The sequence below is a fragment of the Bradyrhizobium sp. SZCCHNR2028 genome (assembly GCF_032380995.1).
In the GTDB taxonomy this organism is placed as follows: Bacteria; Pseudomonadota; Alphaproteobacteria; order Rhizobiales; family Xanthobacteraceae; genus Bradyrhizobium.
Genome location: NZ_JAUHJF010000015.1, coordinates 1 through 115343 on the forward strand (window position 1 = coordinate 1; position 115343 = coordinate 115343).

Here is a 115343-nt window from a genome sequence, read left to right on the forward strand (position 1 = left end):
CGGTGGTGTGGGAGGGGTGGAGTCGCGAGACTCCCCCCTATCCCGATCGGCCAGCGCCCGGCCTTCCCTGCGCCCTCTGTTGTCGAGGAGGGTGAAGCGATCAGCATAGCTCGGGCGCAACGCGCCGCGGGACTGCGAACGCATGTGGCGATAGATCGCCGGCGTTGGGGGCGGACGAGCGCTCTCGCCCAGGATTCCAGTGTCGTCCCGGCGAACGCCGGGACCCATAACCCCAGGGAGATTTTGTTGCGCACGATGTCGACCCATCTTTCTTCACAATAACTGCCGCGGAGTATGGGTCCCGGCGTTCGCCGGGACGACAGCTGAGATTGCTGAGGCAGCTGGCCTCACACCGGCAGCGCGATCGAATACTTCACCTGGCTCAGCGCAAAGCTACTTTCGATCGAGGCGATGCCGTCGAGACGAGTCAGCTTGGTTTTCAGGAACGCTTCATAGGAGGAGAGATCAGCCGCGACCACGCGCAGCAGGTAGTCGCGATTCCCCGTCATCAGATAGCACTCCAGCACCTCGGGCCAGGCCGAGATCGCCTTCTCGAACCGCTTCAGATCCTCCTCCTTCTGCCGCGCCAGCTTGATGGAGATGAAGACGGAGACGTGCAGCCCCAGCGCCTTCTGGTCGACGGTGGCGATGTAGCGGGTGATGACGCCGCGCTCCTCCAGCAGCTTGACGCGGCGGTGACAGGGCGACACCGACAGCCCGACCTTGTCGGCGAGCTCCTGCATGGTGATGCGGCCGTCGGCCTGGAGATGGGCGAGGATCTTGCGGTCGATGGCGTCGAGGTCAGGCATTGGGATGGTATCCCTAGAAGGAGTGATCAGATGGGAAAATATCCCAATAATAGCCTGTGATACGCGAAAATTTGAGAATTATGGTCTCGTCGACAGGATTAGGCTTGCAGAATCCAAACAATCCCCCGGGAGCCGCGCCATGGCCACGCCATCCGCACCGTCAGACCGTCTCGACATGCTGAACGCGCTGGCCCGCAAGGCGCTGTGGCTGTCGTCCTGGACCATTCATCACGCGAACCACATCCGGCCGAACATTGACGGCCTCAAGGTCGGCGGCCACCAGGCCTCCTCGGCCTCGCTCGCGACCATCATGTCGGCGCTGTACTTCTCGGTGCTGCGCCCGGAGGACCGCGTCGCGGTGAAGCCGCATGCCAGCCCGGTGTTTCACGCCATCCAGTATCTGTTCGGCCGGCAGACCCGCGAGAAGCTGGAGAATTTCCGCGGCTTCAAGGGCGCGCAGTCCTATCCCTCGCGCACCAAGGACATCGACGACGTCGATTTCTCGACCGGCTCGGTCGGCCTCGGCGTCGCTCAGACGCTGTTCTCGTCGCTGGTGCAGGACTACGTCAAGGCGCATGGCTGGATGAAGGACCGCCGCGAAGGCCGCATGATCGCGCTGGTCGGCGATGCCGAGATGGACGAGGGCAACATCTTCGAGGCGCTGGCGGAGGGCTGGAAGCACGGCCTGCGCAACACCTGGTGGATCGTGGACTACAACCGCCAGAGCCTGGACGCAGTCGTGCGCGAAGGCCTGTGGGAGAAGTTCGAGACCATGTTCCGCAATTTCGGTTGGGACGTGGTGATCGTGAAATACGGTCGGCTGATGCGTGAGGCGTTTGCGGAAGCCGGCGGCGAGGCGTTGAAGCGCTGGATCGACAACTGCCCGAACGCGCTCTACGCGGCGCTGTGCTTTCAGGGCGGCGCTGCCTTCCGCAAGCACATCCAGGACGACATCGGCGATCAGGGCGACGTCACGCGGCTGCTCGACAAGCGCAGCGACGACGAGCTGCTGGCGCTGATGTCCAATCTCGGCGGCCACGACATGGCGAGCATGCTCGAGGCGTTCGAGTCCATCGATCACGACCGCCCGGTCTGCTTCATCGCCTACACGATCAAGGGTGTTGGCCTGCCGTTCCAGGGCCACAAGGACAATCACGCCGGCCTGATGACGGTGGCGCAGATGGAGAAATGGCGCGCCCAGCAGAACATCCGCCCCGGCCATGAGTGGGACAAGTTCGAAGGGCTGAAGCAGGACCCGGCCAAGCTGGAGGCGTTTCTCGCCGCCGTGCCGTTCAATCGCGATGGCCGCCGGCTCGACGATGCCGTGTTCGACGTGCCGGAGCGGCTGACCTTCACGGCCGCGGCGCAGATGTCGACGCAGCAGGGCTTTGGCCTGATCCTCAACGATCTCGCGCGCAGCGACACCGCGCTGGCCTCGCGCATCGTGACGTCGTCGCCCGACGTCACCGTGTCGACCAATCTCGGCGCCTGGGTCAACCGCCGCGGCCTGTTCGCGCGCGCCGAGAAGGCCGACCTGTTCCGTAGCGAGAAGATCCCGTCGACCTTCAACTGGGCGGCATCGCCGAAGGGCCAGCACATCGAGCTCGGCATCGCCGAGATGAACCTGTTCATCATGGCCTCCGCGCTCGGCCTGTCGCACGCCATCAATGGCGCCCGGCTGCTGCCCGTGGTGACCTTGTACGATCCCTTCATCGAGCGCGGCCTCGATGCGCTGAACTACGCCTGCTATCAGGATGCCCGCTTCATGGTGGCAGCGACGCCGTCGGGCGTGACGCTGGCACCGGAAGGCGGCGCGCATCAGTCGATTGCGACACCGCTGATCGGCATGGCGCAGGACGGGCTGTCGTCGTTCGAGCCGGCCTTCGTCGATGAGCTCGCCGCGATCATGAAATGGGGCTTTGCCCACATGCAGCGCGGGGCAGGCGAGGGCGGCTCGCTCTATCTGCGGCTATCGACGCGCACCATCGATCAGCCGCAGCGGATCATGACGCCGGAGCTGGAATCCGACATCGCCGCCGGCGCCTATTGGCTGCGCAAGCCGGGGCCGAATGCCGAGGTGATCGTCGCCTATACCGGCGCGGTCGCGCCGGAGGCGATCGAGGCCACCGGCCTGATCGGCGAGTCCCGGCGCGACGTCGGCCTGCTCGCGATCACCTCGGCGGACCGGCTGCATGCGGGATGGACGGCGGCGCGCAGCCTGCGCCGGCATCGCCGCGGCGTGCAGCATCTCAGTCATGTCGAGCAGTTGCTGGCGCCGCTGCCGCGCGATTGCGGCATCGTCACCGTGATCGACGGCCATCCGGCGACGCTCGGCTGGCTCGGCTCGGTGCGCGGCCATCGTGTCGAGGCGCTCGGCGTCGAAAAGTTCGGCCAGACCGGCACGATCGACGATCTCTATCGCCACAACGGCATGGATGCCAACGCGATCATCGATGCGGCCGAGAGCCTCACCGGCGCTCCGGTGCGGCATCGCAAGATGGCGGTGTGAGGGCGGGGGGAAGAGGGAGCTGAAAACAGCTGCGCCGTCTCCCCCACCTGGATGAAGGAGACGGCGTCGCAACTTGGAGCAAAAGGGCTAGGTGCTGAAAAGCTACGCAATAAAAACTGGCGAAGTCATTCGTTGTGAAATGTTTTCCAGCGTCCTTTCGAGATGCTGGGCTGTCTATGAAGGAGAGAGTAATCGGCACGACCGGGCCACGATGTGAAGCAGTTCACATGTTGAAAATGAATCTGCAGGACTGGGAATTCTGCCATCCGGAATGATCGCCGCAATCGCATTTGCTGCGATGCAAAATGGAGCGGCGACGAAACGCAGGTCCGTCGGCTTGCGCCGGTCGCGGCCTTGCTCCTATATCCGCGGGACGCAACCCCGGTCCCCGCATGTGGCGGGTTCATCCCGCGGATCGCGCGTGCCAGGATGCCGGCCGCGTGCTGCCGCCCCCTCCAGATGCTTCCACGTGAAGAGGTTTTCCGATGGTCAATCGCCTGCAATTCTACATCGACGGCGCCTGGGTCGATCCGGTCGTCAAGAAGTCCACGCCGGTCGTGAATCCGGCGACTGAAGAGGCGATGTACGAGGTTGCGCTGGGCTCCAAGGCCGATGTCGACAAGGCGGTCGCCGCCGCCAAGCGCGCCTTCGAGACGTTCTCGCAGACCTCGCGCGAGGAGCGCGTCGCGCTGTTCGAGAAGATCATCGCCGTCTACAAGGGCCGCATGAAGGAAATCGGTGCTGCCATCTCCGACGAGATGGGCGCGCCGCTGCCGATGGCGGAGAAGCTGCAGGCGGGCGCCGGTCTCGGCCATCTGATGTCGACGCTCGATGTGCTGAAGAAATATGAGTTCGAGGAGACGCTGCCGGCGTCCGTGGTGGTGCGCGAGCCGGTCGGCGTTGTCGGCATGATCACGCCCTGGAACTGGCCGCTCAACCAGATCGCCTGCAAGGTCGCCCCGGCGCTGGCCGCGGGTTGCACCATGATCCTGAAGCCGTCGGAGTTCACCCCGACCTCGGCGCTGATCTTCGCCGAGATCCTGCACGAGGCCGGCGTGCCGAAGGGCGTGTTCAACCTGATCAACGGCCTCGGGCCGGAGGTCGGTGCCGCCATGAGCGAGCATCCGGACATCGACATGATCTCGTTCACCGGCTCGACCCGCGCCGGCATCGACGTCGCCAAGCGCGCCGCGCCGACCGTGAAGCGCGTCAGCCAGGAGCTTGGCGGCAAGTCGCCGAACGTGATCCTGGAGGGGGCCGATCTGGTCAAGGCGGTGACGGGCGGCGTCATGCACATGTTCAACAATTCCGGCCAGTCCTGCAACGCGCCGTCGCGCATGATCGTGCCGGCCGCACGGATGAAGGAAGTGGCTGCCATCGCGAAGGGCGTTGCCGACAAGACCAAGGCCGGCGATCCGCGTGGCGAAGGCACCACGATCGGCCCGGTCGTCAATCGCGGCCAGTGGGACAAGATCCAGGCCCTGATCAACAAGGGCATCGAGGAGGGCGCCACGCTCGTCGCCGGCGGTCCCGGCCTGCCCGAGGGCGTCAACAAGGGCTTCTACGTGCGGCCGACGATCTTCGCCGACGTCAAGCCCGAGATGACGATCTCGCGCGAGGAGATCTTCGGGCCGGTGCTGGTGATCATCGGGGCCAAGGACGAGAACGAGGCGGTGCGTATCGCCAACGACACGCCCTATGGTCTTGCCGGATACGTCACGGCCCCGACGATCGAGAAGGCCCGCGAGGTCGGCCGCAAGATCCGCGCCGGCAACGTCAACCTTCAAGGTGTCCCGAACGACCGCACCGCGCCGTTTGGCGGCTACAAGCAGTCCGGCAATGGCCGCGAATGGGGCCGCTTCGGTCTCGAGGAATATCTCGAGGTCAAGGCGGTCGCGGGCTACAACGCGGCTTGATCGCGTGAGGACGTGTAGGGTGGGCAAAGCGCAGCGTGCCCACCATTCACGCCAACAACAGAGCTGGTGGGCACGGCGCTCCGCGCCTTTGCCCACCCTACTCGGTGGAAGCTTAGCCCCCCAGCGCGCCCTGCGTATTCACGTAGAGCGCGTAGATCGACTGGCTGGCGGCCATGAACAGCCGGTTGCGCTTCAGCCCGCCGAAGCAGAGATTGGCGCAGCGCTCGGGCAGAGCGATGCGGCCAATCGGCGCGCCGTCGGGCGCGAACACCATGACGCCGTCGAGCTCGGGCGTGCCCATGCCCCAGCCGCACCAGAGATTGCCGTCGATGTCGCAGCGCATGCCGTCCGGCGTGCCCGGGCCGGCATCGATGTGGATGCGCTTGTTGGTAAGGTTGGTACCGTCGCCGGAGACGTCGTAGGCGAGGATCTTGCGGGTCGGCGCGCCGCGGGATTCGACGACGTAGAGGATGCTCTCGTCGGGCGAGAAGCACAGCCCGTTCGGCCCCAGCACGCCCTCGGCGACGATGGTCGCCCGGCCGGTGGTGCCGTCGATCCGGTACACGTTGGCGTCGATCTCGGGCTCGGCCTTGTAGCCCTCGTAATTGCCGAGCAGTCCGAAGGTCGGATCGGTGAACCAGATCGAGCCGTCGGATTTGACCACGACGTCGTTCGGCGAATTCAACCGCTTGCCGTCGAAGCTGTCGATCAGCACCGTGATCGAGCCGTCATATTCGGTGCGGGTGACGCGGCGGCCGCCATGCTCGCAGGTGACCAGCCGGCCCTGCCGGTCGCGGGTGTTGCCGTTGGCGAAGTTGGAGGGCTTGCGGAACACCGAGACAGCCCCGGTCTCCTCCTCCCATTTGAGGATGCGCTGGTTGGGAATGTCGCTGCACAAGAGATAGCGGCCGTCGCCGAACCACACCGGCCCTTCGGCCCAGCGCAGGCCCGTCGCCAGCCGCTCGACGGCCGACAATTTGAGCCAGTATTTCTCGAAGCGCGGATCGAGCGCCTGGATCGCCGGATCGGGATAGAAGGTGGCAGGGCGAAAGCCCTGGGCGTGAGCGTTTCCGTCGGACATCTGGCCGGTCCTGTTATTGCACCGTTACGATCTCTGCTATCATCCGCAAGCAATGACCGCAAACCTGCGGGCCGAACACGAGGGATGAAATGCCACGTATCTTGATGACCGGAGCGAGCGGTGGAATCGGCACTTCCTTGCGGAAGCTGCTGCCGCCGATCTATCCGGACCTTCTGCTCAGCGATCTCCGACCGCCTGCCGATCTCTCCAGCCAGGAGACGTTCAAGGCGGCCGATCTTGCCGACCTCTCCCAGGTCGAAGCACTGTGCGATGGCATCGACGGCATCATCCATTTCGGCGGCTATTCGGTCGAAGGTCCATGGAATGACATCCTGCAGGCCAACATCATCGGCGGCTACAACCTGTTCGAGGCGGCTCGCCGCAAGGGCGTCAAGCGCGTGGTGTTCGCGTCGTCAAACCACGCGGTTGGTTTCTATCCGCGCCATCGCAAGATCGACAACGACGTGCAACCGCGTCCCGACGGCCGCTACGGCGTCAGCAAGGTGTTCGGCGAAGCGCTCGGCTCGCTCTATGCCGACAAGCACGGGCTGAAGGTGACGTGCATCCGCATCGGCAATTTCGGCGACAAGCCGCTCGACCGGCGCCGGCTGTCGATCTGGCTGAAGCCGGAGGATCTGGTCCAGCTCTGCCGCATCGGCCTCGAGCATCCGGACATTCATTTCGATGTGCTCTATGGCGCCTCGTTGAACGAGCGCGCCTGGTGGGACAATCAGCGCGCCTACGATCTCGGCTATCGCCCGACCGGCCGCGCCGAGGATTTCCGCGAGCATGCTTTTGCGGAGCAAGCCAAGCTGCCCGCCGATCCGATCGGCGACTACTTCCAGGGCGGCGCTTTCTGCACCACCGAGTTCGATGGCGACACCAGCCGGATCATCGACTGGGGGTAATTGGCGTCGTCATTCCGGGGCGCGTCCGCAGGACGCGAACCCGGAATCTCGATGTGAGAGCGCAAGACAACTTCTGGATTCCTGGTTCGCGCTTCGCGCGCCCCGGAATGACGTTGAGAATGAAAGAAGAGAAGACCATGACCGATGGCCTGCGCAAGGGACTGACTGCCTACGGCGATGCCGGCTTCTCGCTGTTCCTGCGCAAGGCCTTCATCAAGGCCGCCGGCTATTCGGACGACGCGCTCGACCGGCCCATCGTCGGCATCACCAACACCTACAGCGACTACAACCCCTGCCATGGCAACGTGCCGCAGATCCTAGAAGCGGTGAAGCGCGGGGTCATGCTGTCCGGCGCGATGCCGTTCGTGTTTCCGACGATCTCGATCGCCGAGAGCTTCGCGCATCCGACCTCGATGTATCTGCGCAACCTGATGGCGATGGAAACCGAGGAGATGATCCGTGCCCAGCCGATGGATGCGGTTGTCGTCATCGGCGGCTGCGACAAGACCTTGCCGGCGCAGATCATGGCGGCGGTATCGGCCGACCTGCCGACGGTGGTCATCCCCGTTGGTCCGATGGTGGTCGGTCATCACAAGGGCGAGGTGCTCGGCGCCTGCACCGATTGCCGCAGGCTGTGGGCGAAGTATCGCGCCGGCGAGATGGACGGCAGCGAGATCGAGGCGGTCAACGGCCGGCTGGCGCCGTCGGTCGGCACCTGCATGGTGATGGGAACGGCCTCGACGATGGCCTGCATCACCGAGGCCCTCGGATTGTCGCTGCCGATGAGCGCAACGATTCCCGCGCCGCATGCCGAGCGCTTCCGTTCGGCCGAAGCCAGCGGACGCGTCGCGGCCGAGATGGCCAAGGCCAAGGGGCCGAAACCGAGCGAGCTGCTGACGCCGTCCGCTTTCAAGAATGCGCAGGTGGTGCTGCAGGCAATCGGCGGCTCGACCAATGGCCTGGTGCATCTCACCGCGATCGCTGGCCGGACCCCGCACACAATCGATCTCGATGCATTCGACCGCATCGGCCGCGAGGTGCCGGTGCTGGTCGATCTCAAGCCATCCGGCGATCACTACATGGAGCATTTCCACCACGCCGGCGGCGTGCCGAAGCTGATGAAGCAGCTCGGTGATCTCATCGATCTCGATTGCCGCTCGATCACCGGCCAACCGCTGCGCGACATCGTGGCTGCCGCCGAGGACGTGCCGGGGCAGGACGTGATCCGCTCGCGCGACGACGCGATCAAGCCGGAGGGCGGGCTCGCGGTGCTGCGCGGCAACCTGGCGCCGCGCGGAGCCGTCATCAAGCATTCGGCCGCGAGCCCCAAGCTGCTGCAGCACACCGGGCGCGCCGTCGTGTTCGAGTCGATCGAGGATATGACCTTGCGGGTCGATGATCCCGCTCTCGACGTCTCGGCGGACGACGTCCTGGTGCTGCGCAACGCCGGGCCCAAAGGCGCCCCGGGCATGCCCGAGGCCGGCTATCTGCCGATCCCGAAGAAGCTCGCGCGCGGCGGCACCAAGGACATGGTGCGGATCTCCGATGCGCGCATGAGCGGCACCGCCTTTGGCACCATCGTCCTTCACATCACGCCGGAGTCCGCCGTCGGCGGGCCGCTGGCGCTGGTGCGGACCGACGACATGATCCGGCTCGACGTCGCCAAGCGCAGCATTGACCTGCTGGTCGACGACGCCGAGCTGGACCGGCGCCGAGCTGCGCTGAAGCAAGCCCCGACGCCGGAATGGGCGGAGCGCGGCTATGCGCACCTCTTTCATGAGACGATCCTGCAGGCCGACGACGGCTGCGATTTCGACTTCATGCGCCGGAAAGGGAAGGGGTGAGCGCAGTCCTACTTTCCTTTGCTGGTGAACCGCTTCACGGCGGCGCGGAATTCATCCGTGTGCATGCAGTTGATGATTGCGTCGCGCTCGGCGGCGAGCTGATCCTCGACCGCGCTGGTCGGTGCGCGATGGATCAGCGCCTTGGTCGCCGCGAGCCCAGCTGGCATGTTCTGCGCCAGCCGCGCAGCCAGCGCGTCGGTAGCTGCGACGAGCTCGGAGGCCGGGACGATTTTCGCGACCAGTCCCCATTCGTATGCCTGCGCCGCCGTGAAGCTGTCCTCGGCCAGGAATATCTGCAGCGCGCGCCGCACACCGACGGTCGTAATGACACCGACCGTGCCGCCGCCGTCGGGCGAGACGCCGAGCTTGGCATAGGCCGGCGTGAAGCGCGCATCCTCGGCCGCAATGCAGAGATCGGCCGCGAAGGCCAGCGACATCCCAGCACCGGCGGCGGAGCCGTGAACGCTGGCGAGCACGATCTTGTGCATGCGCCGCAGGCTCGCGATGAAGGCGTGGTAGTGGTGCAGCAGCTCGCTCACGACAGGCGTGATGGTGTCGGTCTCGGCGGCAGCGCCGATCGTCTGCAGGTCGCCGCCGGCGCAGAAGGCGCGGCCTTCGCCCTTGAGGACGAGCACCCGGATGGTCGGGTCCGCCTCGACCTGCGCCGCGAGCTGTTCCAGGCGCTGCGCGATGGCGAGGTTGATGGCGTTGAACGCTGCCGGTCGGTCCAGCGTGATGGTCGCGATCGGGCCGTCAATGCTCAGGCGAGCGGGGTCCGCGGCTGCGTCCGACATTCAATCCTCCCTTGCATGGTTGTTGCCGCATTTAAAGCGCACAGCAGGCCGGTGACAATGCCGGGGAAGTCTGCGACAACCCGGCTCGGCTGGCATGACGGGAGGTAAACCCGCAGCAGACATGGCGTGCAAACACGGGATATGGACAGAATGGGGCAGGACGCAGTGACGAAGGGACCGGTTGTGATCGTGGGTGCGGGGCATGCGGGTTTCCAGCTCGCGACCTCGCTGCGTCAGGCAGGCTTTGCCGATCCCATTCACCTGATCAACGACGAGCCGCATCTGCCGTATCAGCGCCCGCCGCTGTCGAAGGCGTATCTGAAGGGCACCGGCGGTCCCGAAACCTTGATGTTTCGGCCGCAGAAGTTCTACGCGGACCAGACCATCGATCTCGTCTATGATCGTGCCGTCTCTGTTCAGCGCGATCAGCGCAAGGTGTTGCTCGCCTCCGGCAGGACGCTCGACTATGGGCACCTCGTGTTCGCGACCGGTGCGCGCAACCGCCTGCTCGACATTCCCAATGCCAGCCTCCCGGCGGTCCGTTACTTGCGCATCCTCGACGACAGCGAAGCGCTCAGGACCTTGCTGGGCGATGCCAAGCGGGTCGTCGTGATCGGCGCCGGCTTCATCGGCCTCGAATTCGCGGCCACCGCACGCATCAAAGGGCTCGAGGTCGACGTGCTCGAGCTCGGCGCGCGGGTGATGGCGCGGGCGGTGACGGCGGAAATCTCCGACTACTTCCAGAAACAGCATGCCGATGCCGGCGTGCGCATCCATCTCGGCGTGCAGGCCACCAGCATCGAGGCCGACGGCAACAACGTCACCGGCGTCAGCCTCAGCGATGGTCGGCACATCCCCGCTGACCTCGTCGTGGTCGGCGTCGGCGTGCTGCCGAATGTCGAGCTCGCCGCCGAGGCTGGATTGCAGGTCGCCTCCGGCATCGTCGTCGACGAATATCTGCTGACCAGCGATCCGCATATCTCGGCCATCGGCGACTGCGCCCTGTTCGTCAGCCAGCGCTTCGGCGGCACGCTGCGGCTGGAGTCGGTGCAGAACGCCACCGATCATGCCCGCTGCGTCGCGGCGCGGCTGACGGGCGACGTCAAGCCCTATGACGGACAGCCGTGGTTCTGGAGCGACCAGGGCAATGACAAGCTCCAGATCGCGGGGCTCACCACGGGCTATGACCAGGTCGTGCTGCGCGGTGATCCCACGCAAAAGGCATTCTCAGCGTTCTGTTACAAAGAGGGCCGGCTGGTCGGCATCGAGTCCGTCAACCGTGCCGGCGACCATATGTTCGGCCGCAAGTTGCTGGCTGCGGGCGGCACCTTGGATGCAGCCAAAGCCGCTGATCCCAGCTTCGACCTGAAGAGCGCTCTCGCTTAGAGCAGCGCGCGCACCTCCTCTGCGGTCGGCATCGAAGGGCCGGCACCCATCCGCTGCACCGAGATCGATGCGGCGATGTTGGCATAGCCGATCGCATCCGCGATCGCCGCGCCCTGCGACAGCCGCGCGGCCAGCGCGCCGACGAAGCAGTCGCCGGCGCCGGTGGTGTCGACGGCCTTGACCGCGCGGCCTTCGACCAGCCTGGCCTCGGCGCCAGAAACCGCGACCGCGCCGCGCGCGCCGAGCGTGACGCAGACCGTCTGGTCGTCGCGAGGCTCGAGCGCGCGAACCGCCTCATTCACCTGCTGCGGCGTCGGCGCGTTGCCGAGTTCGATCCCGGCCAGGAAACTGAGCTCGGTTTCGTTCAGCACGAGCACATCGACCAGCGCGAACAGCGTGCTGTCGAAGGCGCTCGCCGGGGCGGGGTTGAGGATCGTGGTGGCGCCGGCCGATTTGGCACGCTGGAAGAACGCTATAATCGTCGCCTGCGGAATTTCGAACTGGCTGACGGCCACGTCTCCCGAGCCAAGAGACACCTGTGCCACATCGTCGGCGCTGACCTCGGCGTTGGCGCCTGATATCACCACGATCGTGTTGTCGGCCTTGGCCAGCGTGATGATCGCGGTGCCGGTCGACGCGCTGGCGCTGTCCTTCACGGCAGTGAGATCGATGCCCTGAGCCGTGAGAAATGCGCGCAACTGCTCGCCGAAGGCGTCGCGACCGAGCCGGCCGATCAGCGCCGTCGGCGCGCCGAGCTTGGCTGCGGCGACCGCCTGGTTCGCTCCCTTCCCGCCGGGAAAGTACATCACCGACCGGCCGGCGACGGTCTCGCCGATGCGCGGATGGCGCTCGGCCGCCGCCACCACATCCATGTTGATGCTGCCGGCGACGACGACCCGCCCCATCCGCTTGCTCCCCACAACCGCTAGACGCGCGCCTCGAATTCCTGCCTGACCAGCTCGATGTCGGCGAGGGTCGGCAGGCCGGCCTCGTTGCCGAGCTTCTGGATCTTGAACGTCGAGGCCGCGCGCGCGAACTCGAAATGCTCCTTCCAGCCCTTCGCCGGATTGGCGAGGTACGAATACACATAGGCGCCGTGGAAGACGTCGCCGGCGCCGTTGGTGTCGATCACGCGTTCGCGCGGGATCGGATAGGCCGGCAGCGTATGCACGGCGCCGACCTCGTCATACCAGAGCAGGCCCTTTTCGCCTTGGGTGACGCCGCCGATGCGGCAGCCGCGGCTCTTCAGGTAGTCGAGCATCTTCTCCGGCGTGAGGTCCATCTGCTCGCACAGCCGCTCGGCCACGATCGCGACGTCGATATATTCCAGGAGCTCATGGGTGTTGGTGCGCAGGCCGCCGCCGTCCAGCGAGGTCAGGACGCCGGCCTCGCGGCACAGCTTGGCATAATGCAACGCGGCGTCGGGCTGGTGGCCGTCGACATGCAGCGCCCGGCAATTGCCGAGATTGAGCAGCGGGAACGGGTGGATATGCGCATCGTCGCGGCAACGCACGATCGCGCGCTTGCCGTCCTTCGGCATGATGAAGGACAGCGAGGAGGCATTGACCTTCCGGGGGTGGACGGAGATGCCGTATTTCGCGGTCATGTCCTGGAACATCCGCCCGAGCCAGTCATTCGCAACGGTGGCGATCAGGTCGGGCACGATGCCGAGCTTGGCGCAGCAAAATGCCGCAGTCACCGCATTGCCGCCGAACGAGACGGCATAGTCGGAGGCCACGTGCTTCTCGTCCCCCGTCGGCATGTGGTCGGTGATGAACGTCACGTCGATGTAGGTCTGTCCGATGAAGAGGGCCTGCATTGCCATTTCTGTCTCACTAAGGGGTGATCGCGGCCCCGGCGCCGCAGATTAGCAAGCGGTCAAAGCGGATCAACGCTGAAATTCTTCGTCAAATCGTCACCATGGTGGTTGAGATCGGCCGTCTGCTACCGGTGGCCCCCTGCCGCCGGCGCTCGGGTCGCGCTATGGTTGCCGGCCTGCAGAAACGCAGATTCGGGAGTGGAATATGACTGTCTATGCGGGTCCGGTCTTCGAGATGGCGACCAATCAGTTCAACGTGATCGCCGACCATCTTGGCATCCCAGCCGACGAGCGGGACCGGCTTCTCTTGCCGAAGCGGGCGATCACCGTCTCGTGTCCGATCCACAAGGATGACGGCACGATCGCGGTCTATGAAGGCTACCGGGTCCAGCACCTCCTGACCATGGGACCGACCAAGGGCGGCACGCGCTTTGCTCCCACCGTCGACATCGGCGAGGTGGCGGCGCTGGCGATCTGGATGAGCTGGAAGTGCGCCCTCGTCGGGTTGCCTTATGGCGGCGCCAAGGGCGGCGTCAACGTCGATCTGTCCAAGCTGTCCCGGCGCGAGCTCGAATCGCTGTCCCGCCGCTACATGCAGGAGATGATCCCCTTCGTCGGGCCGCACACCGACGTGATGGCGCCCGACATGGGCACAAACGAGCAGGTGATGGCGTGGTTCATGGACACGTATTCCATGTACCAGGGGCAGACGGTGATGGAGATCGTGACCGGCAAGCCGGTGTTCTCCGGCGGCACCTTGGGTCGCCGCGAGGCGACCGGCCGCGGCGTCGCCCATGTGTCGAGGCGGGTGATGGATGAGCTGGGCATCGACCCGACCAAGTCCACCGCGGTCGTGCAGGGCTTTGGCAATGTCGGCTCCTATGCCGCGCTCGGCTTCCACCAGATGGGCATGAAGGTGATTGCGGTCAGCGATCACACCGGCGCCCTCCATGATCCCCGTGGTCTCGACATCCCGGCCTTGATGGCGCACGCCGCCAGGCACGGCAGCATTGCCGGCTTCTCCACCGAGCTCGCCTTCGATCCGCGGGAGATCCTGACCCTGGCCTGCGACATCCTCGTGCCGGCGGCCGTCGAGCGCGTGATCGACGCCAAGGTGGCGGCGAACCTGAAATGCCGCGTCATTGCGGAAGCCGCCAATGGTCCGACCACGCCGGATGCCGATCTGGTGCTCGACCAGCGCCGCAACGAGATCTTCCTCATTCCCGACATTCTCTGCAATTCCGGCGGCGTCATCGTCAGCTATTTCGAATGGGTGCAGGATCTGCAGCAGCTGTTCTGGGAGGAAGAGGAGGTGATGCGCAGGGAGTACCAGATCCTCGACCGTGCCTTCGAGCGCATGCTGACGCGCGGCAAGGCCGACGGCATCTCCCACCGGACCGCGGCGATGGCGATCGGAGTGGAGAAGGTGCGTGCCGCCAAGAACTCGCGAGGGCTGTTTCCGTGATCACCGGGCTCGACCACGTCGTCGTCCTGCTGCAGGACGTCCAGGCCGGCAGCGCCGCGTTCGAGACGCTGCTGGCGCGCAAGCCGTCCTGGCAGAATTCGGGCGAGGGCGCCGATCGCGTCCTGTTCACGCTCGACAATATGAGCCTGGAGCTGATGGCCCCGATGGGCCAGAGCGTGGCGGCCGACCGCATCCGCAACGTCATCAAGATCTGGGGCGAGGGGCTCGCCAGCATCTGCTTTGCCACCAACGACATCGCCAAGATGCATCGCAGATTGGAGCGCGTGGCGCTGAAGCCGGACCCGATCACCGAGGTCGAGAACACCGATCGCGTCTCGGGCCAGACGCTGCATTGGAAGCGCACCCGCGCCATGACCGATCTCACGCGTGGCGTGCGCATGTTCTTCCTCGAGCTTGCCGAGCCGCGCCCGCCGTCCGCCAAGACCGCCGATACGGCCGTGCTCGGCCTCGACCATATCGTGATCTCGACCGAGGATCCCGAACGCGCCGCCGCGCTCTACGGCGCGCGGCTCGGGCTCGACATGGCGCTCGACCGCAGCCATCAGGAATGGGGGCAGTTGATGTTCTTCCGCTGCGGCGACCTGATCGTCGAGGTGGTGAAGCGGCCGGTCGCCGGCAACGACAAGGCCCATGACAAGCTGTGGGGCCTGAGCTGGCGTGTCGCCGACATCGAGGCGACGCGCGCGCGGCTGCTCGCGGCCGGCCTGCAGGTCTCCGAGCCGCGCGCCGGCCGCAAGCCAGGCACGCGGGTGATGAGCCTCTACAGCGGCACCTGCGGCATCCACACGCTGATCCTCGAGAAGACCCCGCGCGCGGCGGAGTGAGGTCGAAGCCGAGCCGACGGATGCCCAGGCGATCGACTATCAAGCCCATGTGAACGCGCTGGATGCTGCACGGAGTGCTGGTGTGAGTCACTTCGTCCTGCTGTCCGCCATCTGCGTGCAGAAGCCGCTGCTGGCGTTCCAGAAGGCCAAGCTGGCGTTCGAAGCGCATCTGCTGGAGCAGGGGCTGACCTACTCGATCGTCCGCCCGACCGTTGAGTCCCGTCTGTCTCCCCGTCATTGCGAGGAGCGAAGCGACGAAGCAATCCAGAGTCGCGTGCGCGGCCCTGGATTGCTTCGCTTCGCTCGCAATGACGATGGTGAGAGTTGTGTCGGGGCGGTGAGACATGAGTTCACCATCTCGCGGCGCGTTTTCGCGTCCGAGCTTTGCTGATCGTCCTGCCCTCCTTGGGAAGAGGGCACGGGGAATGCCGGGCGCTGGCCGCACCCATGGCCCGCCTGCGGAAAAAATGCAGGCGGCAGGAACCACAGGTTCAGCCGAGAACACCCGGCATTCCCCGCGCGATGGTTTTCACGGCTGCTTCGCGTTCTCCCCGGTGCGCCGGGCTTTCTGGCCACCGTTGCCCGCGCGACGCGTGAGCGCCAACGCAGGCGTAATACCAGCATCGGGGTATCAGGACCACGCGACTTGACCGTGCGCATCGCTGCCGTTCGTCGGCGCAGGGATCACCCACGCTGCAGCACCAACACGCCCACCGCATCCCGCACTCGACGTTCGTGACGACCGCGAAGCGCCCCTCTTGTGAGGCGGGACGGGAGAACGTATACATCAATTCTGAAAAAAAGAAAGAGATTTTTTCGAGGAGTGGGTGTCGGCCGGAGCGGGCGAGTATCGCCTTCTTTATGTAGCCGGTCAGACTTTCCGACAGCAGCGCGTAGGGCGGATGAGCGAAGCGTAATCCGCCGCGCCGGCAGCAGTGAACATGCATGTCACAACGCGTCGCTTGAGCGCTGGTTGTGACCGGCGAGGAGATATCGCTGATGAAATGCGGGTCTTTCGACAGCATCCGGCCGTGTCAGCGGCGGATTACGCTTCGCTCATCCGCCCTACAAATCACAGACTGAGGTGCTCCGGTCACTCCGCACAACGTGATCCTCGCCTCAGCCGACCACGCAAGGCACGTTCATGAATCCCCGAAACCGCACCCGTCCGCCGCGCACCGGGGCGCCGTCGAGCTGATAGTTCGGAAACCGCGCCAGAAACCGCGAGATCGCCACCGCGCCCTCCAGCCTTGCCAGCGCCATCCCTGCGCATTGATGGGCGCCGGTGCCGAAGGCGAGGTGGCGGTTGGCGAGGCGGGTGATGTCGAAGCGTTCGGGATCGTCGAACTGGGCGGGATCGCGGTTGGCAGCGCCGATGCACAGCGTAACGGAGGTGCCGGGCTCGAGCGTGATGTCGCCGAGCGTGACCGGCTCGGTGGTCATGCGGTTGCCGAGCTGGTTGGAGCTCTCGTAGCGCAGGATTTCCTCGACGGCGGTGCGGATCAGGTTGGGGGCCTCGATCAGCCTCTCGCGCTCGGCCGGATGCTGGCACAGCAGGACGAGGCCGTTGCCGATCAGATTGGTGGTGGTCTCGTGTCCGGCATTGAGCAGGAAGATGCAATTGTGCAGGAGCTCCTTTTCGCTCAGACGCTCGCCGTCGGCCTCGCCCTGGATCAGGCGCGTCAGCACGTCGCGCTCCGGATTGCCGGGTGCCGCGCGGCGGCGTGCGACCAGCGTTTCCAGATAGGCGAGGAAATCGCCGACCGCCTGGTTGCCGCGGGCAAGCTGCTCGCGCGTCAGCACCGGCTCCAGCGCGCCGAGGATGGCAAGCGACCAGTCGCGCAAGGGGCCGCGCTCCTCGTGCGGCACGCCGAGCAGGTTGCCGATGACCTCGATCGGGATCGCCGCGGCGAAATCCTCGATCAGCTCGAATCTGTCCTTCGCTGCAATCCGGTCCAGGAGCCCATCGACGAGCGCAATCAGAGCGGGCTCCATCTCGGCGATCGCCCGCGGCGACAGCGCGCCCATGATCAGGCGGCGCACCCGCGTGTGCGCCGGGGGATCGTTGAACACGAGGCTCGTCGTGTGATGCTCGTAGAGCAGCGTGTCGCCATATTTCGGCGCGAACTCGCGCTTCTTGTCGGACGAGAACGTCTTCGTGGCCTTGTAGGCGGTGACGAGATCGTCGTAGCGGGTGAGGAAATAGGAGCCGCTGCGGAGGCGCTTGACCGGCGCATGCTGGCGCAGCGCGCGGTAGGTCGGGTAGGGATCGGCGTAGAACTCAGGCGTCAGGCGCTCGAGATCGAACTGGCTGGCGAGCGCTGCGTCGTCGGTCATCGATGGTCCTCCCGGCCGAGTCTCGTTTGTTGCTGCGACCGTCGCACGGCCGGCAGCAGAAGAAAATGTGCCACCCGGCAGCGCCGGGCACCGCGGGCAGGATCGGACCGCCCGCCCTGCCGCAGATCCGCCGCTTTCAGAGGTATAGAATTGCCTTTGGTGACGGTGAAATCCCGCCAGCGATTTCAGGGACTTGGCCGCCAAACCCTGCTGCGCCGCGGCATCTTTCTTGACATAGATCAAGTGAGTATTTACTCACGGCCGATGTCCACTTTGCGCATGACAAGCGATCTCCGCAGGCAGCTGATCCTCGGTGCAGCCAAGCGCTGCTTCGCGCGTCATGGCTATGCCGGCACCACGACCAAGAGCGTGGCTGCCGCAGCGGCGATCTCGGAAGCGCTGCTGTTCAAGCATTTCCCCTCCAAGGCGGCGCTGTATGCGGAGATCCTCACCGAGGAGTGCGAGACCGATCCGGATTTCGAGGTGCTGCTCAGCCAGGAACCTTCGACCGCGACGCTGGTCATGCTGATGGCCGGGATGGTCCGGCATTTCCTCGGCATTGCCGACGGCCCCAATGAGGAAGAAGAGCAGCGGCTGCGGCTGATGGCGTCGAGCCATCTCGATGATGGCGAATTCGCAAGGCTGCTGTATGCGAAGATCGATGATCTCATCGGCGCCAAGTTCGTTGACTCGCTGGTGACAGCCGTTGCCTCCGGTGACGCCGTGCGCTTAGTGGCCGCGCCCCGCGACCTGTTCTGGTTCGCGCATCACACCGTGTTGATGGCGGCATTGACGCGGCTTCCATCCGTTCCATGTGTGCCGTATGGAACTGCGGCGAGCCTGGAGCGCCAGCTCAGCGAATTCATCCTGCGCGGCATCGGACTGACCGACGCCGCCATTGCGTGCTACCTCGATCACGAATTGTCGCAACCTCCGGTCCGGCCGGCGACGGCAGAAAGTGCATGACATGAACATTGCGACCGAACCCAAGCTCTCCGGAAAGCCGGTCGACGACAAGCCGCGCAAGCGCACCCGCCCGGTGCTGTGGTTCATCGTGATCGGCGGCCTGCTCGCGGCGCTGGTCGGCGGCCTCGTGTGGTTCAACATGTTCCGCGACAAGATGATCGCGCAGTTCTTCGCCAACATGAAGCCGCCGCCGATCAGCGTCACCGTCGCGACCGCGAGCCCGGAGAACGTGCCGAACCTGCTGACGGCCGTCGGCGATCTCGCCGCCGTGCACCAGGTCAACGTGACCTCGGACGTCAGCGGCCGCATCACCGACATCATGTTCACCCCGGGCTCCACGGTGAAGCAGGGCGCGCCGCTGGTGCAGCTCTATGACGCGCCGGATCAGGGCGATCTCGCCAACTACAAGGCCCAGGTGACCGTGGCGCAATTGTCGCTCGATCGCGCCAAGCAGCTGGCATCGCGCCAGTTCGGGCCGCAGGCGACCGTCGACCAGGCCCAGGCCGCCTACGACCAGGCGCAGGCCGGCATCGCCAAGACCGAGGCGCTGATCGCGCAGAAGCTGGTGCGCGCGCCGTTCGACGGCGATCTCGGCGTCCGCAAGGTCGAGGTCGGCCAGTATCTCAGCGCCGGCACGCAGATCGTGTCGCTGACCGATCTGTCGGAGCTGTGGGTGAACTTCACCGTGACGGAGAAGGACAGCGGCCAGCTCAAGGTCGGCCAGACCGTCCGCATCGGCGTCGATGCCTATCCGGGCCGGACCTTCGAAGGCAAGATCACCACGATCGAGCCGCAGATCGCGACCGACACCCGCAACATCCGCGTGCAGGCGACGATCGCCAATCCGGAGCGCATCCTGAAGCCGGGCATGTTCGCCACCGCCACCGTGGTGCTGCCGGAGAAGCCGCCGGTGCTGACGGTGCCGGAGACCGCGGTCGACTACACGCTCTATGGCGACTCGGTGTTCGTGATCAACGAGAAGAAGACCGACGACGGCAAGACCGCGCTCACGGCCGACCGGATCTATGTGCAGACCGGAGATCGCATCAATGGCCGCGCGGTGGTCCTGAAGGGCCTGAAGGAGGGCGATCGCGTCGTCGCCGTCGGCCAGCTCAAGATCCAGTCCGGCGCTGCCGTCGCGATCTCGACCGATCCGCCGCCGCCGGTGCCGGCGAAGCCGCCGCGCTACTGAGCGAGCCTCTGAGCCAATGCCGGGCCGCCGCCATGAGGCGGCCCGCCCGCACCTCACCCGCCTCCTGCTGACGAGATTGCCGCGATGCGTTTCACCGATATCTTCATCAAGCGCCCGGTGCTGTCGGTCGTCGTCAGCCTGCTCATCCTGCTGCTCGGCCTGCGCGCCGCGTTCGAGCTGCCGATCCGGCAATATCCGAAGCTGTCCAACACGGTCGTCAACGTCACGACCGTCTATCCCGGCGCATCCGCCGACCTCATCCAGGGCTTCATCACGACGCCGCTGGAGCAGGCGGTCGCGTCCGCCGAGGGCGTCGACTACATCACCTCGTCCTCGGTGCAGGGCACCAGCACGATCCAGGTCTTCATCAAGCTCAACTTCGATCCGAACCAGGCGCTCACCGAGGTGCTCGCCAAGGTCAACTCGGTCCGCTACCTCATCCCGAAGGAATCCAACGACCCGATCGTGACCAAGACCACGGGGCAGACGACGTCGGTGATGTATCTCGGCTTCTCCAGCGAGGAGCTGTCGGGATCGGCGATCTCGGACTATCTGACGCGCGTGGTGCAGCCGGTGCTGTCGACGGTCGACGGCGTCGCTGCGGCCAACATTCTCGGCGGCCAGACCTTCGCGATGCGGATCTGGCTGAACCCCGAGAAGATGGCCGGCCGCAACGTGTCGCCGACGGATGTCGCGGCGGCGATCGCGGCCAACAACTTCCAGTCCGCGGCCGGCCAGGCCAAGGGCTACTTCATCGTTTCCAACATCACGACGAATACCGGCCTGACCGACGTCAACCAGTTCAAGCGGATGATCGTCAAGGCCAAGGACGGCGGCTTCGTCCGCATGGAGGACATCGCCACCGTCGAGCTCGCGGCGCAGAGCACCGATGCCAGCGTCGCCTTCAGCGGCGAGCGCGCGATCTTCATCGGCGTCGACGCGACGCCGCAGGGCAACCCGCTCAACATCGTCAAGGGTGTGCGCGCGCTGTTCCCCGACCTCGAGCGCAACCTGCCGCCATCGATGAAGATGAAGGTGGCCTATGATTCCACCAAATTCATCCAGTCCTCGATCGACGAGGTCGAGCATACGCTCGGCGAAGCCGTCCTGATCGTCATCGTCGTCATCTTCCTGTTCCTGGCGTCGCTGCGCTCGGTCATCATCCCCGTGGTGACCATCCCGCTGTCGCTGATCGGCGTCTGCACGATGATGCTGGCGTTCGGCTTCAGCATCAATCTGCTGACGCTGCTGGCCATGGTGCTGGCGATCGGCCTCGTCGTCGACGACGCCATCGTCGTGGTGGAGAACATCCACCGCCATCTGGAGGAGGGCAAGGCGCCGGTGCAGGCTGCATTGCAGGGCGCGCGCGAGATCGTCGGTCCGGTCATCTCAATGACCATCACGCTGGCGGCGGTGTATGCGCCGATCGGCTTCCTCGGCGGTCTGACCGGCTCGCTATTCCGTGAGTTCGCCTTCACGCTCGCCGGCTCCGTCATTGTGTCGGGAGTCATTGCTTTGACGCTGTCGCCGATGATGTGCTCGGTGCTGCTGAAGAGCGCCGATGAGGGCCGCTTCGCGCGCCTCGTCAACCGGGTGTTCGGCGCGATGACGCGCTGGTACGGCCGCCGGCTCGACCGCTCGCTCGACTACCGGCCGGTGACCGCGCTGTTCGCGCTGACGATCCTCGGCCTGGTCGGCTTCCTCTACATGCACACCTCGAAGGAGCTGGCGCCGGAGGAGGATCAGGGCATCGTGTTCTCGATCACCAAGGCGCCGAAATACGCCAACATCGACTACATCAACTTCTACACCGACAAGGTCGACAAGGCGTTCGCGAAGTTCCCTGAGACCGACCTTCGCTTCGTTCTGAACGGCATCCTCGGCCCGCAGGGCGGCTTTGCCGGCATGCTGCTCAAGCCCTGGGATGAGCGCACGCGCTCCTCGATCAAGCTGAAGCCGCTGGTGCAGGCGGAGCTGTCGAAGATCGAGGGCATCAACGCCTTCGCCTTCAACCTGCCGGCGCTGCCGGGCGGCCCCGGCGGTCTGCCGGTGCAGATGGTGATCAGCTCGACCAGCGGCTTCCAGGCGGTCTATGAGCAGATGGCCAAGCTGAAAGACGCCGCGCGCAAGAGCGGAATGTTCATCGTCTCCGACAGCGACCTCGAGTTCAACCAGCCGGTGGTCAAGGTCTGGATCAATCGCAGCAAGGCGAGCGATCTCGGCATCACCATGCAGTCGATCGGCAACACGCTCGCGGTGCTGCTCGGCGGCAACTACATCAACCGCTTCAACCTCGAAGGCCGCTCCTATCAGGTGATCCCGCAGGTGCCGCGCGACAAGCGGCTGTCGCCGGAATCGCTGTCGGGCTACTATGTCGCGACCGCCGCCGGCCAGCAGGTGCCGCTGTCGACGGTGGTCAACATCGAGACCGCGACCGACCCGAACTCGCTGACGCATTTCAACCAGCTCAACTCGGCGACCTTCTCCGCCGTGCCGATGCCCGGCGTCACGGTCGGGCAGGCCGTCGACTTCCTGGAGAAGCAGGCCAAGAACCTGCCGTCCGGCTTCAGCCACGATTATCTCGCCGACGCCCGTCAATACGTCCAGGAAGGCAACCAGCTCGCCATCACCTTCGGCTTCGCGCTGATCATCATCTTCCTGGTGCTGGCGGCGCAGTTCGAGAGCCTGCGCGATCCGTTCGTCATCATGATCAGCGTGCCCATGGCGATCGTCGGCGCCTTGATCCCGCTGTTCTTCGGCCTCGCGACCATGAACATCTACACCCAGGTCGGCCTGCTGACGCTGGTCGGCCTGATCACCAAGCACGGCATCCTGATGGTGGAGTTCGCCAACGAGCTGCAACTCAACGAGGGGATGGACCGCCGCACCGCCATCGAGACGTCCGCGCGCATCCGCCTGCGGCCGATCCTGATGACGACGGCGGCGATGGTCACCGGCTTGATCCCGCTCTTGACCGCGACCGGTGCCGGCGCCGCCAGCCGCTTCTCGATCGGCCTCGTCGTCGTCGCCGGCATGTCGATCGGCACGCTGTTCACGCTGTTCGTGCTGCCGGCCGTCTACACCGTCATCGCCACCGACCACCAGGCCGCCGCCAAGTCGCAGCGCGCCCGGCAGATCGCCCAGTTCGACGCCGAGACCGACCACGCGCTGAAGGCGACGTGAGCAGTTTCTTTGGGTTGCTGAAGATCAACGGCGGCTGCTCCTGGCAGTCGCCGTTTTTGTCGGGCCGTCTCTTACTCCCCTTACTGTCGTCACGGCCGGCGGCGCCCGCCGCGGCGCTCAGCACAGCGGCCTCTTAAAGAACAGATGGTCGAGCAGGATCAGCAGAGCGGCGATGCAGATGATGATGAAAAACGCGAAGGCGTAGTGCAAGGACCGATGGAAGTGCGCGCGATAGGCGCGGGAATATTCGTCGGCAGTCACACGGCGGAGCGTGAACCAGCCGCGCCATTCCGGTGCATGGCTCGCCATCAAGACCCGCTCGCGAAACGCCAGCGCCCAGTATACGACGCCAGCCCCCATGTCGACGATCGTCAACAATCGCAGGAGATCCTCAGCCATTCGAGCTAGCATGGAGAGACCTCGCTCACTGCTCCTGCTGCGGATCGAGCGCGTCGCGCAGGCCGTCGCCGAGGAGGTTGAGCGACAGCACGACGAGGAAGATCGCAAGCCCCGGCCAGATCGCCATCCATGGCGCGTTGGTGAGGAAGCGCTGGGCGGCGTTGAGCATGCTGCCCCAGGACGGCGCCGGCGGCTGCTGGCCCAACCCCAGGAACGAGAGCGCGGCCTCGGCGATGATGGCGGCGGCGACCGACAAGGTCGCCTGCACCAGCAGCGCCGGCATGATGTTCGGCAGGATGTGCCTGACCGCGATCTGCAGGTCGGTGTCGCCGACGCTGCGCGCGGCTTCGACATATTCCTCGACCTTGACGCTCATCACCTCGCCGCGGGTCAGCCGGACGAAGATCGGTGTTGCCGAGATGCCGATCGCGATCATGGCATTGCCGAGGCTCGGCCCCAGGAACGCCGCCAGTGCGATCGCCAGGATCAGGAACGGGCAGGCCAGCATCGCGTCGGTGACGCGGCTGATCAGGGCATCGATGAAGCCGCCGCGGTAGCCTGCGAGCATGCCGATGGGGACGCCGATCGCCAGCGCAATGGCGACGGAGATCGCACCGGCCAGCAGCGAGGCCCGCGCGCCGTAGATGACGCGGGCCAATACGTCGCGGCCGAGATCGTCGGTGCCGAACCAATGCGCCGCCGACGGCGCCTTGCGCACCAGCGCCCAGCTCGTCTTGATGGGATCGGCGGGCGCCACCAGCGGCGCAAGCACGGCGAGCAGGACGAAGACCGTGATCAGGCCGAGCCCGACCATGGCACCCTTGCGCTTGACGAGGCGGCGCAGGGTGCGCTGCATCGGCCGTTCGAGCGGGGCGAGGGCGCGGGCTCCGTGCGGAGCTGACAGGATCGTCTCGGCCATGTCAGCTCCTCAGCCGCGGGTTGACGAGGACATAGGCGAGATCGGCGACCAGGTTCAGCATGATGTAGACGGTGGCGGTGACCAGCACGACACCCTGCACCACCGCGTAGTCGCGATTGAACACGGCATCGACGATCAGCTTGCCGAAGCCGGGGATCGAGAAGATCTGCTCGGTCAGCACCGCGCCGGACAACAGCGTGCCGAGCTCGAGCGCGCCCAGCGTGATGACCGGCGTCAAGGCGTTGCGCAGCGCATGGCCGAGGATGACCTGGCGTTCGGAGATGCCCTTGGCGCGCGCGGTGCGGATGTAGTCGCTGCTCAGCACCTGCAGCATCGCGCTGCGGGTGTGGCGCATCAGGATCGCGGCGATGGCGTTGCCGAGCACGAAGGCCGGCATGATGGTGGCGGCGAGGCTGGCCCGCCAGTCCTCGGCGGGCGAGACGTAACCGGAGGCGGGGAGCCAGCCGAGCTGGATCGAGAACAGGAAGATCAGCATGATGCCGAGCCAGAAGTTCGGCGTCGAGATGCCCCACAGCGCAAACAGGTTGGCGGCATAGTCCCAGGCCGTCCCGCGCTTCACGGCGGAAATGATGCCGGCGGGAATGCCGATCAGGAACGCGATCACGATCGCCATCGAGGCGAGCTGCAGCGTCACGGGCAGTTTCTGCAGGATGAGATCGCGCACCGGCATCTTGATGCGCAGCGACTCGCCGAAATCGCCCGAGAGCACGCCCTTGATCCAGTAGCCGTATTGAACGGGCAGGGGCTGATCGAGGCGATACTGCTTGCGGATCTGCTCGATCACCGCCGGATCGCGCTCCTCGCCGGCCATCACCAGCGCGGGGTCGCCGGGCAGGAGTTGCTGCAGCGAGAAGATGAGGATGGAGACGAAGATCAGCGTCGGGATGATCTGGCCGAGGCGGCGCGCGAGGAAGGTCAGCATGATCAGCTCTTCCTGCGGCGCTGAAGATGTCGGCCGTCAGATGCAGGTCGCGCCTCCTGCGTTCCCTCCCCCACAAGGGGGGAGGGAGCAGAGGGAGTTCGCCGCGTCGGCTGCGCGTCCCGGCGGACAGAGGCCACCCGACCGCTCATTTCAGCTTCAGCCCGACCACGCGCACCAGGCCGTCCGGCATCTGCTTGTAGCCTTCGAGCTTCTTGGTGTGCGCGATCAGGATACGGCGGTGATAGAGGTAGAGGATCGGCTCGTCCTCGATCTCGAGCTTCGTCAGCTTCTCGTAGAGCGCCTTGCGCTGGGCCATGTCGGTCACGAGCCGCGCGTCGCTGAGCGCCTTGTCGGCCTCGGCGTTGGCCCAGACGCTGTAGTTCTGCGGCGCGTTGCGGTGCAGGAACACGTAGCTGTTGCCGTCGGGATCGATGCGGCCGCTCCATGACAGCATGAAGGCCTGATAGTCGCCGGCCTCGGCCTGCTTCAGCGAGGTCGCCAACTCGGTGACCCGGATCTTCAGGTCAAAGCCGGCCTCGGCAGCCATCGACTGCACGACCTGGGCGGCGGCCTCGGTCTCGGCGCCCTTCGGCACCATGAAATCGACGGCGACCGGCGGCGTGACGCCGGCCTCCTTCAGCAGCGCCTTGGCCTTCTCGACATCGCGAGCACGGACCGGGAAGGCCTTCTGATAGTAGGGATGCGAGGGATTGACCCACTGGTTACCCGGCATGAACTCGCCGTTGAAGACGACTTGGTTGAGCGCCTCGCGATCGATCGCGAGGTCGAGCGCCTGCCGCACCTTGGCGGACTGGCTGAGCGGACCCTTGGCCTTGTCCTTGCCGATGTTGAGCGTGATGCCCTGATAGCCGAGCTCGATCGCCGTCGACAGCGCGAGCCTGGAATCGGCGCGCACGTCCTTGATGTCGGTGGCGAGCACGCGCTCGATCAGGTCGAGCGCGCCGGATTTCAGGTTCGCCAGCCGCACGGTGGCGTCGACGATCGGCTGGTAGACGATCCTGTCGATGAAGACGTTGTCCTTGTTCCAGTAGTCGGCGAACTTCTCGAATACGATCTTGTCCTGTTGGACACGTTCGACGAACTTGTACGGACCGGCGCACACCGGATGCAGGCCGAACTTGTCGCCGGCCTCTTTCGCGGCCTTCGGCGACACCATCATGCCGGCGCGGTCGGTGAGCTGGGCGATCAGCGGCGAGAACGGCGCCTTCAGGACGAGCTTGATTGTCAGGGGATCGACGACGTCGACATGATCGAGCGACGCCAGCTCGGGCTTGCGGAACGAGCCGGGGAAGGTGAGGTGGCGGTCGAGCGAGAATTTGGCGGCCTCGGCGTCGAACGGCTCGCCGTCATGAAACTTCACGCCGGGCCGGAGCTTGATGATGACCTCCTTGCCGTCGGCGGAGGTCCCCTGCGACAGCGCCAGCTGCGGTACGATGTTCAGCTTCTCGTCGATGTCGAACAGCTTATCGCAGGTCGCGGCGAACACGATGCGGCCGACATAGGTGCGGGCCATGGTCGGATCGAGAACGTCGGGGTCCTCGGCAAGGCCGATGCGCAAGGTGGTCTGCGCCTGCGCTGCAGGCCCCCAAGAGGCCACGACAACGGCCGCGACCGCGGCCAAGCACCAGTTCCTCATCATCCGATTTTCCCTCACGCGAATGCAGCCTGCGTTGTTGCACTATCAATACCAACCCCGATCACGTGCCATGCTTCCGGCTTGGTCATGTCTGGTTCGCGAGCGCGGCGGCGATGCCGGCATCAATCGTGGCGCGATCCGTGATCCCTGCAGGATTGTCGCGCGTCGGCATGAACTGCCGGAATACGGCCCAATGCTTGCGGCTGACGCTCTCCAGTCGTTCGAGCTCTGCCAGCGGATCGGGGTGATCGTCGACGCGCAGATCGAGCTCGGACCATTCCTCCTTGCCGTGGACGAGGAGGGCAGCGGACTGTTTGCCGCGCTTGTCACCGCCGGCGGCCTCGCCGGCCTTCATGGCGGCGATCAGGCGCAGGGCGAGGGGCAGGGCGCTGTTGGCGAGAAAGGCGTTCGCGGTCTCGTTCAGCACCTGCGGGCCGGCCAGCATGTTGCCGGCAATTGAAAAGCCCCGGCCTTCGAGATGGCCGCACCAGTCGATGCAGTCGCGGCCGGTGTGGGCGGCAATCTGGCCGTTGCGATCGAGGATGTGGAGCTGGCGGCTCTCGCGGCCGGGATCGGCAGATGTCAGCAGTTGCACGATCTCGCGCGGATGCCGGCCGTCGCGCAGCAGCGTGACGCCGTCGATGCCGTAATAGGGATTGACCAGCGCCTGGGTGGCGATGCCGCCGTGGCCGGCGACGATGAAGGGCACGCGCGCGCCGACGGCGAAGAAGCGGGTGGCGACGGCGATGCCGATCTGGCCGGTGAGATCGTCCTTGGCAATGATCGACCAGGTCATCGTCGCGTCGCTCTCTTATCGTCCGGCCGCGTAACCCTGCATGCCCCGCGGATTGGCCGCGGCGCGGCGGCGGCGGCCCACGCGGGAGGCCGCGGTGAGGCGGCCCTCCGACCAGTCGGGGCCGACTTCGACCACATGGCCGCGGCGGCGCAGCTCCTCGACGGTCGCCTTGGGCACGCGGCCCTCGACCACGAGCACGCCGGGGCGCGCGGTGCGCGGCCAGAACGAGATCGGGAAGTGTTCGGAGTGCCACGCCGGCGCGTCGATCGACTCTTGCAGGTTCATGCCGGCATGGACGTGGCGCAGGAAGAACTGCGTGTTCCACTGGTCCTGCTGGTCGCCGCCGGGCGAGCCCCAGGCGACGTAGGGCTCGCCGTCGCGCAGCGCCATGGTCGGCGACAGCGTGGTGCGCGGCCGCTTGCCCGGCACCAGCGCGGCCGGATGATCCTCCTCCAGCCAGAACATCTGCGCGCGCGTCCCCAGGCAGAAGCCGAGCTCGGGGATGACCGGCGATGATTGCAGCCAGCCGCCGGAGGGCGTCGCCGAGATCATGTTGCCTTGGGAATCGATGATGTCGAAATGCACGGTGTCGCCGCGCACCTCGCCGAAGCGGCCGACGGTCGGCTCGCCCGAGCCCATTGCGCCGACGGCCTCGCGGTGGCCTTGGGCCTCGCGCAGCTTCACCTTGGCGCCGTAGCCGTCGAGCGTGCCGGGACGCAGCTCGAGCGAGGCCTTGTCGGTGATCAGCTTGCGCCGCTCGTCGTTGTAGGCATCGGACAGCAGCGTGCCGATCGGGATGTCGGCAAACTTCGGATCGCCGTAGAATGCCTCGCGGTCAGCGAACGCAAGCTTCGCCGCTTCGATCTGCCAATGGATGAAGTCGGGTCCGGTCGGATCGAGGCCGTCGAGCGCAAAGCCCTTGAGCAGTGCGAGCTGCTGCAGCAGCACCGGGCCCTGGCTCCAGACGCCGGCCTTGCATACGGTGTAGCGGCCGTACTCGTAGGTGAGCGGCGCCTCGATGGTCGGCTGCCAGCGCGCCATGTCGTCGGCGGTCAGCACGCCCTTGTGGCGCGAACCCGAGACGTCCATCACTTCCTGCGTCCGGCAGAAGCGGTCGATCGCCTCGGCGACGAAGCCCTGCGACCAGGCCTTGCGCGCGCGCTCGATCTGCGCGTCGCGATCAGCACCCGCGCTTTCGCCTTCACTCAGGATGCGCGCGTAGGTTTCCGCAAGCTGTGGATTGGTGAACAGCGTGCCCGGCCTCGGCACCTCGCCATTGGGCAGATAGAGCGCGGCCGAGGTCGGCCAATGCGTCTTGAACAGTTGCTCGACGGTCTGGATCGTCGCGGAGACGCGCTCGACCAGCGGATAGCCGTCGCGCGCGTAGGAAATTGCCGGCTCCAGCACGTCGCGCAGCCGCATCGTGCCATAGTCGCGCAGCAGCAGCATCCAGGACTCGAAGGTGCCGGGCACGCAGGCCGCGAGCAGGCCGGTGCCGGGCACCATGTCGAGGCCCTCGCGCTTGTAGTGCGCAATGGTGGCGCCTGATGGCGCCGGGCCCTGGCCGCAGATGACCTCGGTGCGTCCGCGTCTGACGTCGTGCAGGATGATCGGCACGTCGCCGCCGGGACCGTTCAGATGCGGCTCCACCACCTGCAGGGTGAAGGCCGCCGCGACGCCGGCATCGAAGGCGTTGCCGCCGCGCTCCAGCATCGCCATGCCGACGGCGGTGGCCAGCCAGTGCGTCGAGGTGACGACGCCGAAGGTGCCGTCGATCTCGGGGCGGGTCGTGAAGGGATCGGGGTTGATGAAGCTCATGGCCGGCTTTGCCTATCCTATCGAGTCGCCGTCATTGCGAGCGAAAGCGAAGCAATCCAGGACCGTGGATGACGCCCTGGATTGCTTCGTCGCTTCGCTCCTCGCAATGACGACCCATTCAAATTTCGCCTCATCGCTCATCACAACTCAGGCCGGCACAGCGGCTGCAGCCGGCTGGTTCACCGCATGGCAGGCAACGCCGCCGATCAGCTCGGGCGCCTGCTGCCGGCAGAGATCGAATGCAAGGGGACAGCGTGGGTTGAAGGTGCAGCCCGGAGGCGGGTTGATCGGGTTCGGGATCTCGCCCTTGACCGGAATGCGCTGGCGGCCCGACATCGACAGGTCCGGCACCGCGCCGAGCAGCATCTTGGTGTAGGGCATGCGCGGATCGCTGAACAGCGTGCGGCCGTCCGCGATCTCGACGATGCGGCCGAGATACATCACGCCAATGCGGCTCGCCATGTGGCGCACGACCGCGAGATTGTGGCTGATGAACAGATAGGTCAGGCCGAACTTGTCCTGCAGGTCGCGCATCAGATTGAGGATCTGCGCCTGCACGGAGACGTCGAGCGCCGAGGTCGGCTCGTCGCAGACGATGAACTCGGCCTCCGAGGCGAGCGCGCGCGCGATGGCGATACGCTGGCGCTGGCCGCCGGAGAATTCGTGCGGAAACTTCTGGCCGTCGTCGGGATGCAGGCCGACCAGGGTCAGCAGCTCGCCGACGCGGTCCTTGATCTGGCGCTCACCCTCGATGATGTCAAAGGCGCGGATCGGCTCGGCGATGATGCTATCGACGCGGAAGCGCGGATTGAGGCTCGCGTAAGGATCCTGAAACACCATCTGGATGCGGCGGCGCAGCGTGCGCCGCACCTGGGCCTGGCGCGCATCGCTCATCGACACGCCGTCGATGATGACCTCTCCCGACGTCGGCGCCAGCAGCCCGACCACCATGCGCGCGACCGTGGTCTTGCCCGAGCCGGATTCGCCGACCAGCGCGAAAGTCTCGCCCTTCCTGATGCCGAAGCTGACGCCGTCGACGGCTTTCAGGAACTCCTGCGGCTGACGCTCGATCACGCGGTTGAGCCAGGGTTTCGAGACATCGAAGACCCGGCGCAGGTTCTTGACCTCGACGAAATCGGTCATGCCGCGGTCTCCGTGGCGCGATCGTACAGATGACAGGCGACCGCCTGCGTGCCCTGGCGCAGCGGCTCCGGCCGATCGACGCGGCAGCGATCGAAGGCGAAGCTGCAGCGCGGATTGAACGAGCAGCCGGGCGGGATCGCGGACAGCCGCGGCATCGAGCCTGGGATCTGCACCAGCCGCTTCTCCTCGCCCGCGAGCGTCGGGATCGCACCCATCAGGCCCTTGGCGTAGGGGTGCAGCGGGTTCTGGATCACCTCCTGCACCGGGCCGATCTCGGCCACGCGGCCGGCATACATCACCGCGACGCGGTCGCAGGTCTCGGCGATCACGCCCATGTCGTGGGTCACCAGCATCACGGCGGTGCCGTGGTCGCGGCCGAGCCGCTTGATCAGCGAGATGATCTGCGCCTGCACGGAAACGTCGAGCGCGGTGGTCGGCTCGTCGGCGATGATCAGCTCCGGCTCGGCGCACAGCGCCAGCGCGATCACGACGCGCTGGCGCATGCCGCCGGAGAATTCGTGCGGATAGCCGTCGATGCGCTTCTCGGGCGCCGATATGCCGACCTCGGCGAGCAGGTCGATGGCTCGCTTGCGCGCCTGCTGCTCGGTGAGGTTGGTGTGGGTCCTGATGGTCTCGATGATCTGGTCGCCGACGCGATACAGCGGATTGAGCGAGGTCAGCGGATCCTGGAAGATCATGCCGATGCGCTTGCCGCGCACCTTGCGCATCTCCTCCGGCGGCAGATTGTCGACACGCAATCCCGAGAGCTGGATCTCGCCGCCGGAGATGCGGCCCGGAGGATCGATCAGGCCGATCACGGCGAGGCCGGTGACGGATTTGCCGGCACCGGATTCGCCGACGACGCCGAGCACCTCGCCCTTGGCGATGTCGTAGGAGACGCCGTCGATCGCGCGCAGGGTGCCGCGCCGGGTCGCGAACTCGACCTGCAGGTTGCGCACGGACAGAACGGGGGCGGTCATGAGCTCAAGCCTCGGAAGGACGCATTCACGCGGGTCATCGCAGTTTCGGGTTGAGGGCGTCGCGCAGCCAGTCGCCGAGCAGGTTGATGGCGAGGATCAGTCCGGCCAAAGCGATGCCGGGGAAGGCGACGATCCACCATTCGCCAGCGAACAGATAGTTGTTGCCGATCCGGATCAGGGTCCCGAGCGAGGGCATCGTTTCGGGCATGCCCGAGCCGAGGAACGACAAGGTCGCCTCGGTGATGATCGCCAGCGCCAGGTTGATGGTGGCGATCACCAGCACGGGACCGGTGGTGTTGGGCAGCACGTGGCGCAGCATGATGACGGGCGCGGGCAGGCCGATCAGCTGAGCTGCGGCGACGTAGTCCTTGTTCTTCTCGACCAGCACTGAGCTCCGCACCGTGCGCGCATATTGCACCCAGAAGGAGAGGCCGATCGCCAGCACGAGCACGACCAGCATGCTGAGCCAGTCCAGTCGGTTGCCGGACACCGACTTGGCGATGCCGTTGACCAGCAGAGCGATCAGGATCGGCGGAAAGGTGAGCTGGACGTCGGCGATGCGCATGATCACGGTGTCGACCCGGCCGCCGAAATAGCCCGCGATCAGGCCGAGGCCGATGCCAAGCGCGCCGGAAAAGGCGACGCCGAGAATGCCGACCAGGAGCGAAATCCGCAGGCCGTAGAGGATGGCCGAGAGCACGTCGCGACCCTGCTCGTCGGTGCCGAGCAAAAACGGGCTCTGTCCGTCGGCGGTCCATAGCGGCGAAATCCGCGAGTTCAACAGCTGCAATTGGGCCGGGTCGAACGGGTTCTGCGGCGACAGCAGCGGCGCGAAGATCGCCAGCAGGAAGAACAACAGCGTGATCACGGCCGCGGCGACCGTCAGCTTGGAGCGGCGGAAGGAATAGAACAGGTCGCTCGCAAGCGCACGCTTCAACCATCCGTCGGTGGCGCGCGGCGTCTCGACGGGAGTGGGATGAGGAAGGGCTGCGTCGCTCATGATCAGGCCGGCCGGCTGATGGTCGCGCGCAGGCGCGGATCGACCACGGTGTAGAGGATATCAACCACGAGATTGATGGTGACGAAGATCAGCGACACCATCATCAGGTAGGCCGCCATGATCGGGATGTCGACGTTCTGCACCGCCTGCACGAACAACAGGCCCATTCCCGGCCATTGGAACACCTGCTCGGTGATGATCGAGAACGCGATCACCGAGCCGAACTGCAGGCCGACCACGGTGATCACCGGCACCAGCGTGTTGCGCAGCGCATGGCCGAAATGAATCGCGCGCGTGGTCAGCCCGCGGGCGCGGGCGAAGCGGATGTAGTCGGTGCGCAGCACCTCGAGCATCTCGGCGCGGACCAGCCGCATGATCAAGGTCATCTGGAACAGGCCGAGCGTGATCGAGGGCATGATCAGCGCCTTCCAGCCTGAGACGGTGAACAGGCCTGATGTCCACCAGCCGAGCCTGACGGTGTCGCCGCGGCCGAACGACGGCAGCCAGCCCAGCGTGACCGAGAACAGATAGATCAGGAGGATGCCGATCAGGAAGGTCGGCAAGGAGATGCCGATCAGCGATACCATCTGGAACAGCTTGGCGAGCAGGGAGTCGCGGTGCAGCGCCGAGAACACGCCCATCAGGATGCCGAAGAACAGCGCCAGGATCGTCGCGCAGATCGCGAGCTCCAGCGTGGCCGGCATGCGCTCCTTGAGCAGATCGGAAACCGGCTGCCGGAACTGATAGGAGACGCCGAACTTGAACTGCGCCGCGTCGAACAGATAACGGCCGAACTGGACGATGAAGGGATCGTCGAGGCCGAGCGACTGGCGGATGCTGGCCCGTTCCGCGGCCGACGCGTCGATCGGCACGATCTGGCTCACCGGATCTCCGGCGAAACGGAACATGGCGAACGCGATGATTCCGACGGCGATCATGACGCCGATGGCCTGAATTGCTCGGCGAAGCGCGAAGGCGAGCATCTGATCCTTTCAGATCCTTCGAGATGCGGCGGCGCGTAGCACTTGCCGCAGGAAATGAAAAGTCCCGAAAAGCAGTTCTGCTTTCCGGGACTAGTCGTTGCGTGTGGACTACTCGGTCTTGGTGGCGAGGAACAGCAGCACGGCGTTGTCGGCGCGCAGCGGGATCTTCACCTTCTTCGAGACGCCCCAGGCCACCGCCTGCTGATGCAGCGGGATGTAGCCGTAATCCTTGATGCCGATCTCGAAGGCCTGCTTGATCAACTGATCGCGCTTGGCGGTATCGGTCTCGACCAGGACCTTGTCGGTCAGGGCGTCGAACTCCTTGTTGCAGTAATTGCCGAGATTGGCTTCGCCGCGGGTGGCGTCCTTGGCGTCGTCACGGCAGCCCATGATGTCGTGCATCACGTTGTGGGCGTCCATCGACGACGGCGTCCAGCCGAGCAGGAAGAACGAGGTGTTGTAGCCGCCGGGCTTCAGCACCTTGGCGAAGTACTGCGCCTTGGGCTGCGCATTCAGGTTCACCTTGACCCCGATGCGCGCGAGCATGCCGACGACGGCCTGGCAGATCGCGGCGTCGTTGACGTAGCGGTCGTTGGGGCAGTCCATGCCGACCTCGAAGCCGTCGGGATAGCCGGCCTCCGTCAGCAGCTTCTTGGCCGCGTCGGGATCGTATTTCGGCCGCGTGAACTCCTTCGACAGCGCATAGAGCTGCGGCGCGATCATCAGCGCCGACGGCGTCGACAGGCCGCGCATGACGCGGGTCTTGATCAGCTCGATGTCGATGGCCTTGTAGAACGCTTCGCGGACACGAATGTCCTTGAACGGATTCTTGCCCTTGACGTTGGAGTAGAGCAGCTCGTCACGGGTCTCGTCCATGCCAAGGAAGATCGTGCGCAGCTCGGGCCCCTTCAGGACCTGGGCGTTCGGGCTGGAATCGACGCGGCCGATATCCTGCACCGGGACCGGCTCGATGATGTCGACCTCGCCGGACAGCAGCGCGGCGACGCGCGTGGCGTCGGAGGCGATGGTGGTGAACACGATCTCCTTCAGATTGTGCTCGGGCTTGCCCCACCAGTTCGGATTGACCTTGAACACGGTCTTCACACCGGGCTGATGGCTCTCGATGATGAAGGGGCCGGTGCCGTTCTCATGCAGCGCGGCGTAGCTCGGCGTGGTTGCCGACACCGGCGTCGGCGCGACCGAGTTGTTGTCCTCGCACCACTTCTTGCTCATGATGTACCACGTATCCCATTGCGAGATCAGGATGGGATTGGGGGCATCGAGCTTCACGTCGACCGTGTAGTCGTCGACCTTGATGAATTTTGCGTCCGGCGGAACGTTGGACAGGAAGTTGGAGCCGGTGGCGCGGACGCGATCGGCGGAGAAGATCACGTCGTCGGCGGTGAAGGGTTCGCCATTGTGGAACTTGACGCCCTTGCGCAGATGGAAGCGCCAGCGGGTCGGCTCGGGCGTTTCCCAGCTCTCGGCCAGCGCGGGGACGATCTTCAGGTCCTTGTCGCGCGCGGTCAGTCCCTCATAGACGTGGGCATGGTGCGCAATCGTGGTCGATTCCTTGAAAGTATAGGGATCGAGCGACTTCAGGGTGCCCTGGTTGGCGTAGCGCAGGGTCTGGGCCGAGGCCGGCATGACGGCGAGGCCGAATGCGACCGCTGCCGCGATGAGCAGGGATTTGCGTCCCGACATATGTTCAAATTCTCCGCGTTTGACGCTTGTTTTCTCGGCAGGCGCGATTGTGTCCGGCCTGCCTTGCTTCGAAGTTCGTGATTTCTGCAGCGCCTCTTGCACGAACTTCAAGAAGCAACAAGACGCCGGGCGATATGCTTGCAAGTCTGATGCCGCGCCGGAATGAACTGATCCCGTTGGCTCTAGCCTAGCGGTGCGCCGTACGACCCGCGGCAGATCGATCAGAATATGTTGCCAGAGTTCAGCGGCGGCACACAAGTGCAGTTTGTTTAAGCCTAAACGATAAGGTTATCCCCCGCCGCCGCTGTGCGGCGCACGCGGGAGGCGGCGTCCGGGATGGGCGGAAGGCTCCCGGATTGACCATGTCCCGGGAATTGCGCACCTGCAGCAAGGCGCCGCTTGCTAGAAGGGGGGCGGCGCGGTGATACTGGACACCCCCTGCCGCGAGTCCGGGATCGGCGTTCCTGGTGAAGGGAGCCCGGCCCGGGGCTGGCGTCGGGATGGTTCGAACAGCGGAGCGGACATGAAAGTCAATATCGAGATCGATTGCACACCGCTCGAAGCGCGGCAGTTTTTCGGACTTCCCGATGTCGGTCCGATGCAGGCCGCGGTCATGGACCGGCTACAGAGCCAGATGACGAGCAACATCGACAAGCTCACGCCCGAAGCCATCATGCAGAGCTGGTTCACCTTCGATCCCCGCTTGGCCGAACGGTTTCAGGACCTGATGCTGACCATGACGGGCCTCGGCGGCAGCCGCTCGAACGACAAGAAGTCGGCCTGACGCGGCCGACGGCTGCACGGATTTCGCTTGCGCGGAACTCCGAAGAGAAGCGGCGTGACGTCACGGCATGGAGCAGGCTCCACGCCGACGCCGAAGACCGGTCGAAAAAGGCCGGCTGAACAGCTTCAGGGGAGGATGCATGACCGATCCGTCTTGGATGCCGGCGCTGCAGTTCGCGACGACCAACGGCATTCGCATGGGCTATTACGAGGCGGGCCCCGTCAGCGACCGGCCACCGATGATCCTCTGTCACGGCTGGCCGGAACTGGCCTTTTCCTGGCGGCATCAGATCAAGGCGCTGGCCGAGGCCGGCATCCGCGTCATCGCACCCGATCAGCGCGGCTATGGCGCGACCGACCGGCCGGAGCCGGTCGAGGCCTATGATCTCGAGCATCTCACCGCCGACCTCGTCGGTCTGCTCGATCACCTGAAGATCGACAAGGCGATCTTCGTCGGTCACGACTGGGGCGGCTTCGTCGTCTGGCAGATGCCGCTGCGCTATCCGCAGCGTGTCGCCGGCGTCGTCGGCATCAACACGCCGCATCTGCCACGCGCGCCCGCTGATCCCATTGCCATCATGCGTAAGCGGTTCGGCGACATGATGTACATCGTGCAGTTCCAGGATCCCGCACGCGAGCCGGATCGCATCTTCGGCAGCCGCGTCGCGGAGACCTTCGATGCCTTCATGCGCAAGCCGCTGCCGCGCAGCGATGCGCCGCCGACGGAGCCGCCGGCCGGCGGGATCGCAGCCTCGCCATCGCTCAACCTGGCGTTCCCACAGATGATCGCGGCCTATGACGCCGCCAAGGACATGCGGCAGCCGATCCTGTCGGAGGCGGAGAAGCAGGTGTTCGTCGACACCTTCACACGCACCGGCTTCACCGGCGGCATCAACTGGTATCGCAACATGACGCGGAACTGGCAGCGCTCGGAAGGGCTCGATCATACGGTGCGGGTGCCGGCACTGATGATCATGGCGGAGAACGACGCCGTGCTGCCGCCCTCGGCCGCTGACGGCATGGAGAAGCTGGTGCCGGACCTGGAGAAACATCTCGTCCGCGACAGCGGCCATTGGACGCAGCAGGAGCAGCCCGCGGAGGTCAGCGCCAAGCTGATCGAATGGCGGCGGCGACGGTTCGGTTGAAGAACGGCCGAGGCAGATTGCACGTCCGAGTGAGAGGCTGCGGCCGAGCCAAACAACAACAAACAACAACAGGTGTCGTCAAGCCTGCCGACGCAGCGCGTCGGCTCTCCTAAGCCGCCTGCGCATTCGCGCCGTGCGCGTGCTCGGCGATCGCGTCGATGATCTGCGGCCACATCGGCCGCGGAGTGGCGTGGCCCATGCCGTCGATCATCAGGAGCTTGGCATTTGGAATCGACTCCGCGGTGTCCTTGCCGGCGGTGGGATGGACCAGCGGGTCGACCTTGCCGTGGATCACGAGTGTCGGCGCCGTCACCAGATGCAGCCGCGGCTTGCGGCTGCCGGAGGCCAGGATCGCGCGCAACTGACGTCCGACGCCGGCGGGATTGATGCCGCGCGCGAAGCAGCGTTCGGCGAGCGCCACGTCACTTGCCTCGTCCTCGGGAAATGAGCCGACGCGCAGCGCCTTCCAGGTCTTCTGGAAGCGCTTGATGTACTCGTCCTTGGTCTTCGGCGGCGGCGCCATCAGCAGCATCGCGACCTCGCGCGTCGGCGGCGGGATGCGCGGATTGCCGGTCGTCGACATGATCGACGTCAGCGAGCGCACGCGATGCGGAAAGGAGATCGCGATCTCCTGCGCGATCATGCCGCCCATCGAGGCGCCGACCAGATGCGCCGACTTGATGTCGAGCGCGTCCATCAGGCCGACCGTGTCCTTGGCCATGTCGAGCAGCTTGTAGGGTGCGGAGACGGGAATGTTGAAGAAGCGCAGCTTGATCAGCTCGAACGGCGTCAACCGGCGACCGCCATGCAGCTTGCTCGACTGGCCGATGTCGCGGTTGTCGAAGCGGATCACGCGGAAGCCGCGGCTTGCGAGCTGTTCGCAGAACTCATCATACCAGATGATCATCTGCCCGCCGAGGCCCATGATCAACACGAGGGGAGGGGCAGCCGGGTCGCCGAAGATCTCATAGCAGATGTCGATACCGTTGGCGCGCACAGTCTGCGGCAGCTGATGAGCAGTTGCAGTCACTTGATCCCTCGTTCAAAGCCTTGGAACCCTCTATGGCATGGGTCTGTTGCTTGAGAGAAGCAAGCTACAAGTTCTCCCGCACCGCAACGAAGGCGTGCTATGAGAGGTTGTGTTTGAGTCTTGTGTTGGTCTGAAGGAGCGTGCCGATGGCGAACAAATCCGGCGACCCGATCGCATTCTGGCAGCAGATGGTCGGTGAGATGCAGAGGAGCTTCAGCGCCTTCACGCGGCTGCGCCCGATGGGCGTGACGCCCCGTCCATCCTCCAATGATCCCGCAACTGGTTCAGGAAACGGACAGAAGCCCATGGTCGATCTGATGGAAAACTACTTCGCCGGCATGAACGTGCCGAGCCGTGGTCAGCTCACCGCCTTGAATGAGCGGCTCGCCTCCATCGAGGGCGAGCTGGCGGAGACACGGGCGTTGTTGAAGGAGCTGCTGGCTTCCGCGCAGGTGCCCGCGACGACGCCCGCCGATCTCGCTCCGCAGTTGAACGAGATCAAGAGCGTGCTGGATTCGCTTCTCTCCGCGTCCAAGGCGCCGGCGCCAGTCGTGGCGCCGCCGCGCGACGTCACGCCGGACTTGAAGGGGATCAAGGACTTGCTCAACGAGCTTCTTGCCGCAACCAAGGCTCCGCAACCGGCGGCGAAACCCGCCGTCGACGTCACGCCTCAGTTGAGCGAGATCAAAGCATTGCTCGACCAGACGCTGAACGCTGCCAAAGCACCCGATCCGTCACCGACAGTCGCGATCGAGGCAGAGTTGCGCGCGATCCGGGCCATGCTCGACACGATGAAGCCGTCGCAGCCGGTCGACGCCACGCCCAAGGCTGATGAGGCGGCTCCAAAGCCGGCCGAGGCGGCCCGGCCGGGGAAGAACCGCAACAAGAAGCACGGCGGCGCCCCTGCCGAGCACTGAGGTTCGCCCGAACGCCCCGACTTGCGAGGGGCGCTCTGAGGTGGCGAGTCCTTTTGTCCCAGCCTAGAATGGTGCATTGCAACATTTATGTTGCGGCGCACCATTCGGAATGATATAGCTGAGTCACTCCGGTTTCATAAGGGACGGAGTGAGCCCATAGCTCAGAACCATTGAGGATGGAGACAGCCATGACCACCGAGACCAATACCGTGTTCGACACCGTCAAGGACGCCTTTGCACCGGTGACCGACGCGTTCAAGAACCTGCAGACGATGGAAGTGCCGGAGTCCGCGCGGGAGTTCGTCAAGAAGACCGCGTCGACCGCCAAGGAGCGCGCTGCGGAGGCCCTCGCTGGCTCCGAGAAGGTGACGTCGGCGATCGAGACCGCTGTGTTCGACGGCGTGACCGAGGCCGGCAAGATCAGCCGCAACATTCAGCAGGCGCTGTATCAGGACACCGAGGCCTTCTTCGACGGCATCGACCGGCTGGCGTCCGCCAAGTCGATCAGCGAGGCCGTCCAGATCCAGGGTGAGCTGGCCCGTGCCCGTGGCGAGGCGCTCGTCGCGCGCGCCAAGTCGACCAGCGAGTATGTCGGCAAGCTCGTCACCGAGGGTGCCAAGCTCGCCCAGGAGAACATGGCCAAGGCCTACAACAAGACCGCCTGAGCGCGTCTCGCGCGTCAGACGATCAACCTGCAAGGCCCGCATCGTGCGGGCCTTTTCTTTTGCGATCGGGTGAAACCGGCTAAAGCCTTCGCCATGCCGCAGCCGCTGTCCCGGATCGTCCATCAGCTCAAGAGCGAGCCGTCGCGCACGGGGTCGCTGATCATCACCGTGTTCGGCGACGCCATCGTGCCGCGGGGCGGCAGCGTTTGGCTCGGCACCTTGCTCGCCTTCTTCGAAGGGCTGGCCATCGACGGCAGCGTGGTGCGCACGGCGATGTCGCGGCTGACGGCGGAAGGCTGGTTCGAGCGCACCAGAATAGGCCGCAACAGCTTCTATCGCCTGACCCGGCGCGGCGAGCAGACCTTCGCCGGTGCCACCCGCCACATCTACGATTCGCCGCCGGCGGAATGGAACGGCAGCTTCGAACTGCTGCTGATCGGCAGCGCCGATGATCGCGAGCAGGCGCGCGCCGCCCTGCGCGATGCCGGTTTCGGCAGCCCGCTGCCCGGCGTGTTCGTGGCCCCCGCGAGCATCGCCGTCCCTGACGCTGTGGAGGGTGCCATCCGCCTGCAGGCGTCGGCCGGCTCCGACATGGCACGGCGGCTGGTGGCCGAGAGTTGGGCGCTGGAGCGGACGGCGGAGGCGTACCGCAAGTTCACCGCCTCCTTTGCGCCGCTCAAGGACAGCATCGCGCGCGGCGAGGCGCTCTCCGCCGGCCAGGCCTTCACCGCGCGGATCCTGCTGATTCACCACTACCGGCGCATCGTGCTGCGCGATCCGCTGCTGCCGGCCGAGTTGCTGCCGGGGAATTGGCCGGGACGGCAGGCCCGGGCGCTGTGTGGCGAGATCTATCGGTTGCTGCTGCCGGGTTCCGAGCGCTGGCTCGACGCCCATGCGACCAACGATCAGGGCCCGTTGCCGGAGGCCGGCGCGGCGCTGCAGCGGCGTTTCGCCGACGTGCATGAGGCACCCTGATATATTACAGAATTCGATTGCACGGATAAAATATCGTTATATATTGGCGGCAACCAAGTCCTGGGAGGACGTCGCCGCATGTACACGCAGGCGCTCAATTCGCCCGAGGAGGGCAGCTTCGCCGAGGACGCTGGACGCGCCTCGCGCTTTCAGGCCCGCATCGATGCCGAGGAGCGCATCGAGCCCAATGACTGGATGCCGTCGGCCTATCGCAAGACGCTGATCCGGCAGATCTCCCAACACGCCCATTCCGAAATCGTCGGCATGCTGCCCGAGGGCAACTGGATCACGCGCGCGCCGAGCCTGCGCCGCAAGGCGGCGTTGCTCGCCAAGGTCCAGGACGAATGCGGCCATGGGCTGTATCTCTACGCCGCCGCCGAGACGCTCGGCGCCTCGCGCGAGGAGCTGGTCGATGCGATGCTGGCCGGCAAGGCGAAGTACTCCTCGATCTTCAACTATCCCACCCTGACCTGGGCGGATATCGGTGTGATCGGCTGGCTGGTCGACGGCGCCGCGATCATGAACCAGATTCCGTTGTGCCGCTGCTCCTATGGTCCCTATGCGCGCGCGATGATCCGCGTCTGCAAGGAGGAATCGTTCCATCAGCGGCAGGGCTACGAGATCATGCTGACGCTCTGCCGCGGCACCGCCGAGCAGAAGGCGATGGCGCAGGATGCGCTGAACAGGTGGTGGTGGCCGGTGCTGATGATGTTCGGCCCGCCCGACCAGGCCAGCCAGCACAGCGACACCTCGACGAAGTGGAAGATCAAGCGCTTCTCGAATGACGAGCTGCGCCAGAAGTTCATCGATGCCACCGTGCCGCAGGCGCAGTATCTTGGGCTCACCATTCCTGATCCCGAGATGACGCAGGACGAGCAGGGCCATTGGCGCCACGGCCCGATCGACTGGAACGAGTTCAAGCAGGTGCTGGCCGGTAACGGCCCGTGCAACCGCGACCGGATGGCGGCGCGCCGCGGGGCGCATGCCGACGGCGCCTGGGTGCGCGAGGCCGCCGCGGCCTATGCAGAGAAGCGCGCGCGGCGCCAGATGGCGCAAGCGGCCGAATAGCAGGGAGATCGAAATGGCGACGCCGAACACGCCGTTGTGGGAGGTCTTCATCCGCAGCCGCAACGGGCTCGCGCACAAGCATTGCGGCTCGCTGCATGCGCCGGATGCGACCATGGCGCTGCAGGCCGCGCGCGACATCTACACCCGCCGCGGCGAGGGCCTGTCGATCTGGGTGGTGCCGTCGAGCGCGATCACCGCGTCCGATCCCGCCGACAAGGGCATGATGTTCGAGCCGGCGGAGTCGAAGATCTATCGCCACCCGACGTTCTACGAGGTGCCCGAGGAAGTCGGGCATATGTGATCGGCTGAGGATCTCAGTCGTGGTCATTGCGAGCGCAGCGAAGCAATCCAGACTGCCTGCTCGGATGAATCCCTGGATTGCTTCGCTGCGCTCGCAATGACGGAACGCGTAGCCAGCCGATTGGATCACTACATGGCCGCTCCCTCGATCACCGTCACCGAAACGCCGCTCGTACTCTACACGCTGCGCCGCGCCGACGATGCGCTGATCCTCGGTCACCGGTTGTCGGAATGGTGCGGGCATGCGCCTGTTCTCGAAGAGGACATGGCGCTGTCCAACATGGCGCTTGATCTGATCGGCCAGGCGCGCGAGCTCTATGGCTATGCGGCCAAAGTCGAGGGCCGCGACAACGACGAGGACAAGCTCGCCTACCTCAGAGACGTCAGGCAGTACCGCAACCTGCTCTTGGTGGAACGCCTTAATGGCGATTTCGCGCACACGATGGTGCGCCAGCTGTTCTACGCGGCGTTCGCCGATCTCTATTGGCGCGGCATGATGGGCTCGACCGATGCGACCCTCGCGGCGATCGCGGCCAAGTCGGAGAAGGAATGCGCCTATCACCTGCGCCATGCCAGCGAATGGGTGATCCGGCTCGGTGACGGCACCGACGAGAGCCACGCCCGCGCGCAAGTCGCGGTCGACGATCTCTGGGCCTTTACCGGTGAGATGTTCGGCGTCGACGATGCGGAGCGCGGCCTGATCGATGCCGGCATTGCGATCGATCCGACGATGCTGCTGCCGGAATGGCTGTCGATCGTCTCGCATGTCGCGCGCGAGGCGACATTGGTGCTGCCGGAGAACGACTGGATGCAGCAGGGGGGCCGCTACGGCCGTCACAGCGAGCATCTCGGTCATCTCCTCAGCGAGCTGCAATACATGCAGCGCAGTTTTCCTGGTGCGACGTGGTAGTCGCCGAGACCAGCCCGGCCGAGCTGCGCCAGCGCGCCTGGGACGCGGCCGCGTCGGTGGCCGATCCGGAAATCCCGGTGCTGACGATCGACGATCTCGGCGTGCTGCGCGAGGTCGAGGTGGTCGGCGAACGGGTCGACGTCGCGATCACGCCGACCTATTCCGGTTGCCCGGCGATGAACATGATCGCGCTCGAGATCGAGCTGGCGCTGGAGCGCGCCGGCTTCCGCGAGGCCAGCGTGCGCACTGTGCTGTCGCCGGCCTGGACCACGGACTGGATGAGCGAGGAGGGGCGACGCAAGCTGCGGGAGTACGGCATCGCGCCGCCGCAGCCGTCGAGCGGCCGGCGCGCGCTGTTCGGCGTGGCCGAGGTTGCGTGTCCGCAATGCGGATCCGCCAACACCGAGCAGCTCGCCGAATTCGGCTCGACCTCTTGCAAGGCGCTGTGGCGCTGCAAATCGTGCCGCGAGCCGTTCGATTATTTCAAGTGCCACTGATGCAGCAGCCGTCATCGCGAGCGCAGCGACTTGTCCGCCGAAGCTCGAAGGGCGTAGGCGGAAGCAATCCAGAGTCGAGTGCGCAGCTCTGGATTGCTTCGCTGCGCTCGCAATGACGTGGAGATAGGTTCGATGTCGACAACGCCACGCTTCCATCGTCTCGCCGTCCGTGACCTGCGCCGGGAGGCGCCCGATGCGGTGTCGCTGACCTTTGCGATTCCGAACGAGCTTGCCGATGACTATCGCTTCGCGCCAGGGCAATACCTCACGCTCAAGACCACGCTCGGCGGCGAGGAGGTCCGGCGCTCCTATTCGATCTGCTCCGGTCCCGATGACGACGAGATCCGGATCGCCGTGAAGCGTGTCGATGGCGGCGCATTCTCCAGCTTCGTCACCGACGAATTGAGGCGCGGCGACGAGATCGACGTCATGACGCCGACCGGCCGTTTTGGCGTGGCACTGCAGCCTGAGGCCGCGCGTACTCATGTCGGCCTTGCCGCCGGCTCCGGAATCACGCCGATCCTCTCGATCGTGAAAGCCGTGCTGGCGCGGGAGCCGCGCAGCCGCTTCTTCCTGTTCTACGGCAACCGCACCACCGCAGGCATGCTGTTCCGCGAACAGCTCGAGGAGCTGAAGGATCGCTTCCTCGACCGCTTCTCGGTGTTCCACGTCATCTCCGGCGAGGAGCAGGACCTGCCGATCCTGCACGGCCGCCTCGACGGCGAGAAGGTGCGCGTGCTCCTGCGTTCGCTGGTGCCGGCCGAGAGCATCGATCATGTCTTCATCTGCGGCCCCACCGGCATGAGCGAGGACATCGCGGCCACCTGCCGCGCGCTCGGCATCGCTGACGAGCGCGTCCATGTCGAGCGCTTCGTCTCGGGCGCCGGCGGCAAGCCGCGGCCGAAAGCTGTCGTGCCTGATACGGCGCCCCCCAAGGCGATCGCCGCGCTGATCATCGACGGCAAGCGCCGCGAGGTCCCGGTCGCCGACGGCGAGGCCATTCTCGACGCCGCGCTTCGCGCCGGTGTGGACTTGCCCTTCGCCTGCAAGGGCGGCATGTGCTCGACCTGCCGCGCCAAGCTGGTGGAGGGGAGAGCGGAGATGGAGCTGAACTACTCGCTGGAGCCATGGGAGCTGCAGGCTGGCTTTGTGCTCACGTGTCAGGCCAGGCCGGTGACGGAGCGCGTGGTGGTGGACTACGATCATGTGTGAGGTAGTGGCCGCGAAATTTCGACTGCTGATCGAGGCTGACGTGAGCACGCTCGCTCGGCTCGCTCGCTGCATCTCGCCCCGCTTGCGGGGAGAGGTCGGATTGCATCGTTAGATGCAATCCGGGTGAGGGGGACTCTCCGCGAGTTCGGTGCGTGGAGAGCCCTCCTCACCCCAACCCTCGCCCCGCAAGCGGGGCGAGGGAGCTCACTGTCATCGGCGCTCAATCTCGATTTCATCTCTGAACGGCTACCCTACCGGCCGCTTGTCCTTGATCCTTTTCGCCTTGCCGGCCGAGCGCTCCAGCGTGTCGGGCGGGACGACCTTCACCTTTGCCGTGAGGCCGATGGTGTTCTTGATGTGGATGGAGATGCGCTCGGCGTGCGCGCCGAGGCCGGTCTCGTCCCAATGCTCCGGTCGCGACTCCGCGTAGATCGTCAGCTCGTCCATGCGGCCCTCGCGCGTCAGCTCCAGCATGAAATGGCCGCCGCACCATTCGGTCGACAGCAGGATCTCCTCGATCTGTGACGGGAACAGGTTGACGCCGCGCAGGATGATCATGTCATCGGAGCGGCCCGTGACCTTCTCCATCCGTCGCATGCCCGGCCGCGCGGTGCCCGGCAGCAGCCGGGTCAGATCGCGGGTGCGATAGCGGATGACGGGGAAGGCCTCCTTGGTCAACGAGGTGAACACCAGTTCGCCCATCTCGCCGTCGGGCAGCACCTTGCCGGTGTCGGGATCGACGATCTCCGGATAGAAGTGATCCTCCCAGATGTGCAGTCCGTCCTTGGTTTCCAGGCATTCCTGCGCCACGCCAGGGCCGATCACCTCGGACAGGCCGTAGATGTCGGTGGCATCCATCGCAAATGCGTCCTCGATCTCGGCGCGCATCGCATTGGTCCATGGCTCGGCGCCGAAGATGCCGATCCTGAGCGAACTCTGCCGCGGATCGAGGCCCTGACGCTTGAACTCGTCGAGGATTGCCAGCATGTAGCTTGGCGTCACGGTGATGATGTCAGGGCGGAAATCATTGATCAGCTGCACCTGCCGCTCGGTCATGCCGCCGGAGATCGGCACCACCGTGCAGCCGAGCTGCTCGGCGCCGTAGTGGACGCCGAGGCCGCCGGTGAACAGGCCGTAGCCATAGGCGTTGTGGATGATCATGCCGCTGCGGCCGCCGGCGGCGCGGATCGAGCGTGCCATCACGGCCGACCAGGTCGCGATGTCGTTGCGGGTATAGCCGACCACGATCGGCTTGCCGGTCGTGCCCGAGGAGGCGTGCACCCGTACCAGTTGCTCGCGCGGCACGGCGAACATGTTGAACGGGTAATTGTCGCGCAGGTCGGTCTTCACCGTGAACGGAAACTTGCCCAGATCGGCAAGCTCGCGGAAATCCGACGGATGCACGCCGGCCTTGTCGAAAGCCTGGCGGTAATGGGCGACGTTGTCGTAGGCGTGCTTGAGCGACCAGGCGAGCCGGCGGGTCTGCAGCGCCATGATCTCGTCGCGCGAGGCCCGCTCGGTTTCGTCCATCTCGGGAACGTAGCTGCCGGTCGATTGAAGCTTGGTCGATGTCATGGTCAGGTCCTCCGGCAGGGGCGCGGGGCGATAGGGAAGCGGATCAGCTCGCGGCGGCCGGGACCAGCGTGCCGCCGATGCTGCGCGAATGGCCGCGGAATTCGGCGATCACCGTGTCGCCTGCCGTAACGCGGACATCATAGATGCCGGAGCGCCCGCTGCGCGACACCTCGTGCGCGCGGGCAAGCAGAACGTCGCCGAGCTTGCCGGGGCGGATGAAGCTGATGCTGCCCTGTGCGGCCACGGTGCGGTCGTTGTGCGAGTTGCAGGCGAATGCGAAGGCGGAATCGGCCAGCGTGAAGATGAAGCCGCCATGGGCGATGCCATGGCCGTTGACCATGTGAGGCTGCACTTGCATCTGCAGGGTGGCGCGTCCGGGGCCGATCTCGACGATGTGCATGCCGAGCCCCTGGCTGGCGCGATCATCCTGCCACATCGCGTCGGCGCAGGCGCGGGCGAGAGCGTCGGGGGAAAGTGTCGCCACGCCGCTCACCGTGCGGCCTCCATGCATGCGCGATGCGTCGGCCACCCCTGAGGATGCGTTTCTGAAATCACGGCGTTCTCTCCCGTCGATGCTTGTTGGAACAAGCATTCTCATCTAGTTAGGTGCGACATCGTGGCAAATATTCTGCGCGCGTCAAGCGAAAGCGCTGCCTGCGCAACGCGCGTGTTGTCCGCAACCGGAAGGATTCCTGAACGTGCCCGAAGCCGCCAATCTGGCCGTGATGGCCGGTCTCATGATCGGCCTGATCTATGGCGTGGTCGGGCTGCTCAGCGGCTTCTGCATGATGAGCAGCCTGCGCGGCTGGTGGGCCGACGGCGACCGCCGGCTGGTGCGAACTTTCGCCCTGGCGATGGGCATCGCCATCGTCGCCACACAGCTGCTCGCGGCCAACGGGGCCGTCGATCTCGGCAAATCGATCTATCTGCAGCCGACCTTCTCGGTGCCGCTGATGCTCTTGGGCGGTGTCCTGTTCGGCTACGGCATGGTGCTCGCCAACGGTTGCGGCTCGCGCGCGCTGGTGCTGCTCGGTCGCGGCAATCTGCGCTCCTTCGTCGTGGTGACGGTGCTGGCGATCGCAGCGGAGATGACGTTGAAGGGCCTGATCGCGCCGTTGCGCATCGCGCTGATGCAGGCCTCGCAGACCACGGCCGCGGCGACATCGCTTCCTGCGCTGCTGTCGGCCGGCGGCCTGCACGGTGCGCCAGCGCGCCTCTTGCCGGCGCTCGCGCTCGGCGGCGTCTTGATCGCGTTCGCCTTCGCGCATGCGCCGTTCCGGCGCGCGGCCGGGCAGATATTCGCCGGTCTCGTCGTCGGCCTGCTGGTCGCGGCCGGATGGTTTGCGACCGGCTATCTCGGCGCCGATGAGTTCAATCCGGTGCCGGTGGCGTCCCTGACCTTCGTCGCGCCGATCGCCGACGGCCTGCAATATGTGATGCTGTCGACCGGCTCGACGGTGAACTTCGGCATCGCAACGGTCGCCGGCGTGCTGGCGGGGAGTCTCGTGACGGCGCTGGTCACGCGCCGCTTCAAGCTCGAAGGTTTTCACTCGCCGAATCACATGCTGCGCTCGGTTGGCGGCGCCGCGTTGATGGGCATCGGCGGCGTGATGGCGCTGGGCTGCTCGGTCGGGCAGGGGCTCACGGGACTCTCCACTTTGGCGCTGCCATCGTTCGTTGCCATCACCGGCATTTTCATCGGCACGGCCGCAGGCCTGCGCGGCGCCTTGCGCGTGCGGCCGCTGAAGATGGAGCCGGAAGCGGCGCGTTAGCTCAGTCCGTCGCGCGCGTGACGATGCGGATCTCCGACGTCAGCGTCCGGTGCACCGGGCACTTGTCGGCGATCTCCATCAGCTTCCTGCGCTGCTCCTCATCGAGCGCGCCGTCCATGTGGATCTCGCGCTCGAGCTGATCGATCAGCCCGACCTTGGTCTCGCACGCCGCGCAGTCCTCCGCATGGATCTTGTTGTGACGCAGGGTCACGGTGATCAGGTCGAGCGGCAGCAATTTGCGGTCGGCATAGAGCCGCATCGTCATCGAGGTGCAGGCGCCGAGCGCCGCGAGCAGAAGGTCGTAGGGGCCCGGACCGGAGTCCTGGCCGCCGACGGAGAGCGGCTCGTCTGCGGTGAGATGGTGGGGCCCGAGCGCGATGCTCTGCTGCAGCTTGCTCGCCCGCGTCTCGCGCACGACGACGTCGCGCGGGCCATCGGTGGCCGCCGGCTCGACCGGCGCCGGTGCGACGTAGCGGCCGGCCCAGCTCGCGATCACCTCGGCGATGTAGGCGGCGTCGGCTTTGCTGCTGATGAGATGATCGGCGTGATCGAGCGAGATGAAGCTCTTCGGATGCTTGGCAGCGACGAAAATGTGGGTCGCGTTGTCGATGCCGACGGTCTCGTCGACAGGCGAGTGCATCACCAGCAGCGCCTTGTGCAGATGCTTGACCTTGTCCAGCAGGCGCTGCTCGGCGATGTCGTCGAGGAAGGAGCTGCTGATCCGGAACGGGCGCCCCGCGAGCGAGACCTCGGCCGAGCCGTCGCGGCGGATCGCCTCGAGGCCGTCCTTGAACATGTTGGTGACATGGCCCGGATCCGAAGGCGCGGCGATCGTCACGACGGCTTTCGCATCGGGAATGTCGCCGGCGGCCGCCAGCACGGCGGCGCCGCCGAGGCTGTGGCCGATCAGGATCGCCGGCGCCTGTCGGGTCTCGCGCAGATGATTGGCGGCGCGGACAAGATCGGCGACGTTGGAGGAGAACGTCGTGTTGGCGAAGTCGCCTTCGCTGGAGCCGAGGCCGGTGAAGTCGAACCGCAGCACGGCGATGCCATGCGCCGTCAACGCCATGGCGATGCGCCGCGCCGCATGCGTGTCCTTGCCGCAGGAGAAGCAATGCGCGAACAGCGCGTAAGCGCGCGGCGAACCGTTGGGCAGGTCGAGCGCAGCGGCAAGCTGCTCGCCGCTTGCGCCTTCAAACTGGAAACGTTCGGTCGGCATATCGTGCCCCATTCGTTGCGTCTTCACTACCGCTCGAGGCGATGACACCGCATCGTCTCACATCGTCATACAACAGATAAGGCCATACCAGCAGACATGATGGCGCATTCTCGCGGCCTGTACGGCCCGAGCTTTGCGGCTATTCGCCCTCTGCAATCGAGAGGGCGCAGGGAAGGTCGGGAGCCTGCCGCCCCCATGGCCCGCCTGCGGAAAAAATGCAGGCGGCAGAACCACAGGTACGGCTGAGGACATCCCGGCCTTCCCTGCGCAATGGTTGGAACGGCTTATACGTGCTCTCTCCGGGGAACGGCTGTCTTGCCCCCGTCATCGCGATGCGCGTCATCCGCACCACGACTTGACGCCAGCACCGCGGCGCCGAGACCACACGATTTCGCCGTGCGCACCGGATCGTTCGTCCGCATGGAAGACCACGCTGCAACCCGTTGCGCCCACCGCATCCCGCGCTCCACGTCCGTGACGATCGCGATACGCCCCTCTGCAACGAGGCGGGACGGCGGTGAGTAAATCACGATTTTCAGAAATATGCAAGGGGCATATTTTGTGGAAACGAGTCGGGACGAGGGATCACATTATTGACGCCATCACCGTTCGGTCCGCCCCGGGGGCTATCGCATTTGACGATCGTAGTTTTGCGCTCGCCTGCCTCAAGGTCGTCATGGCCGGGCTTGTCCCGGCCATCCACGCCGTTCGGCATGCTGGGAACGACGTGGATGCCCGGGACCAGCCCGGGCATGACGGAGTAACTAACTGGCGTACTTGTTCGTCGCGACGTATCTCCATATGCAGTCGGACTCCGGTCAGCCTAGGCAAGCGATCGATCTCAAGACCAGGCCATGATCACTCTCGCGGCGGCAGAAGCTCGATCTCCTGTTCGCCGTGCCGGATCGCTGTCGGCAGGTCCTGCGCGACGAGGTCGGAAATCCATTGGACGAGCGCGGGCAGGGCTTCGTCCTTCGCGCGCCGACGAAGTCCAGGCAAGTCCCGCTCGTGCGCGGTGCCGACTTTGATGTTGAGACGCTCATAAGGAATGTCGCCGTCCGGCGGCCGATATCGCGCATCGAACAGACGCCTGCCGTGGCTGCGAACGAGGTGGATGCGAATGCCGCCGAGATCTCTTGCGGTCAGTGCGGCGAGGATGACGCTCGGTTTGAGAAGATACCCGTAGCCCTTGGGGATCTTGCCGGTTTCTGAGGTGAACTCCATGCGATATCTCTGGCAGGTTCGGAAACTGAGCCCGTAGGGTGGGCAAAGCGGAGCGTGCCCACTATTCTTTTCTTTTCAGCTTCTTTTTCAGCGGCGACGGCGGTGGGCACGACGCTTCGCGTCTTTGCCCACCCTACGGTCTCCGTTGGGGGGCTCGAGCGGAGCCCGTCACTCCGAATAGCGCTGCTCGGCCCAGGGATCACCGCGGTTGTGATAGCCGCGCACCTCCCAATAGCCGGGCGCATCCTTGTCCAGGAATTCGATCGCCTTCAGCCATTTTGCGCTCTTCCAGAAATACAGATGCGGCACGACGATGCGGACCGGGCCGCCATGCTCCTGGGTGAGCGGCGCGCCGGACCAGCTATGCGCGAGCAGGGCGTCCTCGGCGGCGAAGTCCTCCAGTGCGAGATTGGTCGTGTAGCCGTCGTAGGAATGCAGCACGACGAAATCGGTTGTGTCGCGCGGCCGGCAGGCGGCAAGCAGGTCGCGCGTCGCAAGCCCTTCCCATTGATTGTCGTAGCGCGACCAGGTCGTCACGCAATGAATGTCGGATGTGAACTGGCGCTGCTCCTGGGAGAGGAAGGCGGAGAAGTCCCAGAACAGAGGATTTTCCACCGCGCCATAGACGTCGAGCCGCCAGCGCTCTGATGTGACCGAGGGCGTCAGGCCGAGATCGAGCACCGGCCAGTCGCGGGTCAGATGCTGGCCCGGCGGCAGGCGCTGGTCCTCGGGCCGCACGATCCGGCCGGTCAGGAATTTGCCCTCGTGAGCCCAGCGCTCCTTGCTGCGGGTCAGCTTGCTCTCGGGCGGTAGCCCGGACTCGTCAGCCATGACGGCACCTCATCCGTGGTGGCAGCTCATTCATGGCGGTGCATCGCCGACGCATGCTTGGTGTCACGCATGGTCGCATAGATCAATAGCGACGTGAAGATCACGCCCGTGAGATAATAATAGAACCAGGTCTCGTGCCCAATGCTCTTGAAGTAGAGCGCGATAGCCGGTGCGGTGCCGCCGAACAGCGAGACGGTGATCGCGTAGGGCAGGCCGACACCGAGCGCACGGACATTGGTCGGAAACAGCTCGGCCTTCACCACCGCGTTGATCGAGGTGTAGCCGGCCGTGAAGATCCAGGCGCCGCAGATCAGCAGGAAAGCTGTGAACGGCTCCTTGGTGCCCTGCAGCACGGTCAGAATCGGGATCGTCGCCAGCGTGCCGGCGACGCCGAAGAAGATCAGCAGCGGCTTGCGGCCGATGCGATCGGAGATCGCGCCATAGAGCGGCTGTAGCACGCAGGCAAACAGCAGCGAGCCGAAGATCACCATCGTGGTCTGGTCCTCGGTGAGGCCGACCGACAGCTTGACGAAAGTCTGCATGTAGGTCGTGAAGGTGTAGAATGCCGCCGTGCCACCCGCGGTCAGGCCGACCACCAGCAGCAGCTCTCTCGGATATTTGAGCAGCGTGGTGATCGATCCCGACGGACTGACCGTCTTCTTTGCTTCCACGAAGGCCTCGGTTTCATGCAGGTTCCGCCGCATGACGGCGGTGAAGATGGCGAGGCCGGCGCCGATCGCAAATGGAATGCGCCAGCCCCATGCCTTGAGCTCCTCGGTTGTCAAGAACACCTTCTGCAGGAGCAGCAGCACGATGATCGCGGTGAGCTGGCCGCCGATCAGGGTGACGTATTGGAAGCTCGAATAGAAGCCGCGATGCTTGGCGTCGGCGACCTCGGACAGGTAGGTGGCGCTGGCGCCATACTCGCCGCCGAGGCTGAGGCCCTCGATGACGCGGGCGAGCGCCAGGATGATCGGCGCGGCGATGCCGATGGTGGCATAGGTCGGCGTCACCGCAATGATCAGCGAGCCGAAGCACATGCAGAGGACCGAGACGGTCAGCGACAGCCGCCGGCCATGGTGATCGGCGAGATAGCCGAACAGCCAGCCGCCGAGCGGGCGCATCAGGAAGGTCGCGGCGAACACGACCGCGGCGTTGAGCTGCTCGACGACCGGGTCCTTCGATGGAAAGAAGGCCGGCGCGAAATACAGCGCAAACGCCGTATAGGCATAGAAATCGTACCATTCGACCAGGTTGCCGGCCGAGCCGATCAGGATCGCCTTGATGCGGCGCTCGACGTCGCTGAACGTCGTGGCTTCTTCGGCAGGCTCGATCACCTGGTCAGTCATATCCGGTCTCCGGCAAGCGTGATTTGCGGCCCTTCTACGGCAGCAGCCCCGATTGCCACAGACGATAACGGACATGGGTCCCATGTTCAGCGCATGGAACTCTGCGCGCGTGCCACAAGCAGTGTCGAGGCGGGGGCGCATCACGCTGCGGCCCATCCTTCGAGACGCCCGCCTTCGGCGGGCTCCTCAGGATGAGGGGAATGACTTAGCCCTTCGGCGCGCGCGGATCGATCGGGGTCGAGCCGGCAACGCCGAGGACGTCCTCCAGCACCTTGGCGCCTGCGAGCAGCTTGGCGTCGGCGCGCGGCGCTGCGACCATTTGCAGTCCGACCGGAAGACCCGACGCCGTGAAGCCGCAGGGCAGCGACAGGGCTGGGCAACAGGCCAGCGTGATCGCGTAGACGATGCCGAGCCATTGCACGTAGTTGTCGAACTTATGCCCGGCGCATTCGGCGACGTAGCGGTTCTCGACCGGGAAGGGCGGTACGATGGTGGCCGGCGCCAGCAGCAGATCATAGGTCTCGAAGAACTTGACGGCGCGCGCGGTGATCGCCACGCGCTGCGCCTCGGCGCGCGCGATCTGCGCGACCGTGAGCTTCAGCCCTTCCTCGATGTTCCAGATCACCTCGGGCTTCAAGAGGTCGCGCTTGGTACGCAGCAGCTCCGCCTTGCTCATCGCGAAGTCGAGCGCGCGCAGCACGTGGAAGCATTCATGCGCCTCGCTGAAATCGGGATGCGTCTCCTCGACGATCACGCCGAGCTCGGCGAAGCGCTGCGCCGCCTTGCGGGTGACCGCAGCGACTTCCGGATCCACGGGCGTGATGCCAAGATCCGGAGAGTAGGCAACGCGGACCGGCTTCCTGCCGGAGCGCGCGGCGGCCAGGAACGACGTCGCAGGCGAGGGCAGCGAGATCGGATCCGCGGCGTGCTCGCCGCTCATCGCGTCGAGCAGCAGCGCGAGGTCCGCGACGTTGCGGGCCATCGGGCCCTGGATGGCGAGATTGCGGTCGATGGCCACCGCCGGCGTATGCGCGACGCGGCCGAAGCTCGGGCGCAGGCCGACGATGCCGCAGAAGCTCGCGGGGTTGCGCAGCGAGCCGCCCATGTCGGAGCCGTGCGCCAACCAGGCCATGCCGGTGGCAAGCGCCACCGCGGCGCCGCCGGAGGAGCCGGCCGCCGAGCGGGACGTGTCCCAGGGATTGCGCGTCGCGCCGAACACCTCGTTGAAGGTGTTGGCGCCGGCGCCGAACTCCGGCGTGTTCGACTTGGCGTAGATCACGCCGCCATTGGCTTCGAGATGCTCGACCATGAGATCAGAGCGTTCCGGAATCCGGTCCTTGAAGATCGGCGAGCCCTGGGTGGTGAGCACGCCGGCGACGTCGGTGAGGTCCTTGATCGGCACGGGCAGCCCGGCCAGCACCCCGCGCTCGGCAGCCGGTTTCTGCATCAGCGCCTTGGCGTGATCGCGCGCGCGGTCGAAGCACAGCGTCGGCAGCGCATTGACCTTGCCGTCGACGGCTGCGATGCGCGCTTCCAGCGCGTCGAGGCAATCCAGCGGCGTGACCTTGCCGGACTTCAACTTGTCGACGACGGCGCAGGCGCTCTCGCGGATCAATCCCTGGTCGGCCAAAGTGCAGTTCTCCTGATTGGAAGCGTCCCGGCGCAAAGTCGTAGATCATGTTTCGGCTGAGGTGGAAAGGTCGCGGCGATCAACCCCACCCTGCGCTGATGCCGCCATCGACGGTATAGATCACGCCGGAGGTGTAGCCGGCACGGTCCGAGGCCAGGAACGCCATCAGGTCGGCGATCTCCCTGACATGCGCGGGACGGCCGAGCGGCAGGCTCTTCTGGAATTCGGTGTAGCGGCTCTCGTCGCCGAACTGATGCTTGGCGCGGGTCTTGAGCAGAGTGACGTGGCGATCGGTGCCGACCGGCCCGGGATTGATGCCGACCACACGGATGTTGTCGGCGAGGCTCTTGGAGCCGAGCGCGCGGGTGAAGGCCATCAGCGCCGCATTGCCGGCGCTGCCGCAGATGTAGTTGGCGTCGAACTTCTCGCCGGCCGCGCCGATGTCGTTGATGATGACGCCGCCACCGCGCGCCTTCATCTGCGCATAGACCAGGCGCGTCAGATTGATGAAGCCGAACACCTTCAGGTCCCAGGCATGCCGCCAGGCCGCCTCGTCGATCTTGTCGATCGCGCCGCCCGGGATGTCGCCGGCATTGTTGACGAGGATGTCGATATCGGAAGCAGCTTCGGCCAGCCGCGCGACGTCCTCGCTCTTGCGCAGGTCCACGACATGCGCGGCCGCATCGATCTGATGCTTCGATCGCAGCTGCTCGACCAGGGCCGCGAGCCGGTCGCCACTGCGCGCTGCAAGCCTGACGTGACAGCCTTCCTCGGCGAAGGCTTCGGCGGCTGCGGCACCGATCCCCTTGGACGCGCCGGTGATGAGAACGCGCTTGCCGCGCAGATGAAGGTCCATGGACGTGCTCGCTGGGATGGGTGAGGAGATAGGATTGTCTGGCGCGTCAGCCATGCGGTCAATCTTGCACCGCAGCGTTGCGCTTGGGCGTGGTTTGGTTCATTCAGGCATTCGCCATTTCAGCCGGGCGTACCGGCGTAAACGACCAAGGATCCGCTCGATGAGCAAGAAGCCCTATCGCATCGCAGTCATTCCCGGCGACGGCATCGGCAAGGAGGTCATGCCCGAGGGCATTCGCGTGATCGAGACGGCGGCCAAGAAGCACGGCGTCGCGGTGCAGTTCGATCATTTCGACTTCTCGAGCTACGACTATTACGAGAAGCACGGCCAGATGATGCCGGACGACTGGAAGGCGCAGATCGGCGGCCATGACGCGATCTATTTCGGCGCCGTCGGCTGGCCCGCCAAGATCGCAGACCATGTGTCGCTGTGGGGCTCGCTCATCAAGTTCCGCCGCGAGTTCGATCAGTACGTCAATCTGCGTCCCGTGCGGCTGATGCCCGGCGTGCCGTCGCCGCTGGCGGGTCGCAAGCCCGGCGACATCGATTTCTGGGTGGTGCGCGAGAACACCGAAGGCGAATATTCGTCGGTCGGCGGCCGCATGTTCCCGGACACCGATCGCGAGTTCGTCACCCAGCAGACGGTGATGACGCGCACCGGCGTCGACCGCATCCTGAAGTTCGCCTTCGAGCTCGCTCAATCCCGGCCGAAGAAGCACCTGACCTCGGCGACGAAGTCCAACGGCATTTCGATCACGATGCCTTACTGGGACGAGCGCGTCGAGGCGATGGCGAAGAACTATCCGGGCGTGAAGTGGGACAAGTACCACATCGACATCCTCACCGCGAACTTCGTGCTGCACCCGGACTGGTTCGACGTCGTCGTCGGCTCCAACCTGTTCGGCGACATCCTGTCCGATTTGGGACCTGCCTGCACCGGCACGATCGGCATCGCGCCGTCGGGCAACATCAATCCCGAGCGCAATTTCCCGTCGGTGTTCGAGCCGGTGCACGGCTCGGCGCCCGATATCGCAGGGCAGGGGATTGCCAACCCGATCGGCATGATCTGGTCGGGCGCGATGATGCTGGAGCATCTGGGAGAGAAGACTGCAGCGCAGTCGATCGTCGGCGCGATCGAGCGGACGCTGGCCGAGCGGACGCTGCGCACGCGGGATCTGGGCGGCAACGCCGATACGGTGGCGTGCGGCAAGGCCGTCGCAGACATGGTGGACTAGTCGCCGCTATTTGCTCGATGTCGCCCCGGCGAACGCCGGGGCCCATAACCACCGGCCGTCATTGTAGCCGCCGATATCTGCCACCGCGCGCCACAGATAAATCACGCGGTATGGGTCCCGGCGTTCGCCGGGACGACGGTGGGGGGGGGCGGCAGCTCGATCAACATCGTCATTGCGAGGAGCGTAGCGACGAAGCAATCCAGGGCCGTCGCGGGGACTCTGGATTGCTTCGCTTCGCTCGCAATGACGAAGGAGAGAGCCGTAGGGTGAGCAAAGGCGCGGCTCTGCTGCATCCTCGCATGAGATCGCGGTGGCGCCGTGCCCACCGTCTTGCCGCGTACGCGCTGATCGACGGTGGGCACGCTGCCGCCTAGCGGCGGCCGCTTTGCCCGCCCTACGCGTCAACAACTACTTCTTCGCCACCCTGCGGCAGTGCTCCCACGCCGCGTGAATCAGGTTTTCGCTGGCTTCCGGCGTGCGGAACGCCGAATGCGCCGACAGCGTCACGTTGGGGATCGTGGTCAGCACGTGATCTGCCGGCAGCGGCTCGGTGTTGAAGACGTCGAGGCCGGCGTGGCGGATGTGGCCGGAGCGCAGGGCGTCGATCATCGCTGCTTCGTCGACGATGGCCGCGCGGGCGGTGTTCACGAAGATCACGCCCGGCCGCATCTGCGCGATGCGGTCGCGGGACAGGAAGCCGCGGGTGTCGTCGTTGAGAAGGAGATGCAGCGAGACGACGTGGCTCTCCTTGAGCAGCGTGTCGAGATCGACGAACTCCACGCCCGGATGACTCTTCGGCGAGCGGTTCCAGGCGATCACCTTCATGCCGCCGCCGGACGCGATGCGCGCGACTTCCGCGGCGATGCCGCCGAAGCCGATCAGGCCGAGGGTCTTGCCGGTCAACTGCATGCCGTCGTCGCGCAGCCAGTTGCCGGCGCGCATCTCGCGGTCCATCTGCGCGATGCCGCGGGCCGAGGCCCACATCAGCGCGATCGCTGCTTCTGCCACCGCCGTATCGCCATAGCCCTTGATCAGGTGCACGGTGATGCCGAGATCGGCCAGCTCCTCCGGATTCATGTAGCTGCGCGCGCCGGTGCCGAGGAACACGACGTGCTTGAGCCCCTTGCACTGCTTCGCGACCTCGGTGGGCAGGGCGGTGTGATCGACCACGCCGATCTCGGCGCCATCGAGAATGGCGGGCCAGTCGTCCGGCTTGATGTCCGGATCGAGATGCACGCGCATCTCGGGATCGCCCGATTTGCGCTGCCGCTCGAAAATCTCGGCAAGCGACTCGTTGGCGTCGATGAAAACTCCGCGCACGTGATGGTCTCCTTTCGGGATGTGCCGAGCAGTCGCGCCGACGAAGCTGTGCTCCCTCCCCCCTTGTGGGGGAGGGTTGGGGAGGGGGGTGGCTCCGGGCGAGACCGCCGTTTGACCGACCGGGTTGATCCCTGACATTTTGGACCGGGCTGATCCCTGACACTATTCGATCACTGCTGTGTTGTCTCCGCCGTTTCCTGCGCGACGCGGAGCCGCGCACGCGGCGGAGCAAAGCGCAGGAAACGGCGGTCGCGGTCGATCAGCCCGAGGTCTCGGCCCCAGAAGCGGACGATGTGGCCGCCGGTATCGTGCTTGGCGAGGCCGATGAGTTCGCCGGCGAGCGCTTCGCCAACGAAGACGTGCTCGCCTTGCCATTTGATGTCCCCGGTGGGACGCACGCGGCGGACCTCGTGATCGGCGTCGTACCAGGGATCATCGAGACGGTCTGGCATGAAGCGCACCGGCCTGCGCCAGAGCTTGACGGGGGCCACCTGGTCGAGCGCCTCGTGCGGCCGCTCCTCGTTGAAGTGGCGGCGAAAGGCGTCGAAGCGTCGCTGCTGCTCGGCGGCCGTGTCTGCCGGTGGCTTCGACGTCTCGGCCTTCAGCGTGCGGTGCATGCGCTCGTGCCGGCCGTTGTCCTGCGGGCTCGCTGGTGGGATGTAGCGTGGCTCGATGCCGAGCTTGAGCCACCACACCGAGAGCGCCGAAAGGCCGCCAGCTCCCGTCGATCCGAACGGTACTCCATTGTCGGAGCGGATCGCGTCGGGAAGGCCGATATCCTTGAAAACGCGCTCCAGAGCGCCCTTCACGCCAGCCCAGGTCGGATCGACAATGCGCACCTCGATGAGATAGCGGCTCGCCGCATCGGTGAGTCGGCGTGGCTGCGCTTCGACCAGGCCTTCACGCTTCAGGAGGTCGCCGATCGTCGAGGCCGCCGGCCAGTCGACCTCCGGCCGCTCGCGCGCGAGCCAGGCCTTGATCTTCTTGGGGCCAAAATGCGGAAACCGTCGTCGTGTTGCGATGATGCGCCGTGCCAGCCGGTCCGCTGTGGCGTGCGGGCAGTTCTGCACGGCGTGGCTCTTCTCCTCGAACCACTGCGGATCCCCGCTCGCGCGGCGGCGCTCCCAAACGTAGAACGTCTCCCGGCTGATGCCGTGCCGCGCGCACAGCTCCGTCACCGAAAAAGCTCCCGTGTCGTACTCCCGAAACAACCCGATACGCTGCTCCACAGGACTGCTCTCCCTGAAAGGCATCGACCGATCCTCCTTCGAATCGGACGAAGCTTGCCTGTCAGGAATCAACCCGGTCTGAATTGTCAGGACTCAGCCCGGTTCATACCGTTGTGGACCCCCACCCCCGACCCCTCCCCGCAAGGGGGAGGGGAGCTCAGTGTGCCTGCGCGACTTAGATCGGAGAATGATAACTTAAAGTAGCAGCGAGTGAGAGCAATCAGCCCGTCACGACGCCACGCCCGCCAGCGACAGCACGGTGTGCAGCAGCACGTTGGCGCCGGCGGCGCAGTCGGATTGCGTGGCATCCTCGAGCTCGTTGTGGCTGATGCCATCCTTGCAGGGCACGAACACCATCGCGGCCGGCATGATCGTGTTGAGATTGCAGGCGTCGTGGCCCGCTCCCGACGTGATGCGCCGGTGCGAATAGCCGAGCGTGCCGGCAGCGCGCTCGACGGCATCGACCAGCTTGGGATCGAAGTGCGTCGGCGGCTTGCGCCAGACCTGGTCGATCGCAATCTCGACTTTGCGCTTCTTGGAAATCTCGCTCGCCGCCGCACGCAGGCTGGTATCGAGCGCGTCCAGCGTCTCGGCGTTGGCGCTGCGGCAGTCGATGGTGAAGGCGATCTCGCCGGGGATCACGTTGCGCGAGGGATTGGCGATCACGGCCTCGCCGATGGTGGCGACCGCGTTCGGTCCGAGCTTGAGCGCGATCTGCTCCAGGGTGAGCGCGAACTCCGACAGCGCCAGCAGCGCGTCGCGGCGCAGCGGCATCGGCGTCGAGCCGGCATGGCTCTCGAAGCCGGTGACCTTGCCGTCGTACCAGAACACGCCCTGGCCGTGATCGACCACGCCGATGGTCTTGTTCTCGGCCTCCAGGATCGGACCCTGCTCGATGTGCAGCTCGACGAAGCCCGAGAATGTCTGCGTGCCGACCTTGGTCTCGCCGCGATAGCCGATCTCGTCCAGCGCCGCGCCCACGGTCATGCCTGCGGCATCTGTCCGCGACAAAATGTCCTCGACCGTGAAGTCGCCGACATAGGCGGCCGACGCCATCATCGCCGGCGCGAAGCGCGAGCCTTCCTCGTTGGTCCAGTTGACGATGCAGAGCGGCGCGTCGGTCTCGATGCCGGCGTCGTTGAGCGTGCGGATCACCTCCAGCGCGCCGAGCGTGCCGAGAATGCCGTCGAACTTGCCGCCCGTCGGCTGGGTGTCGAGATGCGAGCCGAGCCCGACCGGCGGCTTCGACATGTCGCGGCCCTTGCGAAGTGCGAACATCGAGCCGAGCGTGTCGACGTGCACGTCGAGCCCGGCATCCTCGCAGGCTTTGCGGAACCAGTCGCGGACCTGCTTGTCCTCCTGGCTCAAGGTCAGCCGCCGCACGCCGCCCTTCGGCGTCGCGCCAAACCTGGCGGTCTCGTGAATGCTGTCCCAGAGGCGGGCGGAATCGATCTGCAGATTGGTTACGGCGCGGCTCATGCTTGAAGTCCCTGTACTCCGGCGTCCTGTCCATCGCGCGCCGCGACGATGGCGTCAACCGATGTGGCCGGATGGCTGGCCGTCTGCGCGGTTCTGGCTGCGAGCTCGGCAACGCGCTCGATCGCGACCATCTCGGGGGACGACAGCCAGCTCGCCGTGAAGGTCAGCGGCGGAATCCGCAAATCCGTTTTCAACTCCTGCAGGCGTCCGCGCTCGATCTCGTTGGCGACGATCGCCGCGGGAATGACGGCGACGCCGAGGCCCTCGACGGCCATGTGGATCACGGTCGCCAGCGAGGCGCTGGCGTGCAGACGCATCGGCGGCAGATGCGGGCGATTGAAGAGCGAGCGCACATTGTCGTAGGGCTGGGTGTTGCGCGGGAAGGTAATGATTGGAAACCGTGCCATCTGCTCCGCGGTCACGAGGCCATCGCCGAAGCCCAATGCAGGGCTGGCGAGAAAGCTGATCGGATAATCGCACAGCACGCGGCTGCGGATGCCGGACTCGGAGGGAGAGCCAAGCGCGAAGGCCAGCTCGATCTCCTGCGCCAGCAGCCGTGCGTGCAGATTCGGCGTGACGTCGACCTCGATCTCCAGCGACAGGTTCGGATAGCTCTCATTGACGCTCTTGATCAGCCGCGGCAGCCAGTCGTGCACGATGGTCTCGGCGACGCCCAGCCGGAGCACGCCGCGCATCGCGGAGCGGTCGCCGACCTCGGCCAGCATCTCCGCGCGGAGGCCGATCAGCTTCTCGGCATAGACCAGCATCTGCCGGCCGCTGGCAGTCGGGGAGGCCACGCGATGATCGCGGTTGAGCAGCTTGACGCCGAGTTCGCGCTCGAGCTGGGCGATGCGCTGGGAGATCGCGGGCTGGGTCGTATTGAGGCGCTGCGCCGCGCCGCGGAAGCTGCCAAGCTTCACGACCCAGAGGAACGTCTCGATGGAACGGAAATCCAACATCGTGCTCGCCTCGGATCAATCTGTCTTATCGATCCTGATTAAAAACGAAGATTAGACTTTATAGCATGGCTAATGTTGAGTGAGTTTGTCGAGATATTAGGCAAGCGGCACAAATGACTGTTTCTGCGGCACTGCAGCAATCAGCGGACGAGACGGAGCTTCTCCCGAGCCATCAGGCCCGCCTGGATTATCGCACCGGCAAGGGCTGGAGCACGGCGGGGGTCGCCAACGGCTTCGTCCAGGGCAATCTGGCGATTATCCCCGAGACGTACGCTGGCGCCTTCCACCGATTCTGCCAGCTCAATCCAAAACCGTGTCCGATCATCGGCATGTCCGAACCGGGCAATCCTTTCATTCCGGCGCTCGGCGCCGACCTCGACATCCGCACCGATGTGCCGCGCTATCGCGTTTGGCGCGATGGCGAGATGGTCGAGGAGCCGACCGATCTGCTCTCGCACTGGCGCGACGATCTCGTCACCTTCGTGCTTGGCTGCTCGTTCTCGTTCGAGGAGGCGCTGATGGCGGACGGCCTGCCGATCCGCCACATCGAGCAGGGCTGCCGCGTGCCGATGTATCGCACCAACATCGCCTGCACGCCGTCGGGGCCGTTCGCAGGCCCCATGGTGGTGTCGATGCGCCCATTCAAGCCGGCGCAGGCGATCCGCGCCGTGCAGATTACGACGCGCTTTCCCGCCGTGCACGGCGCGCCCGTGCATCTCGGTCATCCCGACCAGATCGGCATCGCCGATATCAGCAAGCCGGACTACGGTGACCCGGTGCCGGTCGGCGCCGACGAAATTCCCGTCTTCTGGGCCTGCGGGGTGACGCCGCAGGCGGTCATCGCTGCGGCCAGGCTGCCCTTCGCCATCACCCACGCACCGGGATTGATGCTGATCACCGATCTCAGGAACAAGGATCTCGCCGTCCTCTAATCAGGCAGCCATGCTGCCTTTTGAGCCTTTACCACCGATCTCAACCGCTTCATCGATGCGCTTTCATCAGAGGATCTTGCCATGACCATCACGCGCCGTAACGTCCTGCTTGGAGCCACCGCTGCCGCTGCTCTCGGTCCGATCGCCGCCCGTGCCCAGACGTCGGAAGTGAAGATCGGCGTCATCTATCCGTTCTCCGGCGCCAGCGCCCAGATCGGCGTCGACGCGCAGCGCGCGTTCGAGACGGCGGCCGAGATCATCAACGGCAAATACGACTACGACCTGCCGCTGGCCCGTACCGAGGGCCTGCCGGGTCTCGGCGGCGCCAAGATCAAGCTGGTGTTCGCCGACCATCAGGCCGATCCGCAGAAGGGCCGCGCCGAGGCCGAGCGCCTGATTACCCAGGAGAAGGTTGCAGCCGTGATCGGCTCCTATCAGAGCGCCGTCGCCGTCACCGCGAGCCAGATCTGCGAGCGCTACCAGATCCCGTATCTGTCGGCTGACAATTCCTCGCCGAGCCTGCATCGCCGCGGCCTGAAGTATTACTTCCGCGCAGCGCCGCATGACGAGATGTTCTCGCAGGCGATGTTCGACTTCTTCGATGCGATGAAGAAGAAGGGCACCAAGATCGAAACCTTGGCCCTGTTCCACGAGGACACGATTTTCGGCACCGATTCCAGCAACGCGCAGCTCAAGCTCGCGTCCGAGCGCGGCTACAAGGTCGTCGCCGACATCAAGTACCGCGCCAACTCGCCGTCGCTGTCGGCCGAGGTGCAGCAGCTGAAGGCCGCGAATGCCGACGTGCTGATGCCGTCGAGCTACACCACCGACGGCATCCTGCTGGTCAAGACCATGGCCGAGCTCGGCTACAAGCCGAACGCGATCGTGGCGCAGGACGCCGGCTTCTCCGAGAAGGCGCTGTATGACGCCGTCGGCGACAAGCTCGAAGGCGTGATCTCGCGCGGCTCGTTCTCGCTCGATCTCGCCGCCAAGCGGCCGATGGTCGGCAAGATCAACGACATGTTCAAGGCCAAGTCGGGCAAGGATTTCAACGACTACTCCTCGCGCCAGTTCATGGGCCTGATCGTGATGGCCGACGCCATCAACCGCGCCAAGTCGACCGACGGCGAGAAGATCCGCGACGCGCTGGCCGCGACCGACATGCCGGGCGAGCAGACCATCATGCCGTGGAAGCGGGTGAAGTTCGACGAGAGCGGCCAGAACAACGACGCCGATCCGGTGTTGCTGCAATATGTCGGCGGCAAGTTCGTCACCATCTTCCCGACCCAGGCGGCGGTGGCGCAAGCCAGTTGGCCGATGAAGTAAGCACGCGCAGGGCGCGGGCGGCGCTCTGCATCGGACCATGGCGGAGCATCGGTCGTGCTCCGTCATTGCGAGGAGCGCAGCGACGAAGCAATCCAGGGGCCCCAAAGAAGGTCTGGATTGCTTCGCTTCGCTCGCAATGACGGGGGAGCAAGTGAAGTGACAGCAGAAACAATCATCCAAAGTCTCGCCAGCGGCCTGTTGATGGGCCTGCTCTACGGTCTGATCGCCGTGGGGCTGGCACTCATCTTCGGCCTGATGGACGTCGTGAACTTCGCCCATGGCGAGTTCCTGATGATCGCGATGTACGCGACCTTCTTCCTGTTCGCTTATCTCGCGCTCGATCCGTTGCTTGCTGCACCGCTGGTCGCCGCCGCCTTATTCGTGTTCGGCGCGGTGGTCTATCTCCTGATCGTCAGGTTTGCGGTCCGGGCCAAGGCCAATACCGGCATGGTGCAGATCTTCTCCACCTTCGGGCTCGCGGTGCTGATGCGCGGGGTCGCGCAGTATTTCTTCACGCCGGACTATCGCAGCATTCCGCATTCCTGGCTCGGCGGCAAGACGGTCTCGATCGCGGGGATCTACCTGCCGCAGCCGCAACTGGTCGGTGCGCTGATCGCGATTGCGGCCTTCGCCGGGCTCTATTTCTTCATCCACCGCACCGATTTCGGCCGGGCGCTGGAGGCGACGCGAGAGGATGCCGGCGCGGTGGCGCTGGTCGGCATCGACAAGAACAAGGTGTTCGCGCTCGGCTGGGGCCTTGGTGCGGCGCTGGTCGGCCTCGCCGGCGCAGTCATGGCGATCTTCTTTTACGTCTTTCCCGATGTCGGCGCGTCGTTTGCGACCATCGCCTACGTGACCGTGGCGCTCGGCGGCTTCGGCAGCGTGTTCGGCGCCTTCGCCGGCGGCATCGTCGTCGGCCTGGTCGAGGCGATCACGACGTTGATCATGCCGCCGTCACTCAAGACCGTCGGCATCTACGGCGTCTATCTCCTCGTCGTCTTCATCCGCCCGCGCGGCCTGTTCGGATCGATCTGATGGACAAGGCATTCATTCAACGCCGCCGGCGCGACCTCGTCCTCGCCGCCTTCCTCGCTGCGGTCGCTGCCGCGGTGCCGCTGTTCGTCAAGGACGTCTACGTCCAGAACATCATGGTGCTGACCCTGATGTATGCGGCGCTGTCGCAGAGCTGGAACATCCTGTCCGGCTATTGCGGCCAGATATCGCTCGGCCATGCGCTGTATTTCGGGCTCGGCGCCTATACTACGGCGATCCTGTTCACCAAGTTCGGCGTGCTGCCGTGGTTCGGCATGATCGCCGGCGGTCTCATCTCTGCCGTCATTGCGATGGCGCTCGGCTATCCCTGCTTCCGGCTCGGCGGCCATTACTTCGTGATCGCAACCATCGTGATCGCCGAGATCACGCTGCTGCTGTTCCAGAACTGGGACTGGGCGGGTGCTGCGCTCGGCATCGACATTCCGGTGCGGCGTGACTCCTGGCTGACCTTCCAGTTCACCCGCTCCAAGCTGCCGTACTTCTACTTTGCACTCGTGCTCGCCTGCGTCGCCTGGTTCGTGACCTGGTGGCTGGAGGATTCGAAGTGGGGCTATTGGTGGCGCGCGGTGAAGGACAACCCGGTCGCCGCCGAGAGCCTCGGCGTCGACGTGTTCAACTCCAAGATGGGCGCGGCGGCCGTCTCGGCCTTCCTGGTCGCGATCGGCGGCAGCTTCTATGCGCAGTTCGTGTCCTACATCGATCCTGAAAGCGTGATGGGATTCCAGTTCTCGCTCTTGATGGCGCTCCCGGCCGTGCTCGGCGGCATCGGCACGCTGTGGGGACCGATGCTGGGCGCGGTCATCCTGATCCCGCTGACCGAGCTGACCCGCTCCTTCATCGGCGGCTCCGGCCGCGGCGTCGACCTGATCGTGTATGGCGGCCTGATCGTTGCGATCTCGCTGGCGCGGCCGCAGGGTCTGGTCAGCCTGTTCTCGCGCAAGCCGAAGCCGGCCGCAAATCCGGTGCGAGAGGCGGTGGCGTCATGACCGCGCTGCTGGAAACCCGCAACATCACCCAGCGCTTCTCGGGCCTGACGGCGAACTCCGACGTCTCGATCTCGGTCGGGCGCGGCGAGATCGTTGGCCTGATCGGTCCGAACGGCGCCGGCAAGTCGACTTTGTTCAACCTGATCGCCGGCGCGTTCAAGCCGACCGAAGGCTCGATCATCTTCGACGGCGAGGACGTGACGGCGCTGCCGGCGGCCGAGCGCTGCCAGCGCGGCATCGGCCGTACCTTCCAGGTGGTGAAGAGTTTTGAGAGCATGACGGTGATCGAGAACGTCATCGTCGGCGCGCTGGTCCGCACGACCAACATGCACGACGCCCGGCGCAAGGCGCATGAGGTGCTGGCCTTCTGCGGGCTCGATGCGCGTGCCGACGTGCTCGCCAGCGATCTCGTCCCGTCGGAGAAGCGGCGGCTGGAAGTGGCCCGCGCGCTCGCGACTGAGCCGAAGCTGCTGCTGCTCGACGAGGTGCTGACCGGCCTGACGCCGGTCGAGTCACAAAAGGGCGTCGAGCTCGTGCGCCGTGTGCGCGACACCGGCATCACGGTGCTGATGGTCGAGCACGTCATGGAGATCGTGATGCCGCTGGTCGACCGCGCCATCGTGCTCGATCTCGGCAAGGTGCTGATCGAAGGCAAGCCCACGGACGTCGTCCGCGATCCCAAAGTCATTTCCGCCTATCTCGGAGACCGCCATGCTGTCGGTGCGTGACGTCACCACCGCCTATCAGGGGCTGGTTGCGATCTCGAACGTCTCGATCGACGTCAACAAGGGCGAGATCGTCTGCGTCGCCGGCGCCAATGGCGCCGGCAAGTCGACGCTTCTGAAGTCGATCGCCGGCGCCGAGCGGCCGCGTGCCGGCGCCGTCACCTTCGACGGCAATCGCATCGACGGCATGGCGCAGCATCTGATCACGGCCAAGGGCATTGCCTATGTGCCGGAGAACCGGCGGCTGTTTCCGCGGCTCTCGGTGCGCGACAACTTGAGGCTCGGCAGCTATCTGTATCGCGGCGAGGCCAATCGCGAGGAGCCGCTCGACTTCGTGTTCAAGCTGTTCCCGCGATTGTCCGAGCGGCTGGACCAGCGCGCCGAGACGCTGTCCGGCGGCGAGCAGCAGATGCTGGCGATCGGCCGCGCACTGATGACCCGGCCGCGGCTCCTGATGCTCGACGAGCCGTCGCAGGGCATCATGCCGAAGCTGGTCGACGAGATCTTCCAGGCGGTGAAGCGCATCCGCGACGCCGGCATGACCGTGCTGATCGTCGAGCAGCGCATGGCCGAATGCCTGGAGATCGCCGACCGCGCCTACATCCTCCAGACCGGCCGCGTCCTGATGCAGGGCACGGCGGCTGAGATCAGCGGCAACAAGGATGTGCGGAAGGCGTATCTGGGGCTGTGATCGACTGTGTGCTTCGCAGCCGCCGAGCCGCTGCAAAGCAAGGGTAATACAGGGTTCTTGCTGCGGCCCCCTGGATCGCTTTGCTCGGTATGACGGAGTATGTGGGGGCTCCCGTGCCCACCACGACCGTCATTGCGAGCGGAGCGAAGCAATCCAGAATGCCAGACCAGTAGGAGGTCTGGCATTTGTTCTCTCGGTATTTCGAAATCACGATCGGAAGAATCAGGTCAGAGCATCGTACAAGTCATTCCATTGCGGATTGATCGCCTCGATCAGTGCCAATTTCTTCTTTCGGCTGCCTGCCTTGATCTGTTTCTCGCGTTCGATCGCGGCTACCATCGTTTCATGGACTTCGTACCAGACGAGCAGCTTGCACCCGTATGTCTTGGTGAATCCCGGAACGAGACCTTCACGATGTTGGTACGCGCGTTTAGGCAGGTCGCTGGTCACACCAACATAGAGCGCTCCATTGCGCCTGTTCGCCATGATGTAGACGCAGGGTTGTTTCATCGGATCGGCTACGAGGTCCGGGGCGACCGGAGTGGAGCGAGGTTATCCAGAGTCTTTTCCGCTGCCCCTGGATCGCTTCGCTGCGCTCGCGATGACGGAGTATGAGGAGGAGACGGCGCCCACCACAGCCGTCATTGCGAGCGCAGCGAAGCAATCCGGGGATTCCAGCCGATTAGAAGGTATGGATTGTTTCAGCGCAAGACCGCCTCGCAATGACCGAGGCCGCGTTATGATCCGTCGTAGCTTACACCATGCCCTTGCCGGCGTCGGAGCCCTGGCGGCGTTGGCGGGCTTGCAGGATCAGGATCACGGACAGCGCGGCGAAGATCACGACGAATGACACCGCTGATGTCAGCGTGCCCAGCGCATAGATGTCGGGCTTGGTAACGGTCGTCGTCAGGCCCTGCAATTCCAGCGGCAGCGTATTCACCGAGCCGATCGCCTGGCTGGAGCGGGCGAGCTCGTCCCAGGACAAAGTGAAGCCGAACAGGCCGATGCCGACGACGGAGGGCAGGATGATCGGGAGCACGACGTGGCGGAAGGTCTGCCAGGGGGTGGCGCCGAGGTCGCGGGCGGCTTCCTCGAGGCGGCCGTCGAAGCGGTTGAAGATCGCGAACATGATCAGGAGGCCGAACGGCAGGGTCCAGGTCAGATGCGCGCCAAGCCCTGACGTGAACAGGCCCATCGCCGTGGTGTAGCCATTGGCGAGCCAACCGAGCCCGACATCGGCGCCGTGCTTGTTGATGAAGTCGTCGATCAGGCGGAATTCCAGGGCGATGCCGAGCGAGGTGATGATCGACGGCATGATCAGGCTCGCAATCGCCGTGTAGAACAGCACCGAGGCGCCACGGAAGGGCTTGCGGAAGGCCATGCCGGCGGCGACCGACAGCACCACGGTGATCACCATGACGACGAGGCCGAGCGCCAGCGAGCGCTTGAAGGCGGCGCCGATGTCGACGATGCCGCCGCCGGAAAACACCTTGCCGAACCAGGTCAACGACACGCCGTTCATCGGAAAGGTGAGGCCGCCGTCCGGCCCCTGGAACGACAGGATGTAGATCGCGATCATCGGCCCGTACAGGAACAGCACATAGGCCGAGAAGAACAAGGCGAGGATGTAGAACGAGCGCGGCCGCTTGTCGCCCATGGCTCACAGCTCCTTGCGCACGTCGACGATCCGCGTCAGCGCGGAGATGATGATGATGGTGATGCCGAGCAGGATCACGGCATTGGCGGCGGCGGCCGGGAATTGCAGCGCGGAGAGGCGCGCTTCGATGATCTTGCCGGCGGAGGCAATCTGCTGGCCGCCCATCACGCCGATGGTGACGAAGTCGCCCATGACGATCGTGATGACGAAGATCGAGCCGATCACGATGCCGGGCTTCGACAGCGGAATGACGATGTTGACCAGTGTCTGCCAGCCCGACGCGCCGGCATCATAGGCGGCCTCGATCAGCCGCTTGTCGATGCGGATCATCGAATTGAAGATCGGCACCACCATGAAGAACGTGAACAGGTGCACCAGCGCCAGCACCACCGAAAATTCGGAGAACAGCAGCCATTCGATCGGCTTGTTGACGAATCCTGCGCCGACCAGGCCCTGGTTGACGAGGCCGTTGCGGCCGAGCAGGGGGATCCAGGCGATCATTCTGATGACGTTGGAGGTCCAGAACGGGATCGTGCACAACAGCGACAGCACGATCTGCCAGGTCTTGCTGCGAACGTGGAAGGCGAGGAAATAGGCGACCCAGAAGCCGATCATCAGCGTCAGGCCCCAGGTCAGGAGGCACAGCTTCAGCGTCTTGAGATAGGTCTTCAGGATGGTGCACAGCTCGGGCAGGTTGGCGACGCAGCCCTCGAACGTGTCGGTGTAGCCGCGGAAGCTGAACGCCGGGATCATCTCATATTCGTTGTAGTCCCAGGCGCTGACGACGACGACGAGCACGAGCGGCAACAGGAAGAACAGCGCGAACACCAGCATCATCGGGCCGGCCTGCAGCCAGGCGATCGAGCGCATGGTGATCTTGCGCAAAGCGCTCTCCGCCGGCGCCACGCTGTCAGGCGAATTGTCGATCGTCACGGCCACGGATGCAACCTGTCGTCCTGTGTGCGGGGAGAGAGACAAGGAGGCCTGCCGCGCGGGAAAGCACGGCGCGGCAGGCCGGGATCGTCACATCAGGCGGCGATGAACTCGTTCCATTTGCGGACCATGTAGTCGTTCTCGTCCATGACCGCGTTCCAGCACACGACGTTGCCCATGCGGTCCTCGTAGGAGCCGCCATCGCGCACGGCGCCGGCCTTCTCCATCAGGGTGCCGTCCGGCGCCTTGATGTCGGCCTTCGCCGGCTTGCCTTCCATCCAATAGCCCCACTCGTCCTCGGTCATGTTGGCCTTGGCGGTGGAGAGCACGGCCGAGTAGTAGCCCTGGCGGTTGAGATAGGCGCCGGCCCAGCCGGACAGGTACCAGTTGACGAACTCGTAGGCCCAGTCGAGCTTCGGGCCGCCGGCCACCGCCTTGGAGACGCAGAAGCCCGAGGCCCATGAGCGGTAGCCTTCCTTGAGCGGCTGGAAGGTGCAGGGGATGCCCATCGAGCGCACCTTGGTGACCGCCGGCGACCACATCGACTGGATCACGGTCTCGCCCGAGGCCATCAGGTTGACGGACTCGTTGAAGTCCTTCCAGAACGCGCGGAACTGGCCGGCCTTCTTGGCCTCGGTCAGCACCTTCATCGTCAGGTCGATCTCGGCCTTGGTCATGTTGCCCTTGTCGGCATATTTGTACTGGCCGGTCGCCTCGACGACGAGGGCGGCGTCCATGATGCCGATCGAGGGGATGTTGAGGATCGAGGCCTTGCCCTTGAATTCGGGGTTGAGCAGCTCGGCCCAGGAGTCGATCGGGCGCTTGATCAGGTCGGGACGGATGCCGAGCGTGTCGGCGTTGTACACGGTCGGGATCAAGGTGACGAACTCGGTCGGCGTCGCCGAGAACGTCTTGGAGTTCGGGCCGTCGAGATAGAGCACCTTCCACGGCGCGGTGCCCTGGCCGCCGATCTTCTTGCCGTTCGGCAGCTCGCCCTTGGTGAAGACGGGCGTGATGTTGTCGAACTCCTTGATCTTGCGCGCGTCGAGCGGAAAGATGTTGCCGGACGGCACCAGCTTCTTCAGCGAGAAATATTCGGTGTCGAGCACGTCGAAGGAGTTCGGCTGGGTGATGACGCGCTTGGTCACGTCGTCGGTCGTCGCCGTGATGTATTCGATCTTGATGCCGGTGTCGGCGAGGCATTTCTTCGAGATCTCGTCGCCCTCGTTCACGGCGGTGCCGAGATAGCGCAGCACCTTGGCGTCGGCTGCGTGGACATAGGGCGCGCTGAGCAGCGTGCCCGAGCCGGCGAGACCGGCGACGCCCGCCGCGCCCTTGAGCAGCGCGCGGCGGCTGATGGATGTTGTCTTCGATCGGTCGGTCATGATCATCTCCTTGGGAAAACGAGCAAACGAAATCAGGCGACCAGCTCAGCGGCCGGTGCGGCTGCGGCTGCGGGACGGGTCGTCAGCGCATCGGCGAGCGCCGGATTCCAGGTGACGACGACGCGCTCGCCGATGCTGTGGGTCTGTGCATCGAACTGATCGTCGCTGAGCTGCGCCGAGATCTCGGGGCCGCCATCGGTCGCCACCGCGACCAGCACATAGGTGCCCTGATATTCGATCTTGCTGATCGTGCCCGGCACGGCCGGACCGTCGACCGCCGCATTCGGCGCCTTGAGCTGGATGCGGTCGACGCGTACGGCAAAGGTCTCGCCGTTCAGCGGGATCACGTTGTGACCGCCGATGAAGCGGGCGGCGAATTCGGTGCGTGGATGATTGAAGATCTCGCGCGGGCTGCCCTGCTGCTCGATGCGGCCGCCATTCATCAGCACCACGAGGTCGGACAGCGCCATGGCCTCGTCCTGGCCATGGGTGACATGGACGAAGGTGAGGCCGAGCTCGCGCTGCAGCCGCTTCAGCTCGGCGCGCATGCGCAGGCGCAGGAACGGGTCGAGCGCCGACAGCGGCTCGTCGAGCAGCAGGATCTGCGGCGAGGTGATCAATGCGCGCGCCAGCGCCACGCGCTGTTGTTGTCCGCCGGAGAGCTGCGCCGGCAGGCGGCCGGCATAGCCCTGCATGTCCACCAGCTCGAGCAGCTCGCGTGCCTTGGCGTGGCGCTCGGGCTTGGACACGCCTTTCATCTTCAACGCAAACGCCACGTTGTCGATGACCGAGAGATGCGGAAACAGCGCGTAGGACTGGAACATCATCGCGGTGCCGCGCCCAGCAGGCGGCAGCTCGGTCACGTTCTTGGCGCCGACGATGATGTCGCCCGATGTCGCCGATTCATGGCCGGCGATCATGCGCAGGGTGGAGGTCTTGCCGCAGCCGGACGGACCAAGCAGGCAACAATAGGAGCCGGCGGGAATCCGCAGGTCGATTGCGTCGACGGCGGTGACGTGACCGTACATCTTCGTCACCCTCACCAGTTCCAAGCTCGCGCCCGCCGCCATCCGCCCTCCGTCGTCCTGTCGCGTGTCGGTCATGATCGCGGCTCGCTCCATCGGGCGGCTGCGATCCGATCCGTCTGATGTCTGCAACGGATATGCCAAGGGTCGCCGTGGGGGCGGGGCAGTGCGCGAAGATTGCGCGTTGGGCGAGATGCGTATGCAACGCTCGAAAGGGCATTCCCCGGTCCCGGCGGCAGCCCGCTCAGATCGGGCGCCGATCCGGCCAAACAGCCGCGCCCACGCCGATGTGGAGGCATTTTGCCCTTGTCCTTTCGTGCTCCGGGCGTGCTGCGCGATGGGCTGCAATCGATGGTGGAAGGGCGGGGCGCATCCTCGCGCCGCGGCAGTGGTGTGCTGCCGGTGCCGTCCTTGTTCGATCGATCCGCCCGTGATTGCTGCCGCAGCCTTATCTTGCCTCAATATTAGGCATCGTTGCCGTCTGGAGGCAAGGCAGCTTGATCAGTGACAAGGCGGCGCAGGCTCCGCGGCATGCAGGCAGGCCGGGCGGGACGCTAGACCCGCCTTGCCCGCGATCTGGCCTGCGCGGCGGCCACCAGCATGCGCTCGGCGATGTCACGCAGCTCGCTGACCGCGATTGGATCGGAGGCGGCGAACGCGTCATAGGAGTCGGTTGCGATCGGAAACCAGCGGTAGAAGCGGGCCTCCTCATAGAGCACCCGGACAGCGGCATCGATCTCGGCTGGCATTGTTGCGGGATATTGCATGCCCATCCATCCGGACTGGTGGGATCAGTGATGATCGCTGTGATCGGGCAGGCCGAGGCCGAACACTTTCACCAGATCGTCGACCTGCTGCGGCGAGAGGTGACGTGGGTTGAGCCCGCGCAGCAGCAGATACAGCTTTGCGGTCTCCTCGAGCTCCTCCATCGCGAACACGGCGGCTTCCAGCGTATCGCCGGACACCACCGGCCCGTGATTGGCGAGCAGCACCGAGGCGTATTTGCCGGCGAGACCCTTGATGGCATCGGCTACCGCGGGATCGCCGGGACGATGATAGGGCACCAGCGCGGTCTGACCGCAGCGCATTAAATAATAAGGTGTCAGCGGCGGCAGCGCGGCGCGCGGATCGATGTCCGGCAGCATCGAGATCGCGACCGAATGGGTCGAGTGCAGATGCACCACGGCGCGGGCAGCATCGCGCGTCTGGTACAGCGCGGTGTGCAGCGGCACCTCCTTGGTCGGCGCGTCGCCCGAGACCAGCTTTCCCGCGGCATCGAGCCGCGACAAACGGGCCGGATCGAGGAAGCCGAGCGAGGCATTGGTCGGCGTGACCAGCCAGCCGCCATCATCGAGCCGCACGCTGATGTTGCCGGAAGAGCCCGGCGTCAGCCCGCGCTCGAACAGCGAGCGGCCGAACCGGCAGATGGCCTCGCGAATCGCAGTTTCCGCCACGGGACTTTCCTCGCATTTCGCTCTTTGGCCGCTTTGTCTCACGCTTTGGCAACGCGGCCAAGCCGTGATACCCAGAGTGCAGTCCGGGGCAACCGGACGTCACCAGGAAACGCTTCAGGGATCTGCCGCATGCCGTCGCCATCGCAATTGAAAGTCGCCGTGATCGGGCTTGGCTCGATGGGGTTCGGCATGGCGACCTCGCTGAAACGCGCAGGCTTCGAGGTGACCGGATGCGATGTCTCGGCGGATGCCGTAGCGCGCCTCGTCGCCGACGGCGGCAAGGGCGCGGCGAGCCCGGCCGAGGCGGCGCGAGGCGCCGACATCGTGGTCAGTGTCGTCGTCAACGCGGCGCAGACGGAAGCCATCCTGTTCGGCCCGGGCGGTGCTGTCGAAACCATGCCGAAGGACTCCGTGTTCGTCTCCTCCGCGACCATGGACCCTGACGTCGCGCGGCGGCTCGCGAAGCAGCTCGAAGCCACCGGCCGGCACTACCTCGACGCGCCGATCTCCGGCGGCGCGCAGCGCGCCGCGCAGGGCGAGCTGACGATCCTGGCCTCGGGCAGCGCGGCTGCGTTTGCCAAGGCGCGGCCGGCGCTCGATGCGATGGCGGCCAAGCTCTATGAGCTCGGCGATGCGGCCGGGCAGGGCGCCGCGTTCAAGATGATCAACCAGCTGCTCGCCGGCGTGCACATCGCCGCTGCCAGCGAGGCCATCGCCTTCGCCGCCAAGCAGGGCCTCGACATCCGCAAGGTCTATGAGGTCATCACAGCCTCGGCCGGCAATTCCTGGATGTTCGAGAACCGCATGCCGCACGTCCTCGACGGCGACTACACGCCGCGCAGTGCGGTCGAGATCTTCGTCAAGGATCTCGGCATCATCCAGGACATGGCGCGCAGCCATCGTTTTCCGGTGCCAGTCTCGGCCGCCGCGCTGCAGATGTTCCTGATGACGTCGGCCGCCGGCATGGGCCGCGACGACGACGCCTCGGTGGCGCGGATGTACGCGCAGGTCACCGGCACGACGCTGCCGGGCTCCTCCAAGTAGCAAGCAGTACGACGAGTTTTCACGCCATGCCCCGTTTCGCCGCCAATCTCTCGATGATGTTCACCGAGCATCCGTTCCTCGATCGCTTCGCGGCCGCCGCCAAGGCCGGCTTCACCGCGGTCGAATTCCTGTTTCCCTATGATCATCCGGCCGAGGAGGTCGGCAAGCGGCTGCACGGCAACGGCCTGGCGCAAGCGCTGTTCAACCTGCCGCCCGGCAACTGGGATGCCGGCGAGAAGGGCTTTGCCGCGCTGCCCCAGCGCTTCGATGATCTCAAGGCGAGCCTCGAGACGGCGCTGCCCTATGCCAAGGCCACCGGCGTGAAACGGCTGCACATGATGGCGGGCATCGCCGAACGTAGTGATGCGAAGGCCGTGGAAGCCTACACCAAGTCGGTGGCCTGGGCGGCGGAGTTCTTCGCGCCCCATGGCCTCGACGTCGTGATCGAGCCGATCAATGCGCGCAACGTGCCCGGCTACTTCCTCAACGATTTCGGCTTTGCCCGCGATCTCATCCGCGAGCTGAAGATTCCCAATCTCAAGCTGCAGTTCGACATCTATCACTGCCAGATCATCCATGGCGACGTCACCATGCGGCTGCGCGAGATGATGGACATCATCGGCCACATCCAGATCGCCAGCATCCCCTCGCGCAACGAGCCCGACGGCGAGGAGCTGAACTATCCGTTCCTGTTCGCCGAGCTCGACCGGCTCGGCTATGCCGGCTTCGTCGGCTGCGAGTACAATCCGCGCGGTCGCACCGAGGACGGGCTCGGCTGGTTTGCGCCCTACAAGGGAGTGAAGCCGTGACCTTGAAACTCGGCTGCATCGCCGATGACTACACCGGCGCCTCCGACCTCGCCAACACCTTGACTCGCGCCGGCCTGCGCACGGTGCAGACGATCGGCGTGCCGGCTGATGACCTCACGCTGCCGGAGGTCGATGCCGTCGTGGTGTCGCTGAAGAGCCGGTCGATCGAGGCTTCGTTCGCCGTGGCCCGCTCACGCGAGGCCGACAAATGGCTGCGCGCACGGGGTGCCGACCACGTGCTGTTCAAGATCTGCTCGACGTTCGATTCCACCGACGCCGGCAATATCGGCCCTGTCATGGACGCGCTCGCCGGCGATGCGGGCGACGGCATCGTGCTGGTGACCCCGGCCTTCCCGGAAACCAGGCGGACCGTCTATCAAGGCAACCTCTTCGTCGGCAGCGTGCCGCTCAACGAGAGCCCGCTCAAGGATCATCCGCTCAACCCGATGCACGACGCCAATCTGGTGCGCGTGCTGGCGCGCCAGAGCCGCAGGAAAATCGGCTTGGTCGACCTCGCCGCTGTCGTGCACGGGCCGGAGGCGATCGGCCACAGGCTGCAGGAATTGGCCGCGCAGGGCATTGGTGCGGCGATCGTCGACGCCGTGTTCGACGCCGACCTGATTGCGATCGGCGCGGCCGCCTTGAAGAACCGGGTCTCTGTCGGCGCGTCCGGCATCGGGCTCGGGCTGGCGCGCGCTTTGGTCGAGGCCGGGCACGTGCATACCCACGGCTTGGCGCATCACGCGGATGCACCCGTCGGCGGCATGGCGGCCTGCCTCGCCGGAAGCTGCTCGCAGGCGACGCTGCAGCAGATTGCGCAGGCCGAGACCATCATGCCGGTGCTGCATCTCGATGCGGCGGGCCTGGTCGCCGGTCCGGACGAGGCGCAGCGAGCGCTGGCCTGGGCGCGTGAGCGCATTGCCAAGGGGCCTGTGCTGATTGCCTCCAGCGCGACGCCGGATCAGGTCAGCGCGCTGCAATCCAGGCACGGCCGCGAAGCGGCGGGGCACGCCATCGAGCAGGCGATGGCCGATCTCGCCGAGGGGCTGATTGAGGCCGGCGTGCGGCGGTTGATCGTCGCCGGCGGCGAGACCTCGGGCGCCGTCGTTGACCGGCTGGGGATTCCCGGCTTCCTCGTTGGTCCAGAGATCGCGGCCGGCGTGCCAGTGCTTCGCGCAATCGGCGCGCAGGGCGGCGACATGCTGCTGGCGCTGAAGTCCGGCAATTTCGGCGGGCCGCAGTTCTTCGCCGACGCGCTCGGGCTGATGCGCTAACTGCGCGTCAGCCGACTGCCGGCTGCGTCGGCCTGTGCCGGATTTTGGAACGACGTGCTGGGCCTCGGTCCCGATCTCATCATCTGCTTAGTTTGTGAGCCGTCGCTCGGCACGGCAGCGCCGCCGTGCCGCCATAAGCATCGGGACGCACACTGAAAAAGCAGAAGTTTTTTGCGTGTAATGCCCGATAACTCCCGTAAATTAACGGTCTCTAGGGACCTCACCGCTATACCTCCAGTACGGACCGTCGCGTGACGCGTCCATCTGTGGGTAGGGCAATGAAACTGAATCGGATCGGCTACAAACTCGGGCTTGCTGGCGCCATCGGCGCATCTCTCGCGGTCGGCATGATCGCAAATCAGATGATTGCCGAGAGAGCGGTCAACGAAGCCAATCAGCGGGCGGAGAGCTCCCGGCGCGTGGTCGAGAGCGTCATGTCGGCCAGCATCAACATGCAGCAGACCCAGCTCGCGGGCCGCTCGGCCCGGCTGGCGCGGGTGCCGGCCGATGCCGAGAAGGCCGCTGCCGACATTCAGCAGTTCTCGGCCGCGATGGTCACGGACATCGACGGCGCCCTTGCGAACGTGGCGACGGCCGAAAATCGGTCTCGGCTGAGCCGGCTCAAGGAGCTGATGACGAACTACGCCGCCGGCGCGGTGGAGCTTGCCCAGGCGCAGAAGGCGCTGCTGCTGCAGATCGACAAGCGGAGCGCGGTCTCCAACGAGTGGACCAACGGTCTCAAGGCGCTGCTCGCCTCGCCGGCGCTGCCGAAACTTGCCTTCCGCGAGCGCGTCGAGCGGCAGCTTCATGCGGCCGATGCCAAGCTGAACTACATGCGGTCCCAGGCCTGGCGGTTCGGCATGACCGGGGATGCCGTGACGATCGCGCATCTGAAGCAGACGGTGCCGATCCTGAAGAGCTCGCTGACCGATGCCCGCATGCTGGCCGATGATCGCGAGATCCAGGCGACGATCAGCAAGCTCAACGGCATTGCGTCGGACTTCGTCGCTGCGAACGACGAGGTGGTCAAGATCGAAGGAATCAAGGAAGCGGTGCTGCGCGACCGTACGCTAGTCTATCTCGGCGAGGCCGACGAACTCATGACGGCAGCGATCCAGGATGCCCGCGCGCGCAACGCCAGCGCAAGATATGATGCCGACGAGGTGGCCGCGCAGGCGAGCCGCATCATGCTGATCGTCGGACTGGCCGTCCTGGCATCCGTGCTCAGCTCGGTCGTCTTCTCGTTCCTGGGAATCGCCCGTCCGTTGACGCGGCTGAACGCGGCGCTCGGCGAGATGGCGCGTGGCCGGCTCGACATCGTCATCCCCGGTGCATCGCGCGGCGACGAGATCGGCGATCTTGCCAAGACCGTGACGGTGATCCGGGGCAACGCGGAGGAGAAGGCGCGTGCCGAGGCCGAAACGAAGAATGCACAGGACGCGATCGCGGCGCGCCAGCGCAAGGCCGACATGCAGCGGCTGGCCGAGCAGTTCGAAGCCGCGGTCGGCGAAATCGTGAACACCGTCTCGTCGGCCTCGAGCCAGCTCGAGCAGTCCGCCACCACGCTGACCCAGGCCGCGACGCGCTCGCAGGGCTTGACGACGGCGGTTGCGTCCGCCTCGGAGGAAGCCACGACCAACGTCCAGTCGGTGGCGTCTGCGACCGAGCAGATGGCCTCGTCGGTCACCGAGATCAGCCGTCAGGTGCAGGAATCGGCGCGCATCGCCAACGACGCCGTCGGCCAGGCCCGCACCACGACCGGGCGTGTCAGCGAGCTGTCCAAGGCGGCCACCCGCATCGGCGATGTCGTCGAACTGATCAACACGATTGCCGGCCAGACCAACCTGCTGGCGCTCAACGCCACCATCGAGGCGGCGCGCGCCGGCGACGCCGGCCGCGGCTTCGCGGTCGTCGCCTCCGAGGTCAAGGCGCTGGCGGAGCAGACCGCGAAGGCAACCGGCGAGATCGGCCAGCAGATCTCGAGCATCCAGGTCGCGACGCAGGAGTCGGTCAGCGCCATCAAGGAGATCTCCTCCACGATCGAGAAGCTGTCGGAAATCTCCTCGACCATCGCAGCGGCCGTCGAAGAGCAGGGTGCGGCGACGCAGGAGATCTCACGCAACGTTCAGCAGGCCGCGCATGGCACGCAGCAGGTCTCGTCCAACATCGCCGATGTCGAGCGCGGCGCGGCCGAGACCGGGTCGGCCTCGGCCCAGGTGCTCTCAGCGGCACAGGCGCTGTCCGGCGACAGCAATCGCCTCAAGCAGGAGGTCGCGAGCTTCCTCGGCTCGGTGCGGGCGGCGTAACGCTGAGTCGCGGAAGCGACGAACTGCTGGTCGCGCGGGGGATTGGAAGGCCGGAGCATCGAACGCTCCGGCCTTCTGCGTTTTCTGGCCCAACAGGGACAGTCCGCGGCCCCGTCGCCCGCGGCTTTTCTGTTCGCGCTACATCGACGCCGGAAAACTAACCTGCGTAGTCAATCTGCGTTTTTAACTTGCGTTAAGAGTCGGCGTGTAGGGTCTGGTCATTCGCGGCCAACGCGCAGTCGAGCCCCACGGGCAAACGGCGCTTCTCTCGTTCGGTCGCACGGCATGAGATGACGCGCCGCACGGCCAAGCCGGAGCGCGTTACCGATCTGGACGGGCAACGATCACTTTTCGATCGCTGCTCCGTATTTGCACGGACATGGTCTTAACCAGACTTAATTTTGGCTCCCGTAGCTTCCACGCGTGGGCTGCGGGCCCGTTTGCGTGACGACGAGGCGAGCCCACGCCCGTCGACGTGATCTGTCCCCGAGCGCCCCCAGCATGAGTCGCGCCGTGGAGACCGACATGTCCTTTGCAATGCCCCATCGCCTCAAGCTCACCATCGGGATCAAGATCTATGCCCTGATCGGTCTGAGCTTCCTCGGCCTGATCGGCCTGACTGCCTTCAATTCCCGCGAGCTCGCCGCAGGCCTCAAGCAGCAGAAGCAGCTCGAGCTCCGGCATCTGACCGAGCTCGCGCTCGGCATCTTCGCCGAGGAGCATGCGGCCGCGCAGAAGGGGACGATCTCGGTCGCCGAGGCGCAGAAGCGCGCTCTCGAGCGCGCCTCCCAGCTGCGCTATGGCGGCAATGAGTATTTCTTCGTCACGGACATGACCGCGAAGATGCTGATGCATCCGATCTCGACCAAGCTGGTCGGGCAGGACGTCGCGGACATGAAGGATCCGAACGGCAAGAAGCTGTTCATCGAGATGATCGATGTGGTTCGCCAGCATGGCCGCGGCTTCGTCGACTACGATTGGCCGAAGCCCGGCTCCGAGACGCCGCAGCCCAAGCTGACCCATGTCGCGGGGTTCGCACCCTGGAATTGGCTGGTCGGAACCGGCGTCTATATCGATGACCTCTCGGCGCAGGCCTGGGCCTCGACGCGGCAGTCGTTGACGGCGGCCGGAATCGTGCTGCTGATCCTGCTCGTCGTGTCGACGCTCGTCGGGCGCGGCATCACCAACCCGCTGCATCGCATGACCAGCGCGATGAAGAGCCTCGCCGGCGGCCGTCTCGACGTCGAGGTCCCCGGCGTGGGACGCGGCGACGAGATCGGCGAGATGGCCGGCGCCGTCGAGGTGTTCAAGAGCAATGCGGTCGCACGTCACGCGCTGGAAGCGGAGCAGAAGGAAGCCGAGCAGCGGGCGCTGGCCCGCCGCAAGGCCGATATGCACAAGATGGCCGACGACTTCGAAAGCGCCGTTGGCGAGATCGTTGAGACGGTCTCGTCGGCTTCGTCCAGGCTGGAAGTGTCGGCGGACACGTTGAGCAAGACCGCGGTCCGCGCCGGCGAGCTCGCAACCACGGTGGCGGCCGCGTCGGAGGAAGCGTCCACCAACGTGCAGTCCGTCGCCTCGGCCACCGAGGAGATGACGTCCTCGGTCACCGAGATCGGCCGCCAGGTGCATGAATCGGCGCGCATGGCCAATGAAGCGGTCGAGCAGGCGAAGAAGACCAACGAGCGGGTGAGCGAGCTGTCGCGCGCGGCGAGCCGCATCGGCGACGTGGTCGAGCTGATCAACAGCATTGCCGGGCAGACCAATCTGCTGGCGCTGAACGCCACCATCGAGGCGGCGCGTGCCGGCGAGGCGGGGCGGGGCTTTGCCGTGGTCGCCGCCGAGGTCAAGGCGCTGGCGGAGCAGACCGCCAAGGCGACCGACGAGATCGGCCAGCAGGTGGCCGGCATCCAGGCGGCGACACAGGAATCGGTCGCGGCGATCAGGCTGATCTCCGGCAGCATCGAGCGGCTGTCGGAGGTTTCCTCGACGATTGCTGCCGCCGTCGAAGAGCAGAACGCCGCGACCAAGGAAATCTCGCGCAACGTGCAGCAGGCGGCGCACGGCACGCAGCAGGTTTCCGTCAACATCACCGACGTGCAGCGCGGCGCGACCGAGACCGGCTCGGCGTCGACCCAGGTGCTGGAGGCGGCCCAGGGTCTGTCGACAGACAGCAACCGCCTCAAGCGCGAGGTCAGCCGCTTCCTGCAGACGGTCCGCGCGGCCTGAGAGGCCTGCAGCAATCTCATCAGCTAAATCCGCGATCCAACCAACGTGTCTCAACGAGTTTGAAGCTCCGCCATGATCACCTTTCTTGACTTCCGGCCCCGCCACGAGGTGGTAAGCCGGATGCGATCGTTCGCGAATTCCTCGGCGATCATCCTTGCCCTCATGTTCACTACATCGATCCATGCAGCGCCCGGCGACAACCTCGCCGTCGTGCGCGACCTCAGTGGCAGGATCGGTCCCGTCATCGGGGCGGCCCTTGCCTGCAGCGATATCCCTCGGCCGCGTATCCAAGCCATCATCGGCAAGTTCCAGGCCGTCATCCGGGAGGCCTCGAACAACGACGGCGATCGAAACGAGCTGACGCGCCAGTTCGACCGCTTCATCGCCGACGGTCGCGCGGCCGTGGCGAGTGGCCGCCAGGACTGCCGACGGGCCGAACTCCAGCTTGGAGACATCGAACGATCGATCGGCGCACCCGCAACGGCGGCCGGCGCGCCGCCGGATGCGACGCTCCCGGTCGCTGCGGCTGGCGCGACGAGTGCTGTGCCTGCTCCATCGGTTCGCGGCGTCACGGAGCGTGACGTCACGTTCGGCAGCGTCTTGCCGCTGTCGGGCGCGAACAAGGAATCAGGACGTCTGCTCAAGGTCGGTATCGAAGCCGCCTTCAACCATGCCAACGACGCCGGCGGGGTCAATGGCCGGATGCTCAAGCTCGCCGTCGCCGATGACGGCTATGATCCGAACCGCACGCTCGATGCCATGAAGCAGCTCTACGAGAAGGAGCGCGTGTTCGGCTTCGTCGGCAGTTTCGGGACCGTGACCGCGGCCGTTGCAATTCCATATTCGCTCGAGCGCCGGATGCTGTTCTTCAGCCCCTACACCGGTGCGAACGTCTCGCGCCACGATCCGCCGGACCGCTACGTCTTCAACTATCGCCCGAGCTATTCGGAAGAAGCCGATGCGCTGGTCCGTTACCTGGTGAAGCTGCGCCGAGTGCCGCCGCGCCAGATCGCGCTGTTCGCGCAGGACGATTCGTTCGGGGATGCAGGCTTTGCCGGCGTGGCGAAGGCATTTCGCGTCCTGGGCCTCAGCGACGCTGCGATCCTGCGCGTCAACTACACCCGCAACACCGTGGATGTGGAGCCCGCGATCAACCAGCTCAAGGCGCAGAAGGTGCCCGTCCGTGCGGTCATCATGGTCGCGACTTCGCGCGCGGCAGCGAAGTTCATCGAAAAGGCGCGCGACGCGCTTCCCGGCGTCGTCTTCGTCAATGTGTCGGCGGTCGGTGCATCGGCGCTTGCCAACGAGCTCATGCTGCTTGGTTCGCGATACGCCTCCGGGGTCATCGTGACCCAGACCGTTCCCGCCGTCTCCGGCTATTCGAGCGTGGTGCTCGACTACAAGGCCGCGCTGGCGAAGCATTTCCCCGGCGAGCCGCCGGACTACACCTCGCTCGAGGGCTACATCGAGGCGAGCATCCTGATTCAAGCCCTTAAAAAGGCCGGTTCGCAGCTCGATACCGAGCGGTTGATCGATACCCTCGAGTCGATGCGTAACATCGATCTCGGTCTTGGAGCCTTGCTCAACTTCGGCCCCGCCGAACATCAGGCCTCGCACAAGATCTGGGGCACGGCGCTCGACGAGACCGGCGCCTATCAGGCGATCGAGCTGGAGTGACCCGCGGCGCGGGATAAAAAGGGGGGAGCGAGCGCCAGCATGTGCGGCCCATGGCGGCCGCATCGCAAGCGCGAGATGCAGCAGCTCGCAATCATCGAGATGCTGTCGGCGATTTCTTCGGCCGTCGGCCGCAGATGCTGTCGGGCGACAGCACCCCCCTCAGGCGCGAGGTCGGACGTTTCCTGGTCGCGTCGGCCACCGAGAAGCTGTCCTCCTCGGTGACCGAGATCAGCCGCCAGGTGCAGGAATCGGCCCGCATGGCGAGCGAGGCCGTCAACCAGGCGCGGCGGACAAACGACCAGGTGAGCGAGCTGTCCAGGGCCGCCGCGCGGATCGGCGACGTCGTCGAACTGATCAACACCATCGCCGGCCAGGCCAACGTGCTGGTGCTCAAGGCCACCATCGAAGCGGCGCGCGCCGGCGAAGCCGGCCGCGGCTTCGCGGTGGTTGCCACCGAGGTCAAGGCGCTGGCCGGGCAGACCTCGAAGGCGACCGGCGAGATCGGTCAGCAGATTTCCGGCATCCAGAGCGCGACCCAGGAATCGGTCGGCGCCATCAAGGAGATTTCCGGCACCATCGAGCGGCTCTCGGAGATCGCCTCGACCATCGCTGCTGCGGTCGAGGAGCAGGGGGCGGCGACGCAGGAGATCTCCCGCAACGTCCAGCACGCCTCGCAGGGCACCAAGGACGTCTGGTCCAACATCATCGAGGTGCAGGGCGGCGCCAATGAAACCGGCTCCGCCTCGTCCGAGGTGTTGTCCGCCGCGCAGGCGCTGTCGTCCGACAGCAACCGGTCGAAGGCCGGAGTCAGCCGATTCCTGGAGACTGTCCGCGCCGCCTGAGTGCGCACGGCCGCCGATGATAGGAGGGCGCGGCTGCGCAAGCTGCGCCCTTTGCTTTGCCCGCCGGACAACGGCAACCGCCCATGAATGGGGTCCAGCGATCCGTATTTCAACGGTTGCGGCACTTTATCTTAGGTTAATCGGCGACTGCGACAATGGACGCATCGTTTGCAGCAAAATTAGCCATGCCGATGCCGGCATGGCTCGAAAGACTCGCCATGCGTAAGAATTTGCCGGTCACCAACGTCGAGTATCCGATCACGGATGACACGCTGATCGTGTCCAAGACCGACACGAAGGGCAAGCTGACCTTCTTCAACCAGGATTTTGTCGACGCGGCCGGCTTCACCGAAGCCGAGCTGATGGGGCAGCCGCACAACATCGTGCGTCATCCCGACATGCCGCCTGAAGCCTTCGACAATCTCTGGACCACGCTCAAGGCCGGCCGACCCTGGGTCGGCGCGGTCAAGAACCGCCGCAAGAACGGCGACTATTACTGGGTGCTGGCGACGGCGTCGCCGATTTGCAAAGACGGCCAAGTCGTCGGCTACACCTCGGTGCGCACCAAGCTGCCCGCCGACCAGCGCGCGGAGGCCGAGCAGGTCTATGCGGCGATCCGCGAAAAGCGGCCACATGGTTACAAGATCGACGACGGCATCGTCCGCCGCCGCTCGGTGTTCGACCATCTCTCGATGTTCACCGGCACGATCGCGGCAAGGCTGCGAACGCTGGTCGGATTGCAGACGCTGTTCCTGCTCGTGCTTGGCGTCATCTCGTTCGGGGAGGGCGGGCTCGTCGGAATGACCGCCGTGGCGATTGCTGCCGCTGGTGTCGTGCTGTGTGGTCTGGTCGGGCTGCGTACGATGAACGTGATCGTGGCGCCGCTCGATCATCTGAACGAGACGATGGAGAGCATCACCCAGGGCACGCTCGACACCCGCATGCGCATCGAGCGCGACGACGAGATCGGCCGCGCCTTGCGTAACCTGCAGACCGTTCAGACGATGGTGCGGTTCAACGACAGGGAGCTCGGAGAGCAGGAGCGGCGCGCAGCCGCCGCGCGCAAGCGGGAGATGTCGGAGCTCGCCAACGGTTTCGAAGGCGCCATCGGCAACATCGTCAATACGGTGTCCTCGGCCTCCAGCGAGCTCGAGAGCTCGGCCAACTCGCTGTCGAGCACCGCCGTGCGGGGGCAGGAGCTTTCCACCACTGTTGCCGCGGCCTCCGAAGAGGCGTCGGCCAATGTTCAGGCCGTCGCGTCGGCGACCGAGGAGCTCACCTCGTCGGTCCGTGAGATCAGCCGCCAGGTGCAGGAGTCCGCGCGCATCGCTTCCGATGCGGTCGAGCAGGCGCGCCGCACCAATGATCGTGTCGGCGAGCTGTCGAAGGCGGCGACCCGCATTGGCGACGTCGTCGAGCTGATCAACACGATCGCCGGGCAGACCAATCTGCTGGCGCTCAATGCCACCATCGAGGCCGCGCGGGCGGGCGAGGCTGGCCGCGGCTTTGCCGTCGTCGCCTCCGAGGTCAAGGCGCTGGCCGAGCAGACTGCAAAGGCGACCGGCGAGATCGGCCAACAGATTTCCGGCATCCAGGGGGCCACGCAGGAGTCGGTCGGCGCCATCAGGGAGATCTCGACGACGATCGAGCGGCTGTCGGAGATCGCCGCGACGGTGGCGGCCGCGGTCGAGGAGCAGGGCGCAGCGACCGCCGAGATCTCGCGCAACATCCAGCACGCCGCCGCGGGTACACAGCAGGTGTCCGCCAACATCACCAACGTCCAGCGCGGCGCCAGCGAGACCGGCGACACCTCGGGGCAGGTGCTCAGCGCCGCGCGCCAGCTCTCCGGTGATAGCGAGCGTCTCAAGCAGGAGGTCGGCCGTTTCCTGCAATCGGTTCGCGCCGCCTGATCCGCGAGATGACGTAGCCGGCGACAGCGGCCGAGATTGCCCGCTGTCGCGTCCGATAGTCGAACGACACAGCCCCGACCGATAGCCGCGGGCACTGCCGATGACGCCGCGGCGAACCACGTCGACGTGGACGCTCATGCGTGCGCCGTTCGTCAGGCGGCGCCCCCGCTCGACCGGATCATCCCCCACCGTTGCAGACTCCCCACACCTGACGCCCCGGCCAGAAAGGCCGTTGTGGCGCCATAATCCCGCTAAGGTGCAGAGATTAACTTGTGTTAGATATTTATTCAACCAGCGGTACATTTAGTGGCAGGCAATGTGATTGCGAGCAGACCTTCGCGCAGGACCCTGGTGCTAACGGCCGCGACGGCCGCGGTCGCCTTGGGTCTCGATGCGGGGCTTGCCGTGGTTGCCGCCAAGCCGCGCCGCCGCACTGAGGATCCCGCGCACGGCTATCGCCGGATCACGATCGGCGAGGCGGAGGTGATCGCCCTCTACGACGGTGTATGGGAAAAGCCGCACGAGGCCGGCTTCATCGACAATGCCAGCATCAGCGACGTGAAGGAAGCACTGCGCGCTGCGGGTCTGAGCCCCGCCTTCGTCCCGGTCCCGATCTCCACCTTCGTGGTGCGGCTGAAGGGCAAGACCGTGCTGTGCGATGCCGGCGGCGGCGGTCAGGTCCAGGGTTACAATTCCGACTCGATCTTCATTTCGGGCCGCCTGCTGGACAATCTGAAAGCAGCTGGCATTCGCCCGGAGGACATCGACACCATCCTGATTTCGCACTTCCATCCCGATCATATTTTCGGACTGCTCGGCGAGGACACCAACGCGCCGGTGTTTCCCTCCGCCGAGATCATCGTGGCTGCGGCCGAATACAAATTCTGGACCGATGCATCTCTGACCAGCCGGCTGCCGCCGTGGCGGCAGTCGCTGGCGCGCCGCATCCAGAGCGTGATCCCGGGCTGGAAGAACGTGCTGCCGGTCGAGGGCGAGGACGAGGTGGTGCCCGGCATCCGCTTCGTCAGCGTCCCCGGTCATACGCCGGGGCACACCGCGTTTCATCTCAGCTCCGGAGCGGAGCAACTGATGATCTCGGGCGACACCGCCTATGTGCCGGCGTTGTGCCTGCGCCATCCCGAATGGCACGGCGCCTATGACCAGGACGGCGCGGCTGCCGAGGTCAGCCGGCGCAGATTGCTCGATCGTATCGTTGCAGAAAAGATGTTGGTTTGTGGATCTCATTTTCCGTGGGCCGCGTTCGGTCGGCTCACCCGCGATGGCGCCCATTATGCGCTCGACCTGCTCCCCGCGTGATCCCGAACCGGCCTCGGAAGAGAGGCTCGGGATCGCGCCATGACGACGCATTATGAGGTGCTCGGCGTATCGCCGCGGGCCGATCTCGACACGATCAAGCGGGCGTTTCGCCAGGCCGCCAAGGCGCACCATCCCGACCTCCGGGGCGGCGCCGATCCGGCGTCGGAGCATCAGCTCAAGTTGATCATCGTCGCCTACAACGTGCTGCGCGACCCTGACCTGCGCGCCGAATACGACGCCCATCTTGCTTCTGAGCGCGACCGCGTCCGCCGCGAACGCTGGGACGCCATCCTGCAGTTCACCGCGGCGACCGCCGTGCTCAGCGCGATCCTGATCGGCCTCGAGATTCTGCTCTTGCCCTCCGCCGGTGATTGGATGAGCAGGCCGGCGACGCGCTCGATCGTGACACCGTCGCCGCAGGCCCGATCGGGGCCGCAGCGCAAGGTCGCAGGTGAGACCGTCCCGGCGCCTGCCGTCCAGGACGCGACCGGAGCCGTGTTGCCGGTGCCGCCTTCGGAGGCGGAGGCCCCCGCGCTGTCTCCGCCGGCAGAGCCGAGAGCCGCAGAGCAGGTCGTCCCGGCTGCACCGACGACCGCCGCATCCTTCCTGAAGCGGGGGATGGACCGCAGCCGGCAGGGCGATCTCGAGCGCGCTGTCGCCGATTTCGACGAAGCGATCCGGCTCGCGCCCCGCAATGCCGATCTCTATCGCTATCGCGCCAGGGATCTGGTCCGCATGGGCCGCATCGACCGCGCGCTTGGCGATTTTGAGCGGGCGATCCGGCTGGATCCGAACGACCCGGTGCTGTTTCACGATCGTGGCCTCGCGCTTCAGCGCAAGGGCGATCTCGACGAGGCCCTCGTCGATCTCGACCACGCCGTGCGCATGGGCTTCAGCGATGCCGGAATGTACAGCGACCGTGGCGCGGTGTGGCTGGCGAAGGGGCGCTACGACCGCGCGCTCGCCGACTTCAACCAGGCCCTCAAGCTGGATCCGGAATTGGCGATCGCGGCCGCACGGCGGGATGAGGCTCTCGCGCGCAGGCGCGACCGGCAATTGGCCGGCGACGACGGCGCGCCTCCGGCGGCGGCGGAGACCACGGGCACGGTGCCTGCCGACGCGAAGCCCAGGCGTAGCGGGCGCTGAGCGCCGGACCGTGATCTGCGCTCCGACATCCGGGAGACGGCGAGCAGCGTTGTGCTCACACCCGTCGGCGCGACCGTTCCATTGCGCGGCGGTCTGCGATCCAGGAGCGCGCCATGAGCGTTTACGTTTCCGTCACCGGCTTCCGCCCGCATCGCGGCCTCAATCGGCTGGCGCGATTCTGGTGGCACACGTTGCGCGCCGTCCGCCAGGCGCGTGCGGCTCCCGGGAATCTGCGCGTCGAGCTTCGTCCGGTGAATGGCATCTATCATACGCTGACGGTCTGGACCGACGAAGCCAGCATGCGCGCCTATGTCAGAAGCGGCGCGCACCGCCGCGCCATGATCGGCTTCCGCGACCTCGGCGGCGGCAGGACGCTCGGCTTCGTGGCGGACAGCGATCCTGATCCTGATTGGGACACGGCCTATGCGCGCTGGCAGCGTGACGCCCGGGAGGTGTGAGGCGACGGAAGCGAACTAATTCGTCCGCCACTCCGGCACACCATCGGCGGCCATCGTGATCGTGCCGAGCGCGCCGACCGGCGTCCTGTCCTGATCCATCAGCCGCGCCAGCGTGGCTGCGTCCTGCGCCGGAACGCGCGCCAACGTGCGCGTGTCCTGCGCGGTGCGCAGCATCGCAACGCCATGCTCGACCTCGCCGTTGCGATCAAACAGCGCGGTGAAGCTTTCGACCCGGCCGCCGCCGCCGGCTTCGCTGACGAACGCCGGCGCGGCGGCGCGATGCCGATCGGCCTCGGCCTGCACGCTCACCTCCTGCGACAGGGACGACGGCGGCTCGCGCGAGATCACCAGCGCATGATGCTTGGTGACGAAGCCGCCCTGGCCGTACAGCAGGCCGCGCCTGGCGCCGCCGCGCAGCCGCCGCACCATCGCGCAGGCGGCGTGCGTCATGTAGGTGTTGAGCGGCGCGCCGAAGAAGGTCAGCCCGCCGGTGACGGTCGGCTCCACGTCGGCGCCGAGGCCGAGGATCCGCCGTGCCATCTTCGGCACGCAGGGAAAGCAGCTGTAGAGCTCGATGACGTCGAACGCCGCGCCGTTGCCGCCTACGAGTTTCATTGCGGCCCGCAACACGGCGTTCTGCGGATGACTCTCGGCGAACTGATCGCGCGTGAGGTAGTCGCGCGGATCCTCCGCCGCTGCGCCACCGAGCGGATAGATCATGCGGCTGTCGGCAATGCCCGCCGCACGCGCCTTGGCCAGGCTGGTCAGGATCAGCGCCGCGCCCATGTTGACCATGGGATTGGCGACCATCAGCTTGGTGTAGGGCCAGGCGATCGGGCGGTTGTCGGCCGACGGAGTCGTGATCTCCTCGGGCGCGAAGTGCCGCTTCAGCCAGGCGTTGGGATTGTAGGCGGCGACCGCGGAAAAGCGCGACCACAGCTCGCCGGATTCCGCGAGCGCCTGCCGCGGCGTCTGGCCCCATTTGGCCGCGCTCGCGACCTCGTAGAACGGATAGACCGAGACCGGGCGGAATACGCCGAGCTTCACCGCCAGCGGCTTCTGGAACGCGGCGCCGCGCTTCGGCTCCTCGACGTCGTGGGCGAACGGCCTCCACGGCAAGGGCACGCCGGCGCGGTCGGCCTTGGTCGCGGTCGATTGCGCCTCGGCGCCGCAGACCACGGCGACCTCGCATTCGCCGCGCGCGATGCGCAAGGCGGCCTCGTGCAGAAAGCGGATCGGGCTCTCGCCGCCGACCGGACCATAATGGCAGTGCGCCGGCGTCACGCCGAGCCGCTGCGCGAGAAGCTGCTCGGGATCGCGGTAGCGCCAGCTCAGGAAGTTGACGACGTCGAGCGAGCCGATGTCGTGGACGAGCTTGGCGCCCGCGTCATTTTCCGCACGGCGGATCGCCTGTTCGAGCAGCGTCAGCGGCTCGAGACCGTCGCCGATATCCTTGGGACGATCGACGATCTCGCCCACGCCGACGATCACGGGAATGCGGTCGGGGGGCAGGGTACTTGCAGTCATCGGCGTTTCCAAGAGCCGGCCCGTGACGGACCGTCATTGTTGTCTTGTCTCCGTTCTGTCATCGCAGGTTCGACCGCGCAATGCAGAAAATGCTGATGGCGCCCGCGCGCAGCATGGCTTCCGCTTCACGGCAGATGCGCCTAAAACGCTCGCTCCTGACGCTCACGCCGGAGTCTGCCGTGTCTGAACAGAACAGCTATGTGCCGCCCAAGGTCTGGACCTGGAACAAGGCCAGCGGCGGCCGCTTCGCCAACATCAACCGGCCGATCGCAGGTCCGACGCACGAGAAGGAATTGCCTGTCGGCCGTCATCCCTTGCAGCTTTATTCTCTGGGAACGCCCAACGGTGTGAAGGTCACAGTGATGCTCGAGGAGCTGCTGGCGCTCGGCCACAGCGGCGCCGAATACGACGCCTGGCTGATCCGGATCGGCGAGGGCGATCAGTTCGGTTCGGGCTTCGTCGCCATCAATCCCAATTCCAAGATCCCGGCGCTGCTGGATCGCAGCGGGACCGAACCGATCCGCGTATTCGAGTCCGGCGCGATCCTGGTGTATCTGGCCGAGAAGTTCGGCGCCTTCCTGCCGACCGAGCCGGCCAAGCGCGCCGAATGCCTGTCCTGGCTGTTCTGGCAGATGGGAGCTGCGCCCTATCTCGGCGGCGGCTTCGGCCACTTCTATGCCTATGCGCCGACCAAGATCGAGTATGCCATCGACCGCTTCGCGATGGAGGTGAAGCGCCAGCTCGACGTACTCGACCGCCGTCTCGCCGAAAGCGAGTATCTCGCCGGCCCCGACTACACCATCGCCGACATCGCGGTGTGGCCGTGGTACGGCGCGCTCGCCAAGGGCCTGCTCTACGAAGGCGGCGAGTTCCTCTCGGTGCAGGACTACAGGAATGTTCAGCGCTGGACCGAGCAGATCGCGCAGCGCACCCCTGTGAAGCGCGGCCGCATGGTCAACCGCGTCTCCGGCGATCCAAAGAGCCAGCTCCACGAGCGCCACGACGGCAGCGACTTCGACACCAAGACACAGGACAAGAAGACACAGGACAAGATCGGGCAGGGCACGTAGTTGCGCGTGTAGGGTGCACAAAGGCGCGGCGAGCTCATCGCGGCGTGCAACGACTGTGGAGTGAGCCGTGCCCAACGTCGTCCCTCGCCGGCGCCGTCGGTGGGCACGCGCCGCCTGACGGCCCCGCTTGCCCGCCCTGCGGTTCGATGCACGATTGCTCTTGTTGCACGTGCGAAGTCTCGTCCGTTGCCGCGCTGCGATGCCACGATTGCGGACGTTCACGGCTTTTCTCGCAGTCAGAGAATGTGCAACGATCAATTCGTAGCGGCCGTGCATGCCGCCAGATTTCGATGAGAGCCGGCGGTGATGACCGCGGGTTCAAAACGACCACTCCGGAGGGAGTTGCATGATCGACAGACGTGATCTGCTCAAGGGAGCGGGGATGGCTGCTTTGCTGGGCAGCTTCGGCACGACCCGTGCGCTGGCCGAGGAGACGGTGACGTTGCCCTTCGCCAATGGCGAGCGCCCGCTGGTGAAATATCCGCAGAAGCGACCGATGATCGGTCTGACCAGCCGGCCGCCGCAACTCGAGACGCCATTCGGGGTGTTCAATGACGGCGTGATCACGCCGAACAATGCCTTCTTCGTCCGCTATCATCTGGCGGGCCTGCCTTACGATCTCGATCCGGACAAGTTCACGCTCGCGATCAGGGGAAAGGTCGACAAGCTGCTCAAGCTGTCGCTCAAGGACATCCGCAAGATGAAGGCGACCGAGATCGTCGCCGTCAACCAATGCTCCGGCAACAGCCGCGGCTTCTTCGAGCCGCGCGTCGCAGGCGGCCAGCTTGGCAATGGCGCCATGGGCAATGCGCGCTGGCGTGGCGTGCCGCTCAAGACCGTGCTCGACATGGCGGGTGTTCAGGCCGGCGCCAGGCAGGTCACCTTCGGCGGCATGGACGGCCCGGTGATCGACAAGACGCCGGATTTCGTCAAGGCGCTCGACCTTGATCACGCCATGGATGGCGAGGTGATGCTGGCCTACGGCATGAACGGCGAGGATCTGCCGTTCCTGAACGGCTTTCCGCTGCGCCTGATCGTGCCCGGCTACTACGGCACCTATTGGGTCAAGCACCTCAACGAGATCACTGTCATCGACAACGTCTTTGACGGCTTCTGGATGAAATCGGCCTATCGAATTCCGGACACGCCGAACAATGCCGTCGAGCCCGGAACCACGCCGAAAGCGACGATCCCGATCAACCGCTTCACGGTCCGCTCGTTCATCACCAGCCTGGCCGACGGCGCAAAGCTCAAGGCGGGCAGGGCAATGCTGCGCGGCCTCGCATTCGACGGCGGAACGGGAATCAAGCAGGTCGCGGTCTCGACCGACGGCGGAAAAACCTGGACCGACGCCAAGCTCGGCAAGGATCTCGGAAAATATTCCTTCCGCGAGTGGAAGCTGCCGGTGAAGCTTGCCGCGGGGTCCCACGATCTCAAGGTGCGTGCCACGAGCAATTCCGGCGAGACCCAGCCGGAGACGCCGCGCTGGAATCCGGCCGGCTATCTGCGCAATGTCGTCGAAACCGTCCGCGTCACGGCGGCCTGAGGAGCATCACCATGCGTCGGACGTCTTTCCTCATCGCCACGCTGGCCGTCGGACTTGGCTGCCTGGCGGGCCGCCCCACCTCGCTCACGGCAGCCCCGGTCAACTATCAGGTTCCGCAGGAGACGGCGGCCTTCAAGCCGGGGCCCGATCTCGCCGTCGTGCAGGGCAATTGCACGGCCTGTCACTCCTCCGACTACATCAAGACCCAGCCGCCGATGCAGAACAGGAAGGAGTTCTGGCAGGCCGAAGTCACCAAGATGATCAAGGTCTATGGCGCCCCGATCGACGCGGCCGATGTCGGCAAGATCGTCGACTATCTCGCCGCGACCTACTGACTGCCCGTGCCGGCGGCCGGGAACGCTCAGGCGGCGCCCTTCGCCGGCGGGAAATCCATCCGGTCATTGGTGCGGCAATAGCGGTCGGCGAACATGCGCCCGACAGGATGGAACAGCTCCATCTCGACCCGCATCTTTTCGGTGTCCCACAATTCGTCGCGGATGTGGAAAGCGAGGCCTTCGCCGAGCACCAGCACGCGATCGCCATTGACGTCGATGAGCTGCCAGGTCTTGCACTCCATCGCGAACGGTGCCTCCGCCAACCGCGGAACGCCGATCATCCGCGACGGTGTAAGCTTGAGCCCGAGGTGATCCGGCTCGCCGATCCCAGGTGGAAAGTCGCCGCCGGTCTCGTGCATCGCCTGCGCCAGCGGCTCGTCGGTGATGTGGACGACGAACTCGCCGCCGCGGCGGATGTTGACGAGGGTGTCCTTGACCCGCCCATCGGGCCGCAGGTTGATCGCGAACACGCACAGCGGCGGGTCCTCGCCGAGCACGTTGAAGAACGAGAATGGCGCGGCGTTGACGATCCCGGTCTCGCCTCTCGTCGTCACCCAGGCGATCGGCCGCGGCAGCGCGAAGGAGGTCAGAATCTTGTAGCGCTCGCGCGGGCTGAGATCGGTGGAGAGGTATTCCATTTAGAGGCCTCTGGTGCGTCGGTTCCCCGACCGTAGTGGGCGGTGACGCGATGCGGAAGCCAATAAAGCGGGCAGGGGTTGCGCACATCAGCGCCGTCTTCGCGGAAATTCGATGTTCCCGGGAACGGCTCCGCCAGCGCTACGTTCGGACAGCACACGGCAACGACAAATGGAGGTCGCGCCATGAAACCAATGATCAGTCTGATTGCTTGCGCATTCGTCGTCTCGGCCACGTCCGCGCTGGCGCAGGGCAGCCCACAGACCACGCCGCCGCCGAGTGCGCAGAATTCCGGAGCAGGCATCCAGGGCGCGCCGGGCAACAAGAACGGACCGGGCACTGAGACGGGAAGCGGCACGGTAGGCTCGTCCACGATCAACCGCCATAATCCGGACGTCAGCGCGCAGGACCCGTCGAACATCAAGGGCATGCCGGGGAACAAGAGCGGCCCGCCGGCCAAGAAACCGCAGGACTGACGTCTGCGAGGGCGGCTGCGCGATTGCGCGGCCGCCCTTCGCATTTCGGCGGTCGTGCCGTCGCGCTGATTGTCAGATCAGGGAAGGGCGGCTGCCCCGTTGGTCACGATCAGATTGTCGGTATCTGCCGGGGCCAGCTCGCTCGTCGCATCGCCGCCGAGATATTTGTCGAGCGTCGCCTGGATCCGTTCCCGCGCCGTGTAGGGGCCACGGTCGCTCATCCATGTGTGCTGGAACTCGGTCTTGATGATGTCGATGCCGCTCTTCTTGTCGACATGCGTCGGCACCACGCCGGGGTCGGTCTTGAACTGCGGATCATCCGAGCGGAACGACAGGATCTTGAGCTTGTCCCTGATGACGAAAGGCACGCGCAGATTGTCGAGCGTCACCACCTGCGAGACGATGTTCGGATGCTCCTTGGCGAAATACATCGCGGTGTCGCCGCCATTGGAGTGGCCGACCAGGGTCAGGTGATCGTAGTCGGCATTCGGATGACGCTTCTTCATCTCGTTCAGCACGCAGAGGATGTTGGCCTCGCCCTTCTGGTAGACGTCGAGCCGGCCGACATATGGCATCCCGACCTTGGTGACGAGCGGCGGATCGGTCGGCAGGTCCTGCTGGACGCTGGCGACGAGGTAGCCGCGCGCGGCGAACACGTTCGCGAGGAACGAGTACTCGGTGTTCTTGACCGTGTTGCCGTTGCTGATGATGGCCACGGGCAGCCGCCACAGCCCGGCATTGGCCTTCATCTCGTAGTCCTTGCGCACCGCGACATCGACATTGATCGACCGCTGCCGCGCAGCATCGAAGAACTCGCGGCTCTCGTGCTGGATGCCCCACTTTGCCATCGCAAAGTAGCCGGCCACAGCCAGGGCAGACACACAGGCCAAAACCGTCACACCGCGCTTCATGGCATCCTTCCTGGGAATTCTCTCCGTTATGTGATGGGTGACAACGCCGGCGTCACGGGGGCGTGGCAGCCAGAGGCGGATTAAATTTCGGAAATCTTGGAGCGCAGCACGGAACGATCCCCGTCTGGTGAGCCGGCGCACCGGCTCACCACCCGCTGCGAGGGATCAGAATGCGGTATAGCCGCCGTCGATCACGAAGCAGTCGGCGGTGTGATAGGACGACGCCTTGCTCATGAGGTAGACGGCGATGCCGCCGAAATCCGACGGCTCGCCGAAGCGGCGCACCGGGATACGCGGCATGACGTTGGCGACGAACTTCTCGTTGCCCATGATGCCCGCGGTCATGTCGCTCTTGATCCAGCCGGGCAGGATGGCATTCGCGGTGACACCATAGCGCGCCAGCTCCACCGCGAGCGCGCGGCACAGCGCATTCAGCGCGGCTTTGGTCCCTGCATAATGCTCGTTGCGCGCGGTGCCGAACAGCGAGGCCAGGCTCGAGGTGGCAACCAGCCGGCCGAACGCGTCACCGGCTTCGGCGCGCGCGGTCATGTGCCTCGCGGCAGCCTGAAACGCATGGAACACGCCGTCGAGATTGGTTGCGAACATCGTGCGCCATTCCTCCTCGCTGCGCTCGATGAACGGCTTGCGGCCACCGCCGCCGATGCCGGCATTGGCAAAGCAGCCGTCGACCCGACCGAACGTGTCGAGCGTGGCCTTCATCGCCTCGTTGACGGAAGCGGCGCTGGTCACGTCGCAGATACGGGTGTCGACCTTGCCGGGCCCGGCGGCCATCGACGCCGCCGCAGCCTTGTTCTTCTCGGCGTTGCGGCCCCAGATCGAGACGTTACAGCCACTGGACGCAAGTGCCTGGGCAATACCGAGGCCTATGCCTCCATTACCGCCGGTGACGACGGCCACACGGCCGGTGAGGTCGAACATGGTCATGGGGTTCTCTCGGGCGTTTCCGTGATGATGTGAGCGCGCTGCGCGTCGCTTCGGTTATTTGGATGATGCAACCATGGACAAGCGAAGCGCAAAAATCAAATATGCTGACCGAACCGGGCTGCGCTTCGAATTTCCGCCGCGAAGAATGCAGCGACCGAAAAGCTCTTGAGAGGAAACCATGCAGTACAAGCACGTCACGCTCGATTTCGACGGGCCCGTCGCCATCCTCACGCTCGACCATCAGGAGGTGATGAATGCGGTCTCGATCGACATGCTCGGCGGGTTGGCCGAAGCGCTCGACGAGATCGAGGAGAAGAAGGCTGCGGTGCGCTGCCTCGTCGTGACGGGCGCCGGCCGCGCCTTCTGCACCGGCGCCAACCTGCAGGGCCGCAATGCGCAGGCCAAGCCCGGCCGCAGCAATGCCGGCGCCGCGCTCGAGACCGCCTTCCATCCGTTCCTGCGCCGCTTGCGCAATCTGCATTGCCCGATCGTGACCTCGGTGAATGGCCCGGCCGCCGGCGCCGGCATGAGCTTCGCGCTGATGGGCGACATGATCCTGTGCGCGAAGTCCGCCTACTTTCTGCAGGCCTTCCGCCGCATCGGACTGGTGCCTGATTGCGGCTCGACCTGGCTGTTGCCGCGCCTCGTCGGCAAGGCCCGCGCGATCGAGCTGTCGCTGCTGGGCGAAAAGCTGCCGGCCGAGACGGCGCTGCAATGGGGCCTCGTCAACCGCGTCTATGACGATGCGGTCCTGAAGGAGGAGACGATGAAGCTCGCGCACGAGCTCGCCAACGGGCCGACGGTGGCGCTGGCGCAGATCCGCCAGCTGTATTGGGACAGCCCGGAGAACTCTTTCGAGGAGCAGCTCAACGCGGAATTTCAGTCGCAGCGCGTCGCAGGCAGCACTTCGGATTTCAAGGAAGGCGTCACCGCGTTCCTCGAAAAGCGCCCGGCCAAGTTCAAGGGCCAATGATCGAGACCGAGCTGTCCCGCTGCGTCGCCTCGTTCATGCCGGGGGCGACCGGTGTGAGCGGCGCCGCAAGACTCTCCGGCGGCGCCAGCCAGGAGACATGGCGCTTCGACATCGTCCATCCCGTCGGTGAGGTCGGCGCCATTCTGCGTCGCTCGCCGAAAGGCTACGGCGCCGCGCCCGGGCGTGCCGCCGGGCTCGACAACGAGGCGGCGCTGATGCGGCTCGCTTATGCCGCCGGCGTGCCGTCGCCCGAGGTCCTGCACGTGCTGCGGCCGGAGGACGATCTCGGCGCCGGTTTCATCATGCGCCGCGTCGAGGGCGAGACCATCGCGCGCAAGATCCTGCGTGATGCCGAATTCGCCGAGGCGCGGCCGCGCCTCGCGCGCCAGCTGGGCGGCATCGCCGCCGGCATCCACGGGATTCGACGCGAGACGCTGCCCGCGTTGCGCGGGATGACCGCGACCAAGGAGATCGCGGAGCTCGCACGGGAATATCAAAGCTTCGACTGGCCGCGCCCGGTGTTCGATCTGGCCCTGCGCTGGCTGTCGCAGAACGATCCCGGTCCCCCGGCCGAGATCACGCTGGTGCACGGTGATTTCCGCAATGGCAATCTCATCATCGGCCGCGATGGCGTGCGCGCCGTGCTCGACTGGGAGCTCGCCCATCTCGGCGATCCCATGGAGGATCTCGGCTGGATCTGCGTCAACTCCTGGCGCTTCGGCGAGATCGACAAGCCGGTCGGCGGCTTCGGATCGCGTGAGGAGCTGTTCGCGGGCTACGAGGGCGGGGGCCGCAAGGTCGACGCTGATAGAGTGAAGTTCTGGGAGGTCATGGGCACGCTGCGCTGGGGCGTGATGTGCTGCGGCATGATGCAGCGTTTTCGCATCGGTCCCGACCATTCGATGGAGCGCGCCATGATCGGCCGCCGCGCGTCGGAGACCGAGATCGATCTGTTGCGATTGCTTGCGCCGAGGGGAGAGGGCTGATGCAGGACGAGCCGACGCCGACCGAGCTGGTGCAATCCGTCGCCGACTTCCTGCGCAACGACATCGCGCCGCTGATCTCGGGGCACCAGGCGTTCAAGCTGCGCGTGGGCATCAACGCGCTCGATCTCGTGGTGCGACAGCTCACACAGGCGGCTGCGGCAGATGAGGCGGAGCATGCGCGGTTGAGAGAATTGCTGGGACAGGATGGTGATCTACTCGAACTCAATCGAGCGCTCGCGGCTCAGATCGCCAGCGGCGCCGTTGGCCTCCAGACACCGGGCCTGAAGCAGCACCTCTGGCGGACCACTCTCGCCAAGCTCGCCGTCGATCAGCCGAACTACGCGTCCTACAAGCGCGAAGCTGGGAGGAGCACCGATGGCTCCTAACCCACCGGCGTCATGCCCGGGCTTGACCCGGGCATCCATATCTTCACGAGTCTGCTGCGAGACGTGGATGGCCGGGTCAAGCCCGGCCATGACGGAGCGGAGACAACCCGGCGCGATCAGGCCCAGAGCATGCGAAGTATCGGATAACTCACCGCCCGTGCCACCTCGGCGGCCGCTTCTCCGAGAACGCCTTCGGTCCCTCGATGTAGTCCTGCGAATGGATCATCGCCTGCACCGCCGGGTAGTCGCGCTGCTCGGTGATGGCCTGCTCCAGCGAGACCGCAAGGCCCTTCTCGATCGCCTGCTTGGAGGCGCGGATCGACATCGGCGAGTTCTTGGCGATCGTCTCGGCCCATCGCTCCGCCGCCGCCAGCGCCTCGCCTTGCGGCACCACCTCATTGACGAAGCCGAGCTCATGGCCTTCGCGGGCGCCGACATGTCGACCGGTGAGGATCATGCCCATCGCGCGCTTCATGCCGATCTGGCGCGGCAGCCGCTGCAGGCCGCCGGCGAGCGCGGCGAGGCCGACGCGCGGCTCGGGCAACGCGAAGGTCGCATTCTCGGAGGCGATGATCAGGTCGCAGGCGAGCGCGATCTCGAAGCCGCCGCCCATTGCGACGCCGTTGACGGCGGCGATGATCGGCTTGTCGCAATCGAAGCGGGAGGTGAGCCCCGCGAAGCCGCTCTTACCCCAACCGCGCGCGCCGCCGGCCGCCTGCCATTTCAGGTCGTTGCCGGCGCAGAACGCTTTGTCGCCCTCACCGGTGACGATCGCGACCCACTGCTCGGGATCGGCGGCGAAGGCGTCGAACACGCGCTCGAGTTCATGATGCGCCTCGATGTGCAGGGCGTTGTAGACCTCGGGGCGCGCCAGGGTGACGATCGTGATCGGCCCCTTGCGCGTCACTCTCGAAAACTTCAGCTCCATCGGCTGTTCCTCCTGTCTTCTGATTGGCTGTCGCGCATCAGCTTAGCGCCTGCGCAGGTGTTGCAGTCATCCAAATACGCAACGGCGCTGCGCGCCACAAGCACGCGACGGGAGGTCGCGCCGACCAGGATCAACAACAACAACGAAACACACTGGGAGACACGCCGTGGATTTTTCCTTGCCGAAGGAATTGGTCGCCTATCTCGACGAGCTCGATCGCTTCATCGCCGCCGAGATCAAGCCGCTGGAGCAGGCCGACGACAACATCCGCTTCTTCGATCATCGCCGCGAATGGGCGCGCACCGATTTCGAGAATGGCGGCCTGCCGCGGCATGAATGGGAGCAACTGCTGCGCAAGGCCAAGGATCGTGCCGATGCGGCCGGCCATCTGCGCTTTGCAATTCCGAAGCGCTATGGCGGCAAGGACGGGTCCAACCTCTGGATGGCCGTGATCCGCGAGCATTTCGCCTCCAAGGGCCTCGGCCTGCACAACGACCTGCAGAACGAGCACTCGATCGTCGGCAATCTGCCGATCGTCACCATGCTCGACCGGTACGGCCGCGACGACCAGAAGGCGATGATCGACGGCTCGATCACCGGCAAGTACCGCATCACGTTCGGTCTCACCGAGCCGCATCACGGCTCGGACGCGACCCACATGGAAACCAAGGCCGTTCCGGCCACCCGCGACAACATCAAGGGCTGGCTGATCAACGGCGAGAAGATGTGGACGACGGGCATGCACGTCGCCACCCACTGTGCACTGTTCGCGCGCACCTCGGGCAATGATGGTGACGCGCGCGGCATCACCTGCTTTCTGGTGCCGGCCAAGACCGAGGGTGTGAAGGTCGAGGAGTATCTCTGGACCTTCAACATGCCGACCGATCATCCGCGCGTCAGCTTCACCGACGTGTTCGTGCCGGAGGATGCGCAGTTCGGCGAGGTCGGGCGCGGGCTGTCGCTGGCGCAATGCTTCGTCCATGAGAACCGCATCCGCCAGGCGGCGAGCTCGCTCGGCGCGGCCGTCTACTGCATCAATGAGAGTGTGAATTACGCGCGTGAGCGAAAACCGTTCGGCAAGGCGCTGGCCGAGAACCAGGCGATTCAGTGGCCGCTGGTCGAGCTGGCGACCCAGGCCGAGATGCTGCGGCTGCTGATCCGCAAGACGGCCTGGGAGATGGACCAGCTCACCCAGGCCCAGGTCGAGCACACACTCTCGGACAAGGTCTCGATGTGCAACTACTGGGCTAACCGTCTGTGCTGCGAGGCGGCCGACCGCGCCATACAGGTCCATGGCGGCATGGGCTATTCGCGCCACAAGCCGTTCGAGCACATCTACCGCCACCACCGCCGCTACCGCATCACCGAGGGCAGCGAGGAGATCCAGATGCGCAAGGTCGCCGGCTTCCTGTTCGGCTACATGGGGGTGAACAAGCGGTGACACGCTGTTGAGCGGCAGGGCCCTGTCGCAAGCGCAATTGATGCAATCGAGCGTCGTCTCCGGAGCCCTGGATTGCTTCGGCGCAAGGCGCCTCGCAATGACGGCGGAGAGGGAGCGCGCACTCTCTCCACGGCGTCATCGCGAGCGCAAGCGAAGCGATCCAGGATGGCGGTGCGTGCACTCAATTGACCTGCCGATCCTTGCCCGCCCAATAGGGGTCGCGCAGATTCCTTCGCAGGATCTTGCCGGAGGGGTTGCGCGGCAGGTCGTCGAGGAAGTCGACGCTCTTCGGCGTCTTGAAACCGGCGATGCGCGTGCGGGTGAAATTGATGATGTCGGTCTCGGTGGCGCGCGTGCCAGGCTTCATCACGACGATCGCCTTGACGGCCTCGCCCCATTTGTCGTCGGGAATCCCGATCACCGCGGCCTCGGCGACATCGGGATGATCGCAGATCGCGCTCTCGACCTCGGCCGGATAGATGTTCTCGCCGCCGGAGATGATCATGTCCTTGATGCGGTCGTGGATGTAGACGTAGCCGTCCTCATCCATGTAGCCCGCGTCGCCGGTGCGCAGCCAGCCGTCCTTGCCGAGCGTGCGCGCGGTGGCCTCCGGCAGATTCCAGTAGCCGGCCATGTTGGAGCCGGAGCGGGTGGCGATCTCGCCGACCTCGCGCGGCGGCAGCGGGTTGCCCATGGGATCGATGATCGCGACCTCGATTCCCGGCAGCGGCTTGCCGGCCGAGCGCATCCGCTCCAGACCCTCGACATGGTCCTCGGGCGGCAGCGCGATGATGGTGCCGGTGGTCTCGGTCATGCCATACATCTGCACGAAGCCGCATTTGAAGACCTCGATGCACTCCTTCAGCAGCGCCGCCGGGATCGGCGAGGCGCCATAGAGCATGTATTTCAGGCGGGAGAAATCGACCTGCCGCGCGCGCGGCTGCCGCACCACGAACTGCATCGCCGCCGGCACCATGAACAGCTTGGTGATGCCGGACTGCTCGAAGAAGTCGAGGATCCTGGTCGGATCGAATTCGCGCGCGATGACGCCGCGGGCACCGTGGTAGAGGCTCATCAGGCCCCAGCCGGAGCCGCCGATGTGGAAGATCGGCATCGCGATCAGCGAGACGTCGTCGGTCGACCATTTGTTCCAGTCCGGTTTCTCCTCGGGATTGCCGGTGTTGACGAGGTTGAGGAAGTTGGCGTGCGACAGCATCGCGCCTTTCGGCTTGCCGGTGGTGCCGGAGGTGTAGAGCTGCAGCGCGATGTCCTGCGGCGTGATCGGAACGCCCGGATCATCCGCGCTCTGCGCGTCGCGCCAAGCCGTGTAGTCCTGCCATTCCGGCGCGCCGCCCTCGGTGGTGATGATGTGCCGCACGCTCGGGATCTGGTCGCGGATGTTGCGGATCATCGTAGTGAATTCCGGTCCGACGAACAGTGCAGGGGCCTTGCAGTCCTCGACGATGAAGGCGACCTCGGGACCGGCGAGGCGCCAGTTCACCGGCGCCATGACGACGTTGGCCTTCATGGCGCCGACGAGCAGCTCAAAATAGATGTCGCTGTTCTTGCCGAAATAGGCGATCCGCTCGTGCGGCTTGACGCCAAGCGCCTTCAGCGCGTTGGCGACCTGGTTGGTCTTGCGGTCGAACGCGGCGAAGCTGGTGATGCGCCCCTCGAACTCATAGGCGGTGGCGGAGCCCAGCGTTTGCGCTCTGTCGCGCACGACGTCGACGAGCGTCGACGATGCCGTCGAGACGGACATGTTTCCCCTCCGATTGCGTCTTGTTCTTTGTTTGATGTCTTGTCGTGGTCCTCGCCCCGGATCGCGCCGGAGCAAGCATCTCTCGATCAGTCTACAGGGCGCACGTCGCCGATCAACCGGGCGATTCGGCCGTCAGCTCGTGCGCGTCGCGCGGTCCTTCTCGTTCTGCGCCTTGATCGACTCCTTGGCCTTGGTCCAGTCGTCGTCGCTCCAGTCGCGCAACTGATAGAAGTTGCCGCCCATCGCCAGCGCCTGGGCGCCGTCCATCGCGATGGTCTCGCCGTTGATCCAGTTGCAGCCGCCGGAGATCAGGAACACCGCGAGGTTCTGCAGCTCCTCCATGGTGCCGACGCGACCCATCGGGTTCATCGCCTTGGTCCGCGCGCCGGCCTCGTCGCCGGGCTTGATGCGCTTGCTCATGCCTTCGGTCGGGATTTCGCCGGGCGCGATGGTGTTGAGGCGGATGCCATAGCGGCCCCATTCAGTCGCGAGCGACATCGTCATGGCGTGGATCGCCGACTTGCTCATCGCCGATGGCACCACATAGGGCGAGCCGTTGCGCACCCACGTCACCGTGATCGACACGACGTTGCCCGGCTGCTTCGCAGCGATCCAGCGCTTGCCGACGGCATGCGTCACGTAGAACGTGCCGTGCATCACGATGTTGGCGACGGCATCGAAGCCGCGCGGGCTCAATTCCTCGGTGCGGGAGATGAAGTTGCCGGCCGCGTTGTTGATGAGATCGGTGAGGCCGCCTTCCTGGAAGATGGCCTCGATCATTTCCTCCACCGCCATGGCATTGCGGATGTCGACACCGTGGCTGGTCACGCGGCCGCCGTAGAGATCCATCAGTTCGGTCGCGGTCTCGTCGCAGACGATTTTCCGCCGGCCGCAAATATGCACCTCGGCGCCGAGCTGCAGGAAGCGCGCGGCCATCGCCTTGCCAAGGCCCGTGCCGCCGCCGGTCACCAGAATGCGTCGACCTTCGAGGAGATTGTCCTTGAACATGGGAGTTTCCGCCTGACATGTTGTGAGTTAATTGGTCGATTGACTAAATCGCTCCGACAGCCTTCTGTAAAGTCACAAAGACATCCGTAGGGAGACCGCTCGATGGACAACCGCCTCGCGATCGAGATCAAGGACGGCGTCGCCGACGTTCGCCTGGTTCGCGCCGACAAGATGAATGCGTTGGACATGGAGATGTTCGAGGCGCTGGTCGCGGCGACCGAGCGGCTGTCGAAGGAGAAGGGACTGCGGGCGGTGGTGCTGTCCGGCGAGGGGCGTGCCTTCTGCGCGGGCCTCGACATGGGCCGCTTCGCCGCGATGAAGGAGTCCGGCGGCAACGGCATACCCGGCGGCGAGACGCGCGACCTCACCGTTCGCACCCACGGCAAGGCCAACTTCGCGCAGCAGGCTGTCTGGGGCTGGCGGCAGCTGCCGGTGCCGGTGATTGCTGCAGTGCATGGCGTCGCCTATGGCGGCGGCTTCCAGCTCGCGTTGGGCGCGGACATGCGCTACGTCGCGCCCGACACCAAGATGTCGATCATGGAGATCAAATGGGGTCTGGTGCCCGACATGGCGGGCACGCCGATCCTGGCGACCTTGATGCGCGACGACATCCTGCGTGAACTGACCTACACCGGTCGGGTGTTCTCGCCGGAGGAGGGGCAGTCCTACGGCCTCGTCACGCGCATCTGCGCCGATCCGCGCGCGGCGGCGCTGGAGACGGCACGCGAGATCGCGGGCAAGAATCCGGATGCGATCCGCGCCGCCAAGCGGATGCTGAACAATCTCTCGGTCGATCCGGGGCCGGCGCTGCTCGCCGAATCGGTCGAGCAGCAGAAGCTGATCGGCAGTCCGAACCAGCTCGAATCGGTGCGCGCCAACATCGAGAAGCGCGCGCCGAAGTTTGCGGACTGAGTCCGTCATTCCGGGATGCTCCGAAGGAGCAGGCCCGGAATCTCGAGAGTCTCCGGTGCGCAACTGCGCACCTGAGTTCGATGCTCCGCGCAAGACGGCTCCGCCGTTTTGTCGCGGCGCATCGCCCCGGAATGACGGCCGAAACTCAAACCGACGCCAGATCGGATAACAAAGAAAATGGAAACGTCCTCCCTGTTCTGCGGCATCATCTCCGGCGAGCGCCGGCGCAGCCACGCCGAAATCGCCGACCGCGCCGCGCGGATCGCAAGCGGCCTGGCGAAGCTCGGCGTGGGCCAGGGCGATTGCGTCTGCATTCTCATGCGCAACGACATCGCCTTCATCGAGGCCGCCTATGGCGCGATGCGGCTCGGCGCCTATGGCGTGCCGGTGAACTGGCACTTCAAGCCGGAGGAGATCGACTACATCATCAAGGACTCCGGCACGAAGGTGCTGATCGGGCACGCCGACCTGCTGCATCAGCTCGCCGGGGCGATACCGGCCGATGTCACGGCGCTCAGCGTGCCCACACCGCCGGAGATTCTGTCCAACTACAAGATCGGCGCGGATCTGATCGAACCCCCGGAGTTCGCAATCGAGTTCGAGGGCTGGCTTGCCCAGCAGAGCCCTTACGAAGGGCCGCAGGTGCCACAGCCGCAGAACATGATCTACACCTCCGGCACGACCGGTCATCCCAAGGGCGTGCGCCGCAATGCGCCGACGGTCGAGCAGGCGGCTTCGGCCGAGCGCATGCGAGCGCTGATCTACGGCTTGAAGCCGGGCTCGCGCGCGCTCTTGCCGGGGCCGCTGTATCATTCTGCCCCGAATGCGTTCGGCCTGCGTGCCGGGCGTCTCGGCGGCGCGCTGGTGCTGATGCCGCGCTTCGAGCCGGAAGAATTTCTCGGCATCATCCAGACAGAGCGGATCGATACCATCTTCATGGTGCCGACCATGTTCATCCGGCTGATGAAGCTGCCGGAGGGCGTCCGCCGCCGCTACGACGTGTCGTCGCTGCGCCATGTCATCCACGCTGCCGCGCCGTGCCCGGCCGACGTCAAGCGCGCGATGATCGACTGGTGGGGACCCGTCATCTACGAGTTCTACGGCTCGACCGAATCCGGTGCCGTGACCTTCGCGACCTCCGAGGACGCGCTGCGCAAGCCCGGCACCGTCGGCAAGGTCGCGCCGGGCGCCGAGCTGCGTTTCCTCGACGAGGACGGCCGCATCCTGCCGCAGGGCGAGGTTGGCGAGATCTATTCGCGTATCGCGGGCAATCCGGATTTTGCCTATCACAACAAGCCGGAGAAGCGTGCCGAGATCGACCGCGACGGCTTCATTACGTCCGGGGACGTCGGCTACATGGACGCTGAGGGCTACGTCTTCCTGTGCGACCGCAAGCGCGACATGGTGATCTCCGGCGGCGTCAACATTTATCCGGCCGAGATAGAAGCCGTATTGCATGCCGTGCCCGGCGTGCACGATTGCGCCGTATTCGGCATTCCCGATGCCGAGTTCGGGGAAGCCCTGATGGCCGTGGTCGAGCCGCAGCCCGGCGTCGTGCTGGACACCGGCGAGATCAGACACCGGCTCAGGGCTTCGCTGGCCGACTACAAGGTGCCCAAGCACATCGAAATCCAGGACAAATTGCCTCGTGAGGATTCCGGCAAGATCTTCAAGCGGCGGCTGCGCGACCCCTATTGGGCGCAGGCAGGGCGAAAGATCTGATCGATTGGCGGCTCTCAGCGATGAGAAGACGTCACATGAGCATTGAATAGGGCAGGCGACGCCTCTTTCTTGATCTTGCGCTGCGGTATAGATACGGCAGACTGACCCGTAAATGGGCAGCTGCTGGAGAGCGCATCCATGTCGCCGCAAACCATGAGCGAGGAAATCCGTCCCAACCGCGCCGCCGAGGCGCAGGCCATGGAGGAGGATGCGCGGCTGCGGGACGATATCCGGCTGCTCGGCCGCATCCTCGGCGATACGGTCCGCGACCAGGAAGGCGCCGAATTGTTCGACCTCGTCGAGCGCATCCGCCAGACCTCGGTGCGCTTCCACCGCGACGAAGACCGCCAGGCGCGGCGCGAGCTGGAGCAGATCCTCGACGGCATGACGACGGCTGAGACCGTCCGCATCGTCCGCGCCTTCAGCTATTTCTCGCACCTCGCCAACATTGCCGAGGACCAGAACAACATCCGGCGCATGCGTGCCAAGAGCGATTCCAATGGCGGGGCCGGCATGCTGGCGGCGACGCTCGCTCACGCCAAATCCGCCGGGTTCGAGGCTTCCGATCTGCGCAAGTTCTTCTCGACGGCGCTGGTCAGCCCGGTCCTGACCGCGCACCCGACCGAGGTGCGGCGCAAGAGCACGATGGATCGCGAGATGGAGATCGCGATGCTGCTCGACCGCCGCGAGCGGATGCAGCTGACGCCGGATGAGCGCGAGGCCAATGACGAGGCGCTGCGCCGCGCCGTGCTGACCTTGTGGCAGACCAACCTGCTGCGCCGGACCAAGCTGACGGTGCTCGACGAGGTCACCAACGGGCTGTCGTTCTACGACTACACGTTCCTGCGTGAGGTGCCGCGTCTGCTCTGCTCGCTCGAGGATCGGCTCAATGACGGAGCGGAGGTGGCGGGCGATCTCGCCTCGTTCCTGCGCATGGGGAGCTGGATCGGCGGCGATCGCGACGGCAATCCGTTCGTCACCGCCGAGGTGATGCGCGGGACGCTCAAGCTGCAATCCAGCCTGGCGCTGCACTACTATCTCGAGGAGCTGCATCTGCTCGGCAGCGAGCTGTCCATCGCCGCGCATCTCGCCGATGTCTCCGAGGAGCTGCGTGCGCTGGCCGAGCGCTCGCCGGACACGTCGCCGCATCGTCACGGCGAGCCATATCGCCTGGCGGTGTCCGGCATCTATGCGCGCTTGGCGGCGACGGCGAAGAAGCTCGGTATCCAGATCAGCCGCCTTCCCGTGGCGGCCGTGGCGCCTTACGACAGCGTCAAGCAGATGCAGGATGATCTCGACGTGCTGCATCACTCGCTGGTCGCTAACAATGCCGAGGTGATCGCCCGCGGGCGGCTGCGGCTGCTGCTGCGTGCCGTGGATTGCTTCGGCTTCCATCTGGCCCGGCTCGACATCCGCCAGAACTCGGCGGTGCACGAGCGAACCGTCGCCGAGCTGATCGACACCGCGATGCCCGGCATGTCCTATATGGCGCTGAGCGAGGATGCGCGGGTCGGCCTGCTTGTCAGCGAGTTGCGCAATGCCAGGCCGCTTGTATCGCAATTCGTCAAGTACAGCGACGAGACCGTCGGCGAGCTCGCGCTGTTCCGCGCCGCTGCCGAGGCGCACGCGACCTTCGGCGCCGACGTGATCCCCCAGTGCATCATCTCGATGTGCAAGGGCATGTCCGACATGCTCGAGGTGGCGTTGCTGCTCAAGGAGGTCGGCCTGATCGATCCCTCGGGCCGCTGCGCCGTCAATATCGTGCCGCTGTTCGAGACCATTGAGGACCTGCAGGCCTCTAGCGCCATCATGGACCGCATGCTGGCGCTGCACGATTACCGCCGCCTGGTCGATAGCCGCGGCGCCGTGCAGGAGGTCATGCTCGGCTATTCCGACAGCAACAAGGACGGCGGCTTCGTCACCTCGGGCTGGGAGCTCTACAAGGCCGAGATCGGCCTGGTCGACATCTTCGAACGCCATGGCATCCGGCTCAGGCTGTTCCATGGCCGCGGCGGATCGGTCGGCCGCGGCGGCGGTCCGAGCTATGACGCCATCATCGCCCAGCCCGGCGGCGCTGTGAACGGCCAGATCCGGATCACCGAGCAGGGCGAGATCATCTCCAGCAAATATTCCAACGCCGAGGTCGGCCGCAACAACCTGGAGATCCTCGCCGCGGCGACGCTCGAAGCGAGTCTGCTGCATCCGCGGCAGCCGGCACCGAAGCGCGAGTATCTGACTGCCATGGATCGGCTCTCGGAGCTCGCCTTCAAGGCCTATCGGGGCCTCGTCTACGAAACCGACGGCTTCGTCGAATATTTCTGGGCCTCGACGGTCATCAACGAGATCGCCACCCTCAACATCGGCAGCCGCCCGGCCTCGCGCAAGAAAACCCGCGCGATCGAGGACCTGCGTGCGATCCCCTGGGTGTTCTCCTGGGCGCAGTGCCGGCTGATGCTGCCGGGCTGGTACGGCTTCGGCAGCGCGGTCGAGACCTGGATCGCGGAAAATCCGGAGCAGGGCATGCCATTCCTGCGCGAGCTTTATCAGGAATGGCCGTTCTTCCGCATGCTGCTGTCGAACATGGACATGGTGCTCGCCAAGAGCTCGATCGCCATCGCCTCGCGCTATGCCGAGCTGGTCCCGGACGAGGCCCTGCGTGAAAAGATTTTTGGCCGCATCCGGCGCGAATGGAATCTGGTGATCGAGACGTTGCTCGATATCATGGGACAGGAGCGCTTGCTGCAGGGCAATCCGCTGCTGGAGCGCTCGGTGCGCAACCGCTTTCCGTATCTCGATCCGCTCAACCACGTGCAGGTCGAGCTTCTCAAGGAGCACCGCGCGCAGAACCCGGACGAGCAGGTGCTGCGCGGGATTCAGCTGACGATCAACGGCATCTCGGCGGGGTTGAGAAATACGGGATAACTCGGCTGTAACCACAGACTCTCTGTCGTCCCGGCGAACGCCGGGACCCATAACCCCAGGGAGTAGTTTGGGGCGAATGCGTTGTCGACCTTCGCCTATCACGGCCGCCGCGGCGTATGGATCCCGGGTCGGCGCCACGACGCGCTGCGCGCATCGTGGCTTGCCCGGGACGACAGCGGTGGTGCGACTGATTTGCGGCTCAAGCAGCAAATGACATACGATCTCGTCCTCGCGGCGTTTCGCGCCCGAGTGCATGCAGCGAACATGTCCCTCACGAGAGTGCAAGGGCGCGGGGAATGCCGGGTGAAGGCCTCACCCATGGCCCGCCTGCAGAAAAGAAAGCAGGCGGCAGTCACCACAGGTTCAGCCGAACATCCGGCATTCCCCGCGCGATGTCTTCACGCTTATACGCGATCTCCCCGGTGTGCCGGCTCGTAGACACCGTCGCCCGCGCGATGCGCTGGGCATCACCACGGACTTGACGCCTGCTTCGGGGCGCCAGGACCACGCGATTTCACGTCCGCGGCAAAGCCGTTCGTCCGCGCATCCAGGGACACGCTGCGGCTCAACCGCGGCCATCGCATCCCCGCCTCGCGTGTCGTGACGATCGCGCGCTACGCCCCTTGCATGAGGCGGGATGGCGAGAGAAGAACATGATTTCCGAAAAATAGCAAGCGATTTATTCGTTTCAGAAGGCGAGGTGCATCCGTTCGTCGGATCCCGGTCTTGATTCGGACCCGGAGCCGCAGGCAGATGTGGCTGGGCGAGGAGGATCGACCATCGTGCCTCGCACGTCTCCCTGGGGTTATGGGTCCCGGATCTGCGCGCGCGTACCGCGCGCCTGTCCGGGACGGCAGTGTGAGTGTGGCCCCATCGTTGACGAGGCATCCCCGCTTTCGCAGGGACGCCTCGTAGCAAGGGCGGTTTTCCGGCCTAACAGATATGCGCGCCCTGCGTCTCCACATAGACCGCATAGAGCGATTGGCTCGCGGTCATGAACAGGCGATTGCGCTTCTTGCCGCCGAAGCAGACATTGGCGCAGATCTCCGGCAGCTTGATCTGGCCGATGCGGACGCCGTCCGGCGCGAAGATGTGGACGCCGTCATAGCCTTCGCCGACCCAGCCGGCGCCGACCCAGATGTTGCCGTCGATGTCGACCCGCAGCCCGTCCGCGAAGCCCGACTTGCCGTCGAGCGTCATGTCGATGAACGCCTTCGGGTTCGCCAGCTTGTCGCCATTGACGTCGTACTGCCAGATCACGTTCTTGGCGTTCGGATAGTGCGTGATGCCGGTGTCGCAGACGTAGAGCTTCTTGTAGTCGTGGCTGAAGGCGATGCCGTTCGGCTTGAACGGCTCGTCCGCGACCTTGGTGATCGCGCCGGACTGCGCATCGACGCGGTAGACGGCTTCCTTCTGGAACGGCTGATTGGAGCCGTTGCGGGCGTTCTGCCCTTCATACAGGTTGATCGAGCCGTAGCCGGGATCGGTGAACCAGATCGACTGGTCGCTGGGATTGACGACCATGTCGTTCGGGCCGTTGAGGGGCTTGTCGTTCGCCTTCTCCGCGAGAACGGTGACCGAGCCGTTGTGCTCGAAGCGGACGAGGCGGGTCCGCTCGGCCGTGATCTGCCGCCCTTCATAATCGAAGGTGTTGCCGTTCGATTCGTTCGATGGCTTGCGGAACTGCTGGGAGATGTGGCCGTCGTCGTCGAGATAGCGCAGTTGTCGGTTGTTCGGGATGTCGCTCCAGACCAGATACTGCGCCTGCGCGTTCCAGGCCGGACCTTCCGCCCACAGGCAGCCGGTGAACAGACGCTTGATCGTGGTGTTGCCAACCTTGGCCTTGAAGCGCTTCTCGTCGATCACAACGATGTCGGGATCCGGATAGCGTTGCGGCTGCGCGCCCGGTCCGAAATCGCGGGCACCGGCCGGCGAGACTGCCGCTGCCGCCGCGGCAAAGCCGGCGACGCCCTTGAGGAGCATGCGCCGGTCGAAGCCGTCAGTTCCGGCCGGCGAATCCTGCGTGATGTCGTGTCGTGCATTCGTCATCTATGTCCTCCCGACTTTTGTTGGGAGGCGACCATACGACGAAATCATGGCAACGCGCGGGTCGTTTAGACAAAAAACAACTTGAGATGGTGTGCGCTGCGAATGGACTTTGCGCGCTGCAAATCTCAGATCGGATCCCAGCCGAACACGTCGGCGGAACGATCGAGCTTGTAGAACGACGGCTTCAGCGCCGGCATGCCATGCTCCGCAATGGTCTGCGGCGTCCAGCCCTCGCCGCGGTGCACCGAGCGCAGCGGGCGCGACTGGCTCATCAGGAAGATCTCGTTCATGCGAACGGCGAAGATCTGGCCGGTGACGTCTTTCGAGGCATCGCTGAGCAGATAGGCGACGACGGGCGCGATCTTCTCGGGCCCCATCCGCTTCATGCGTTCGACGCGCTCCTTCTCGGCCTCGGTCTCCGCCGGGATGGTGCCGATCATGCGGCTCCAGGCAAACGGCGAGACGCAATTGGAGCGCACGTTGAAGCGGCCCATGTCGAGCGCGATCGACTTCGACAGGCCGACGATGCCGAGCTTTGCCGCGGCGTAGTTGGCCTGGCCATAATTGCCGATCAGGCCTGAGGTCGAGGTGAAATGGACGAAGGAGCCGCTCTCCTGCTCGCGGAACAGCCGCGCGGCGGAGTGAGCGACATAGAACGAACCCATCAGGTGGACCTTGATGACGGCCTCGAACGCCTCGATGCTCATCTTGTGGAAGATCATGTCGCGCAGGATGCCGGCATTGTTGACCACGCCGTCGAGCTTGCCGAAGTGGTCGGTCGCGGCCTTCACGATCTTGCTGGCCGGGATCGCTTCGGACACGCTCTCGAAATTCGCCACCGCCGTGCCGCCGCGCTTCTTGATTTCCTCGACCACTTCCTCCGCCGGCGCTGCGCTGGTGCCCGAGCCGTCGGAGGCGACGCCGGGATCGTTGACCACGACCTTGGCACCTTCGGCGGCGCACAGCAGCGCGATCTCGCGGCCGATGCCGCGGCCGGCGCCGGTGACGATGATGACTTTGTCCTGGAGCGATTTGGTCATGGGGAGGTCTCCTTGTTTTGCCCCGTCATTCCGGGCTGGTGTGCAGCACCAGACCCGGAATCTCGAGATTTCGGGTTCGCGCTTTCGCGCACCCCGGAATGACGGTGGTTATCCTTCGTTCGTGAAAATAATCGTCCCTGACGCGGCGAACATGCCGCCGACGCCGTGACACACCGAGATCTTGGCTCCGGGTACCTGCGCCGGGGCGATGCCACGCATCTGGCGCACGCTCTCCTGCAACGCATACATGCCGTACATGCCCGAATGCATGTAGGACAGGCCGCCGCCATTGGTATTGAGCGGCAGCTTGCCGCCGGGACGTGTGTGTCCGGCAGCGATGAACGGGCCGGTCTCCTCATGCGGCATGAAGCCGAGATCGCCGAGCCCGAACAGCGGCAGATGCGCGAACGCGTCGTAGATCATGAGATGGTCGACGTCGGCATGGCCGATGCCGGCCTCCTTGAAGGCGAGGGGGCCCGCGACCTTGAAGGCACGCGACGAATTGAACGTCTCCATCTGGCTGACCATCGGCGTCTCCACGCTTTCGCCGGTGCCGAGAATATAGACTGGCCTCTGCGGAAAATCCTTGGCTCGATCGGCCGAGGTCAGGATCAGCGCGCCGCCGCCATCGGTGACGAGACAGCATTGCAGCAGCCGGAACGGATAAGCGATCATGCGCGAGTTGAGGACGTCGTCGACCGTGATCGGGTCCTTCATCATCGCGCGCGGATTCTTCGCCGCCCATTCCCGCTGCACCACCGCGACCATCGCGAGCTGCTCATGGGTGATGCCGTAGGTCTTCATGTAGCGCAGCACGGGGATCGGGAACATGCTGGGCGGCCCTGAGATGCCGAACGGCGCCTCGAACTGGCCCTGCAGACTGTCCGGCGGAATCGAGCGCGGCAGCCTGCCGATCATCGATTTGCCGCTCTCGGCGTGGGTGATCAGCACGGTCTTGCATAGGCCGGCTTCGATCGCAGCCGCGGCGTGGCGGACATGCAGCATGAAGGAGCAGCCGCCGACCGAGGTGCCGTCGACCCAGGTCGGCGTGATGCCGAGATAATGGCAGATCTGCTGCGGCGTCTCGACCGCGGTGGCGAAGCCGTCGATGTCCGACAGCTTGAGCCCGGCATCGGCGATCGCATTCAGCGCCGCGTCCGCATGCAGCTGGATCTGCGACATCGTCGGGATGATACCGAGCTCGGTGGTCTCGGCGGCGCCGACCACGGCAACCTGGTTTCGACGCATGGCGCTATCCTTTCGCCGGCCGGAACAGGGGCAGGGTGATTTGTTCGTCGAGCGGCTCGAAAGTGACTTCGAGCGGCATGTCGAGCTCCAATGCCTCCGGTGTCTGGGGGCAGCCCGTGATGTTGCTCATCATGCGCGGGCCCTCTTCGAGCGCCACGACGGCAATGGCGTAGGGCGGCGTGAAGCCGGGCGCCGGGGGACGATGGTTGATGACGTAGCTGTAGAGCGTGCCTTTGCCCGTGGCCTTGAAGACGCTGACCTTGCGGCTGGCGCAGGCCGGACAGAACGGGCGCGGCGGGAAGTAGACGTGGGCGCAGGCGTCGCAGCGCTGCAGCCGCAATTCGCCAGCGCGGGTGCCGTCCCAGAAATGCTGCGTCTCGGGTGTCGGTTTGGGGCGTGCACGCATCGGCTCGGCCATCCCGGTTGATCCTCCCTGCGGCGGGCTCCGTCGCCCGCTCCTTTGCATCCGTGATGCGCCATTTGACGCAGACGCGTCAACGGTCCATCACGCTACGCATGCGGCCCTCCGGGAGGCGCAGAGGTGTTTGGACGGCAATTGCCGCCTGATGAAAATTGGTCTTTGATGCCGCAAGTATGATCGGAGACGAGATGAAGCTGCGCGACATCGCCCATTCCAGGACCGGCGACAAAGGTGATACCTCGAACATCTCCGTCATCGCCTACGACGCCAAGGATTATCCATTGCTGCTCGCACAGGTGACGGCCGAGCGGGTCAGGGCCCACTTCGCCGGCATTGTCCGGGGCGAGGTGGTCCGCTATGAGCTGCCCAACATTGCGGCGCTGAATTTCGTGATGAGCCGGGCGCTCGGCGGCGGGGTGACCCGCTCGCTGGCGCTGGATGCGCACGGCAAGTCGCTGAGTTCCGCGCTGCTCGATCTGGATATCGCGGCCGATGCCGCTGATCACACGCGATAGGACGCCATGACCGCTTCAAATCCGACCCTGGCCGCGCTGGCCGACGATCTCGCCGCCGGCCGCACCACGTCCCGCAAGCTGGTGGAGGAGTGTCTCGCCCGCATTGCCGATCCCGCGGGTGAGGGGGAGCGCGCCTTCATCCATGTCGACAAGGACGCCGCGCTGGCGGCCGCCGACGGCATGGACGCGCTGCGCAAGGCCAATGCCGCGCCGTCGCCCTTCGCCGGCATTCCGGTCTCGATCAAGGACCTGTTCGACATCAAGGGCCAGGTGACCCGCGCCGGCTCGCGCGCGCTCGACGACTCCGCGCCGGCCGAGGCCGATGCGCCCGCCGTGGCGCGGCTGCGCCGGGCCGGCTTCGTCGTGATCGGCCGCACCAACATGACCGAGTTCGCTTATTCCGGCATCGGCATCAACCCGCATTACGGCACGCCGAAGAGCGCGTGGAAGCGCGAGGTCGGCCACGTGCCGGGCGGCTCGTCGTCGGGTGCCGCCGTCTCGATCGCCGACCGCATGGCCTATGGCGCGCTTGGCACCGACACCGGCGGCTCCTGCCGCATCCCCGCCGCCTTCAACGGCATCACAGGCTTCAAGCCGACGCAGGCCCGCGTGCCGCTCGACGGCGGCGTGCCGCTGTCCTCGACGCTCGACAGTTTTGGGCCGCTCGCCAACACCGTCGCATGCTGCGCGATCCTCGACTCCGTGCTGGCCGATGAGCCGATCCGGCCGCTGGCCGCGCGACCGGTGAAGGGCCTGCGGCTCGCGGTGCCCACGACGATCGTGCTCGACGAGCTCGATGCCGAGGTCGCCGCGACCTTCGAGCGGGCGCT

The 115343-nt window shown here is 65.5% G+C and carries 99 protein-coding genes and 2 pseudogenes (1 of these 101 running past the window's edge); 53 read left to right on the forward strand and 48 right to left on the reverse strand.

Annotated features, from left to right (window positions below; translation table 11 throughout):
• Positions 1 to 347: 347 nt before the first annotated feature.
• Positions 348 to 809 (reverse strand): Lrp/AsnC family transcriptional regulator, encoded by a 462-nt coding sequence (locus QX121_RS21970; RefSeq protein WP_315737180.1) that lies wholly within the window; start codon positions 807 to 809, stop codon positions 348 to 350.
• Between the two features lie 139 nt (positions 810 to 948).
• Between QX121_RS21970 and QX121_RS21975 the strand changes: the two genes are divergently transcribed.
• Together QX121_RS21975 and QX121_RS21980 are read left to right on the forward strand one after the other, a co-directional pair.
• Entirely contained in the window at positions 949 to 3318 is a 2370-nt protein-coding gene (locus tag QX121_RS21975) for a transketolase (RefSeq protein ID WP_315813015.1), read from the forward strand.
• A 485-nt stretch (positions 3319 to 3803) separates the two neighbouring features.
• On the forward strand, positions 3804 to 5234 hold the full coding sequence (locus QX121_RS21980; RefSeq protein ID WP_315813016.1) for an aldehyde dehydrogenase family protein: 1431 nt from the start codon (positions 3804 to 3806) through the stop codon (positions 5232 to 5234).
• A 112-nt stretch (positions 5235 to 5346) separates the two neighbouring features.
• Here the strand turns inward: QX121_RS21980 and QX121_RS21985 are convergent, their stop codons facing one another.
• Positions 5347 to 6315, reverse strand: a complete 969-nt coding sequence (locus tag QX121_RS21985; RefSeq protein WP_315813017.1) for an SMP-30/gluconolactonase/LRE family protein — start codon at positions 6313 to 6315, stop codon at positions 5347 to 5349.
• An 89-nt stretch (positions 6316 to 6404) separates the two neighbouring features.
• On the opposite strand from QX121_RS21985, the gene QX121_RS21990 reads away from it, so the two are divergent.
• Together QX121_RS21990 and QX121_RS21995 are read left to right on the forward strand one after the other, a co-directional pair.
• Positions 6405 to 7223 carry an NAD(P)-dependent oxidoreductase gene (locus tag QX121_RS21990; RefSeq protein WP_315776410.1) on the forward strand — a complete coding sequence of 273 codons (819 nt, stop codon included), beginning with the start codon at positions 6405 to 6407 and terminating at the stop codon, positions 7221 to 7223.
• Between the two features lie 137 nt (positions 7224 to 7360).
• Positions 7361 to 9067, forward strand: coding sequence for an IlvD/Edd family dehydratase (locus QX121_RS21995; protein ID WP_315813089.1), 1707 nt, complete (start codon positions 7361 to 7363; stop codon positions 9065 to 9067).
• A gap of 8 nt (positions 9068 to 9075) precedes the next feature.
• Here the strand turns inward: QX121_RS21995 and QX121_RS22000 are convergent, their stop codons facing one another.
• Positions 9076 to 9861 carry an enoyl-CoA hydratase/isomerase family protein gene (locus QX121_RS22000; protein WP_315813018.1) on the reverse strand — a complete coding sequence of 262 codons (786 nt, stop codon included), beginning with the start codon at positions 9859 to 9861 and terminating at the stop codon, positions 9076 to 9078.
• 150 nt (positions 9862 to 10011) lie between these two features.
• On the opposite strand from QX121_RS22000, the gene QX121_RS22005 reads away from it, so the two are divergent.
• The gene (locus QX121_RS22005; protein ID WP_315813019.1) at positions 10012 to 11247 is read left to right on the forward strand and encodes an NAD(P)/FAD-dependent oxidoreductase; all 1236 of its coding nucleotides are present in this window, start codon (positions 10012 to 10014) and stop codon (positions 11245 to 11247) included.
• Here QX121_RS22005 and rbsK read toward each other — a convergent pair.
• Positions 11244 to 12152, reverse strand: coding sequence for a ribokinase (rbsK, locus tag QX121_RS22010; protein ID WP_315813020.1), 909 nt, complete (start codon positions 12150 to 12152; stop codon positions 11244 to 11246). The two genes, QX121_RS22005 and rbsK, sit on opposite strands and share 4 nt — an antisense overlap.
• Before the next feature lie 20 nt (positions 12153 to 12172).
• Positions 12173 to 13066: a sugar kinase gene (locus tag QX121_RS22015; protein ID WP_315779861.1), complete on the reverse strand. Its 894-nt coding sequence runs from the start codon at positions 13064 to 13066 to the stop codon at positions 12173 to 12175.
• Between the two features lie 205 nt (positions 13067 to 13271).
• Between QX121_RS22015 and QX121_RS22020 the strand changes: the two genes are divergently transcribed.
• The 3 genes and pseudogenes from QX121_RS22020 to QX121_RS22030 all read left to right on the forward strand — a co-directional run.
• A complete protein-coding gene (locus tag QX121_RS22020) occupies positions 13272 to 14531 on the forward strand; it encodes a Glu/Leu/Phe/Val dehydrogenase (RefSeq protein WP_315737188.1) in 1260 nt (419 codons plus the stop codon).
• Positions 14528 to 15376, forward strand: coding sequence for a VOC family protein (locus tag QX121_RS22025; RefSeq protein ID WP_315779548.1), 849 nt, complete (start codon positions 14528 to 14530; stop codon positions 15374 to 15376). The genes QX121_RS22020 and QX121_RS22025 overlap by 4 nt, the downstream gene beginning before the upstream one ends.
• A 13-nt stretch (positions 15377 to 15389) precedes the next feature.
• A pseudogene (locus QX121_RS22030) lies at positions 15390 to 15587 on the forward strand (NAD(P)H-binding protein); the annotation flags it as partial.
• Positions 15588 to 16495: 908 nt separating this feature from the next.
• Here the strand turns inward: QX121_RS22030 and QX121_RS22035 are convergent.
• Positions 16496 to 17713, reverse strand: a complete 1218-nt coding sequence (locus QX121_RS22035) for a cytochrome P450 (protein WP_315779550.1) — start codon at positions 17711 to 17713, stop codon at positions 16496 to 16498.
• A gap of 279 nt (positions 17714 to 17992) precedes the next feature.
• Between QX121_RS22035 and QX121_RS22040 the strand changes: the two genes are divergently transcribed.
• The 3 genes from QX121_RS22040 (at position 17993) to QX121_RS22050 (ending at position 23054) form a co-directional block, all read left to right on the forward strand.
• Positions 17993 to 18679 (forward strand): helix-turn-helix domain-containing protein, encoded by a 687-nt coding sequence (locus tag QX121_RS22040; protein ID WP_315737712.1) that lies wholly within the window; start codon positions 17993 to 17995, stop codon positions 18677 to 18679.
• A gap of 1 nt (position 18680) precedes the next feature.
• The gene (locus QX121_RS22045) at positions 18681 to 19871 is read left to right on the forward strand and encodes an efflux RND transporter periplasmic adaptor subunit (RefSeq protein WP_315813021.1); all 1191 of its coding nucleotides are present in this window, start codon (positions 18681 to 18683) and stop codon (positions 19869 to 19871) included.
• A gap of 84 nt (positions 19872 to 19955) precedes the next feature.
• A complete protein-coding gene (locus QX121_RS22050; RefSeq protein ID WP_315737193.1) occupies positions 19956 to 23054 on the forward strand; it encodes a MexW/MexI family multidrug efflux RND transporter permease subunit in 3099 nt (1032 codons plus the stop codon).
• A 117-nt stretch (positions 23055 to 23171) separates the two neighbouring features.
• On the opposite strand, the gene QX121_RS22055 is transcribed toward QX121_RS22050, so the two are convergent.
• From QX121_RS22055 to QX121_RS22105, 11 genes are all read right to left on the reverse strand, one after another.
• Positions 23172 to 23453 carry a hypothetical protein gene (locus QX121_RS22055; RefSeq protein ID WP_315737194.1) on the reverse strand — a complete coding sequence of 94 codons (282 nt, stop codon included), beginning with the start codon at positions 23451 to 23453 and terminating at the stop codon, positions 23172 to 23174.
• A 25-nt stretch (positions 23454 to 23478) separates the two neighbouring features.
• The gene (locus QX121_RS22060) at positions 23479 to 24309 is read right to left on the reverse strand and encodes an ABC transporter permease (protein WP_315737713.1); all 831 of its coding nucleotides are present in this window, start codon (positions 24307 to 24309) and stop codon (positions 23479 to 23481) included.
• Between the two features lie 64 nt (positions 24310 to 24373).
• Positions 24374 to 25315, reverse strand: a complete 942-nt coding sequence (locus QX121_RS22065; protein ID WP_315737195.1) for an ABC transporter permease — start codon at positions 25313 to 25315, stop codon at positions 24374 to 24376.
• 145 nt (positions 25316 to 25460) lie between these two features.
• Complete coding sequence (locus QX121_RS22070) at positions 25461 to 26972, reverse strand: ABC transporter substrate-binding protein (protein ID WP_315813090.1); 1512 nt, start codon at positions 26970 to 26972, stop codon at positions 25461 to 25463.
• An 85-nt stretch (positions 26973 to 27057) separates the two neighbouring features.
• Positions 27058 to 27768, reverse strand: coding sequence for a DUF1028 domain-containing protein (locus QX121_RS22075; RefSeq protein ID WP_315737197.1), 711 nt, complete (start codon positions 27766 to 27768; stop codon positions 27058 to 27060).
• A 15-nt stretch (positions 27769 to 27783) separates the two neighbouring features.
• Positions 27784 to 29586 (reverse strand): gamma-glutamyltransferase family protein, encoded by a 1803-nt coding sequence (locus tag QX121_RS22080; protein ID WP_315813022.1) that lies wholly within the window; start codon positions 29584 to 29586, stop codon positions 27784 to 27786.
• 147 nt (positions 29587 to 29733) lie between these two features.
• Positions 29734 to 30729, reverse strand: coding sequence for an oligopeptide/dipeptide ABC transporter ATP-binding protein (locus tag QX121_RS22085; protein WP_315813023.1), 996 nt, complete (start codon positions 30727 to 30729; stop codon positions 29734 to 29736).
• On the reverse strand, positions 30726 to 31709 hold the full coding sequence (locus QX121_RS22090) for an ABC transporter ATP-binding protein (protein WP_315813024.1): 984 nt from the start codon (positions 31707 to 31709) through the stop codon (positions 30726 to 30728). The genes QX121_RS22085 and QX121_RS22090 overlap by 4 nt, the downstream gene beginning before the upstream one ends.
• Before the next feature lie 34 nt (positions 31710 to 31743).
• On the reverse strand, positions 31744 to 32709 hold the full coding sequence (locus tag QX121_RS22095; protein WP_315737201.1) for an ABC transporter permease: 966 nt from the start codon (positions 32707 to 32709) through the stop codon (positions 31744 to 31746).
• A 2-nt stretch (positions 32710 to 32711) separates the two neighbouring features.
• Positions 32712 to 33692 carry an ABC transporter permease gene (locus QX121_RS22100; RefSeq protein WP_315737202.1) on the reverse strand — a complete coding sequence of 327 codons (981 nt, stop codon included), beginning with the start codon at positions 33690 to 33692 and terminating at the stop codon, positions 32712 to 32714.
• Positions 33693 to 33800: 108 nt separating this feature from the next.
• Entirely contained in the window at positions 33801 to 35396 is a 1596-nt protein-coding gene (locus QX121_RS22105) for an ABC transporter substrate-binding protein (protein WP_315737203.1), read from the reverse strand.
• A gap of 523 nt (positions 35397 to 35919) precedes the next feature.
• Between QX121_RS22105 and QX121_RS22110 the strand changes: the two genes are divergently transcribed.
• Together QX121_RS22110 and QX121_RS22115 are read left to right on the forward strand one after the other, a co-directional pair.
• Positions 35920 to 36180, forward strand: a complete 261-nt coding sequence (locus tag QX121_RS22110) for a DUF6489 family protein (RefSeq protein WP_315757805.1) — start codon at positions 35920 to 35922, stop codon at positions 36178 to 36180.
• A gap of 139 nt (positions 36181 to 36319) precedes the next feature.
• The gene (locus QX121_RS22115; protein ID WP_315798123.1) at positions 36320 to 37324 is read left to right on the forward strand and encodes an alpha/beta hydrolase; all 1005 of its coding nucleotides are present in this window, start codon (positions 36320 to 36322) and stop codon (positions 37322 to 37324) included.
• 109 nt (positions 37325 to 37433) lie between these two features.
• Here the strand turns inward: QX121_RS22115 and QX121_RS22120 are convergent, their stop codons facing one another.
• Complete coding sequence (locus tag QX121_RS22120; protein WP_315757803.1) at positions 37434 to 38354, reverse strand: alpha/beta hydrolase; 921 nt, start codon at positions 38352 to 38354, stop codon at positions 37434 to 37436.
• Between the two features lie 146 nt (positions 38355 to 38500).
• On the opposite strand from QX121_RS22120, the gene QX121_RS22125 reads away from it, so the two are divergent.
• The 8 genes from QX121_RS22125 (at position 38501) to paaE (ending at position 44898) form a co-directional block, all read left to right on the forward strand.
• Positions 38501 to 39271 (forward strand): hypothetical protein, encoded by a 771-nt coding sequence (locus tag QX121_RS22125; RefSeq protein WP_315798122.1) that lies wholly within the window; start codon positions 38501 to 38503, stop codon positions 39269 to 39271.
• A gap of 188 nt (positions 39272 to 39459) precedes the next feature.
• Entirely contained in the window at positions 39460 to 39936 is a 477-nt protein-coding gene (locus QX121_RS22130; protein WP_315715766.1) for a phasin, read from the forward strand.
• 93 nt (positions 39937 to 40029) lie between these two features.
• Positions 40030 to 40911, forward strand: coding sequence for a phenylacetic acid degradation operon negative regulatory protein PaaX (gene paaX, locus QX121_RS22135; RefSeq protein ID WP_315798121.1), 882 nt, complete (start codon positions 40030 to 40032; stop codon positions 40909 to 40911).
• A 78-nt stretch (positions 40912 to 40989) separates the two neighbouring features.
• The gene (paaA, locus tag QX121_RS22140) at positions 40990 to 41979 is read left to right on the forward strand and encodes a 1,2-phenylacetyl-CoA epoxidase subunit PaaA (protein ID WP_315813025.1); all 990 of its coding nucleotides are present in this window, start codon (positions 40990 to 40992) and stop codon (positions 41977 to 41979) included.
• A gap of 13 nt (positions 41980 to 41992) precedes the next feature.
• Entirely contained in the window at positions 41993 to 42280 is a 288-nt protein-coding gene (paaB, locus tag QX121_RS22145; protein WP_315737209.1) for a 1,2-phenylacetyl-CoA epoxidase subunit PaaB, read from the forward strand.
• Positions 42281 to 42412: 132 nt separating this feature from the next.
• A complete protein-coding gene (gene paaC, locus QX121_RS22150) occupies positions 42413 to 43189 on the forward strand; it encodes a 1,2-phenylacetyl-CoA epoxidase subunit PaaC (protein WP_315813026.1) in 777 nt (258 codons plus the stop codon).
• A complete protein-coding gene (paaD, locus tag QX121_RS22155; RefSeq protein WP_315813027.1) occupies positions 43183 to 43686 on the forward strand; it encodes a 1,2-phenylacetyl-CoA epoxidase subunit PaaD in 504 nt (167 codons plus the stop codon). Before paaC ends, paaD begins: the two co-directional genes overlap by 7 nt.
• Positions 43687 to 43818: 132 nt before the next feature.
• Complete coding sequence (gene paaE, locus QX121_RS22160; protein ID WP_315737212.1) at positions 43819 to 44898, forward strand: 1,2-phenylacetyl-CoA epoxidase subunit PaaE; 1080 nt, start codon at positions 43819 to 43821, stop codon at positions 44896 to 44898.
• 246 nt (positions 44899 to 45144) lie between these two features.
• On the opposite strand, the gene paaK is transcribed toward paaE, so the two are convergent.
• Together paaK and paaI are read right to left on the reverse strand one after the other, a co-directional pair.
• Complete coding sequence (gene paaK, locus QX121_RS22165) at positions 45145 to 46473, reverse strand: phenylacetate--CoA ligase PaaK (RefSeq protein WP_315737213.1); 1329 nt, start codon at positions 46471 to 46473, stop codon at positions 45145 to 45147.
• Between the two features lie 43 nt (positions 46474 to 46516).
• The gene (gene paaI / locus QX121_RS22170) at positions 46517 to 46984 is read right to left on the reverse strand and encodes a hydroxyphenylacetyl-CoA thioesterase PaaI (protein ID WP_409998887.1); all 468 of its coding nucleotides are present in this window, start codon (positions 46982 to 46984) and stop codon (positions 46517 to 46519) included.
• Between the two features lie 214 nt (positions 46985 to 47198).
• On the opposite strand from paaI, the gene QX121_RS22175 reads away from it, so the two are divergent.
• Complete coding sequence (locus QX121_RS22175; protein WP_315813091.1) at positions 47199 to 48245, forward strand: YeeE/YedE family protein; 1047 nt, start codon at positions 47199 to 47201, stop codon at positions 48243 to 48245.
• A gap of 1 nt (position 48246) precedes the next feature.
• Here QX121_RS22175 and QX121_RS22180 read toward each other — a convergent pair whose 3' ends face one another.
• The 6 genes from QX121_RS22180 to QX121_RS22205 form a co-directional block, all read right to left on the reverse strand.
• Positions 48247 to 49464 (reverse strand): bifunctional alpha/beta hydrolase/OsmC family protein, encoded by a 1218-nt coding sequence (locus tag QX121_RS22180; protein ID WP_315813028.1) that lies wholly within the window; start codon positions 49462 to 49464, stop codon positions 48247 to 48249.
• Between the two features lie 858 nt (positions 49465 to 50322).
• Complete coding sequence (locus QX121_RS22185) at positions 50323 to 50688, reverse strand: hypothetical protein (protein WP_315779585.1); 366 nt, start codon at positions 50686 to 50688, stop codon at positions 50323 to 50325.
• A 168-nt stretch (positions 50689 to 50856) separates the two neighbouring features.
• Positions 50857 to 51519: a sulfite oxidase-like oxidoreductase gene (locus QX121_RS22190; protein WP_315813029.1), complete on the reverse strand. Its 663-nt coding sequence runs from the start codon at positions 51517 to 51519 to the stop codon at positions 50857 to 50859.
• 26 nt (positions 51520 to 51545) lie between these two features.
• Positions 51546 to 52868 (reverse strand): MFS transporter, encoded by a 1323-nt coding sequence (locus tag QX121_RS22195; RefSeq protein WP_315737218.1) that lies wholly within the window; start codon positions 52866 to 52868, stop codon positions 51546 to 51548.
• A gap of 205 nt (positions 52869 to 53073) precedes the next feature.
• Positions 53074 to 54498 carry an amidase gene (locus QX121_RS22200; RefSeq protein ID WP_315813030.1) on the reverse strand — a complete coding sequence of 475 codons (1425 nt, stop codon included), beginning with the start codon at positions 54496 to 54498 and terminating at the stop codon, positions 53074 to 53076.
• Positions 54499 to 54577: 79 nt separating this feature from the next.
• Positions 54578 to 55354 carry an SDR family oxidoreductase gene (locus QX121_RS22205; protein WP_315776434.1) on the reverse strand — a complete coding sequence of 259 codons (777 nt, stop codon included), beginning with the start codon at positions 55352 to 55354 and terminating at the stop codon, positions 54578 to 54580.
• Between the two features lie 160 nt (positions 55355 to 55514).
• Between QX121_RS22205 and QX121_RS22210 the strand changes: the two genes are divergently transcribed.
• Positions 55515 to 56588 (forward strand): tartrate dehydrogenase, encoded by a 1074-nt coding sequence (locus tag QX121_RS22210; RefSeq protein ID WP_315776435.1) that lies wholly within the window; start codon positions 55515 to 55517, stop codon positions 56586 to 56588.
• A gap of 408 nt (positions 56589 to 56996) precedes the next feature.
• On the opposite strand, the gene QX121_RS22215 is transcribed toward QX121_RS22210, so the two are convergent.
• The 4 genes from QX121_RS22215 to QX121_RS22230 all read right to left on the reverse strand — a co-directional run bounded on the left by QX121_RS22215 (position 56997) and on the right by QX121_RS22230 (position 61575).
• Positions 56997 to 57908: an NAD(P)-dependent oxidoreductase gene (locus QX121_RS22215; RefSeq protein WP_315813031.1), complete on the reverse strand. Its 912-nt coding sequence runs from the start codon at positions 57906 to 57908 to the stop codon at positions 56997 to 56999.
• A 170-nt stretch (positions 57909 to 58078) separates the two neighbouring features.
• Positions 58079 to 59161: an integrase core domain-containing protein gene (locus tag QX121_RS22220; RefSeq protein ID WP_315811377.1), complete on the reverse strand. Its 1083-nt coding sequence runs from the start codon at positions 59159 to 59161 to the stop codon at positions 58079 to 58081.
• A gap of 204 nt (positions 59162 to 59365) precedes the next feature.
• Positions 59366 to 60616 (reverse strand): Zn-dependent hydrolase, encoded by a 1251-nt coding sequence (locus QX121_RS22225; RefSeq protein WP_315813032.1) that lies wholly within the window; start codon positions 60614 to 60616, stop codon positions 59366 to 59368.
• On the reverse strand, positions 60613 to 61575 hold the full coding sequence (locus tag QX121_RS22230; RefSeq protein WP_315813033.1) for a LysR family transcriptional regulator: 963 nt from the start codon (positions 61573 to 61575) through the stop codon (positions 60613 to 60615). Before QX121_RS22230 ends, QX121_RS22225 begins: the two co-directional genes overlap by 4 nt.
• A gap of 113 nt (positions 61576 to 61688) precedes the next feature.
• Here QX121_RS22230 and QX121_RS22235 point away from each other — a divergent pair, with 113 nt between their 5' ends.
• From QX121_RS22235 to QX121_RS22260, 6 genes are all read left to right on the forward strand, one after another.
• Entirely contained in the window at positions 61689 to 62507 is an 819-nt protein-coding gene (locus QX121_RS22235; RefSeq protein WP_315813034.1) for a putative hydro-lyase, read from the forward strand.
• 81 nt (positions 62508 to 62588) lie between these two features.
• Positions 62589 to 63833, forward strand: a complete 1245-nt coding sequence (locus QX121_RS22240) for an ABC transporter substrate-binding protein (RefSeq protein ID WP_315813035.1) — start codon at positions 62589 to 62591, stop codon at positions 63831 to 63833.
• 156 nt (positions 63834 to 63989) lie between these two features.
• Positions 63990 to 64868: a branched-chain amino acid ABC transporter permease gene (locus tag QX121_RS22245; protein ID WP_315813036.1), complete on the forward strand. Its 879-nt coding sequence runs from the start codon at positions 63990 to 63992 to the stop codon at positions 64866 to 64868.
• Positions 64868 to 65872, forward strand: coding sequence for a branched-chain amino acid ABC transporter permease (locus tag QX121_RS22250; RefSeq protein ID WP_315813037.1), 1005 nt, complete (start codon positions 64868 to 64870; stop codon positions 65870 to 65872). Before QX121_RS22245 ends, QX121_RS22250 begins: the two co-directional genes overlap by 1 nt.
• Positions 65869 to 66600, forward strand: a complete 732-nt coding sequence (locus QX121_RS22255) for an ABC transporter ATP-binding protein (RefSeq protein ID WP_315813038.1) — start codon at positions 65869 to 65871, stop codon at positions 66598 to 66600. Before QX121_RS22250 ends, QX121_RS22255 begins: the two co-directional genes overlap by 4 nt.
• Positions 66584 to 67288: an ABC transporter ATP-binding protein gene (locus QX121_RS22260; RefSeq protein ID WP_315813039.1), complete on the forward strand. Its 705-nt coding sequence runs from the start codon at positions 66584 to 66586 to the stop codon at positions 67286 to 67288. Before QX121_RS22255 ends, QX121_RS22260 begins: the two co-directional genes overlap by 17 nt.
• Before the next feature lie 222 nt (positions 67289 to 67510).
• On the opposite strand, the gene QX121_RS22265 is transcribed toward QX121_RS22260, so the two are convergent.
• From QX121_RS22265 to QX121_RS22295, 7 genes are all read right to left on the reverse strand, one after another.
• Positions 67511 to 67798: a GIY-YIG nuclease family protein gene (locus QX121_RS22265; RefSeq protein ID WP_315798110.1), complete on the reverse strand. Its 288-nt coding sequence runs from the start codon at positions 67796 to 67798 to the stop codon at positions 67511 to 67513.
• A 244-nt stretch (positions 67799 to 68042) separates the two neighbouring features.
• Positions 68043 to 68945, reverse strand: a complete 903-nt coding sequence (locus tag QX121_RS22270) for an ABC transporter permease (RefSeq protein WP_315813040.1) — start codon at positions 68943 to 68945, stop codon at positions 68043 to 68045.
• A gap of 3 nt (positions 68946 to 68948) precedes the next feature.
• Positions 68949 to 69884 (reverse strand): ABC transporter permease, encoded by a 936-nt coding sequence (locus tag QX121_RS22275; RefSeq protein WP_315798109.1) that lies wholly within the window; start codon positions 69882 to 69884, stop codon positions 68949 to 68951.
• A gap of 89 nt (positions 69885 to 69973) precedes the next feature.
• On the reverse strand, positions 69974 to 71263 hold the full coding sequence (locus QX121_RS22280; RefSeq protein WP_315813041.1) for a PotD/PotF family extracellular solute-binding protein: 1290 nt from the start codon (positions 71261 to 71263) through the stop codon (positions 69974 to 69976).
• Positions 71264 to 71295: 32 nt separating this feature from the next.
• Positions 71296 to 72333 carry an ABC transporter ATP-binding protein gene (locus tag QX121_RS22285; protein ID WP_315813092.1) on the reverse strand — a complete coding sequence of 346 codons (1038 nt, stop codon included), beginning with the start codon at positions 72331 to 72333 and terminating at the stop codon, positions 71296 to 71298.
• Positions 72334 to 72842: 509 nt separating this feature from the next.
• Entirely contained in the window at positions 72843 to 73055 is a 213-nt protein-coding gene (locus tag QX121_RS22290) for a hypothetical protein (RefSeq protein WP_315779612.1), read from the reverse strand.
• Positions 73056 to 73079: 24 nt separating this feature from the next.
• On the reverse strand, positions 73080 to 73742 hold the full coding sequence (locus QX121_RS22295) for an aldolase (protein WP_315779614.1): 663 nt from the start codon (positions 73740 to 73742) through the stop codon (positions 73080 to 73082).
• Between the two features lie 120 nt (positions 73743 to 73862).
• Here QX121_RS22295 and ltnD point away from each other — a divergent pair, with 120 nt between their 5' ends.
• From ltnD to QX121_RS22350, 11 genes and pseudogenes are all read left to right on the forward strand, one after another.
• Positions 73863 to 74786, forward strand: a complete 924-nt coding sequence (gene ltnD / locus QX121_RS22300) for an L-threonate dehydrogenase (RefSeq protein WP_409999360.1) — start codon at positions 73863 to 73865, stop codon at positions 74784 to 74786.
• A 26-nt stretch (positions 74787 to 74812) separates the two neighbouring features.
• Entirely contained in the window at positions 74813 to 75595 is a 783-nt protein-coding gene (gene otnI / locus QX121_RS22305) for a 2-oxo-tetronate isomerase (RefSeq protein ID WP_315813043.1), read from the forward strand.
• On the forward strand, positions 75592 to 76869 hold the full coding sequence (gene otnK / locus QX121_RS22310; RefSeq protein WP_315813044.1) for a 3-oxo-tetronate kinase: 1278 nt from the start codon (positions 75592 to 75594) through the stop codon (positions 76867 to 76869). Before otnI ends, otnK begins: the two co-directional genes overlap by 4 nt.
• Before the next feature lie 278 nt (positions 76870 to 77147).
• Positions 77148 to 79175: a methyl-accepting chemotaxis protein gene (locus QX121_RS22315; protein ID WP_315813045.1), complete on the forward strand. Its 2028-nt coding sequence runs from the start codon at positions 77148 to 77150 to the stop codon at positions 79173 to 79175.
• Between the two features lie 525 nt (positions 79176 to 79700).
• On the forward strand, positions 79701 to 81404 hold the full coding sequence (locus QX121_RS22320; protein WP_315737241.1) for a methyl-accepting chemotaxis protein: 1704 nt from the start codon (positions 79701 to 79703) through the stop codon (positions 81402 to 81404).
• 162 nt (positions 81405 to 81566) lie between these two features.
• Positions 81567 to 83081: an ABC transporter substrate-binding protein gene (locus QX121_RS22325; RefSeq protein WP_315813046.1), complete on the forward strand. Its 1515-nt coding sequence runs from the start codon at positions 81567 to 81569 to the stop codon at positions 83079 to 83081.
• Between the two features lie 185 nt (positions 83082 to 83266).
• Positions 83267 to 83923 (forward strand): annotated as a pseudogene (locus QX121_RS22330) (methyl-accepting chemotaxis protein); the annotation flags it as partial.
• A gap of 218 nt (positions 83924 to 84141) precedes the next feature.
• Entirely contained in the window at positions 84142 to 85833 is a 1692-nt protein-coding gene (locus tag QX121_RS22335) for a methyl-accepting chemotaxis protein (RefSeq protein ID WP_315776451.1), read from the forward strand.
• Between the two features lie 351 nt (positions 85834 to 86184).
• Complete coding sequence (locus tag QX121_RS22340; protein ID WP_315737244.1) at positions 86185 to 87150, forward strand: MBL fold metallo-hydrolase; 966 nt, start codon at positions 86185 to 86187, stop codon at positions 87148 to 87150.
• 39 nt (positions 87151 to 87189) lie between these two features.
• Entirely contained in the window at positions 87190 to 88296 is a 1107-nt protein-coding gene (locus tag QX121_RS22345) for a J domain-containing protein (protein WP_315813047.1), read from the forward strand.
• Positions 88297 to 88409: 113 nt separating this feature from the next.
• Entirely contained in the window at positions 88410 to 88754 is a 345-nt protein-coding gene (locus QX121_RS22350; protein ID WP_315737246.1) for an antibiotic biosynthesis monooxygenase, read from the forward strand.
• Between the two features lie 15 nt (positions 88755 to 88769).
• Here QX121_RS22350 and QX121_RS22355 read toward each other — a convergent pair whose 3' ends face one another.
• Positions 88770 to 90281, reverse strand: a complete 1512-nt coding sequence (locus tag QX121_RS22355; RefSeq protein WP_315813048.1) for an acetyl-CoA acetyltransferase — start codon at positions 90279 to 90281, stop codon at positions 88770 to 88772.
• Between the two features lie 179 nt (positions 90282 to 90460).
• Between QX121_RS22355 and yghU the strand changes: the two genes are divergently transcribed.
• From yghU to QX121_RS22370, 3 genes are all read left to right on the forward strand, one after another.
• Positions 90461 to 91351 carry a glutathione-dependent disulfide-bond oxidoreductase gene (yghU, locus tag QX121_RS22360; RefSeq protein ID WP_315813049.1) on the forward strand — a complete coding sequence of 297 codons (891 nt, stop codon included), beginning with the start codon at positions 90461 to 90463 and terminating at the stop codon, positions 91349 to 91351.
• A 346-nt stretch (positions 91352 to 91697) separates the two neighbouring features.
• Positions 91698 to 92897, forward strand: a complete 1200-nt coding sequence (locus QX121_RS22365; RefSeq protein WP_315813050.1) for a molybdopterin-dependent oxidoreductase — start codon at positions 91698 to 91700, stop codon at positions 92895 to 92897.
• Between the two features lie 11 nt (positions 92898 to 92908).
• Positions 92909 to 93232, forward strand: a complete 324-nt coding sequence (locus tag QX121_RS22370) for a cytochrome c (protein WP_315776456.1) — start codon at positions 92909 to 92911, stop codon at positions 93230 to 93232.
• 26 nt (positions 93233 to 93258) lie between these two features.
• On the opposite strand, the gene QX121_RS22375 is transcribed toward QX121_RS22370, so the two are convergent.
• Positions 93259 to 93870, reverse strand: a complete 612-nt coding sequence (locus tag QX121_RS22375; RefSeq protein WP_315813051.1) for a flavin reductase family protein — start codon at positions 93868 to 93870, stop codon at positions 93259 to 93261.
• 183 nt (positions 93871 to 94053) lie between these two features.
• Here QX121_RS22375 and QX121_RS22380 point away from each other — a divergent pair, with 183 nt between their 5' ends.
• Positions 94054 to 94344 carry a hypothetical protein gene (locus QX121_RS22380; protein ID WP_315772483.1) on the forward strand — a complete coding sequence of 97 codons (291 nt, stop codon included), beginning with the start codon at positions 94054 to 94056 and terminating at the stop codon, positions 94342 to 94344.
• A gap of 77 nt (positions 94345 to 94421) precedes the next feature.
• Here QX121_RS22380 and QX121_RS22385 read toward each other — a convergent pair whose 3' ends face one another.
• Positions 94422 to 95255: an alpha/beta hydrolase gene (locus QX121_RS22385; RefSeq protein ID WP_315757762.1), complete on the reverse strand. Its 834-nt coding sequence runs from the start codon at positions 95253 to 95255 to the stop codon at positions 94422 to 94424.
• 165 nt (positions 95256 to 95420) lie between these two features.
• Positions 95421 to 96200 (reverse strand): SDR family oxidoreductase, encoded by a 780-nt coding sequence (locus QX121_RS22390; protein ID WP_315737254.1) that lies wholly within the window; start codon positions 96198 to 96200, stop codon positions 95421 to 95423.
• Positions 96201 to 96378: 178 nt separating this feature from the next.
• On the opposite strand from QX121_RS22390, the gene QX121_RS22395 reads away from it, so the two are divergent.
• The 3 genes from QX121_RS22395 to QX121_RS22405 are packed head-to-tail and all read left to right on the forward strand — an operon-like array spanning position 96379 to position 98545.
• Positions 96379 to 97173, forward strand: a complete 795-nt coding sequence (locus QX121_RS22395) for an enoyl-CoA hydratase/isomerase (RefSeq protein WP_315737255.1) — start codon at positions 96379 to 96381, stop codon at positions 97171 to 97173.
• On the forward strand, positions 97170 to 98159 hold the full coding sequence (locus QX121_RS22400; RefSeq protein WP_315776457.1) for a phosphotransferase family protein: 990 nt from the start codon (positions 97170 to 97172) through the stop codon (positions 98157 to 98159). The genes QX121_RS22395 and QX121_RS22400 overlap by 4 nt, the downstream gene beginning before the upstream one ends.
• Positions 98159 to 98545 carry a DUF6285 domain-containing protein gene (locus QX121_RS22405; protein ID WP_315776458.1) on the forward strand — a complete coding sequence of 129 codons (387 nt, stop codon included), beginning with the start codon at positions 98159 to 98161 and terminating at the stop codon, positions 98543 to 98545. The genes QX121_RS22400 and QX121_RS22405 overlap by 1 nt, the downstream gene beginning before the upstream one ends.
• Positions 98546 to 98693: 148 nt before the next feature.
• Here the strand turns inward: QX121_RS22405 and QX121_RS22410 are convergent, their stop codons facing one another.
• Positions 98694 to 99473 carry an enoyl-CoA hydratase-related protein gene (locus QX121_RS22410; protein ID WP_315813052.1) on the reverse strand — a complete coding sequence of 260 codons (780 nt, stop codon included), beginning with the start codon at positions 99471 to 99473 and terminating at the stop codon, positions 98694 to 98696.
• A gap of 166 nt (positions 99474 to 99639) precedes the next feature.
• Between QX121_RS22410 and QX121_RS22415 the strand changes: the two genes are divergently transcribed.
• A complete protein-coding gene (locus QX121_RS22415; protein ID WP_315737259.1) occupies positions 99640 to 100914 on the forward strand; it encodes an acyl-CoA dehydrogenase family protein in 1275 nt (424 codons plus the stop codon).
• A gap of 181 nt (positions 100915 to 101095) precedes the next feature.
• On the opposite strand, the gene QX121_RS22420 is transcribed toward QX121_RS22415, so the two are convergent.
• Together QX121_RS22420 and QX121_RS22425 are read right to left on the reverse strand one after the other, a co-directional pair.
• On the reverse strand, positions 101096 to 102676 hold the full coding sequence (locus QX121_RS22420) for a fatty acid--CoA ligase (protein WP_315813053.1): 1581 nt from the start codon (positions 102674 to 102676) through the stop codon (positions 101096 to 101098).
• Between the two features lie 132 nt (positions 102677 to 102808).
• Positions 102809 to 103684 (reverse strand): SDR family oxidoreductase, encoded by an 876-nt coding sequence (locus QX121_RS22425; protein ID WP_006613814.1) that lies wholly within the window; start codon positions 103682 to 103684, stop codon positions 102809 to 102811.
• A gap of 102 nt (positions 103685 to 103786) precedes the next feature.
• Between QX121_RS22425 and QX121_RS22430 the strand changes: the two genes are divergently transcribed.
• From QX121_RS22430 to ppc, 3 genes are all read left to right on the forward strand, one after another.
• On the forward strand, positions 103787 to 104596 hold the full coding sequence (locus QX121_RS22430) for a crotonase/enoyl-CoA hydratase family protein (RefSeq protein ID WP_315813054.1): 810 nt from the start codon (positions 103787 to 103789) through the stop codon (positions 104594 to 104596).
• Between the two features lie 177 nt (positions 104597 to 104773).
• Positions 104774 to 106318 (forward strand): acyl-CoA synthetase, encoded by a 1545-nt coding sequence (locus QX121_RS22435; RefSeq protein WP_315813055.1) that lies wholly within the window; start codon positions 104774 to 104776, stop codon positions 106316 to 106318.
• A 138-nt stretch (positions 106319 to 106456) separates the two neighbouring features.
• Complete coding sequence (ppc, locus tag QX121_RS22440; RefSeq protein ID WP_315813056.1) at positions 106457 to 109240, forward strand: phosphoenolpyruvate carboxylase; 2784 nt, start codon at positions 106457 to 106459, stop codon at positions 109238 to 109240.
• A 933-nt stretch (positions 109241 to 110173) separates the two neighbouring features.
• Here the strand turns inward: ppc and QX121_RS22445 are convergent.
• The 4 genes from QX121_RS22445 to QX121_RS22460 form a co-directional block, all read right to left on the reverse strand.
• On the reverse strand, positions 110174 to 111289 hold the full coding sequence (locus tag QX121_RS22445; protein ID WP_315737264.1) for an SMP-30/gluconolactonase/LRE family protein: 1116 nt from the start codon (positions 111287 to 111289) through the stop codon (positions 110174 to 110176).
• Between the two features lie 125 nt (positions 111290 to 111414).
• Positions 111415 to 112329: an SDR family oxidoreductase gene (locus QX121_RS22450; RefSeq protein WP_315813057.1), complete on the reverse strand. Its 915-nt coding sequence runs from the start codon at positions 112327 to 112329 to the stop codon at positions 111415 to 111417.
• Positions 112330 to 112437: 108 nt separating this feature from the next.
• Positions 112438 to 113577 carry a thiolase C-terminal domain-containing protein gene (locus tag QX121_RS22455; RefSeq protein WP_315813058.1) on the reverse strand — a complete coding sequence of 380 codons (1140 nt, stop codon included), beginning with the start codon at positions 113575 to 113577 and terminating at the stop codon, positions 112438 to 112440.
• 4 nt (positions 113578 to 113581) lie between these two features.
• A complete protein-coding gene (locus tag QX121_RS22460) occupies positions 113582 to 113995 on the reverse strand; it encodes a Zn-ribbon domain-containing OB-fold protein (RefSeq protein WP_315737267.1) in 414 nt (137 codons plus the stop codon).
• A gap of 191 nt (positions 113996 to 114186) precedes the next feature.
• On the opposite strand from QX121_RS22460, the gene QX121_RS22465 reads away from it, so the two are divergent.
• Together QX121_RS22465 and QX121_RS22470 are read left to right on the forward strand one after the other, a co-directional pair.
• Positions 114187 to 114513 carry a hypothetical protein gene (locus QX121_RS22465; protein WP_315813059.1) on the forward strand — a complete coding sequence of 109 codons (327 nt, stop codon included), beginning with the start codon at positions 114187 to 114189 and terminating at the stop codon, positions 114511 to 114513.
• Positions 114514 to 114519: 6 nt separating this feature from the next.
• Positions 114520 to 115343, forward strand: partial view of an amidase gene (locus tag QX121_RS22470; protein ID WP_315813060.1) — the 5' portion only. 529 nt of this gene lie beyond the right edge of the window; only the first 824 of its 1353 coding nucleotides appear in the window; its start codon is at positions 114520 to 114522; the stop codon falls past the right edge of the window.

Coding starts and splice junctions, on each gene's coding strand:
- QX121_RS22130 (WP_315715766.1), top strand. CDS start 39,460: ATGACCACCGAGACCAATACCGTGTTCGACACCGTCAAGGACGCCTTT.
- QX121_RS22000 (WP_315813018.1), bottom strand. CDS start 9,861: ATGTCGGACGCAGCCGCGGACCCCGCTCGCCTGAGCATTGACGGCCCG.
- paaB (WP_315737209.1), top strand. CDS start 41,993: ATGGCGACGCCGAACACGCCGTTGTGGGAGGTCTTCATCCGCAGCCGC.
- QX121_RS21970 (WP_315737180.1), bottom strand. CDS start 809: ATGCCTGACCTCGACGCCATCGACCGCAAGATCCTCGCCCATCTCCAG.
- paaX (WP_315798121.1), top strand. CDS start 40,030: ATGCCGCAGCCGCTGTCCCGGATCGTCCATCAGCTCAAGAGCGAGCCG.
- QX121_RS21990 (WP_315776410.1), top strand. CDS start 6,405: ATGCCACGTATCTTGATGACCGGAGCGAGCGGTGGAATCGGCACTTCC.
- QX121_RS22350 (WP_315737246.1), top strand. CDS start 88,410: ATGAGCGTTTACGTTTCCGTCACCGGCTTCCGCCCGCATCGCGGCCTC.
- QX121_RS22035 (WP_315779550.1), bottom strand. CDS start 17,713: ATGACCGACGACGCAGCGCTCGCCAGCCAGTTCGATCTCGAGCGCCTG.
- paaK (WP_315737213.1), bottom strand. CDS start 46,473: ATGACATCGACCAAGCTTCAATCGACCGGCAGCTACGTTCCCGAGATG.
- QX121_RS22055 (WP_315737194.1), bottom strand. CDS start 23,453: ATGGCTGAGGATCTCCTGCGATTGTTGACGATCGTCGACATGGGGGCT.
- QX121_RS22435 (WP_315813055.1), top strand. CDS start 104,774: ATGGAAACGTCCTCCCTGTTCTGCGGCATCATCTCCGGCGAGCGCCGG.
- QX121_RS22285 (WP_315813092.1), bottom strand. CDS start 72,333: ATGGCGGCGGGCGCGAGCTTGGAACTGGTGAGGGTGACGAAGATGTAC.
- QX121_RS22075 (WP_315737197.1), bottom strand. CDS start 27,768: ATGACCTGGTCGATCATTGCCAAGGACGATCTCACCGGCCAGATCGGC.
- QX121_RS22395 (WP_315737255.1), top strand. CDS start 96,379: ATGCAGTACAAGCACGTCACGCTCGATTTCGACGGGCCCGTCGCCATC.
- QX121_RS22100 (WP_315737202.1), bottom strand. CDS start 33,692: ATGCTCGCCTTCGCGCTTCGCCGAGCAATTCAGGCCATCGGCGTCATG.
- QX121_RS22125 (WP_315798122.1), top strand. CDS start 38,501: ATGGCGAACAAATCCGGCGACCCGATCGCATTCTGGCAGCAGATGGTC.
- QX121_RS22175 (WP_315813091.1), top strand. CDS start 47,199: ATGGCCGGTCTCATGATCGGCCTGATCTATGGCGTGGTCGGGCTGCTC.
- QX121_RS22380 (WP_315772483.1), top strand. CDS start 94,054: ATGAAACCAATGATCAGTCTGATTGCTTGCGCATTCGTCGTCTCGGCC.
- QX121_RS22070 (WP_315813090.1), bottom strand. CDS start 26,972: ATGAGGAACTGGTGCTTGGCCGCGGTCGCGGCCGTTGTCGTGGCCTCT.
- rbsK (WP_315813020.1), bottom strand. CDS start 12,152: ATGGGGCGGGTCGTCGTCGCCGGCAGCATCAACATGGATGTGGTGGCG.
- QX121_RS21995 (WP_315813089.1), top strand. CDS start 7,361: ATGACCGATGGCCTGCGCAAGGGACTGACTGCCTACGGCGATGCCGGC.
- QX121_RS22065 (WP_315737195.1), bottom strand. CDS start 25,315: ATGCTGACCTTCCTCGCGCGCCGCCTCGGCCAGATCATCCCGACGCTG.
- QX121_RS22445 (WP_315737264.1), bottom strand. CDS start 111,289: ATGACGAATGCACGACACGACATCACGCAGGATTCGCCGGCCGGAACT.
- QX121_RS22430 (WP_315813054.1), top strand. CDS start 103,787: ATGGACAACCGCCTCGCGATCGAGATCAAGGACGGCGTCGCCGACGTT.
- QX121_RS22020 (WP_315737188.1), top strand. CDS start 13,272: ATGACTGTCTATGCGGGTCCGGTCTTCGAGATGGCGACCAATCAGTTC.
- QX121_RS22260 (WP_315813039.1), top strand. CDS start 66,584: ATGCTGTCGGTGCGTGACGTCACCACCGCCTATCAGGGGCTGGTTGCG.
- QX121_RS22270 (WP_315813040.1), bottom strand. CDS start 68,945: ATGGGCGACAAGCGGCCGCGCTCGTTCTACATCCTCGCCTTGTTCTTC.
- QX121_RS22385 (WP_315757762.1), bottom strand. CDS start 95,255: ATGAAGCGCGGTGTGACGGTTTTGGCCTGTGTGTCTGCCCTGGCTGTG.
- QX121_RS22090 (WP_315813024.1), bottom strand. CDS start 31,709: ATGACCGCCCCCGTTCTGTCCGTGCGCAACCTGCAGGTCGAGTTCGCG.
- QX121_RS22085 (WP_315813023.1), bottom strand. CDS start 30,729: ATGACCGATTTCGTCGAGGTCAAGAACCTGCGCCGGGTCTTCGATGTC.
- QX121_RS22180 (WP_315813028.1), bottom strand. CDS start 49,464: ATGCCGACCGAACGTTTCCAGTTTGAAGGCGCAAGCGGCGAGCAGCTT.
- QX121_RS22015 (WP_315779861.1), bottom strand. CDS start 13,066: ATGCAGGCCCTCTTCATCGGACAGACCTACATCGACGTGACGTTCATC.
- QX121_RS22320 (WP_315737241.1), top strand. CDS start 79,701: ATGTCCTTTGCAATGCCCCATCGCCTCAAGCTCACCATCGGGATCAAG.
- QX121_RS22280 (WP_315813041.1), bottom strand. CDS start 71,263: ATGACCGACCGATCGAAGACAACATCCATCAGCCGCCGCGCGCTGCTC.
- QX121_RS22405 (WP_315776458.1), top strand. CDS start 98,159: ATGCAGGACGAGCCGACGCCGACCGAGCTGGTGCAATCCGTCGCCGAC.
- QX121_RS22455 (WP_315813058.1), bottom strand. CDS start 113,577: ATGCGTCGAAACCAGGTTGCCGTGGTCGGCGCCGCCGAGACCACCGAG.
- paaI (WP_409998887.1), bottom strand. CDS start 46,984: ATGCATGGAGGCCGCACGGTGAGCGGCGTGGCGACACTTTCCCCCGAC.
- QX121_RS21975 (WP_315813015.1), top strand. CDS start 949: ATGGCCACGCCATCCGCACCGTCAGACCGTCTCGACATGCTGAACGCG.
- QX121_RS22205 (WP_315776434.1), bottom strand. CDS start 55,354: ATGGACCTTCATCTGCGCGGCAAGCGCGTTCTCATCACCGGCGCGTCC.
- QX121_RS22265 (WP_315798110.1), bottom strand. CDS start 67,798: ATGAAACAACCCTGCGTCTACATCATGGCGAACAGGCGCAATGGAGCG.
- QX121_RS22345 (WP_315813047.1), top strand. CDS start 87,190: ATGACGACGCATTATGAGGTGCTCGGCGTATCGCCGCGGGCCGATCTC.
- QX121_RS22390 (WP_315737254.1), bottom strand. CDS start 96,200: ATGACCATGTTCGACCTCACCGGCCGTGTGGCCGTCGTCACCGGCGGT.
- QX121_RS22115 (WP_315798123.1), top strand. CDS start 36,320: ATGACCGATCCGTCTTGGATGCCGGCGCTGCAGTTCGCGACGACCAAC.
- QX121_RS22355 (WP_315813048.1), bottom strand. CDS start 90,281: ATGACTGCAAGTACCCTGCCCCCCGACCGCATTCCCGTGATCGTCGGC.
- QX121_RS22110 (WP_315757805.1), top strand. CDS start 35,920: ATGAAAGTCAATATCGAGATCGATTGCACACCGCTCGAAGCGCGGCAG.
- QX121_RS22080 (WP_315813022.1), bottom strand. CDS start 29,586: ATGAGCTTCATCAACCCCGATCCCTTCACGACCCGCCCCGAGATCGAC.
- QX121_RS22250 (WP_315813037.1), top strand. CDS start 64,868: ATGGACAAGGCATTCATTCAACGCCGCCGGCGCGACCTCGTCCTCGCC.
- QX121_RS22425 (WP_006613814.1), bottom strand. CDS start 103,684: ATGTTCAAGGACAATCTCCTCGAAGGTCGACGCATTCTGGTGACCGGC.
- QX121_RS22195 (WP_315737218.1), bottom strand. CDS start 52,868: ATGACTGACCAGGTGATCGAGCCTGCCGAAGAAGCCACGACGTTCAGC.
- QX121_RS22460 (WP_315737267.1), bottom strand. CDS start 113,995: ATGGCCGAGCCGATGCGTGCACGCCCCAAACCGACACCCGAGACGCAG.
- otnI (WP_315813043.1), top strand. CDS start 74,813: ATGCCCCGTTTCGCCGCCAATCTCTCGATGATGTTCACCGAGCATCCG.
- paaC (WP_315813026.1), top strand. CDS start 42,413: ATGGCCGCTCCCTCGATCACCGTCACCGAAACGCCGCTCGTACTCTAC.
- QX121_RS22400 (WP_315776457.1), top strand. CDS start 97,170: ATGATCGAGACCGAGCTGTCCCGCTGCGTCGCCTCGTTCATGCCGGGG.
- QX121_RS22370 (WP_315776456.1), top strand. CDS start 92,909: ATGCGTCGGACGTCTTTCCTCATCGCCACGCTGGCCGTCGGACTTGGC.
- QX121_RS22230 (WP_315813033.1), bottom strand. CDS start 61,575: ATGTTGGATTTCCGTTCCATCGAGACGTTCCTCTGGGTCGTGAAGCTT.
- QX121_RS22050 (WP_315737193.1), top strand. CDS start 19,956: ATGCGTTTCACCGATATCTTCATCAAGCGCCCGGTGCTGTCGGTCGTC.
- QX121_RS22225 (WP_315813032.1), bottom strand. CDS start 60,616: ATGAGCCGCGCCGTAACCAATCTGCAGATCGATTCCGCCCGCCTCTGG.
- QX121_RS22040 (WP_315737712.1), top strand. CDS start 17,993: ATGACAAGCGATCTCCGCAGGCAGCTGATCCTCGGTGCAGCCAAGCGC.
- QX121_RS22465 (WP_315813059.1), top strand. CDS start 114,187: ATGAAGCTGCGCGACATCGCCCATTCCAGGACCGGCGACAAAGGTGAT.
- QX121_RS22105 (WP_315737203.1), bottom strand. CDS start 35,396: ATGTCGGGACGCAAATCCCTGCTCATCGCGGCAGCGGTCGCATTCGGC.
- QX121_RS22325 (WP_315813046.1), top strand. CDS start 81,567: ATGTTCACTACATCGATCCATGCAGCGCCCGGCGACAACCTCGCCGTC.
- ppc (WP_315813056.1), top strand. CDS start 106,457: ATGTCGCCGCAAACCATGAGCGAGGAAATCCGTCCCAACCGCGCCGCC.
- paaA (WP_315813025.1), top strand. CDS start 40,990: ATGTACACGCAGGCGCTCAATTCGCCCGAGGAGGGCAGCTTCGCCGAG.
- paaE (WP_315737212.1), top strand. CDS start 43,819: ATGTCGACAACGCCACGCTTCCATCGTCTCGCCGTCCGTGACCTGCGC.
- QX121_RS22450 (WP_315813057.1), bottom strand. CDS start 112,329: ATGACCAAATCGCTCCAGGACAAAGTCATCATCGTCACCGGCGCCGGC.
- QX121_RS21985 (WP_315813017.1), bottom strand. CDS start 6,315: ATGTCCGACGGAAACGCTCACGCCCAGGGCTTTCGCCCTGCCACCTTC.
- QX121_RS22190 (WP_315813029.1), bottom strand. CDS start 51,519: ATGGCTGACGAGTCCGGGCTACCGCCCGAGAGCAAGCTGACCCGCAGC.
- QX121_RS22210 (WP_315776435.1), top strand. CDS start 55,515: ATGAGCAAGAAGCCCTATCGCATCGCAGTCATTCCCGGCGACGGCATC.
- QX121_RS22255 (WP_315813038.1), top strand. CDS start 65,869: ATGACCGCGCTGCTGGAAACCCGCAACATCACCCAGCGCTTCTCGGGC.
- QX121_RS22185 (WP_315779585.1), bottom strand. CDS start 50,688: ATGGAGTTCACCTCAGAAACCGGCAAGATCCCCAAGGGCTACGGGTAT.
- QX121_RS22290 (WP_315779612.1), bottom strand. CDS start 73,055: ATGCAATATCCCGCAACAATGCCAGCCGAGATCGATGCCGCTGTCCGG.
- QX121_RS22005 (WP_315813019.1), top strand. CDS start 10,012: ATGGGGCAGGACGCAGTGACGAAGGGACCGGTTGTGATCGTGGGTGCG.
- QX121_RS22335 (WP_315776451.1), top strand. CDS start 84,142: ATGCGTAAGAATTTGCCGGTCACCAACGTCGAGTATCCGATCACGGAT.
- QX121_RS22410 (WP_315813052.1), bottom strand. CDS start 99,473: ATGGAGCTGAAGTTTTCGAGAGTGACGCGCAAGGGGCCGATCACGATC.
- QX121_RS21980 (WP_315813016.1), top strand. CDS start 3,804: ATGGTCAATCGCCTGCAATTCTACATCGACGGCGCCTGGGTCGATCCG.
- QX121_RS22235 (WP_315813034.1), top strand. CDS start 61,689: ATGACTGTTTCTGCGGCACTGCAGCAATCAGCGGACGAGACGGAGCTT.
- QX121_RS22045 (WP_315813021.1), top strand. CDS start 18,681: ATGAACATTGCGACCGAACCCAAGCTCTCCGGAAAGCCGGTCGACGAC.
- QX121_RS22365 (WP_315813050.1), top strand. CDS start 91,698: ATGATCGACAGACGTGATCTGCTCAAGGGAGCGGGGATGGCTGCTTTG.
- QX121_RS22060 (WP_315737713.1), bottom strand. CDS start 24,309: ATGCAGCGCACCCTGCGCCGCCTCGTCAAGCGCAAGGGTGCCATGGTC.
- QX121_RS22220 (WP_315811377.1), bottom strand. CDS start 59,161: ATGCCTTTCAGGGAGAGCAGTCCTGTGGAGCAGCGTATCGGGTTGTTT.
- QX121_RS22240 (WP_315813035.1), top strand. CDS start 62,589: ATGACCATCACGCGCCGTAACGTCCTGCTTGGAGCCACCGCTGCCGCT.
- QX121_RS22420 (WP_315813053.1), bottom strand. CDS start 102,676: ATGTCCGTCTCGACGGCATCGTCGACGCTCGTCGACGTCGTGCGCGAC.
- QX121_RS22095 (WP_315737201.1), bottom strand. CDS start 32,709: ATGAGCGACGCAGCCCTTCCTCATCCCACTCCCGTCGAGACGCCGCGC.
- QX121_RS22315 (WP_315813045.1), top strand. CDS start 77,148: ATGAAACTGAATCGGATCGGCTACAAACTCGGGCTTGCTGGCGCCATC.
- QX121_RS22375 (WP_315813051.1), bottom strand. CDS start 93,870: ATGGAATACCTCTCCACCGATCTCAGCCCGCGCGAGCGCTACAAGATT.